Annotated in this window: 113 protein-coding genes and 7 tRNA genes (2 of these 120 cut by a window edge); 42 read left to right on the top strand and 78 right to left on the bottom strand. The window is 56.8% G+C overall.

All coding sequences use genetic code 11. The features are described 5' to 3' along the window. Positions 1-35: the 5' end (the start) of a hypothetical protein gene (locus tag Thiofri_RS09105; RefSeq protein WP_009148356.1), read on the bottom strand. The gene continues 424 nt to the left of window position 1, outside the view; only the first 35 of its 459 coding nucleotides appear in the window; the start codon lies at positions 33-35; its stop codon lies off the left edge, out of view. Between the two features lie 252 nt (positions 36-287). Here Thiofri_RS09105 and Thiofri_RS09100 point away from each other — a divergent pair, with 252 nt between their 5' ends. Both Thiofri_RS09100 and Thiofri_RS09095 read left to right on the top strand, forming a co-directional pair. After that, complete coding sequence (locus Thiofri_RS09100) at positions 288-1,535, top strand: cytochrome-c peroxidase (protein WP_009148355.1); 1,248 nt, start codon at positions 288-290, stop codon at positions 1,533-1,535. Between the two features lie 41 nt (positions 1,536-1,576). Continuing rightward, positions 1,577-1,933: a BolA family protein gene (locus Thiofri_RS09095; RefSeq protein WP_009148354.1), complete on the top strand. Its 357-nt coding sequence runs from the start codon at positions 1,577-1,579 to the stop codon at positions 1,931-1,933. A 6-nt stretch (positions 1,934-1,939) separates the two neighbouring features. Here the strand turns inward: Thiofri_RS09095 and Thiofri_RS09090 are convergent, their stop codons facing one another. The 4 genes from Thiofri_RS09090 to Thiofri_RS09075 all read right to left on the bottom strand — a co-directional run bounded on the left by Thiofri_RS09090 (position 1,940) and on the right by Thiofri_RS09075 (position 7,965). Next, on the bottom strand, positions 1,940-3,292 hold the full coding sequence (locus Thiofri_RS09090; protein WP_009148353.1) for an alanine/glycine:cation symporter family protein: 1,353 nt from the start codon (positions 3,290-3,292) through the stop codon (positions 1,940-1,942). Between the two features lie 81 nt (positions 3,293-3,373). Next, positions 3,374-4,729 (bottom strand): replication-associated recombination protein A, encoded by a 1,356-nt coding sequence (locus Thiofri_RS09085; protein WP_009148352.1) that lies wholly within the window; start codon positions 4,727-4,729, stop codon positions 3,374-3,376. A 45-nt stretch (positions 4,730-4,774) separates the two neighbouring features. After that, positions 4,775-5,419 carry an outer membrane lipoprotein chaperone LolA gene (gene lolA, locus Thiofri_RS09080; RefSeq protein WP_009148351.1) on the bottom strand — a complete coding sequence of 215 codons (645 nt, stop codon included), beginning with the start codon at positions 5,417-5,419 and terminating at the stop codon, positions 4,775-4,777. A gap of 44 nt (positions 5,420-5,463) precedes the next feature. After that, entirely contained in the window at positions 5,464-7,965 is a 2,502-nt protein-coding gene (locus tag Thiofri_RS09075) for a DNA translocase FtsK (RefSeq protein ID WP_009148350.1), read from the bottom strand. 179 nt (positions 7,966-8,144) lie between these two features. Here Thiofri_RS09075 and trxB point away from each other — a divergent pair, with 179 nt between their 5' ends. The 6 genes from trxB (at position 8,145) to infA (ending at position 12,647) form a co-directional block, all read left to right on the top strand. Continuing rightward, entirely contained in the window at positions 8,145-9,110 is a 966-nt protein-coding gene (gene trxB / locus Thiofri_RS09070) for a thioredoxin-disulfide reductase (protein ID WP_009148349.1), read from the top strand. A 20-nt stretch (positions 9,111-9,130) separates the two neighbouring features. Continuing rightward, positions 9,131-9,469, top strand: a complete 339-nt coding sequence (locus Thiofri_RS09065; protein WP_009148348.1) for a hypothetical protein — start codon at positions 9,131-9,133, stop codon at positions 9,467-9,469. A gap of 45 nt (positions 9,470-9,514) precedes the next feature. Then, positions 9,515-10,663 (top strand): GNAT family N-acetyltransferase, encoded by a 1,149-nt coding sequence (locus Thiofri_RS09060; RefSeq protein WP_009148347.1) that lies wholly within the window; start codon positions 9,515-9,517, stop codon positions 10,661-10,663. Then, positions 10,663-11,424, top strand: a complete 762-nt coding sequence (gene aat, locus Thiofri_RS09055) for a leucyl/phenylalanyl-tRNA--protein transferase (protein WP_009148346.1) — start codon at positions 10,663-10,665, stop codon at positions 11,422-11,424. Before Thiofri_RS09060 ends, aat begins: the two co-directional genes overlap by 1 nt. Continuing rightward, positions 11,421-12,164, top strand: coding sequence for an arginyltransferase (locus Thiofri_RS09050; protein WP_009148345.1), 744 nt, complete (start codon positions 11,421-11,423; stop codon positions 12,162-12,164). Before aat ends, Thiofri_RS09050 begins: the two co-directional genes overlap by 4 nt. Before the next feature lie 264 nt (positions 12,165-12,428). Then, on the top strand, positions 12,429-12,647 hold the full coding sequence (gene infA, locus Thiofri_RS09045; RefSeq protein ID WP_009148344.1) for a translation initiation factor IF-1: 219 nt from the start codon (positions 12,429-12,431) through the stop codon (positions 12,645-12,647). A 106-nt stretch (positions 12,648-12,753) separates the two neighbouring features. Here infA and clpA read toward each other — a convergent pair whose 3' ends face one another. Continuing rightward, on the bottom strand, positions 12,754-15,018 hold the full coding sequence (gene clpA, locus Thiofri_RS09040) for an ATP-dependent Clp protease ATP-binding subunit ClpA (protein WP_009148343.1): 2,265 nt from the start codon (positions 15,016-15,018) through the stop codon (positions 12,754-12,756). A 173-nt stretch (positions 15,019-15,191) separates the two neighbouring features. After that, on the bottom strand, positions 15,192-15,536 hold the full coding sequence (clpS, locus tag Thiofri_RS09035) for an ATP-dependent Clp protease adapter ClpS (RefSeq protein WP_040855694.1): 345 nt from the start codon (positions 15,534-15,536) through the stop codon (positions 15,192-15,194). A 533-nt stretch (positions 15,537-16,069) separates the two neighbouring features. Here clpS and Thiofri_RS09030 point away from each other — a divergent pair. After that, positions 16,070-16,288 carry a cold-shock protein gene (locus Thiofri_RS09030; protein ID WP_009148341.1) on the top strand — a complete coding sequence of 73 codons (219 nt, stop codon included), beginning with the start codon at positions 16,070-16,072 and terminating at the stop codon, positions 16,286-16,288. Between the two features lie 169 nt (positions 16,289-16,457). Here the strand turns inward: Thiofri_RS09030 and icd are convergent, their stop codons facing one another. The 47 genes from icd to Thiofri_RS08795 form a co-directional block, all read right to left on the bottom strand. Next, a complete protein-coding gene (gene icd, locus Thiofri_RS09025; protein WP_040856433.1) occupies positions 16,458-17,720 on the bottom strand; it encodes an NADP-dependent isocitrate dehydrogenase in 1,263 nt (420 codons plus the stop codon). 85 nt (positions 17,721-17,805) lie between these two features. Continuing rightward, positions 17,806-18,615, bottom strand: coding sequence for an SAM hydrolase/SAM-dependent halogenase family protein (locus tag Thiofri_RS09020; RefSeq protein ID WP_143741868.1), 810 nt, complete (start codon positions 18,613-18,615; stop codon positions 17,806-17,808). Between the two features lie 124 nt (positions 18,616-18,739). Next, entirely contained in the window at positions 18,740-19,141 is a 402-nt protein-coding gene (gene rplQ, locus Thiofri_RS09015) for a 50S ribosomal protein L17 (RefSeq protein WP_009148338.1), read from the bottom strand. Positions 19,142-19,164: 23 nt separating this feature from the next. After that, entirely contained in the window at positions 19,165-20,178 is a 1,014-nt protein-coding gene (locus Thiofri_RS09010; RefSeq protein ID WP_009148337.1) for a DNA-directed RNA polymerase subunit alpha, read from the bottom strand. Between the two features lie 23 nt (positions 20,179-20,201). After that, complete coding sequence (gene rpsD / locus Thiofri_RS09005) at positions 20,202-20,822, bottom strand: 30S ribosomal protein S4 (protein ID WP_009148336.1); 621 nt, start codon at positions 20,820-20,822, stop codon at positions 20,202-20,204. Between the two features lie 17 nt (positions 20,823-20,839). After that, entirely contained in the window at positions 20,840-21,226 is a 387-nt protein-coding gene (gene rpsK, locus Thiofri_RS09000) for a 30S ribosomal protein S11 (protein ID WP_009148335.1), read from the bottom strand. Positions 21,227-21,551: 325 nt separating this feature from the next. Next, complete coding sequence (rpsM, locus tag Thiofri_RS08995) at positions 21,552-21,908, bottom strand: 30S ribosomal protein S13 (RefSeq protein WP_009148334.1); 357 nt, start codon at positions 21,906-21,908, stop codon at positions 21,552-21,554. A gap of 199 nt (positions 21,909-22,107) precedes the next feature. Beyond that, a complete protein-coding gene (gene rpmJ, locus Thiofri_RS08990; protein ID WP_009148333.1) occupies positions 22,108-22,221 on the bottom strand; it encodes a 50S ribosomal protein L36 in 114 nt (37 codons plus the stop codon). A gap of 179 nt (positions 22,222-22,400) precedes the next feature. Beyond that, entirely contained in the window at positions 22,401-23,753 is a 1,353-nt protein-coding gene (gene secY, locus Thiofri_RS08985; RefSeq protein ID WP_009148332.1) for a preprotein translocase subunit SecY, read from the bottom strand. 52 nt (positions 23,754-23,805) lie between these two features. Then, the gene (gene rplO / locus Thiofri_RS08980) at positions 23,806-24,234 is read right to left on the bottom strand and encodes a 50S ribosomal protein L15 (protein ID WP_009148331.1); all 429 of its coding nucleotides are present in this window, start codon (positions 24,232-24,234) and stop codon (positions 23,806-23,808) included. A 4-nt stretch (positions 24,235-24,238) separates the two neighbouring features. Continuing rightward, entirely contained in the window at positions 24,239-24,424 is a 186-nt protein-coding gene (gene rpmD / locus Thiofri_RS08975) for a 50S ribosomal protein L30 (RefSeq protein WP_009148330.1), read from the bottom strand. Between the two features lie 3 nt (positions 24,425-24,427). Beyond that, positions 24,428-24,934 carry a 30S ribosomal protein S5 gene (gene rpsE, locus Thiofri_RS08970; protein WP_009148329.1) on the bottom strand — a complete coding sequence of 169 codons (507 nt, stop codon included), beginning with the start codon at positions 24,932-24,934 and terminating at the stop codon, positions 24,428-24,430. 120 nt (positions 24,935-25,054) lie between these two features. Next, positions 25,055-25,411: a 50S ribosomal protein L18 gene (gene rplR, locus Thiofri_RS08965; RefSeq protein WP_009148328.1), complete on the bottom strand. Its 357-nt coding sequence runs from the start codon at positions 25,409-25,411 to the stop codon at positions 25,055-25,057. A gap of 24 nt (positions 25,412-25,435) precedes the next feature. Then, positions 25,436-25,969: a 50S ribosomal protein L6 gene (rplF, locus tag Thiofri_RS08960; RefSeq protein WP_009148327.1), complete on the bottom strand. Its 534-nt coding sequence runs from the start codon at positions 25,967-25,969 to the stop codon at positions 25,436-25,438. A 34-nt stretch (positions 25,970-26,003) separates the two neighbouring features. Next, the gene (rpsH, locus tag Thiofri_RS08955) at positions 26,004-26,399 is read right to left on the bottom strand and encodes a 30S ribosomal protein S8 (protein WP_009148326.1); all 396 of its coding nucleotides are present in this window, start codon (positions 26,397-26,399) and stop codon (positions 26,004-26,006) included. 144 nt (positions 26,400-26,543) lie between these two features. Then, a complete protein-coding gene (gene rpsN / locus Thiofri_RS08950; protein ID WP_009148325.1) occupies positions 26,544-26,849 on the bottom strand; it encodes a 30S ribosomal protein S14 in 306 nt (101 codons plus the stop codon). Between the two features lie 9 nt (positions 26,850-26,858). Next, positions 26,859-27,398, bottom strand: a complete 540-nt coding sequence (gene rplE / locus Thiofri_RS08945; protein WP_009148324.1) for a 50S ribosomal protein L5 — start codon at positions 27,396-27,398, stop codon at positions 26,859-26,861. A gap of 53 nt (positions 27,399-27,451) precedes the next feature. Next, positions 27,452-27,769, bottom strand: coding sequence for a 50S ribosomal protein L24 (gene rplX / locus Thiofri_RS08940; protein WP_009148323.1), 318 nt, complete (start codon positions 27,767-27,769; stop codon positions 27,452-27,454). A gap of 108 nt (positions 27,770-27,877) precedes the next feature. Next, positions 27,878-28,246 carry a 50S ribosomal protein L14 gene (rplN, locus tag Thiofri_RS08935; RefSeq protein ID WP_009148322.1) on the bottom strand — a complete coding sequence of 123 codons (369 nt, stop codon included), beginning with the start codon at positions 28,244-28,246 and terminating at the stop codon, positions 27,878-27,880. A 141-nt stretch (positions 28,247-28,387) separates the two neighbouring features. Beyond that, positions 28,388-28,675 (bottom strand): 30S ribosomal protein S17, encoded by a 288-nt coding sequence (gene rpsQ, locus Thiofri_RS08930; RefSeq protein ID WP_009148321.1) that lies wholly within the window; start codon positions 28,673-28,675, stop codon positions 28,388-28,390. After that, a complete protein-coding gene (gene rpmC, locus Thiofri_RS08925) occupies positions 28,672-28,929 on the bottom strand; it encodes a 50S ribosomal protein L29 (RefSeq protein WP_009148320.1) in 258 nt (85 codons plus the stop codon). The genes rpsQ and rpmC overlap by 4 nt, the downstream gene beginning before the upstream one ends. Positions 28,930-28,931: 2 nt before the next feature. Then, positions 28,932-29,345, bottom strand: coding sequence for a 50S ribosomal protein L16 (gene rplP, locus Thiofri_RS08920; protein ID WP_009148319.1), 414 nt, complete (start codon positions 29,343-29,345; stop codon positions 28,932-28,934). 3 nt (positions 29,346-29,348) lie between these two features. Beyond that, positions 29,349-30,029 (bottom strand): 30S ribosomal protein S3, encoded by a 681-nt coding sequence (rpsC, locus tag Thiofri_RS08915; RefSeq protein WP_009148318.1) that lies wholly within the window; start codon positions 30,027-30,029, stop codon positions 29,349-29,351. 78 nt (positions 30,030-30,107) lie between these two features. Further along, the gene (gene rplV / locus Thiofri_RS08910; protein WP_009148317.1) at positions 30,108-30,446 is read right to left on the bottom strand and encodes a 50S ribosomal protein L22; all 339 of its coding nucleotides are present in this window, start codon (positions 30,444-30,446) and stop codon (positions 30,108-30,110) included. A gap of 137 nt (positions 30,447-30,583) precedes the next feature. Continuing rightward, positions 30,584-30,862 (bottom strand): 30S ribosomal protein S19, encoded by a 279-nt coding sequence (rpsS, locus tag Thiofri_RS08905; RefSeq protein ID WP_009148316.1) that lies wholly within the window; start codon positions 30,860-30,862, stop codon positions 30,584-30,586. 160 nt (positions 30,863-31,022) lie between these two features. Then, a complete protein-coding gene (rplB, locus tag Thiofri_RS08900) occupies positions 31,023-31,850 on the bottom strand; it encodes a 50S ribosomal protein L2 (protein WP_009148315.1) in 828 nt (275 codons plus the stop codon). A gap of 157 nt (positions 31,851-32,007) precedes the next feature. Continuing rightward, entirely contained in the window at positions 32,008-32,304 is a 297-nt protein-coding gene (rplW, locus tag Thiofri_RS08895; RefSeq protein ID WP_009148314.1) for a 50S ribosomal protein L23, read from the bottom strand. Next, the gene (gene rplD / locus Thiofri_RS08890; protein WP_009148313.1) at positions 32,301-32,915 is read right to left on the bottom strand and encodes a 50S ribosomal protein L4; all 615 of its coding nucleotides are present in this window, start codon (positions 32,913-32,915) and stop codon (positions 32,301-32,303) included. The genes rplW and rplD overlap by 4 nt, the downstream gene beginning before the upstream one ends. Before the next feature lie 7 nt (positions 32,916-32,922). Then, positions 32,923-33,573 carry a 50S ribosomal protein L3 gene (gene rplC, locus Thiofri_RS08885; RefSeq protein WP_009148312.1) on the bottom strand — a complete coding sequence of 217 codons (651 nt, stop codon included), beginning with the start codon at positions 33,571-33,573 and terminating at the stop codon, positions 32,923-32,925. A 107-nt stretch (positions 33,574-33,680) separates the two neighbouring features. Further along, a complete protein-coding gene (gene rpsJ, locus Thiofri_RS08880) occupies positions 33,681-33,992 on the bottom strand; it encodes a 30S ribosomal protein S10 (RefSeq protein WP_009148311.1) in 312 nt (103 codons plus the stop codon). Positions 33,993-33,999: 7 nt separating this feature from the next. Next, positions 34,000-35,190, bottom strand: a complete 1,191-nt coding sequence (tuf, locus tag Thiofri_RS08875; protein WP_009148299.1) for an elongation factor Tu — start codon at positions 35,188-35,190, stop codon at positions 34,000-34,002. 107 nt (positions 35,191-35,297) lie between these two features. After that, positions 35,298-37,388, bottom strand: a complete 2,091-nt coding sequence (fusA, locus tag Thiofri_RS08870) for an elongation factor G (RefSeq protein WP_009148310.1) — start codon at positions 37,386-37,388, stop codon at positions 35,298-35,300. A 104-nt stretch (positions 37,389-37,492) separates the two neighbouring features. Continuing rightward, a complete protein-coding gene (rpsG, locus tag Thiofri_RS08865) occupies positions 37,493-37,963 on the bottom strand; it encodes a 30S ribosomal protein S7 (RefSeq protein WP_009148309.1) in 471 nt (156 codons plus the stop codon). A gap of 110 nt (positions 37,964-38,073) precedes the next feature. Further along, positions 38,074-38,448, bottom strand: a complete 375-nt coding sequence (rpsL, locus tag Thiofri_RS08860; protein WP_009148308.1) for a 30S ribosomal protein S12 — start codon at positions 38,446-38,448, stop codon at positions 38,074-38,076. A 720-nt stretch (positions 38,449-39,168) separates the two neighbouring features. Beyond that, positions 39,169-43,389 (bottom strand): DNA-directed RNA polymerase subunit beta', encoded by a 4,221-nt coding sequence (rpoC, locus tag Thiofri_RS08855; RefSeq protein WP_009148307.1) that lies wholly within the window; start codon positions 43,387-43,389, stop codon positions 39,169-39,171. 113 nt (positions 43,390-43,502) lie between these two features. Next, positions 43,503-47,654 carry a DNA-directed RNA polymerase subunit beta gene (gene rpoB / locus Thiofri_RS08850; RefSeq protein ID WP_009148306.1) on the bottom strand — a complete coding sequence of 1,384 codons (4,152 nt, stop codon included), beginning with the start codon at positions 47,652-47,654 and terminating at the stop codon, positions 43,503-43,505. Positions 47,655-47,930: 276 nt separating this feature from the next. Continuing rightward, positions 47,931-48,311, bottom strand: a complete 381-nt coding sequence (rplL, locus tag Thiofri_RS08845) for a 50S ribosomal protein L7/L12 (protein ID WP_009148305.1) — start codon at positions 48,309-48,311, stop codon at positions 47,931-47,933. Positions 48,312-48,434: 123 nt separating this feature from the next. Next, entirely contained in the window at positions 48,435-48,962 is a 528-nt protein-coding gene (gene rplJ, locus Thiofri_RS08840; RefSeq protein WP_009148304.1) for a 50S ribosomal protein L10, read from the bottom strand. A 271-nt stretch (positions 48,963-49,233) separates the two neighbouring features. Beyond that, positions 49,234-49,929, bottom strand: coding sequence for a 50S ribosomal protein L1 (rplA, locus tag Thiofri_RS08835; protein ID WP_009148303.1), 696 nt, complete (start codon positions 49,927-49,929; stop codon positions 49,234-49,236). Beyond that, positions 49,929-50,363: a 50S ribosomal protein L11 gene (gene rplK, locus Thiofri_RS08830; RefSeq protein ID WP_009148302.1), complete on the bottom strand. Its 435-nt coding sequence runs from the start codon at positions 50,361-50,363 to the stop codon at positions 49,929-49,931. The genes rplA and rplK overlap by 1 nt, the downstream gene beginning before the upstream one ends. 214 nt (positions 50,364-50,577) lie before the next feature. Then, positions 50,578-51,111: a transcription termination/antitermination protein NusG gene (gene nusG, locus Thiofri_RS08825; protein WP_009148301.1), complete on the bottom strand. Its 534-nt coding sequence runs from the start codon at positions 51,109-51,111 to the stop codon at positions 50,578-50,580. Positions 51,112-51,115: 4 nt separating this feature from the next. Then, on the bottom strand, positions 51,116-51,493 hold the full coding sequence (gene secE / locus Thiofri_RS08820; protein WP_009148300.1) for a preprotein translocase subunit SecE: 378 nt from the start codon (positions 51,491-51,493) through the stop codon (positions 51,116-51,118). 31 nt (positions 51,494-51,524) lie between these two features. Further along, positions 51,525-51,600 (bottom strand) — tRNA-Trp (locus Thiofri_RS08815). A gap of 130 nt (positions 51,601-51,730) precedes the next feature. Further along, complete coding sequence (tuf, locus tag Thiofri_RS08810) at positions 51,731-52,921, bottom strand: elongation factor Tu (protein WP_009148299.1); 1,191 nt, start codon at positions 52,919-52,921, stop codon at positions 51,731-51,733. A gap of 221 nt (positions 52,922-53,142) precedes the next feature. Beyond that, a tRNA-Thr gene (locus tag Thiofri_RS08805) sits at positions 53,143-53,218 on the bottom strand. Between the two features lie 183 nt (positions 53,219-53,401). Beyond that, positions 53,402-53,476: transfer RNA gene (locus Thiofri_RS08800), tRNA-Gly, on the bottom strand. 193 nt (positions 53,477-53,669) lie between these two features. Then, a tRNA-Tyr gene (locus Thiofri_RS08795) sits at positions 53,670-53,754 on the bottom strand. 353 nt (positions 53,755-54,107) lie between these two features. Here Thiofri_RS08795 and Thiofri_RS08790 point away from each other — a divergent pair. After that, positions 54,108-55,445, top strand: coding sequence for a UDP-glucose dehydrogenase family protein (locus Thiofri_RS08790; protein WP_009148298.1), 1,338 nt, complete (start codon positions 54,108-54,110; stop codon positions 55,443-55,445). Between the two features lie 316 nt (positions 55,446-55,761). Beyond that, positions 55,762-57,237 carry an OmpP1/FadL family transporter gene (locus Thiofri_RS08785; protein WP_009148297.1) on the top strand — a complete coding sequence of 492 codons (1,476 nt, stop codon included), beginning with the start codon at positions 55,762-55,764 and terminating at the stop codon, positions 57,235-57,237. 84 nt (positions 57,238-57,321) lie between these two features. On the opposite strand, the gene pth is transcribed toward Thiofri_RS08785, so the two are convergent. The 6 genes from pth to Thiofri_RS08755 all read right to left on the bottom strand — a co-directional run bounded on the left by pth (position 57,322) and on the right by Thiofri_RS08755 (position 62,853). Then, the gene (pth, locus tag Thiofri_RS08780; protein ID WP_009148296.1) at positions 57,322-57,909 is read right to left on the bottom strand and encodes an aminoacyl-tRNA hydrolase; all 588 of its coding nucleotides are present in this window, start codon (positions 57,907-57,909) and stop codon (positions 57,322-57,324) included. A gap of 44 nt (positions 57,910-57,953) precedes the next feature. Beyond that, a complete protein-coding gene (locus Thiofri_RS08775) occupies positions 57,954-58,568 on the bottom strand; it encodes a 50S ribosomal protein L25/general stress protein Ctc (RefSeq protein WP_009148295.1) in 615 nt (204 codons plus the stop codon). 196 nt (positions 58,569-58,764) lie between these two features. Next, entirely contained in the window at positions 58,765-59,718 is a 954-nt protein-coding gene (locus tag Thiofri_RS08770; RefSeq protein ID WP_040856427.1) for a ribose-phosphate diphosphokinase, read from the bottom strand. Positions 59,719-59,865: 147 nt separating this feature from the next. Next, a tRNA-Gln gene (locus Thiofri_RS08765) sits at positions 59,866-59,940 on the bottom strand. A 142-nt stretch (positions 59,941-60,082) separates the two neighbouring features. Then, positions 60,083-60,940, bottom strand: coding sequence for a 4-(cytidine 5'-diphospho)-2-C-methyl-D-erythritol kinase (gene ispE / locus Thiofri_RS08760; protein ID WP_009148293.1), 858 nt, complete (start codon positions 60,938-60,940; stop codon positions 60,083-60,085). Next, positions 60,937-62,853: a tetratricopeptide repeat protein gene (locus tag Thiofri_RS08755; RefSeq protein ID WP_051023836.1), complete on the bottom strand. Its 1,917-nt coding sequence runs from the start codon at positions 62,851-62,853 to the stop codon at positions 60,937-60,939. The genes ispE and Thiofri_RS08755 overlap by 4 nt, the downstream gene beginning before the upstream one ends. A gap of 261 nt (positions 62,854-63,114) precedes the next feature. Between Thiofri_RS08755 and hemA the strand changes: the two genes are divergently transcribed. From hemA to Thiofri_RS08725, 6 genes are all read left to right on the top strand, one after another. Next, the gene (gene hemA, locus Thiofri_RS08750; protein ID WP_009148291.1) at positions 63,115-64,482 is read left to right on the top strand and encodes a glutamyl-tRNA reductase; all 1,368 of its coding nucleotides are present in this window, start codon (positions 63,115-63,117) and stop codon (positions 64,480-64,482) included. Between the two features lie 31 nt (positions 64,483-64,513). Then, positions 64,514-65,593 (top strand): peptide chain release factor 1, encoded by a 1,080-nt coding sequence (gene prfA, locus Thiofri_RS08745; protein ID WP_009148290.1) that lies wholly within the window; start codon positions 64,514-64,516, stop codon positions 65,591-65,593. Next, on the top strand, positions 65,586-66,512 hold the full coding sequence (prmC, locus tag Thiofri_RS08740) for a peptide chain release factor N(5)-glutamine methyltransferase (RefSeq protein WP_009148289.1): 927 nt from the start codon (positions 65,586-65,588) through the stop codon (positions 66,510-66,512). The genes prfA and prmC overlap by 8 nt, the downstream gene beginning before the upstream one ends. Positions 66,513-66,587: 75 nt before the next feature. Continuing rightward, positions 66,588-66,896 carry a hypothetical protein gene (locus Thiofri_RS08735; RefSeq protein ID WP_009148288.1) on the top strand — a complete coding sequence of 103 codons (309 nt, stop codon included), beginning with the start codon at positions 66,588-66,590 and terminating at the stop codon, positions 66,894-66,896. Between the two features lie 110 nt (positions 66,897-67,006). Then, on the top strand, positions 67,007-67,417 hold the full coding sequence (locus tag Thiofri_RS08730; RefSeq protein WP_009148287.1) for a hypothetical protein: 411 nt from the start codon (positions 67,007-67,009) through the stop codon (positions 67,415-67,417). 14 nt (positions 67,418-67,431) lie between these two features. Then, on the top strand, positions 67,432-68,226 hold the full coding sequence (locus Thiofri_RS08725) for a HesA/MoeB/ThiF family protein (RefSeq protein ID WP_009148286.1): 795 nt from the start codon (positions 67,432-67,434) through the stop codon (positions 68,224-68,226). Positions 68,227-68,246: 20 nt separating this feature from the next. Here the strand turns inward: Thiofri_RS08725 and fixJ are convergent, their stop codons facing one another. Beyond that, on the bottom strand, positions 68,247-68,858 hold the full coding sequence (gene fixJ, locus Thiofri_RS08720; protein ID WP_009148285.1) for a response regulator FixJ: 612 nt from the start codon (positions 68,856-68,858) through the stop codon (positions 68,247-68,249). Between the two features lie 275 nt (positions 68,859-69,133). Here fixJ and Thiofri_RS08715 point away from each other — a divergent pair, with 275 nt between their 5' ends. From Thiofri_RS08715 to Thiofri_RS08705, 3 genes are all read left to right on the top strand, one after another. Further along, on the top strand, positions 69,134-69,313 hold the full coding sequence (locus Thiofri_RS08715) for a hypothetical protein (RefSeq protein WP_009148284.1): 180 nt from the start codon (positions 69,134-69,136) through the stop codon (positions 69,311-69,313). Between the two features lie 45 nt (positions 69,314-69,358). Next, positions 69,359-71,326, top strand: coding sequence for an amylosucrase (locus tag Thiofri_RS08710; RefSeq protein ID WP_009148283.1), 1,968 nt, complete (start codon positions 69,359-69,361; stop codon positions 71,324-71,326). Between the two features lie 88 nt (positions 71,327-71,414). Then, the gene (locus tag Thiofri_RS08705) at positions 71,415-71,867 is read left to right on the top strand and encodes a hypothetical protein (RefSeq protein WP_009148282.1); all 453 of its coding nucleotides are present in this window, start codon (positions 71,415-71,417) and stop codon (positions 71,865-71,867) included. A gap of 12 nt (positions 71,868-71,879) precedes the next feature. Here the strand turns inward: Thiofri_RS08705 and trxC are convergent, their stop codons facing one another. Beyond that, positions 71,880-72,314 (bottom strand): thioredoxin TrxC, encoded by a 435-nt coding sequence (gene trxC, locus Thiofri_RS08700; RefSeq protein WP_009148281.1) that lies wholly within the window; start codon positions 72,312-72,314, stop codon positions 71,880-71,882. Positions 72,315-72,422: 108 nt separating this feature from the next. Between trxC and trxA the strand changes: the two genes are divergently transcribed. After that, positions 72,423-73,286, top strand: coding sequence for a thioredoxin (gene trxA / locus Thiofri_RS08695; RefSeq protein WP_009148280.1), 864 nt, complete (start codon positions 72,423-72,425; stop codon positions 73,284-73,286). Here trxA and tilS read toward each other — a convergent pair. Next, on the bottom strand, positions 73,280-74,776 hold the full coding sequence (gene tilS / locus Thiofri_RS08690; protein ID WP_009148279.1) for a tRNA lysidine(34) synthetase TilS: 1,497 nt from the start codon (positions 74,774-74,776) through the stop codon (positions 73,280-73,282). The genes trxA and tilS overlap by 7 nt on opposite strands. Next, complete coding sequence (locus Thiofri_RS08685) at positions 74,739-75,695, bottom strand: acetyl-CoA carboxylase carboxyltransferase subunit alpha (RefSeq protein WP_009148278.1); 957 nt, start codon at positions 75,693-75,695, stop codon at positions 74,739-74,741. The genes tilS and Thiofri_RS08685 overlap by 38 nt, the downstream gene beginning before the upstream one ends. 234 nt (positions 75,696-75,929) lie before the next feature. Between Thiofri_RS08685 and ppc the strand changes: the two genes are divergently transcribed. Beyond that, positions 75,930-78,692: a phosphoenolpyruvate carboxylase gene (gene ppc, locus Thiofri_RS08680; RefSeq protein ID WP_040856408.1), complete on the top strand. Its 2,763-nt coding sequence runs from the start codon at positions 75,930-75,932 to the stop codon at positions 78,690-78,692. Here ppc and Thiofri_RS08675 read toward each other — a convergent pair. The 5 genes from Thiofri_RS08675 to Thiofri_RS08660 form a co-directional block, all read right to left on the bottom strand. After that, positions 78,689-79,792 (bottom strand): phosphoglycerate mutase, encoded by a 1,104-nt coding sequence (locus Thiofri_RS08675; RefSeq protein WP_143741867.1) that lies wholly within the window; start codon positions 79,790-79,792, stop codon positions 78,689-78,691. The genes ppc and Thiofri_RS08675 overlap by 4 nt on opposite strands. Positions 79,793-80,021: 229 nt before the next feature. Beyond that, positions 80,022-80,459 carry a type II toxin-antitoxin system VapC family toxin gene (locus tag Thiofri_RS08670; protein ID WP_009148275.1) on the bottom strand — a complete coding sequence of 146 codons (438 nt, stop codon included), beginning with the start codon at positions 80,457-80,459 and terminating at the stop codon, positions 80,022-80,024. Positions 80,460-80,462: 3 nt separating this feature from the next. Further along, complete coding sequence (locus Thiofri_RS24740) at positions 80,463-80,708, bottom strand: FitA-like ribbon-helix-helix domain-containing protein (protein ID WP_390166335.1); 246 nt, start codon at positions 80,706-80,708, stop codon at positions 80,463-80,465. 138 nt (positions 80,709-80,846) lie between these two features. Then, complete coding sequence (locus tag Thiofri_RS08665) at positions 80,847-81,026, bottom strand: DUF427 domain-containing protein (RefSeq protein ID WP_040855681.1); 180 nt, start codon at positions 81,024-81,026, stop codon at positions 80,847-80,849. 308 nt (positions 81,027-81,334) lie between these two features. Next, entirely contained in the window at positions 81,335-82,924 is a 1,590-nt protein-coding gene (locus tag Thiofri_RS08660) for a peptide chain release factor 3 (RefSeq protein WP_009148273.1), read from the bottom strand. Between the two features lie 120 nt (positions 82,925-83,044). On the opposite strand from Thiofri_RS08660, the gene Thiofri_RS08655 reads away from it, so the two are divergent. Further along, positions 83,045-83,473, top strand: a complete 429-nt coding sequence (locus tag Thiofri_RS08655) for a rhodanese-like domain-containing protein (RefSeq protein WP_009148272.1) — start codon at positions 83,045-83,047, stop codon at positions 83,471-83,473. A gap of 169 nt (positions 83,474-83,642) precedes the next feature. Here the strand turns inward: Thiofri_RS08655 and cowN are convergent, their stop codons facing one another. From cowN to glgB, 3 genes are all read right to left on the bottom strand, one after another. Further along, positions 83,643-83,912 carry a N(2)-fixation sustaining protein CowN gene (cowN, locus tag Thiofri_RS08650; RefSeq protein ID WP_223296725.1) on the bottom strand — a complete coding sequence of 90 codons (270 nt, stop codon included), beginning with the start codon at positions 83,910-83,912 and terminating at the stop codon, positions 83,643-83,645. Positions 83,913-84,080: 168 nt separating this feature from the next. Beyond that, positions 84,081-85,613, bottom strand: a complete 1,533-nt coding sequence (dacB, locus tag Thiofri_RS08645; protein ID WP_051023834.1) for a D-alanyl-D-alanine carboxypeptidase/D-alanyl-D-alanine endopeptidase — start codon at positions 85,611-85,613, stop codon at positions 84,081-84,083. Positions 85,614-85,670: 57 nt separating this feature from the next. Continuing rightward, entirely contained in the window at positions 85,671-88,115 is a 2,445-nt protein-coding gene (glgB, locus tag Thiofri_RS08640) for a 1,4-alpha-glucan branching protein GlgB (protein WP_009148269.1), read from the bottom strand. A 328-nt stretch (positions 88,116-88,443) separates the two neighbouring features. On the opposite strand from glgB, the gene malQ reads away from it, so the two are divergent. Next, positions 88,444-89,964: a 4-alpha-glucanotransferase gene (gene malQ, locus Thiofri_RS08635; protein ID WP_009148268.1), complete on the top strand. Its 1,521-nt coding sequence runs from the start codon at positions 88,444-88,446 to the stop codon at positions 89,962-89,964. A gap of 81 nt (positions 89,965-90,045) precedes the next feature. On the opposite strand, the gene Thiofri_RS08630 is transcribed toward malQ, so the two are convergent. From Thiofri_RS08630 to Thiofri_RS08620, 3 genes are all read right to left on the bottom strand, one after another. Next, the gene (locus tag Thiofri_RS08630; RefSeq protein WP_009148267.1) at positions 90,046-90,663 is read right to left on the bottom strand and encodes a YceI family protein; all 618 of its coding nucleotides are present in this window, start codon (positions 90,661-90,663) and stop codon (positions 90,046-90,048) included. A gap of 132 nt (positions 90,664-90,795) precedes the next feature. Further along, positions 90,796-92,187, bottom strand: a complete 1,392-nt coding sequence (locus tag Thiofri_RS08625) for a sensor histidine kinase (RefSeq protein WP_040855678.1) — start codon at positions 92,185-92,187, stop codon at positions 90,796-90,798. A 76-nt stretch (positions 92,188-92,263) separates the two neighbouring features. Continuing rightward, entirely contained in the window at positions 92,264-92,962 is a 699-nt protein-coding gene (locus tag Thiofri_RS08620; RefSeq protein ID WP_009148265.1) for a response regulator transcription factor, read from the bottom strand. 170 nt (positions 92,963-93,132) lie between these two features. Here Thiofri_RS08620 and Thiofri_RS08615 point away from each other — a divergent pair. Then, positions 93,133-93,209 (top strand) — tRNA-Arg (locus tag Thiofri_RS08615). 19 nt (positions 93,210-93,228) lie between these two features. Beyond that, positions 93,229-93,304 (top strand) — tRNA-Asn (locus Thiofri_RS08610). A 61-nt stretch (positions 93,305-93,365) separates the two neighbouring features. Here Thiofri_RS08610 and Thiofri_RS08605 read toward each other — a convergent pair. After that, the gene (locus tag Thiofri_RS08605) at positions 93,366-94,415 is read right to left on the bottom strand and encodes a site-specific integrase (protein ID WP_009148264.1); all 1,050 of its coding nucleotides are present in this window, start codon (positions 94,413-94,415) and stop codon (positions 93,366-93,368) included. Between the two features lie 605 nt (positions 94,416-95,020). On the opposite strand from Thiofri_RS08605, the gene Thiofri_RS08600 reads away from it, so the two are divergent. The 10 genes from Thiofri_RS08600 to Thiofri_RS08555 all read left to right on the top strand — a co-directional run bounded on the left by Thiofri_RS08600 (position 95,021) and on the right by Thiofri_RS08555 (position 104,561). Next, a complete protein-coding gene (locus Thiofri_RS08600; RefSeq protein ID WP_009148263.1) occupies positions 95,021-95,746 on the top strand; it encodes a hypothetical protein in 726 nt (241 codons plus the stop codon). Between the two features lie 777 nt (positions 95,747-96,523). Further along, positions 96,524-96,811, top strand: a complete 288-nt coding sequence (locus tag Thiofri_RS08595) for a tetratricopeptide repeat protein (RefSeq protein WP_009148261.1) — start codon at positions 96,524-96,526, stop codon at positions 96,809-96,811. A 173-nt stretch (positions 96,812-96,984) separates the two neighbouring features. Continuing rightward, positions 96,985-97,596, top strand: a complete 612-nt coding sequence (locus tag Thiofri_RS08590) for an RDD family protein (protein WP_009148260.1) — start codon at positions 96,985-96,987, stop codon at positions 97,594-97,596. 469 nt (positions 97,597-98,065) lie between these two features. Further along, the gene (locus Thiofri_RS08585) at positions 98,066-98,485 is read left to right on the top strand and encodes a hypothetical protein (RefSeq protein ID WP_143741866.1); all 420 of its coding nucleotides are present in this window, start codon (positions 98,066-98,068) and stop codon (positions 98,483-98,485) included. Positions 98,486-98,588: 103 nt separating this feature from the next. Further along, complete coding sequence (locus tag Thiofri_RS08580; RefSeq protein WP_083848454.1) at positions 98,589-100,241, top strand: 3'-5' exonuclease; 1,653 nt, start codon at positions 98,589-98,591, stop codon at positions 100,239-100,241. Positions 100,242-100,255: 14 nt separating this feature from the next. Continuing rightward, positions 100,256-102,163 (top strand): tetratricopeptide repeat protein, encoded by a 1,908-nt coding sequence (locus Thiofri_RS08575; protein WP_009148257.1) that lies wholly within the window; start codon positions 100,256-100,258, stop codon positions 102,161-102,163. Positions 102,164-102,445: 282 nt separating this feature from the next. Then, on the top strand, positions 102,446-102,760 hold the full coding sequence (locus Thiofri_RS08570) for a dihydroxyacetone kinase subunit DhaK (protein ID WP_143741865.1): 315 nt from the start codon (positions 102,446-102,448) through the stop codon (positions 102,758-102,760). A gap of 406 nt (positions 102,761-103,166) precedes the next feature. Further along, positions 103,167-103,568: a hypothetical protein gene (locus Thiofri_RS08565; protein ID WP_009148254.1), complete on the top strand. Its 402-nt coding sequence runs from the start codon at positions 103,167-103,169 to the stop codon at positions 103,566-103,568. Between the two features lie 70 nt (positions 103,569-103,638). Continuing rightward, complete coding sequence (locus Thiofri_RS08560; RefSeq protein ID WP_009148253.1) at positions 103,639-104,061, top strand: IS1096 element passenger TnpR family protein; 423 nt, start codon at positions 103,639-103,641, stop codon at positions 104,059-104,061. An 80-nt stretch (positions 104,062-104,141) separates the two neighbouring features. After that, positions 104,142-104,561: a hypothetical protein gene (locus Thiofri_RS08555; protein WP_009148252.1), complete on the top strand. Its 420-nt coding sequence runs from the start codon at positions 104,142-104,144 to the stop codon at positions 104,559-104,561. A 129-nt stretch (positions 104,562-104,690) separates the two neighbouring features. On the opposite strand, the gene Thiofri_RS08550 is transcribed toward Thiofri_RS08555, so the two are convergent. After that, positions 104,691-105,068 carry a helix-turn-helix domain-containing protein gene (locus tag Thiofri_RS08550; RefSeq protein WP_083848453.1) on the bottom strand — a complete coding sequence of 126 codons (378 nt, stop codon included), beginning with the start codon at positions 105,066-105,068 and terminating at the stop codon, positions 104,691-104,693. 763 nt (positions 105,069-105,831) lie between these two features. On the opposite strand from Thiofri_RS08550, the gene Thiofri_RS08545 reads away from it, so the two are divergent. From Thiofri_RS08545 to Thiofri_RS08520, 6 genes are all read left to right on the top strand, one after another. Next, positions 105,832-107,625, top strand: a complete 1,794-nt coding sequence (locus Thiofri_RS08545) for a UvrD-helicase domain-containing protein (protein WP_009148250.1) — start codon at positions 105,832-105,834, stop codon at positions 107,623-107,625. A 657-nt stretch (positions 107,626-108,282) separates the two neighbouring features. After that, positions 108,283-109,350 (top strand): hypothetical protein, encoded by a 1,068-nt coding sequence (locus Thiofri_RS08540; protein WP_009148249.1) that lies wholly within the window; start codon positions 108,283-108,285, stop codon positions 109,348-109,350. Between the two features lie 59 nt (positions 109,351-109,409). Next, on the top strand, positions 109,410-109,946 hold the full coding sequence (locus Thiofri_RS08535) for an MAPEG family protein (RefSeq protein ID WP_009148248.1): 537 nt from the start codon (positions 109,410-109,412) through the stop codon (positions 109,944-109,946). 128 nt (positions 109,947-110,074) lie between these two features. After that, positions 110,075-110,509 (top strand): hypothetical protein, encoded by a 435-nt coding sequence (locus Thiofri_RS08530; RefSeq protein WP_009148247.1) that lies wholly within the window; start codon positions 110,075-110,077, stop codon positions 110,507-110,509. Between the two features lie 69 nt (positions 110,510-110,578). Beyond that, positions 110,579-110,899 carry a hypothetical protein gene (locus Thiofri_RS08525; RefSeq protein ID WP_223296723.1) on the top strand — a complete coding sequence of 107 codons (321 nt, stop codon included), beginning with the start codon at positions 110,579-110,581 and terminating at the stop codon, positions 110,897-110,899. 35 nt (positions 110,900-110,934) lie between these two features. Beyond that, positions 110,935-111,285, top strand: a complete 351-nt coding sequence (locus Thiofri_RS08520; protein WP_009148245.1) for a hypothetical protein — start codon at positions 110,935-110,937, stop codon at positions 111,283-111,285. A gap of 1,428 nt (positions 111,286-112,713) precedes the next feature. Here Thiofri_RS08520 and Thiofri_RS08515 read toward each other — a convergent pair. Further along, positions 112,714-114,403, bottom strand: the 3' portion of a protein-coding gene (locus Thiofri_RS08515) for a phospholipase D-like domain-containing anti-phage protein (protein ID WP_009148244.1). It continues 1,058 nt past the right edge of the window; 1,690 of the gene's 2,748 nt are visible here — the last part of the coding sequence; its start codon lies beyond the right edge, outside the window; the stop codon is at positions 112,714-112,716.

Below are 114,403 nucleotides of genomic sequence, written 5' to 3'. Positions count from 1 at the left end.
CAAACATGCGGGTGGAAACGGGCATTGCTTGGCATGGGCAGTCCCTCCAATGAGCAGGTGACAGCGAATGACAGATCGGCTGATACAGGATACCGAAAAGACTAGCCACCCAAGATGAATTCAAGCTGAATGTCGGCCGGGCCGATCTCAGCCGGCTAGATCAGAACGCCAAGACCGGCTCATCAGCGTCCACGAGCGCGACCATCTTGCGCGACAGCCTTTGCACACCCAATATCAGGGTCAGGTAAAATACGGATTCCATTTTTGATTTAGGCGACAGGGTAATTATGCGATCTTCATCCACTCATAGCACTGCGCTGGCTGCGGCTGTGACGCTTGCGGTCGGTCTTGACTCAACGGCGCTCTCTGCCGCAGACGGGCTAAACCCGCTTGAACAGATTGGCAAGGCGCTTTTCTTCGACGCCGAGCTTTCGCAGCCACCGGGTCAGGCCTGCGTGAGCTGCCACAACCCCATGACCGGGTGGACTAGCCCCCAACCCGGAGACGACCCGGCATCGGCAATTCACGAGGGCGCGGTCGCCGGGCGCTTCGGCAACCGCCGACCGCCGACGGCGGCTTATGCCTCGTTCAGCCCGCCGTTATATCTCGACACGGAAGAAGACCACTTCGTCGGCGGCAACTTCTGGGATGGGCGCGCCACCGGCTGGCTGCTCGGCCATGCCACCGCCGAGCAGGCATTGGGGCCCTTTCTCAATCCAGTCGAGCAGAACATGTCCAGCGGCGCCGAAGTGGTGCATCGCGTGTGCCACGGCAGCATTGGCGAGGCATTTCGCGCGTACTTTGGCTCCGAGGTGTGCGACAACCCGGTTGCGGGCTTCAACGCCATCGCCCGCGCCATCGCAGCCTTTGAGACGTCCTCGGAGGTGAACGCATTCAGCTCCAAGTACGACTATTACCTGAAAGACCCCGAGCGCTACCCTCTGAGCGAAGAGGAAATGCGCGGCCTGGATTTATTTGTGCGCGAGGATAAGGGCAACTGCGCCGCCTGCCATCCGCACGAACCCGGCCCCGATGGCGAGCCACCGCTCTTTACCGATTTCACTTACGACAATCTCGGCGTCGGGCGCAACCCGGACAATCCCTGGTATCAGATGAAGGCCTACAACCCGGAGGGTGCCGATTGGGTGGATCCGGGCCTGGGCGCTTTCCTTGAGACGGTTCCGCGCTTTGCTGATCGGGCCGCCGAGAACATGGGCAAGTATAAGGTGCCCACTCTGCGCAATGCTGATCTGCGCCCGGCCGAAGGATTTGTGAAACGCTTCATGCACAATGGCGCCCAAGCGAGCCTGAAAGAAGTGGTGCACTTCTACAACACCAGGGACATCAAGCCGGTGTGTAAGGAGGTCGAAAACCCGCAACCGGGGAGCAACTGCTGGCCGGCGCCAGAGATCAGCGCCAACTTAAATACCGAGGAACTCGGCGACCTGGGGCTGACTGAGGCCGAAGAAGACGCCATTGTGACCTTCATGCGCACGCTAAACGACGGCTGGACGCCACCCGAAAACAATCCCTGAGGACCAATGCCCAGTGACCCCAACAGCGGAGACCAGCAGCGATGTCACGCAAAGAACGCATTCAAGCCCTGATCACCGAAACAATGCAGCCAAGTCATCTCGCGGTGATGGATGAAAGCCACATGCACGCCGTGCCGGCTGGCGCCGAGTCACATTTCAAACTGGTGGTGGTGAGCAATGCATTCGACGGCGAATCGCTCATCAAACGCCATCGGAAGCTCAACGCTCTGCTGAGCGCTGAGTTCGAGCAGGGTCTGCATGCGCTGGCCATTCATGCCTTCACGCCGTCCGAATGGCGCGACAAGGGCGAGGCCGCACCGGCCTCGCCCAAATGCCGTGGTGGCTCCAAAGCCAAACCGGGCACGGCGACTCAGGCAGACGCCGCAGCGCCGGCCTGAGTTCTGTCAGTCTTTTTGCGCCGCTGCCCGGTCAAAAAACTCCCGCGTCAGCTTGAACACCACTGGGCTCAGCAATAGCAGCGCGACCAGATTCGGAATCGCCATCAACGCGTTCAGGGTATCAGCCACCAGCCAGATGAAATCCAGGCTGAGGTAGGCACCGGCCGGAATGGCGGCCACCCAGAGCACCCGGAAGGGCAGGATGGCGCGCACACCCAGCAGATACTCAACGCAGCGCTCGCCATAGACGCTCCAGCCCAGCACTGTGGTGAAGGCAAAGAGCGCCAAGCCCAGGGTCACCACATAGGCACCGGCACCGGGCAATTCGTTACCAAAGGCCAGGGCCGAGAGTTCAGCGCCGCTCTCGCCACCAGTCCAGGCGCCGGAGGTGACAATCACCAAACCGGTGATGGTACAGATAATGATGGTGTCAATGAAGGTGCCCAGCATGGCCACGGTACCCTGACGCACGGGACTGTCGGTCTGCGCCGCCGCATGGGCGATGGGGGCGCTGCCTAGGCCGGCTTCGTTCGAGAAAATACCACGCGCCACGCCCATCTGAATGGCCAGCATCACCGAGGCGCCGGCAAAACCGCCAACGCCTGCCGTGGGAGTGAAGGCCTCGCGCAGGATGGTCATGAAGGCAGCCGGGATTTCCGTCACATTGAGCGCCAGCACTACCAAGCCGGCCAGCAGGTAAGCGATGGCCATGAAGGGCACCAGCTTTCCTGCCACCTTGGCAATCCAGCGGATGCCGCCAATCAGCACCAAGCCGACTAGCACCGCCATCACCCCGCCAGTCCACAAGGGCGGCACATTGAACTTGACCTCCAACGCATGGGCGACCGAATTGGCCTGCACCGTATTGCCGATGCCGAATCCGGCCATGGCGCCAAAAATGGCAAAGGCGACTGCAAGCCACGCCCAGCGCTTTCCGAGCCCGTTGCGAATGTAATACATGGGCCCGCCAACGTGGTTGTTGTTCTCGTCAACCTCGCGATAACTTACCGCTAGTACCGCCTCGGCATACTTGGTCGCCATGCCGACTAGGGCGGTCATCCACATCCAGAACAGGGCGCCCGGGCCGCCGACAGCGATTGCCGTACCAACCCCGGCGATATTACCGGTGCCGATGGTGGCCGAGAGCGAGGTCATCAGCGCGTTAAACGAGCTGATATCGCCCGTCCCTTCGCTGCGCCGGCCCTGCCACAGCATGCGAAATCCATAACCGAGCCGCCGGATCGGCATGGCCTTCAAACCAAAGGAAAGATACAGGCCGGTGCCCAGAATCAGCACCAGCATTGGCGGCCCCCATAACAGGCCGTTGAGAACGCCGACCCATTCCGTCACTTGCTCCATTTGCGCTTCCCCCTTGTCGCGAAACGAAAGCGCGCTAGTCTAGCTGTCAGCTTACGGCTTGTCATGGCCCGCGCCCGAATCCTATGTCTGTTCCGCTGCGCGATCACGCTCGGCCAGACGCGCAAGTTTCTCGCCGATGCGGGTCTCCAGCCCACGCGGCACCGGCTGGTAGTAGTCGCGAGGCTTGAGCTGGTCGGGAAAGTAGTTCTCGCCAGCGGCATAGGCATCGGGCTCATCATGCGCATAGCGATAGCGCGCGCCCTTGCCCATGGCCTGCATCAATGCTGTGGGTGCATTGCACAGATGCGCCGGCACCGGCAGCGAGCCCTGCGCGCGCGCATCGGCCAGCGCCTGCTTCCAGGCAATGTAGACGGCGTTGCTCTTGGGCGCACAGGCGAGATAGACCGCCGCCTGGGCCAGCGCCAGCTCGCCCTCGGGACTGCCGAGGCGCTGCATGGCATCCCAGGCGTTGAGCGTGAGTTCGAGCGCGCGCGGGTCGGCATTGCCGATGTCTTCGCTCGCAATGCGCACCAGGCGGCGGGCCAGATAGAGCGGATCGCAGCCGCCATCGATCATGCGCGCGAGCCAGTAGAGGGCGGCATCAGGCGCCGAGCCGCGCACCGATTTGTGCAACGCGGAGATTTGATCGTAGAAGGCATCGCCGCCCTTGTCGAAGCGGCGGGCACCGGCATCGAGCACGGCTTCAATGACCGAGGTGGTCATCGAAGGGCCAGGAACTTCTGGATTGGTGACTTCTGGCGCACCGCCCTGCCCTGCCTGCTCCACCCGCTGAGCGGCAAGCTCGAGCAGACTGAGCGCGCGGCGCGCATCGCCATCGGCGACTCGCGCAAGTTGCTGGCAGGCCTCGGGCGCGATACTCAGGCCAAGCTGGCCAAGTCCCCGTTCGCTGTCCCCGAGCGCGCGCCGGATCAGGGTCTCAAGCGCAAGGGTATCCATGGGCTCGAGCACATAGACCCGAGCGCGCGAGAGCAGCGCGCTGTTGAGCGCAAAGGATGGGTTTTCGGTGGTCGCGCCGATGAAGGTCAGGGTGCCGTCTTCGACATGGGGCAGAAAGGCATCCTGCTGCGCCTTGTTGAAGCGATGGACCTCATCGATGAACAGCAGGGTGGCTTGTGGGGTCAGTCCCTCGCGCAGGCGCTTGGCCTCGGCGACCGCCTCGCGGACTTCTTTCACGCCAGCAAGCACGGCGGAGAGCTGAATGAAATGCGCATCGGCTGCGTTGGCAAAGAGCCGTGCCAGCGTCGTCTTGCCGGTGCCGGGCGGTCCCCAAAGTATCATCGAGTGCAACCGCCCCGAGACCAGCGCCTGATGCAGCGGCCGACCGGGTGCGAGCAGATGGGCTTGACCGACACAGTCCTCAAGTCGCTGAGGACGCATGCGCTCGGGGAGCGGGACGGCTGGTGCTGAAATGGTCAAGCGTCGTCTGATCCCGCCGACAGGACGATTCGCACCTAACAAGCCTCAGTCAATTTGCAGGAAGTCCCCGCCGACGGGGCGCTTAAACTCAAAAAGCGCATCTGACAGCTTTGGGTTGCGTTTGATGTTGGTAAACATGAAGCGGGTGAGCTGACCGAAGCGGTCTTCCATCAGCAGGGTGTCGAGTTGTCCGTCGATGAAGGCGATCTGCAGGCGCACGACCTGGGAGTCGTCCGCTTTGGGTTCGAGTTCCACCCAGGCACGCCCATCGTCGCGGCTGAGCGGGCGCAGCTTGAAAAACTCTTCGACCGGCCGGTCGCTCACCAAAAGCTGGGCTGGGGTGCCATCGAGCGCGGCATTCTGGGAGCGGTGGCTGACTTGGTTGAGCTCGGTGTCTTGCAGATAGACGCGTTTGCCATCGGCAACGATGAGCTGTTTGGAAGGCGTGTCGTATTCCCAGCGAAACAGCCCGGGGCGGCGCAGAAAAAGCCGGCCAGCAGACTCAAATGCCTGCTCTCCGCTTGAGCCTGGTGTCAGGGTAACCTGGCGAAAATCGGCGCTCAGGCTGTTCAAGCCATTGAGGTAATTCTTGAGGGTGGTGACCGCATCAGGGGCGGCACTGGCGCTGAGTGAGAGAAAGAAAAGGCTGATTAACGAGAAGATTCCGGCGATTCGGATGCTTGGTGCCATGAGTCTACTGATCCTTTTGAGCAAGGTGACGACTGAGAAGTTTCTTAATCCTCAGAGGCCGGCGGTGGGGCCAAGACTTCGCGGTTGCCGTTGGTTTCGGCCGGTCCGACGACGCCGATGCGCTCCATTTCCTCGATCATGCGCGCAGCGCGGTTATAACCGATTTTCAGCCGCCGCTGCACGCCAGAGATGGACGCCCGGCGAGTTTCGACGACAATCTGCACCGCTTCGTCAAAGAGCGCATCCTTATCCTCGACATCACCACCGGCGCTCGGTTCCGCATCAATGCCGGTCAGGAAGTCAGAAGACTCCTGCAGCACGGTGTCGATAAACTCAGGCGGGCCAAATTGCTTGAGATGATCCACCACTTTGTGGACTTCATGGTCATCGACAAAAGCGCCGTGGACCCGCTGCGGAATACTGCTGCCAGGCGGCATGTAGAGCATATCGCCATGACCCAGCAACTGCTCGGCCCCCATCTGGTCGAGGATGGTGCGGGAGTCTACCCGCGATGAGACCTTGAACGCCATGCGCGTTGGCACATTGGCCTTGATCAGCCCGGTCAGCACGTCCACTGACGGACGCTGGGTCGCCAGCAGCAGATGAATGCCCGAGGCGCGCGCCTTCTGCGCCAGACGCACGATCAGCTCCTCGACCTTTTTGCCCACCACCATCATCATGTCGGCCAGTTCGTCGATGATAACGACGATGTAAGGCAGATGGCTCAGAGTCGGTGGCGGCAGGTCCGGGTCCAGTTCGCCACCGGCTGCGGCCAGGGCGACAGGATCAATAATGGCCTCGCCGGCATCAGTTGCCTGCTTGATGACTTTGTTAAAGCCACCAATGTTGCGCACCTTAAGTTCGGACATCAGGCGGTAACGGCGTTCCATCTCGGCCACACACCAGCGCAGCGCATTGGCGGCTTCCTTCATGTCGGTCACCACCGGGGTGAGCAGATGCGGAATACCGTTGTAAACCGACAGCTCGAGCATTTTCGGATCGACCATGATCAGACGCACATCCTTGGGCTCGGCTTTATACAACAGGCTCAGGATCATGGCGTTGATGGCCACCGACTTACCCGAGCCTGTGGTGCCAGCAATCAGCGCATGGGGCATGGAGCCGAGATCGGCCACCACTGGCTGCCCGCCAATGTCGGTGCCTAGCCCGATGGTGAGCGCGGAATCAGGCTTGCGATAGGCATCGGAGTTCAGCACTTCGCTCAAGACCACCATGTCCCTGCTATCGTTGGGAATCTCAAGCCCAATGACCGATTTGCCGGGAATGATCTCCACCACCCGCACGCTGACTTTCGACAATGCGCGAGCCAGATCCCGCGCCAGGCCGGTGATTTTGGCCGCCTTCACACCCGGCGCCAGTTCCAGCTCGAACAAAGCCACTACCGGACCGGGCTGAACAGCCACCACCTTGGCGGTGACGCCATAGTCGGCCAGCCGGGTTTCAACCTCGCGCGAAAGCTCCTCAAGTTGGTCTGGGGTGTAGCCGCGCCGGCCCGGCCGCGCCGGATCAAGCAGCTCGAACGGCGGGCACATGGGGTCGCCCGGCTTGACCTTTGGCGTCACGCTAGCCGACTTGGGCGTCGCAGAGCGATACACCGGACGCTGCGCATCTGACTGAGCTTCTGGCCTTGGTGAGTCCGCCCTCGTCGCGCTCGCGGGTGCTTGGGTGGCAGCTGGGATATCCGGCTCAGGCTCCCAAGGGACCCGCACCATCGTCTCATCGATAATGTCGGCCTCGCCGTCGAAGGCATCCAGATCGCCAAAGCTTGGGTCCGGATCATCATCTGCCCGGGGCCGCTGTAGCCGCCGATAGAAGCGGCCGAACCGGCCCTCCTCGGCCTGCTGCGCTTCTGCATACACATCCGACTCCAGATCTGCATCCGTCGCCATCTCGCCCGCACCCAGACGACGCAAGACCGCGAGCATCAGGGCTGTCAGCCAAAGTGTGAACTCACCGACCGCATCCACGATCGCCAAAGGCGACATACCCGTCACCAGAGACACGCCAATAAGCAGAAGCAGAAATAGAAAAAATACTCTACCAGTGCCACCAAAGAGACTTTGTGTCCAATCTGCGCCTAAGCGCCCAAGCCCGCCGCCAAGCCCAGTCGGCAACCACCCAAGCAGTGCGTCGAACTGGGCGCTGGCCAGTGCGGTGGCCGCCACCAGGGTCATCGCTGCACCCAGCCAGTGCAACGCCAGGCGCAGCAGGCGGGTTTCCGGCTCCTGCTCGCGACACTGAAATAGCAGCAATGCGCTGGCAACCAGCATCAGTGGAATCAAATAAGCAAAAAGCCCGAATAGAAAAAAGGCGACATCGGCAAACCAGGCGCCCGCGCGCCCGGCCGCGTTGCTGACCTGAGACTCAGGCCCCACATAGGACCAGCCAGGGTCGCCAGGCGCATAAGTGGCCAGAGACAGGGCCAGAAAGGCGGCCACAGCCACCAGCACCCACACCCCTGCCTCACGCACAACGCGCTCAATATAGTCACTAAAGGTGAATTCGCCTGTCCGGGTCGCCTGCATAATAATCCTCCGATCACTCTATTTATTATAACCTTATCGGAGTTTATTCGTGCAGTTTCGTAAAACTTTTTTAAAAAGTGCGGCTTCAAGGCTCGCTTTACCGCCCCGCTCCACACCCGTAAACTGCCGGCTATTCGGCACCTTGCGGCCAAATTGATACTTCGGGAGTTTGCCAAGCCATGAGCGATACCAAACACTGCCGGCTGCTGGTCCTGGGCTCAGGACCAGCCGGCTACACGGCGGCCGTCTATGCGGCGCGCGCCAACCTCAACCCGGTACTGGTCACCGGCATGGAACAGGGCGGTCAACTCATGACCACCACGGATGTTGACAACTGGCCGGGCGACAACGACGGCGTGCTCGGCCCCGACTTGATGGAACGGATGCGCAAGCATGCCGAGCGGTTCGAGACCGAAATCCTGCTCGATCAGGTCTCGCAGGTGGACTTTTCGCAACGACCGCTCAAGCTGACAGGCGACAACGGCGTCTATACCTGCGACGCACTCATCATCGCCACAGGTGCCAGCGCCCGGTATCTCGGCCTACCCTCGGAACAGGCCTTTCGCGGTCGCGGGGTCTCGGCCTGCGCGACCTGCGATGGTTTCTTTTACCGCAATCAGAAGGTGGCGGTGATCGGCGGTGGCAACACGGCGGTCGAAGAAGCCCTGTATCTGTCAAACATCGCCGCCGAGGTGGTGCTGGTGCACCGTCGCGATGCCCTGCGCGCCGAGAAAATCCTGCAACACAAGCTGCTTGAGAAAGCCGAGAACGGCAATGTGCGCATCGAGTGGAATCATGTGCTCGATGAAGTCTTGGGCGACAACAGCGGTGTGACCGGCATGCGCATCAAAGATGCCCAGACCGGCGCAACCAAAGACATTGAACTGCACGGGGTTTTCATTGCTATCGGCCATCAGCCAAACACCGGCATTTTCGAGGGCCAGCTTGAAATGGCCAATGGCTACATCCGCGTCCAGGGCGGCTCGGACGGCAACGCCACCGCCACCTCGGTACCAGGCGTCTTTGCCGCTGGCGATGTGATGGACCATGTCTACCGCCAGGCCATTACCTCGGCGGGCAGCGGCTGCATGGCGGCCCTGGATGCTGAAAAGTTTCTCGACACCCTTGAAACCCAGGGTGGCTAAGTGACGGATGCTGCATCGCCATGACTCCCCGGCAAACGCCTAATCATCCAGCGTCTGATCCGCAGGCCCTGTCCGCTGGTGCAAAACGCTTTCCGGCACTCGCGCTGGCGAGCTCCGGGATCTTGCTGCTAGCAGTGGCCGCGGGTGCCCAGCCGGGTGCCATGGGCACCAAATTTCCTCTGCTGGCCCTGCTCGGGCTGTGCGAGCTTGGCGTGCTGATCAATCTGGCCGGCGCCTATCTCGCCTTGCGCACCGCCCGGGCACAGGATTTCCGGCTGAGCGCCCTGTTGCTCCTCGGCGCTTCCCTCACCGCCTCCGCCGTCTTTCTGTGGCTGGGCTTCTGGCTGTGGCCTTTGTGAATTAGGCACAGGCAAGCCCAATTGCCTGTGCAAGCGGCTGGTGCCATGACCAAGCTACAGGTTCATACCTCGCTGAGCGAGATTCCGGCTGCGGACTGGAACCGGCTCACCGGCGATGACACGCCTTTCCTGCGCCATGAATTTCTCACCGCCATGGAGCGCCACGGCGCCGTGGGCGAGCGCTTCGGCTGGATTCCGCAGCATCTGGCGCTCTACGACAACCAAGGCGAACTGATCGCGGCCGCGCCCTGCTATTTGAAGTTCAACTCTTACGGCGAGTTCGTTTTCGACTGGGCCTGGGCCGATGCCTATCAGCGCGCGGGCGGGCGCTACTACCCCAAGCTGGTCATGGCCTCGCCTTACACTCCTGCCACCGGAGCGCGGGTGCTGACAGCGCCCGGTCCGGCGCGTGAACCCCAAGCTCAAGCACTGATTGCGGGCGCCCGCCAATTGGCCGAGACACTCGGGCTCTCGGGTGCGCACTGGCTGTTCGGCACCGAAGAAGAGCTCGCCTGGCAGGAGCAGGCCGGATTCATGCCGCGCCTTGGCTGTCAATTTCACTGGCACAACCAGGGATATGAGCGCTTTGATCATCTGCTGTCGCAGTTCTCGGCCGAAAAGCGCAAGAAGATCAAGCGCGAGCGCCGCCGTGTCAGCGATGCCGGGGTGCACCTGCGGCGACTGCCCGGAAATCAGGTCAGCGAGGCCCAGTGGGCGGTCTTTCATCACTTCTATGAAGACACCTTCGACAAGCGCGGCGGCATCCCCACCTTGAGCCTGGATTTTTTTCTGGACATTGCCGATACCATGGGTGAGCAACTGCTGCTGGTAATGGCCGAGTATCAGGGACAGACGGTAGCCGCAGCCTTTTGCCTGGTCGGCGCGCGCAGCCTCTATGGACGCCACTGGGGCTGCTCGGCTGACTTCCATAGCCTGCATTTCGAAGCCTGCTATTATCAGGGCCTTGAGCATTGCATCAGCGAGGGGCTGGCGCGCTTCGAGCCAGGTGCCCAGGGCGAACACAAGATCGCGCGCGGCTTTCTGCCCACTGCAACCTGGTCGGCGCACTGGATTGCCGACCCGCGCCTGCGCCAACCCATCACCACCTTTCTTGAACATGAGCGCGCGGCCATGCAGGAGTATCTTGCCGAGATGCGCCAACGCAGCCCATACAAAAACACAGAAAAGCCTTGATGCGTCGCCCCCGCAGCCTGCCCTATCTGCTCTCACCCAACGACCCGAGCGGCGCCTTCCCGGAGGTCGAGAACGCTCTGCGCGATCCCAACGGGCTGCTCGCTATCGGTGGTGATCTGAGCGTGCGGCGCCTGATCAATGCCTACCGCCACGGCATTTTCCCCTGGTACAACCCGAGCGACCCCATTTTGTGGTGGTCGCCGGACCCGCGCACCCTGTTAATCCCGGAGGACTTGCACATTTCGCGCAGTCTGCGCAAAAAGCTGCGCCGGCGCCACTATGCGCTCAGCATGGACCGCGACTTTCCGCGCGTGATTAACGCTTGTGCCGGCATCAGCCGCCATGGCGAAACCGGCACTTGGCTGCTGCCGGAGATGATTCGCGCCTACCGCGCGCTCAATATTCACGGCATCGCCCATTCGGTGGAGGTGTGGGAGGGCGCGCAGCTGGCAGGCGGACTCTATGGAGTCGCCATCGGCCGCGCCTTTTTTGGCGAATCCATGTTCTCGCTCGCAACCGATGCGTCCAAAGTGGCGCTGGTGTTCCTGTGTCAGCGTCTGAGCAAATGGGGGTTCGACTTTATCGACTGCCAGATGGTGACCCAGCATCTGCTGCACATGGGCGCGCGCTCGGTGCCCCGGGAGACCTTCATCCAAAAACTGGAGGCCTGTCGCGATCTGGCCGGCCAGGAGGGTTCCTGGGACGATGGCAGCTTGCATTACCCCGAGCCACCACACAGCAAGGCGCAACCCGCACCATGACCTCACAGGTGCCCGTTCACCCCAACCTTCGGCTTTATTTAACTGGCGACCACGCCTGCTCCTATCTGCCGGCACGCACAGCGCGCACGCTCTTTGTCGACCCCAATGTGCGCGTCGACCGCCACCATGCCAACTGGCTACAACAGATCGGCTTTCGCCGCAGCGGCGATCATTTCTACCGCCCGGCCTGCCGCAACTGCGGGCGCTGCGTACCGGTGCGGGTGCCGGTGGCAGACTTCCAGCCCAACCGCTCGCAGCGGCGGAATCTGGCCCGGAATCAGGACATTGAACTCAGAGCACAAACACCCGCTTTCGACCAAGAACACTATGAACTCTACCGCCAGTATCTCCTCGCGCGCCATGGCGACGGCGATATGGCCGAGGAGATCACACCGCAGAGCTATCGGCAGTTTCTGCTCGCCCCCTGGGCGGGACAGAGCCGCCTGCTCGAAATGCGCCATCGCGGCAATTTGCTCGGAGTAGCGGTCAGCGACCTGCTAAGCAGCGGACTCTCGGCGGTCTATACCTTTTTTGATCCGGAGCAGGCCGCGCGCGCGCCCGGCACCTTTGCCGTTCTGAGTCAGATTCTTGAGGCACGCGCCCTTGGACTCGATTATCTGTATCTTGGCTATTGGATCGCCGAAAGTCGCAAGATGGCCTACAAGGCCAACTTCCGCCCCATGGAGGCATGGACAGGCAAGGAATGGCGCTATCTTCGCGCGGGGGAGGCGCTCGGCTGAAAATCCGCCGCGACGATATCCCGGAGGCGCGCACAAGAGCAGATAACAGGGAATGCGCGCCAGCAAAAGAACTCCGCTGTGCTATACTTGATCAGCTTTGTGAGATCGGCGGTACTGACATGCGACCGCGCTAACGCTCATGGTCCCAGCCACCCCGCAGAATGAGGTGGCTGTTTCAGGGTAACAAATCGGCCGAACTTAAGATTTTCTGCCGTTTTCTCCACCAGATTTTCCACCAGATTCCCCCTACCCATTAGCTGACCAATGGCAAAAGAAGACGTCATCCAGATGGAAGGCACGGTCGTCGAGACCCTGCCAAATACCGTATTTCGGGTCGAACTCGAGAACGGTCATGTTGTCACCGCCCATATTTCCGGCAAGATGCGCAAGCACTATATCCGCATCCTGACCGGCGACAAGGTCACGGTTGAGCTGACCCCTTACGATCTGACCAAAGGGCGCATTACTTACCGGGTCAGGTGATTTCCGTCCACAACGACCCGAGCGAGCCGCTTGTGGAGGCGAATTGATTTGCCCCACGAGCTGCCCGCCCGGATAGCCCTGCCCAGGATAGATAGTACATTCGCCCTCAGGCGGCCACCGACTCGCTGTCGAAGCTTAACGCCAGATCGCCATCCTCACCCAGGCTCACCCTTACCCGCCCGCCGTTGGCAAGTTCGCCGAACAGCAGCTCGTTTGCCAAGGGCTTCTTGATGTGATTTTGAATCACCCGGGCCATCGGGCGGGCGCCCATTTGCCTGTCGTAACCCTTCTCGGCAATCCACAGTCGCGCATCCTCATTGACCACCAAGTCGACCTTCTTCTCGAGCAACTGCTGCTCAAGCTCGAAGATGAACTTATTCACCACATTGGCGACTGTCTCGGGCGCGAGATGCGCGAACTGCACCACAGCATCGAGCCGATTGCGGAATTCTGGCGAGAAAAAGCGTTTAAGCGCCTCCATACCATCCGATGAGTGATCCTGCTCGCTAAAGCCGATGGAACGCCGGGCGGTTGCCTCGGCACCGGCGTTCGTCGTCATCACCAGCACGACATTGCGAAAATCCGCCTTGCGGCCGTTGTTGTCCGTCAAGGTGCCATGATCCATCACCTGCAACAACAGATTGAAGACATCCGGGTGAGCTTTTTCGATTTCATCGAGTAGCAGCACCGCGTGCGGGTGCTTGGTGACTTCCTCGGTCAGCAGCCCGCCCTGGTCGAAGCCGACATAGCCGGGTGGCGCACCGATCAGTCGCGAGACGGTATGACGCTCCATGTACTCCGACATATCGAAGCGAATCAGCTCCATGCTCAGCACCCGTGCAAGCTGACGGGTGACCTCGGTCTTGCCGACGCCGGTCGGGCCGGTAAAGAGGAAAGAACCAATGGGCTTTTCCTCATTGCCAAGACCGGAGCGGTTCATGCGAATGGCCGAGGTCATCACATCAATGGCCTCATCCTGGCCGTAGACAACCATCTTTAAGTCACGGTCAAGATTGCGCAGGGATTCGGTATCCGACAGGCTGACTTTCCTCGGCGGAATGCGCGCGATCTTGGCGACAATGCTCTCGATGTCGGCCACATCGATGCGCTTCTTCCGCTTGGCCGCCGGGCGCAGCTGCACATGGGCACCGGCCTCGTCGATCACATCGATGGCCTTGTCGGGCAAATGGCGGTCGTTGATGTATTTTGCCGAGAGTTCGGCCGCAGCTCTCAGGGCCGTCTGCGTATAATTGACCTGGTGATGGTCCTCGAACCGGGGCTTTAGTCCCTTGAGGATTTCAATGGTCTCCTCCACCGACGGCTCGTTGATGTCGATTTTCTGGAAGCGCCGCGCCAGGGCACGGTCTTTCTCGAAGATGCCGCGGAATTCCTGATAGGTGGTAGAGCCAATACAACGCAGGTCGCCCGAGGCGAGCATGGGCTTGATCAGATTGGAGGCGTCCATCACGCCACCAGAAGCAGCCCCTGCACCGATGACGGTGTGAATCTCGTCAATAAAGAGCACGGCGTCTGGTAGCTTCTTGAGTTCAGCCAGCACGGCTTTCAGGCGCTTCTCGAAGTCCCCGCGATATTTGGTGCCGGCCACCAGGGCGCCCAGGTCAAGTGAATAGATGGTGGCATTGGCCAGCACCTCCGGTACCTCACCATCGACCACCTTTTTGGCCAGCCCCTCAGCAATGGCGGTCTTGCCAACCCCGGCCTCGCCAACCAGCAGCGGATTGTTCTTGCGCCGTCGGCACAAAATCTGCACCGTGCGCTCCACTTCGAGAGCACGGCCAATCAGCGGATCGATGCGGCCCTGCCGCGCCAGCTCGTTGAGGTCGGTTGCAAAACTGCGCAGCGGACTGGCGGGTTCTTTTTCATCGCCACGTCCATCATCGCCCTCGGTGGCGGGGTCTTCGCCCTGATCCTCCCCTGGCACCTTGGAGATGCCGTGGGAAATGAAATTGACCACGTCAAGTCGCGTCACATCCTGCTGATTAAGCAAAAACACCGCCTGGGAATCCTGCTCGCTAAACAGCGCGACCAGCACATTGGCGCCGGTGACTTCTTTCCTGCCCGAGGATTGCACATGGAAGACAGCCCGCTGCAGCACCCGCTGAAACCCCAGGGTTGGCTGGGTTTCACGCCCGTCACGGCCGCCAAGTAAAGGCGTTGTCTCCTCAATGAAAAGGCTGATGTCCTGCCGCAACTGCGTGGCATCGGCTCCACAGGCTCGCAGCACCTTGGCCGCCGATGGATTATCGAGCAGACCGAGCAGCAAATGCTCCACGGTCATGTACTCATGTCGCTTTTCGCGTGCCTGCTTGAAGGCGCTGTTCAGAGTGAGTTCGAGCTCTTTGCTTAACATCTGCTAAACCCGGGGCATTGTTGCCGTTGATTTGGGAGCTTCAGTGAATCTGGCGATCTGGTGACCTGAGCGAGAAAGACCTGGGCAACCACCCAGTCTAGGTAACCATCCAGTGTCGGAATGGGTCAGGGTCGCATTAGTGGGAGCCGTAAAAGAGGGTATCGCCACAGGGGTCAGGCCTCTTCCATAGTGCACATTAGAGGATGCTGATTGGCGTGGGCGTGGTCCTTGACCTGCGCGACCTTCGTCTCAGCGATGTCGCGGGTAAAAACGCCACAGACACCAACCCCGCGCGTATGCACATGCAGCATGATCTGCGTCGCTTTCTCGCGGCTCATGCCGAAGATGGCCTCAAGCACATGCACGACGAACTCCATGGGCGTGAAGTCATCGTTGAGCAGCAACACCTTGTAGCGCGGCGGCTGCTTCAGCTTCGGCTTGGATTCCTGGACCGTCAGTCCGGCGCCGTCATGCGGATCCTCATCCGAGTCCTGGTCGTTTGGGTGCCACTCACTCATGCCAGTTATGATCGTCCTGCTCAACATCCTCTCTCACGCAACCTCTCAGCCCAACCACTCATGGCTCTTGGCGCCCCGGAGAATGAATCCCTGTGATTCACCCAAAGGCAGATCGGGGGTGCGCGCGCCTAGGCTAGGATAGCAGACCCGCGATTCGCCTGGCTCAAGACCGGCAGCAGCGAATTGCCAATGCCATGGTTGATGTTGGGTTTAGAGGAAGAAAATACAGCCCCCGGCGCTTCACGTCCAGCACCCACGACCAGCGGAGCTGTGTCGATATGCCGGGCTCGATGCGTCGCGCCGACGCGCACCCTGGCGCAGTTTGAACTCAAAAATCAACCATCTATAATTAGGGTTCGGAATGCGCCAAATTCAAGTGCGCGGGCCAGGTACAAAAATGCCTCAGGATGCACCAAAGATCAGGGCACGGACGCTGGCACGCATCAGATAACAACAAGCATTTCGTCAAAGCCAAGAGCGCCCATACCTAGAGCGCCAACACCAAAGGTGACAGATGTCGTGGAGGACAGACAATGACCAAGGGGACTGTAAAGTGGTTCAACAATGCCAAGGGCTATGGCTTTGTGAAGCCTGAGGATCGTGACGAGGATGTTTTCGTACACTTCTCATCGATCAGCATGGAGGGTTACAAGACCCTGAGGGAAGGGCAGCGCGTGCAGTTTGAGGTTACCCAAGGGCCAAAAGGTTTGCATGCCGCGCATGTGCAGCGCGATGCGCTGCCCGATCTTTAATATCCCAGCCCAGAACGAGCCGAAAATCTCAAAGGGTTTCGGTATATTGCCAGATGCATTGTTTCAAGCCATCGGCAACGAAATCTCCAACAAGGGCTCATGCCAGAAGGCATGAGCCCGTCCAAGCCGGACCCAGGCCGACGGAGAAGATACATCAAGGCGACCAGGATCAGGCAGCCATGTTGGCAATCACTGCTTCCCCAAAGGCGGAACAGCTCAGTTTTGTCGCTCCGGTCATCAGTCGTTCAAGGTCGTAAGTGACGGTCTTGGCCTGAATCGCCCCCTCAATACCGCAGATGACCAGATCGGCGGCTTCACTCCAACCCAAATGGCGCAATAGCATCTCGCCCGAGAGCAACAGCGAGCTTGGGTTGACCTGATCCTTACCGGCGTACTTGGGCGCCGTGCCATGGGTCGCCTCGAACATGGCAACTTGATCGGACAGATTGGCACCTGGGGCCATGCCAATGCCGCCAACCTGGGCCGCCAAGGCATCTGAAATATAGTCGCCGTTGAGGTTAAGGGTCGCGATGACGTCGTATTCTTTGGGGCGGAGCAGGATCTGCTGGAGGAAAGCGTCCGCGATCACGTCCTTAATCACGATGTCCTCACCCGTCTCAGGGTGCTTGAAGCTGCACCAAGGGCCACCGTCGATCTCCTTAGCGCCGAATTCGCGCTTGGCAAGCTCATACCCCCAAGTCTTGAAGGCCCCTTCGGTGAACTTCATGATATTGCCTTTGTGGACCAGGGTGACCGACCGGCGGTGATTGTCGATGGCGTACTGAATTGCCTTACGCACCAGTCGCTCGGTTCCCTCCTCCGACACCGGCTTGATGCCGATACCAGAGGTACTCGGGAAGCGGATTTTCCTAACACCGAGTTCGTCCTGCAAAAAACCAATCAAGCGCTTGGCCTCGGCTGAGCCGGCCTCCCATTCGATGCCCGCATAGATGTCTTCTGAGTTCTCGCGGAAGATGACCATGTCGGTATGCTCCGGCTCGCGCAGCGGGCTCGGGGTTCCGGAAAAATAGCGCACCGGGCGCAGACAGACATAAAGATCCAGCTCCTGGCGCAAGCTTACGTTCAGCGAGCGGATTCCACCGCCAACAGGCGTGGTCAGCGGTCCTTTGATCGAAACCACACAATCGCGCACCGCGCTCAGCGTCTCCTCTGGTAGCCAGCAGTCGGCACCATACTCCCGGGTCGCTTTTTCACCGGCAAAGATTTCCATCCACACCAGCTTACGCTTGTCACCATAGGCCCTGGCAACAGCGTCATCAAGCACGCGTCGCATCACCGGGGTGATATCAACGCCGATCCCATCGCCTTCAATAAAGGGAATAATGGGTTGATCCGGAACATTGAGCCGGCCGCTAGCATCGACAGTAATCTTCTGTCCCTGCGCAGGTACCTGAATTTTTTTGTAAGTCATAGTCTTCTCGCGATCGAAAAAAAGAAATCCCACGGTAGTGGCGACCGGCTTCCCTGTCGCGGGCGGCTTCATAAACAGCGCGCCCTCAGTGGTTGCCAACTTCCCAGGTTAGCGCATCGCCGGCAGACAGACCCAATAGCCGATCCGCACGCTCCTGATTGGCCGCAATCTCCACAAGTCCAAAAGCGTTGAGATACCAGAAGGCAGCACCCTCTGGAGCCTCGCAGAAGGTGCGCGCCTGGGCGAGACGTTGATTGCCGACGCAGATGCGCGCATCCGGGGTGGCAGGCTCCAGCGCAAGCCCGGTGATGAGGTTTCCGTAGTGATCAACGTAGAGAACCCGGTCACAATCTAGCGGAGCGTCATATCCCTGAATATCCGCAGCTGTCAAGCTCTGGCATGGTAGCGGAAGACGGCCATGGGTCAAGGCAATCGCCATCGGCAGAAACAGATCCCGGCCGTGAAAACTGTCGGAGTAGCATTGCGGACGCCAATCAATGCGCCACAGGGCGCATTCCACCACCGCACAACGCCGCACTAGGGGTGCGAGCAGACCATTGTCGGGTCCGACGAACCAATTCTGTCCACAACGTAACGCGAGCGTCGCGCGTTCACCACCGACTCCGGGGTCCACAACGCAAAGATACAGGGTGCGCTCGGGCATGCCACTGATCAGCCCCGGAAGCAGATAGGCCGCAAGATCCGGGCGAAAGGCAGGCAGATCGTCCAGCAGGTTGATGACGGGCAGTCCCGGAGCCAAGCCAGCCGCCAATAGTTGCAGCTGCCCGATATAGGGACCGGGCCCAAAATCTGTCACCAGGGCGATGCGCTCAGGCCTAGGGTCCAGCGCTTCATCGAGCGCGGCGGAGGATAGCTCCCACTCGGCTGACGTCATGCCCGGCATCATGGCTCGAATCCAACAAAAAAGCCGGGTCCAATGCCCGGCTTTCGCAGTCTCACGCCCCTAAAGATCAGCAGCGTCGGTCATGCACGCGTGCGCTGCGCACATGCGCTGAGGTTCACGCTGCCTCGGCTTCGATCTCAGTGTCAGATCCGTCCGGCTGCGCACGATCAACCAACTCGACGTAGGCCATGGGCGCCGCATCGCCGGTGCGATAGCCGCACTTGATGATACGCAGATAGCCCCCTGGGCGGCTTTCATATCTGGGCCCCAGTTGGGTGAACAGCTTGGCAACCATTTCCTTGTCGCGCAGGCGGGCAAAGGCCAGCCGCCTGGCGTGAACGGAATCAGTCTTGGCCAGGGTGATCAGAGGTTCGGCCACGCGCCGCAACTCCTTCGCCTTGGCCAATGTGGTCTTGATCAATTCGTGACGGAACAGCGAGCTTGCCATGTTGCGAAACATAGCCTGGCGATGGGAGCTGGTCCGGTTAAGTTTCCTTCCTGCTTTGCGGTGACGCATTGTCCAAACCTCGAGAACTCGCTTTACTTAACCATTAATTCTTCGACATTATCCGGCGGCCAGCGCTCAAGGCGCATGCCGAGCGACAGTCCACGAGTCGCCAGCACGTCCTTGATTTCGGTCAGGGACTTCTTGCCGAGATTGGGCGTTTTCAGCAACTCAACCTCGGTACGCTGGATCAGGTCGCCGATCAAATAGATATTCTCGGCCTTCAGGCAATTTGCCGAGCGGACCGTCAATTCAAGTTCATCGACCGGGCGCACCAGCATCGGATCGATGCCGACTTCCTCGGCTGCTTCCTCATCACTGTCCTCGCCGATGCCGGAATCTTCAATCTCCACAAAAAAGGACAACTGATCGCGCAGAATCAGAGCTGCACGTTCAATGGCCTCCTTCGGCTCGACAGTACCGTTGGTCTCGATATCGATCACCAGACGGTCGAGATCGGTTCGTTGTTCGACACGAGCCGACTGGACCTCAATGGCGACACGCACAACAGGGCTAAACGAAGCGTCGAGCGGCAACTTGCCAATCGGACGATCTTCACCGCCTTCGATGTCGCGCACGCTTGCCGGCTCGTACCCACGTCCGCGCCGCACGGTCAGCGTCATGCTGAGTTCGGTTGCATCGGTCAGGTGGGCAATTTCGAGATCCGGATTGGCCAATTCCGCCGCATGATCGAGTGCGATATCCGCGGCTGTCACGGTGCCAGGCCCGGTTTTGCTCAGAGTGAAAGTCGCCTCATCACGACCTTGCAGCGACAAGGCCAGCTGTTTGAGGTTAAGCAAAATCTCAAGAACATCTTCCTGCACGCCTTCGATAGCTGAATACTCGTGCAAAATGCCCTGTATCTCGACCTCGGTCACCGCATAGCCGTCCATGGACGATAGCAGGATGCGCCGCAGCGCATTACCAAGCGTATGGCCGAACCCACGCTCAAGCGGCTCGAGGGAAACTTTTGCGTGACGCCGGCTGCCATCAACCGCGTCGACGGTAACAATGCGCGGTTTCAGGAATCCACTGGCAACATCGGACATGAAATAGCCTCTTCGTCAGTGCGTTACTTTGAGTACAACTCAACGATCAGGGACTCGTTGATGTCAGCCGGCAAGTCCGCACGTTCTGGAATTCGTTTGAAAACGCCCTTAAATCCCTTGGTGTCAACCTCGATCCAATCCGGAAAACCTGCTCCTTCGGCCAGTGCGACGGCACTTTGCACGCGCACCTGCTGCCGGGATTTCTCGCGGATTTCGACCTCATCCTCGACGCTAACCTGGAAGGACGGAATATTCACGGCACGGCCATTGACGATCACAGACTTGTGACTGACAAGTTGGCGCGCCTCTGCACGAGTTGCCCCAAAGCCCATGCGATAGACCACATTGTCTAGTCGGCGCTCAAGAAGTTGCAGCAGGTTTTCGCCAGTTGCCCCCTTAATGCGCGCAGCAGTCTTGTAGTAATTGCGGAACTGGCGTTCCATCACGCCGTAAATGCGGCGGACTTTCTGCTTTTCGCGCAACTGCAATCCGTAGTCCGAAAGACGTCGACGCCGATCCGCCGCCTGTCCCGGCATTTTTTCCAAATTGCACTTTTGATCAAGCGGTCGCGCCCGGCTCTTGAGGCCGAGGTCAGTTCCCTCGCGACGCGCCAATTTACAAGTCGGTCCGGTATATCTTGCCATGCTGCTACCCTCCCTGATCAGACACGCCGTTTCTTCGGCGGACGACAGCCATTGTGCGGAATGGGCGTGACATCGGTGATACTGGTCACTTTAAAGCCCGCATTATTCAGTGCCCGCACGGCGGATTCACGACCCGGCCCCGGACCCTTGACGTTGACATCGAGGTTCTTCACGCCAAATTCCTTCGCAACCTGACCGGCCCGACTCGCGGCGACCTGAGCCGCAAAAGGCGTGCTCTTGCGCGACCCGCGAAAGCCCGAACCCCCGGAGGTTGCCCAGGTCAAGGCATTGCCTTGGCGATCAGTAATGGTGATGATGGTGTTATTGAAGGAGGCGTGGACATGGGCAATGCCATCCGCTACCTGCTTCTTGACCTTCTTTTTAGTGCGTACCTGCTTAGCCATTGGCGTGCAATACTCGCAATTACTCGAACAAAAATAAATTAAGTCTACCAGTCGAAATCGCTACTCGGGCGAAATCAGAGCGGCCTGACTGGATTAGTGGTGGAGCGCAACTTTAAGCACCCGACAGATGAGAGGCCAGCTGACCAGGGCGAGGTATGAAACCGACCGTGGCCCTGACCCCTACAACTCTCATCGTCTTGCTCCACCCCGAAGAATCAATCCGTGGGATTCACCGTAAGTCCCATGCTTGTGCCATCGCACGAATAACGCGGATGTATCAAGTGAAGGCTGAAACGACGACTGAATCCGACCCGAAAAGACCCGATTAACGTTTGATCGGACGGCGCGGGCCTTTGCGCGTGCGCGCATTGGTTCGCGTCCGCTGACCGCGCAATGGCAGACCGCGACGGTGGCGAATGCCCCGATTGCAGCCAAGGTCCATCAAGCGCTTAATGTTCATCGACACTTCTCGGCGCAGGTCACCCTCGACCGAGTGCTTGCCGACTTCCGTCCGCAGACGCTCGACTTCTTCTTCGGTCAAATTCAGGATCTTGGTATGCTCGGGAACCTTTGCCGCAGCACAGATCTTTGACGACAAAGTGGGTCCGATACCATAAATCGACCTCAACGCGATCACCGCGTGCTTGCGATCAGGGATGTTGACACCGGCAATACGGGCCATGGGCGTTCAGCTCCTTAAAAACTCATTCAGCGCTCTGCAAATCGCGACATTTGCGGCGCTAGCGACTCGATTAATTCTAGATTGTTTGTAGGGTCAGCGACTCGACCTGAGCCGTCGCCAGTCCGACTGAATGACCGGACAGCAAACGAACCAGTATACCAAGATTTCCCGCTACGTCAATGGCCTCAATCGCCACCGACTATCCCTGCCGTTGCTTGTGGCGCGGATCTTTGCAGATAACGCGGATCGTGCCATTGCGCTTGATCATCTTGCAATGCCGACAGATTTTCTTCACAGAAGCACGCACTTTCATTATCGTCTCCAAATAAGTATTACAGAGCTTGATCAGAGCCGCATCAGCTCGCCAACTTCTACAGGCGCTGTCGGTCAATCCGACAGGTTCAGCAATGCACTGAGACAGCGTTGATACTGGCTTCGCCAGGTTGGCTTGACCTACCGTTGCCGGCACGGACAACACGACCAGCCTGGCGCTCAGCGCATCAGCCCGCCACCTGGCGCTTTGAGATTTGCCTTTTTCATCAAGCCTTCGTATTGATGTGACACCAGATGCGCCTGCACCTGCGCCATGAAATCCATCACGACCACCACCACAATCAGCAGTGAGGTGCCGCCGAAGTAAAAGGGCACATTCCAACCGACGATCAGAAATTCTGGCAGCAAACACACGGCTGTGATGTAGAGAGCGCCAATTGCCGTGAGACGCGTCATCACGGTATCGATATAGCGCGCCGTCTGCTCGCCCGGACGGATACCCGGAATGAAAGCCCCCGAGCGCTTGAGATTGTCGGCCGTATCCTTCGCATTAAACACCAACGCAGTGTAGAAAAAGCAGAAGAAAATGATAGCCGCCGAGTAAGCCAGCACATAGAGGGGCTCACCCGGAGAAAATTTGGCGGTGAGGTCCGCGAGCCAGCGCAGGTCTTCCGACTGGCCGAACCACTGCCCCAGAGTCCCCGGAAACAGAATAATGCTGGAGGCAAAAATCGGCGGAATCACACCGGCCATATTCAGCTTTAGCGGTAGATGGGTGCTCTGCGCTGCCATCATCTTTCGCCCCTGCTGCCGACGGGCGTAATTCACAGTAATGCGCCGTTGTCCGCGCTCCACGAAGACCACAAAAGCCGTTACCAGCAGCGCCAATGCAAAAAGCGCCAAGACGGCAATGGCGTTCATCTCACCGGTTCGCACCAGCTCCAAGGTCCCTCCGACGGCCGATGGCAAGCCGGCAACAATGCCCGCGAAAATGATAAGCGAGATCCCATTGCCAATGCCTCGCTCGGTAATCTGCTCGCCGAGCCACATCAGGAACATGGTTCCTGTTACCAGCGATACGGCTGCGGTAAAGACAAAGCCAACGCCGTGGGTCACCACAATGGCCGAGCCGCCAGCGGTTTGCCCCTGCAACGCCATTGAAATACCAATGGCCTGAAAGCTCGCGAGCACCACTGTGCCATAGCGCGTGTATTGGGTAATCTTGCGCCGCCCGGCCTCGCCCTCTTTTTTCAGCTGTTCCAACTGAGGAATCACCGACGACATCAGCTGCATGATGATGCTCGCCGAGATGTAAGGCATGATGCCGAGCGCCAAGATACTTGCACGCTGCAGGGCGCCTCCCGAAAACATGTTGAACATGTCGAGAATCGAACCCTGGTTTTGATCAAACAGAGCGGCCAGCGCCTCAGGATTGACCCCCGGCACCGGAATAAACGTTCCGATCCGATACACCAATAAAGCGCCAAGCACGAACATCAGCCGCTGGCGCAGCTCAGTTAGCCGCCCCATACCGCCAAATGTCTGACTGACTGATCCGCTATTACGCGCCATTAAATCTGCCTGCTCAGATGCTGGTTCAAATGCCCGTTCGCACTAGAGTGCCTCAGTCCTCTACCGACCCACCGGCAGCATCAATCGCCGCACGCGCGCCTTTGGTGATCGCCAGGCCTTTCAGCCGCAAGGGCTTATTGATGGGACCCGCGAGCACGACTTTGACCCGGCTGACAGTGCGACCGATCAGACCAGCCTCACGCAATGCGCCAAGGTCGATGGTGTCGGCTGTGACCTTGTTCAATTCGCTGGTCCGGATTTCATCCGCATCCATACTCTTGCGCGAGCGAAACCCGACCTTCGGCAACCGGCGCTGCAGCGGCATCTGGCCGCCCTCGAACCCGAGCTTATGAAAGCCGCCGGAACGAGACTTCTGACCTTTGTGGCCGCGACCGCAGGTCTTGCCCAAGCCGCTGCCAATGCCACGCCCGACGCGCTTGGCACGGGCCCGGCGACTAGGCTGTAAATCATTGAGTCGCATTGAATTATTCCTCAACGAGCTGGACCATATAGGCCACTTTGTTGAGCATGCCCCGGGTGGCCGGAGTATCCTCGACTTCAACCACCTGATGCATACGGCGAATACCGAGGCCACGCACACAGGCCTGATGGCGCTTGAGGCGGCCGTGAATACTGCGCACCAGTTTAACTTTCATCATGTTATTGGCCATGACTTACCCCAGAATCTCCTCAACCGTCTTGCCGCGCTTGGCTGCCACTGACTCGGCGTCGGTCATGTCCTTCAGACCGTTAATCGTGGCCTGCACGACGTTGACGGGATTATTGGTACCGATGCATTTCGCCAGTACATTCTGAACGCCAAGCACCTCGAATACAGCGCGCATGGCACCGCCAGCGATAATGCCAGTACCTTCGGACGCTGGCTGCATGAACACATGCGCCGCGCCATGGTGCCCGAGCATGGGATATTGCAGGGTGGTTCCCTTTAGCTTGATCTCCACCATGTTCTTGCGTGCCGACTCCATGGCTTTTTGAATCGCCACTGGCACTTCCCGCGCCTTGCCCGTGCCATAGCCAACCCGACCCTTGCCGTCACCGACAACAGTGAGTGCGCCGAAGCCGAACACACGGCCTCCCTTCACGACCTTTGCCACCCGGTTGACGGAGATCAACTTCTCAAGTAAATCGTCGCCTTCCGGCTTTTGGTTGTAGCTCGCCATCAGTAATTCCTGAACTTATTCGTCTTTTTGGCTGGGTAGGAGGCTTGCGTCAGCCGACTGGAACTCAAAACCTTGTCCCTAGGAGATTGGTCCCTAGCGGATTGGGTTTGTTGAGCTTGGTCAGAACCGCAGTCCGTTCTCACGCGCCGCGTCCGCCAGCGCCTTGACCCGACCGTGATATTTAAACCCGGAGCGGTCAAAGGCGACCTGCTCCACGCCGGCCGCTTTGGCACGTTCGGCGATCAGTTCCCCAATCCGTGCGGCAGACTTGGTGTTACCGGAGTAGCCCTGGGCACTTTCCCGTACTGGCTTCTCGACGGTAGAGGCACTCGCCACCACCTTGCCGCCGTCGGGCGCGATAACCTGCGCATACATGTGTCGGGGCGAACGATGAATGCACAACCGATAGGCCCTAAGCTCGCGAATTTTCGCCCGGGCACGCGTTGCCCGGCGCAAACGTGATTGTTTTTTATCCATTTTATCGATCTTCCCCGGAGACCCTTATTTTTTCTTCGCTTCTTTGCGCAGCACGTCTTCGTCGGAATAGCGTACACCCTTGCCTTTATACGGCTCAGGCGGACGGTAACGACGAATCTTTGCCGCGACCTGGCCGACCTGCTGCTTATCGGCGCCGCGCACGATGATTTCGGTCGGCGACGGGGTTTCGATTTCAATTCCCGCAGGCACCGGGTAGTCGATGGGATGCGAGAATCCAAGCGCCAGATTGAGCGTTTTTCCTTTCGCCTGAGCGCGATAGCCAACGCCGACAAGTGCCAGCCGCCGTTCGAACCCGGTACTCACTCCGACCACCATGTTGTTGATCAAAGCCCTAGTGGTTCCCGCTAAAGCCCAAGCCTTCTTTTCATTCATCGTCGGCGCGGTCCGCACCTGCCCTTCGGCAAGCTCCACGCTGACCAGAGGGTGAACGTCCCAGCTGAGCGTCCCCTTGCTACCCTTGACTGTGACCGCCTGGCCCTTGATGTCGACGTTGACACCAGACGGCACACTGACGGGCCACTTTGCGATTCGAGACATGTGACTGATCCTCTATCTTCCTTGCGCCGCGCTATCAGGCGACCAGAGCCAGAATTTCGCCCCCGTGGCCAGCTTTACGAGCTGCCCGGTCGGTCATAAGACCTTTGGAGGTGGAGACAATGGCGATACCGAGACCACTGCGAACCCGAGGCAGGTCATCTTTGCCCCGGTAAATACGCAGTCCCGGACGGGACACCCGCTTGATCAGCTCAATCACCGGCTTGCCGCGGAAATACTTGAGCTTGATCTCAAGCGCGCGATGCGGGCCATCGCCAGCGACGCTGTGCTGGTTGATATAGCCTTCATCCTCAAGCAAGGCGGCAATGGCAATGCGCTGCTTTGACGCGGGCATGGTAATGGTGACCTTGCCGCGCATTTGACCGTTGCGAATACGCGTTAGCATATCCGCAATTGGATCAGACATACTCATAACTGGCTCCTCAGGTCAGACCGCCCGCAGCCCCCTTTAGCCGTTTGGCGCGATACCCACTTGGTTTAGGACGTTTTGTATCTTGCTTGCTTGATGAGGCCCAACTGACACGTCCAATGAATCCCTGGGCTTAAGCAATTAATCTTACCAGCTTGCTTTCACGACGCCGGGAACGTCGCCGCGCATCACGGCCTCGCGCAGCTTGTTCCGGCCTAAGCCGAACTTGCGATAAACCGAGTGCGGCCGGCCACTGATACGGCAGCGACGTTGCTGGCGCGTCGGACTGGCATCACGGGGCAACTTCTGCAACGCCGTCAAAGCGGCATCGACCTCTTCGGGGGCGGCACTGCGATTATTGATGACGGCCTTAAGCGCCGCACGCTTAGCCGCATACTGCTTGGCGATTTTTGTGCGCTTGCGGTCACGCTCGATCATGCTCGTTTTTGCCATGATGTCACTCTAAGTTCGGAACGGAAATTTAAAAGCTTCCAACAGTGCGCGCCCTTCCTCGTCGTTCTTTGCCGAGGTAGTAATCACAATATCGAGGCCGCGCAGGGTGTCGATCTTGTCGTAATCGATTTCCGGGAAAATGATCTGTTCGCGCACGCCCAAGGAGTAGTTCCCGCGCCCATCGAAGGCTTTCGGGCTCATACCGCGAAAGTCGCGAATACGCGGGATGGCGATATTGATCAATCGATCAAGAAATTCGTACATGCGCTCGCGGCGCAGCGTTACCTTGCAGCCAACCGGCCAGCCTTCGCGGATCTTGAAGCCAGCGACTGACTTACGCGCGTTATTCACCACCGGCTTTTGCGCGGCAATCCGCGTCATGTCCGACACTGCGAAGTCCATGACCTTTTTATCAGTCACAGCCTCACCGACACCCATGTTCAGGGTGATTTTTTCGATCCTCGGCACCTGCATGACGCTCGGATACTCAAAGCGCTTCTGCAATTCGCCAACGAGTTGTTCTTTATAGAGCTGTTGTAATCTAGCCATTGTGCTGAACCTGTTCCGATATCGACCTCAGGCATCGACCCCTAACGTCGATCTCAAACATCGACGACCTCGCCGTCGGACTTAAATATCCGCACTTTGCGGCCGTCTTCGAGCACCCGAAAACCAATGCGGTCTGCTCCACCCTTCGCTGGGTTGAATACCCCAACATTGGAAACATGCAGCGGCATTTCCTTATCGACGATCCCGCCCTCAATGCCGCGCTGCGGATTTCCCTTTTGATGCTTCTTCGCCATGTTAATGTTTTCAACAACAACATGACTGACATCGGGAACGCTCAACACGGTCCCGCGCTTGCCCCGGTCCTTGCCGGTCAGCACCATGACGTCGTCCCCTGTCTTGATCTTGCGCATAATTCGTGTCCAAATCGCTAAAGCTGTCGCAGCGCCTCGGTCCAGTTTGCAGCCTGACCGCCGACGTTGACTGGAGAACCAATCGGCATCGGCTTCAGTTAGGCGAAATCACACCACCTCTGGCGCGAGCGAAATAATTTTCATAAAGCGGTCACCGCGTAGTTCGCGCGTCACGGGTCCAAAAATGCGCGTGCCAATTGGCTGAAGCTGATTGTTCAGCAGCACAGCGGCATTACCGTCAAAGCGAATCAGGGACCCATCTGCCCGACGCACGCCCTTGCGGGTGCGCACCACTACCGCGCTAAAGACATCACCCTTCTTTACCTTGCCGCGCGGGATGGCGTCTTTGACAGTCACCTTGACCACATCCCCGATCCCAGCATAGCGCCGATGCGAACCGCCGAGCACTTTGATGCACTGCACCTCACGCGCACCGCTGTTATCGGCGACGCTCATCCGAGTTTGCATCTGAATCATGTTCTTATTTCCTACCGAAAGTATGTGCTCGATTTTGCCTATCAGGGAATCTAACCGACCTAATTGGCAGCCAGCTGAGAGACACCGGGCTGATAGACACCGGGCTGATAGACACCGGGCTGATAGACACCGGCGCGAAAATTAGCGCGCCCGCTCCAGAACTTCTACCAGACGCCAGGTCTTGGTTTTGGATAATGGGCGGCAAAGTTCAACTCTCACCCAGTCACCCGGATTGCACTGGTTGTCTTCGTCGTGCGCATGAATCTTGGTCGAGCGACGCAAAAACTTGCCGTAAATCGGGTGTTTGACCCGGCGCTCGATCATCACTGTGATCGTCTTCTGCATCGCGTTACTGAGCACGCGGCCGGTTACAGTGCGATTGCTCGCATTCTGATCAGTTGCTGGCTGAGTAGTTGTCTCATCGCTCATTTGGAAGATCCTGCTGCCGATAATCCGCTGCCGCTCGCTGCTGGCGCTGAATGACTCGATGTCGTATTGGCCAACATTTCCGTCATAATGGTTTTTACCCGGGCTATATCGCGCCGAACTTCCCGCATCCGCGATGGACGCACCAACTGCCCTGTGCCCTGTTGCATGCGCAGATTGAATTGTTCCTTGCGCAGATCGAGCAACTGCCGTTGCAGATTATCAGCCGACTGCTGTCGAAATTCATTCGCCTTCATCGCTAGAGTACCGTTCGCTTCTCGAATTTGGTCTGAACCGGCAGTTTGGCCGCAGCGAGTTGAAACGCCTCGCGCGCAAGCTCCTCCGGCACACCCTCGATCTCGTAGAGCATGCGGCCTGGCTGAATGAGCGCGACCCAGTACTCAACGTTCCCTTTACCTTTACCCATGCGCACTTCGAGCGGCTTCTTGGAGATCGGCTTGTCTGGGAAGACGCGAATCCAGAGTTTGCCGCCACGCTTGACCCGCCGTGTAATGGCGCGCCGTGCCGACTCGATTTGACGCGCCGTCAGGCGCCCGCGCCCAACGGCTTTCAACCCAAAGTCGCCGAAGCTGACCTGATTTCCGCTCTGGGCCAGCCCGCGATTGCGGCCTTTGTGTTGCTTTCTGAATTTGGTCCGTTTCGGTTGCAGCATGGCTCAGCCCTTCTTCGCCCGTGAGCGCTTATCCTGTTGTGGCTCCTCCACGCGATCACCAAAGACTTCACCTCGGAATATCCAGGTCTTCACCCCCAGAATACCGTAAGTGGTCTTGGCTTCCGCGAAGCCGTAATCAATGTCCGCCCTAAGAGTATGCAAAGGCACACGGCCCTCACGATACCATTCGGAACGGGCGATTTCGGCACCGTTCAGACGTCCGGCAATGTTCACCCGGATACCCTCGGCGCCGACGCGCATGGAATTCTGTACCGCCCGCTTCATCGCGCGCCGAAACATGATGCGCCGCTCCAGTTGTTGCGCAATGCCCTCAGCGACCAACTGAGCGTCGAGCTCGGGTTTGCGAATCTCTTCAATGCTGATGTGCACTGGAATGCCCATCATGCCCGCCACCTCGGCACGCAGCTTGTCGATGTCCTCGCCCTTTTTGCCGATGACGACTCCGGGTCGTGCGGTATGCACTGTGATATGTGCATTCTTGGCGGGGCGGTCGATCTGAATGCGGCTGACCGAGGCATTCGCCAGGCGCTTTTTCAGATAAGCACGCACTTCGAGATCTTTATTCAGCAGATCTGGATAGTCCTTGGAGCTGGCATACCATTTGGATGTCCAATCCTTGACAATGCCGAGGCGGATTCCGATCGGATGTACTTTTTGTCCCATGTGTAGGCCTCTATTCGACCGACGCTGGTCGACCGACGCTAGTGATCTTCAGTCGGCCGCAAAAACGGCAGACGATGTTTAAACCGACCCTTCTGCCACAGTCAGCTTGATGTGGCTGGTTCGTTTGAGAATGCGCGATGCGCGCCCTTTAGCCCGCGCGCGAATCCGCTTCATCGTCGGGCCCTCATTGACCTGGATTGCCGCAACGTGCAACTCATCGATATCGGCGCCAGCGTTGTTTTCGGCATTGGCAATGGCTGACTCGAGCACCTTTCTGATCATGGCAGCACCCTTCTTGGTGCTGAAGGCCAGATCGTTTAGTGCCTTTTCGACGTGTTGACCCCTGATTTGATCCGCCACCAGACGGGCTTTTTGCGCCGATATCCGGGCGAATTTCAAGGTAGCTTCCGCTTGCATGATGGCTCCGACTTCATTCAGATAGGGCTGACGATGCTTGTCATTTTTTCATTAAAAGACGCTGGCTTATATGCCCCCTGGCTCGCCCATTCAATTGGCGACCCAGGAAGATTGATCCCTTTTTTCCGGGTCAGGACCTAGCGTTTCTTGGCTTTACGATCTGCAGCGTGCCCGCGGAAAGTGCGGGTTAGCGCAAACTCTCCGAGCTTGTGGCCGATCATGTTTTCGTTGATCAGCACCGGAACATGCTGCTTGCCGTTATAGACCGCGATGGTCAGGCCAACCATTTCCGGCAGCACCATCGACCGCCGCGACCAGGTTTTGATTGGGCGCTTGCTGTTTTGTGCGACCGCCGTTTCGACTTTCTTGGCCAAATGGTGGTCAACAAAAGGGCCTTTTCGTACTGAACGTGGCACTTTCTAGAATCCTCGTGTCCGTTATCGCTGATAGGCGCCAACTCGTGCAAGCGCTGCGTTTGTTCAGACACCGGACCTCTCAACGAAGGCCGGTGCTTAAGCGTTTGTATTTCGCCTTTCTTTGGCGCTTTCTACCCTGACAAATGGTCCTGCGCCAACCTTACTTGGTGCGTCGACGCCTCAGAATCATGCCATCGGTGCGTTTGTTCTGCCGCGTCTTATGCCCCTTGGTCGGAACGCCCCAGGGCGACACCGGATGGCGACCGCCGGAGGTGCGGCCTTCACCACCACCGTGCGGGTGATCGACCGGATTCATGACGACGCCGCGCACTGTCGGGCGAACACCGCGCCAGCGCGTCGCACCAGCCTTGCCAAGCTTGCGCAGGCTATGTTCCCCATTGCCCACGCTGCCAATCACGGCACGACAGTCAGAATGCACCCGTCGCATTTCCCCTGAGCGCAGTCGCAGGGTAGCGTAACTGCCTTCGCGCGCCACAAGTTGCACTGAGGCGCCGGCGGCACGGGCGATTTGCGCCCCCTTGCCAGGCCGCAACTCGATGCAATGCACCTCGGTGCCCACAGGCATGTTCCGAAGTGGCATACAGTTGCCAACGCTTATTGGTGCCGTCTCGGCGGAGATCACCGTAGCTCCGGTCTTCAGCCCTTTGGGCGCGATCATGTATGCCCAAGCCCCATCGGCGTACTTCAGCAGGGCGAGATGGGCACTGCGGTTCGGGTCGTATTCAATACGCTCGACAATCGCGGGCACGTCCACTTTGCGCCTCTTGAAATCGACCACCCGATAGCGTTGCTTATGGCCACCGCCGCGATGACGCACAGAAATGCGTCCTTTGTTGTTGCGCCCACCTGACTTGGATTTCTTATCAAGCAGCGGGCCGAAGGGCTCGCCCCGGTGCAAGTCCGGCGGCACTACCTTGACGACGAACCGCCGCCCCGGTGATGTTGGATTGGTTTTTACAATAGCCATTGTCTGTCTCTTGCGATCCGTGTCAGCTTAAGCGGCAGTCTGCTGAAGACCTTAGCAAGCTCACGCATTTAACTTGGTTTGAAAACATCAAGTGCGTGAGCGCACCTTGGTTTTCGCACCGTAATTGTTATGAGCTGCCCCTCGTGAGCGTCTGACCCTAAGCACCACCGCCAAAGTCAATTTGTTGCCCGGCCTGAACCCGCACGTAAGCCTTGCGCCAATCGGCCCGACGACCCTGACGTCGCCCGAACAGCTTGCGCTTGCCATTGACGTTGAGCACCTGAACACTATCGACCTTGACGTCGAACATTAACTCGACCGCCCGGCTGATCTCGGGTTTGGTTGCATCCGGCAGCACCTTGAAGGCGTATTGATTCACTAAGTCCGCTGCGCGCGTTGATTTTTCGGAAACAATCGGCGCGAGCAGAACGCGATGCAGTCGTTCCTGGTTCATTGCAATCGACCCTCCAACTGACGCACAGCCGTTTCAGTGACAATAATCCGCTCAAAGGCGATCAAATTCACCGGATCGACTTCCCCTGCTGTCACCACATCGACCTTGTGAAGATTGCGCGATGCGAGCAGCAAGGCTTCATCAAATCCTTCAACGATGATCAGCACGTCGGTGACATTGAGTTCCTGCAAGCGCGCGACCATTGCCTTGGTCTTCGCCTCCGCGATCTTGAACTCCGGCACCACTGTCAGCCGTTCCTGGCGCGCTAATTCGGAGAGAATCGAACGCACCGCACCACGGTACATTTTCCGATTCACCTTTTGCTCGAAACTGCGCGGACGTGCCGGAAACGTCATTCCGCCACCGCGCCACAGTGGGCCGCGAGTTGTACCAGCGCGCGCGCGACCAGTCCCTTTCTGGCGATACGGTTTGGAACCACCGCCCCGAACTTGGGCGCGATTCTTTTGCGCCTTGGTCCCCTGCCGGGCACCAGCCATATAAGCAGTCACGACCTGATGCACCAGATCAGGCTTGTAGTCGGCGCCAAAAACCTGGTCCGACACCTCAAGCACACCGGTGCTGTCGTTGCCTGTGCGAGTGACAAGTTGCATAACCAAATCAGCCTTTATTCTTTTGTTTGACCGAGGGCAGAACGACCAACCGGCCACCGGCAGGCCCAGGGACACTGCCTTTAATCAACAGCAGGCGGCGGTCAAGATCGACCCGCACGACTTCCAGATTCTGCTGGCAGCGGTTTACGTTACCCATCTGACCGGCCATCTTTTTGCCCTTGAACACCCGTCCAGGCGTCTGACATTGACCGATCGAGCCGGGCGCACGGTGCGAAAGCGAATTACCATGCGTGGCGTCCTGAGTACGAAAGTGATGGCGGCGAACAACGCCGGAAAACCCACGTCCCTTGGACACTCCACGAACATCGACTTTTTGTCCGGCTTCGAACAGATCAATCTTGATTTCCGCGCCGGGCGTTAACTCCTCGCCCGGGGCTTCCTCCAAACGGAACTCGCGCACGGCAGCAGCAGCCTCGACACCCGCCTTGGCGAAGTGCCCACCCATAGGCTTGGTCACGCGCGAAGCTTTGCGCGCCCCGGCGCCAATCTGAATGGCGCCGTAGCCGTCCGTCTCTTCCCGCTTGACCTGGGTGACATGATTGGGCTCCACCTCAATCACAGTCACTGGCACTGACTGACCATCATCGGTAAAGATGCGCGTCATGCCCGCCTTGCGGCCAATCAAACCAATTGCCATTGCCTTATCCTCAGCTCCTTAACCCTTTACCCTCTATGCCCACCAACGCTTGCGACTGGCATGCAGGGACTCACATTCGCCCTCACAGGCGCGGCATACCCAGACTCTTAACTGAGCCGGATCTGCACATCAACGCCCGCAGCGAGATCGAGCTTCATCAGGGCGTCGACCGTTTTATCAGTCGGGTCGACAATATCCATCAGACGCTTGTGCGTACGCAGCTCATACTGATCGCGCGCGTCTTTGTTGACATGCGGCGAAATCAGCACGGTATAGTGCTCATGCTTTGATGGCAGCGGCACCGGACCCCGTACTTGCGCGCCTGTCCGCTTCGCCGTTTCGACAATCTCTCGCGCTGACTGGTCGATCAGGCGATGATCGAAGGCTTTCAGGCGGATGCGAATGCGTTGGTTTGCCATATTTCTATTACTCGATGATCTTTGCGACCACGCCGGCGCCGACGGTGCGGCCACCTTCGCGCACTGCAAAGCGCAGACCGTCTTCCATGGCGATGGGGGCGATCAGCTTGATGACCATTTTGACGTTGTCACCGGGCATGACCATTTCGATGCCTTCGGGCAGTTCGCAGGCACCGGTGACGTCGGTGGTGCGGAAGTAGAACTGCGGACGGTAGCCGTTGAAGAAGGGGGTGTGACGTCCACCCTCTTCTTTGCTCAGCACGTAGACTTCCGCCTCGAAGTGGGTGTGCGGGGTGATGCTGCCAGGCTTGGCCAAGACTTGGCCGCGCTCGACGTCGTCGCGCTTGGTGCCGCGCAGCAGGGCGCCGATGTTGTCGCCGGCTTGACCTTGGTCGAGCAGCTTGCGGAACATCTCAACACCGGTGCAGATGGTCTTGACGGTGTCTTTGATGCCAACAATGGCGACTTCTTCGCCCACTTTGATGATGCCGCGCTCGACACGCCCGGTAACGACGGTGCCGCGACCGGAGATGGAGAAGACGTCTTCGATGGGCATCAGGAAGGCGCCGTCGATGGCACGCTCGGGCTCAGGGATGAAGCTGTCAAGGGCGTCGACGAGTTTGGCGATGCTCTGGGTGCCAATTTCACTCTCGTCGCCTTCAAGGGCTTTAAGCGCGGAGCCGGTGATGATGGGGGTGTCGTCGCCGGGGAAGTCGTAGCTGTCGAGCAGTTCGCGCACTTCCATTTCAACCAGTTCAAGCAGTTCGGCGTCGTCGACCATGTCGGCTTTGTTGAGGTACACCACGATGTAGGGCACACCTACCTGACGCGAGAGCAGGATGTGCTCGCGGGTCTGGGGCATGGGGCCGTCAGCGGCTGATACCACAAGGATCGCGCCGTCCATCTGCGCAGCACCGGTGATCATGTTCTTGACGTAGTCAGCATGACCGGGGCAGTCGACGTGGGCGTAGTGACGGTTGTCGCTTTCGTATTCGACGTGGGCGGTAGCAATGGTGATGCCGCGCTCGCGCTCTTCAGGGGCGTTGTCGATTTGATCGTAGGCACGCGCTTCACCACCGAATTTCTTCGCCTGGGTGACGGTGATGGCCGCTGTCAGCGTGGTCTTGCCATGGTCTACATGGCCAATGGTCCCCACGTTGACGTGCGGCTTCTTGCGTTCGAATTTCTCTTTGGACATGGCGATCTACCTTGAAAATCTCTGAATAGATAAAGCGAATGCGGCTTGCTTAAGGTCAATTTGGCTCAAACTGACACGAGCGGGCTGACAGACAGACGGAACGCGTTTTACTGCTTTTTCGCCACGGCCTCGGCAATGCTTGCTGGCACCTCAGCATACTTGCTGAATTCCATGCTGTAGGTGGCCCGTCCTTGGGTCGCCGAGCGCAGATCGGTGGCGTAACCGAACATCGATGCCAGAGGAACCTCTGCGCGAATAATCTTGCCCGAGGGTGCATCTTCCATGCCCTGAATCATGCCGCGACGTGAGTTCATGTCGCCCATGACATCGCCCATGTTTTCCTCAGGCGTGACCACCTCGACCTTCATGATGGGTTCGAGCAGCACTGGCTTGGCTTTGGCCGCGCCTTCCTTCAGTCCCATAGAACCGGCAATCTTAAAGGCCATCTCGCTTGAGTCGACCTCATGGTAAGAACCGTCATAGAGGCTGACTTTAATATCCACCATCGGGAAACCCGCCAGTATACCATTGGTCATAGCTTCCTGTATGCCTTTGTCGACCGCTGGAATGTATTCCTTGGGAATGACGCCGCCAACAATTTCGTTGACGAACTCATAACCAACGCCTGGCTCCTGCGGTTCGATACGCAAATAGACGTGACCGTACTGTCCGCGACCACCGGATTGACGCGCAAACTTGGTTTGTTGCTCGACCGACTTGCGAATGGTTTCGCGATAGCTGACCTGGGGAGCGCCAACATTGGCCTCGACGCCGAATTCGCGCTTCATGCGGTCAACAATAATCTCTAGGTGCAACTCGCCCATGCCGGAGATGATGGTCTGGCCGGATTCCTCGTCAGAGCGCACCCGGAATGACGGATCTTCCTGCGCAAGCTTTGAGAGTGCGACGCCCATCTTTTCCTGGTCGGCCTTACTCTTGGGCTCAACCGCAACCGAGATAACCGGCTCGGGAAATTCCATGCGCTCGAGCGTGATGGGTTTGTCGATCGCACAGAGAGTATCGCCCGTAGTCACATCCTTGAGCCCAACAGCGGCGGCGATGTCACCCGCGCGCACTTCCTTGATCTCCTTGCGATCATTGGAGTGCATCTGCAAGATACGTCCCACCCGCTCTTTTTTGCTCTTGACCGGGTTGAGCACTGTATCGCCAGAACTCAGCACGCCCGAGTAGACGCGGAAAAAGGTCAGGGTTCCGACAAAAGGGTCGGTTGCGATCTTGAACGCTAGCGCCGAAAAGGGGGCGTCGTCATTTGCGACCCGAGTATCGGTTTCTTCGTTTTCTAGAACACCCTGTATTGCCGCCACATCGCGCGGTGCCGGCATGAAATCGATAACGGCGTCGAGCATCGCTTGAACGCCCTTGTTCTTGAACGCCGAACCGCAGAGCACCGGGACCACCTCATTGCTGATGGTACGCGCACGCAGACCGGCCTTGATCTCATCGATAGACAACTCGCCGCCTTCGAGATATTTCTCCATCATCTCGTCGTTGGCCTCAGCGGCCGCCTCGACCATGGTCTCCCGCCACTGGGCGCACTGATCGGCCATCTCCGCCGGGATGTCTTCGAGTTTGTAGGTCATCCCCCTACTCTCTTCGTCCCACAGGATGGCTTTCATGCGCAACAGATCCACCACGCCAAGAAAGTGCTCCTCGGCGCCAATTGGCAGTTGCACAGGCACGGCATTGGCCCCGAGGCGATCTTTGATCTGACCGACAACGCGCAGGAAGTTGGCTCCCATGCGGTCCATCTTGTTGACAAAGGCCAGGCGCGGCACACCGTATTTGTCCGCCTGACGCCAGACCGTCTCAGACTGAGGCTCAACGCCACCAACGGCACAAAAAACAGCACAGGCGCCATCGAGGACACGAAGAGACCGCTCAACTTCAATTGTGAAGTCAACGTGGCCCGGCGTATCAATGATGTTGATACGGTGCTCCGGGTACTGCTTGTCCATTCCCTGCCAGAAACAGGTGGTGGCCGCAGAAGTAATGGTGATGCCGCGTTCTTGTTCCTGCTCCATCCAATCCATGGTGGCGGCGCCATCATGCACCTCGCCGATCTTATGCGAGAGACCGGTGTAGAACAGGATGCGTTCGGTGGTAGTGGTCTTGCCAGCATCAATGTGGGCCATGATGCCAAGATTCCGGTACCGATCAATTGGGGTGCTGCGTGCCACGACTGTATCCGTCCTATGGGTCTCTAAAGAAGGCGAACCTAGGTATCAAGCGATGAATCAACAATGAGCCAAGTGGCCCAAAAGCCAGGGGTTCTGGCGATCAATTACCAGCGATAATGGGAGAAAGCCTTGTTGGCCTCCGCCATACGATGGGTATCTTCTTTCTTTTTTACGGCGGTGCCGCGCGCCTCGGCTGCGTCCATGAGTTCCCCGGCCAAACGCAGCGCCATGGATTTCTCCGAGCGCTTGCGCGATGCGTCAATCAGCCAGCGCATGGCGAGCGTGTTGCGACGCGACGGGCGCACCTCAATCGGCACCTGGTAGGTCGCACCACCGACGCGTCGGGATTTCACCTCGACGACCGGCCGGACGTTTTCCATCGCCTGATCGAGTAGTTCTAAAGGCTCGCCACCCTTTTTAGCAGCAACCTGATCGAGCGCTCCGTACAAAATGCGCTCGGCGACCGACTTTTTGCCGTCTTCCATCACCATATTGATGAATTTGGCAAGCAACTCACTCCCGTGCTTGGGGTCCGGCAGAATCTGGCGGCGAGCAACAATGCGTCTTCTGGGCATGAGAACGTGACTCCGGATTCAAAAGCGCGGGCTCGAAAGCCGCGAGCTCTTTACTCTCGATAACAATGTCGTGATCAGTTGTAATGCGAACGGTCAGCCGGCAATCGACCTTAACCTTTCGGCCGCTTGGCGCCGTATTTGGAACGACCCTGTCGGCGCTTTTCGACACCCGAGGTATCCAGGGTGCCGCGAACAGTGTGGTAACGCACGCCGGGCAAGTCCTTGACGCGACCACCGCGAATCAGCACCACCGAGTGCTCCTGCAGGTTATGTCCCTCGCCACCAATGTAGGAAGCCACCTCGAAGCCATTGGTCAGGCGCACGCGCGCGACTTTTCGCAGCGCGGAGTTTGGCTTCTTTGGCGTCGTGGTATAAACGCGCGTGCAAACCCCGCGTTTTTGCGGACAGGCCTCAAGCGCTGGTACGTTGCTTTTCGCAACCTTGCGCTTGCGCGGATTGCGCACCAATTGATTGACGGTAGCCATGCAAAACTTCTCCAATATGCGCGCCACTCGACACGCCAAAAGCCGGTGCGCTGCGACAAAAGCGACCAGACTGCCAGCACGCAGGGCGGCGACAGAAAGGTCAGTTGGCTGCTTGAAGATCCGACGCGGTGCCGGGCACCTCAGACATCAAGAGCAGAGATTGGAAGCGGCTCGGGCGACGCCGATGCATCCACTGCTACAGACCACTGGTGCATCCAGACTACTAAGCCTGCCAGCAAACCAAAACCAGTTGAAAGAGCGCTTTAGTGCCGCTATTTTCACTGTCTTAAAAAGACCACTGGATTGAGGCCACTAGCCGCCAGAGCCGCCTGAATCAGGTGCCGACGGGATCGGGAAATAAGCAAGCCGGCATGAATGCCGGCCAACTAAGACGCGGAATTATAAGAGCGGACTTTTCGGCTGTCAACTCTTGCGTTGCAATCCGATGACATTGGCCGCCATCTTTTAAGAATCCAGGGAAGCCGCAGGGCGATAAAGCGAAACCCTTCAGATTTCGGCTCGTTCTGAGCCGGGTAACGGCCACGGGGACGCCGTGAATACTTCCCGGCGGCATCCCTGATCCGATCAAGGGCCGCCGAGACCCCCGTGGCCGTCACCCGACCCAACACCGACGAGCAGTTCGCGATTGGTATAACATCTCCCAATCAACCCGCGCCGGGCAATCCATTACCGCAACCGAGCGCACAACCAAAACCGGCACTATTCGCCCGCCGATGCGTTAAGTTCCTCTTTGAGCCGCGCCTCGAGCTCCTCGCTCACGCCCTCTGTCCCTTGCGGCTCAGTTAGTCCGGCCATTTCAGCGGCACGCCGGCGGCGGCGCTCGCTGTGATAGGCCAGACCTGTACCGGCGGGGATCAGGCGCCCGACAATGACATTTTCCTTTAGTCCGGTCAGACTGTCGTTCGCTCCGCGCACTGCCGCCTCGGTCAGCACCCGGGTGGTCTCTTGGAAGGACGCCGCGGAGATAAAGGACTCAGTGGCCAGCGATGCCTTGGTAATGCCAAGCAACAGCGGCTCGTAGAGTGCCGGGTGCTTGCCGTCTTCCTCGGCACGCGTGTTCTCCGCCATCAGGGTCGCGTAGTCGACCTGCTCGCCGCGCAGCAGCTTAGTATCGCCGGCATTGATGATATACACCTTTCGCAGCATCTGGCGCACGATTACCTCAATGTGCTTATCGTTGATGCGCACGCCCTGCAGGCGGTAGACGTCCTGGATTTCCTTGACCAGATACTCAGCCAGTGCGGTAACACCTTTGAGTCGCAGGATGTCGTGGGAGTTGAGTTCGCCCTCGGAAATAACCTCGCCCTTCTCAACACGCTCGCCCTCGAACACATTAACATGGCGCCACTTGGGAATGAGTTCTTCCACCGTCTCGCCATCGTCGGTGGTGATGACCAGGCGCTGCTTGCCCTTGGTGTCCTTGCCGAAGCTGACGGTACCCGTGGCCTGCGCCATGAGCGCCTGATCCTTGGGCTTGCGCGCCTCGAACAGGTCCGCCACGCGCGGCAGACCGCCGGTAATGTCGCGGGTTTTTGACGACTCCTGCGGAATACGCGCGAGGATATCGCCCACCGCCACGTCGGCCGCATCGGTCACACTGACGATAGCCCCGGATGGCAGGTAGTAACGCGCGGGCAGATCGGTGCCGGCAATCTTCAGTTCCTCGCCCCCCTCGCCAAGCAGCATGACCATGGGGCGCAGGTCTTTGCCCAACGACGGGCGCTGTTTGGGATCAATCACCACCATGGAGGTCAAACCGGTCTGCTCGTCGACCTGCGACTGCACGGTCACACCATCGATGAAATCCTCGAACCGCAGCCGCCCGGCGACCTCGGTGACCACCGGGTGGGTGTGCGGATCCCAGGTCGCAACCGTCTGGCCGCCCTCGACCTCGTCCCCATCATTGACGCGCACAGTGGCACCGTAGGGAATCTTGTAGCGTTCTTTTTCAAGGCCCTTAGCATCGAGCACCGTCAGTTCGCCCGAACGCGACACCGCCACCAGGTTGCCACTGTGATGCTGTACCGTCTTGATGTTGTGCAGGCGAATTGACCCACCCGACTTGACCTGCACCGCGCTGACAGCAGCGGCCCGAGAGGCGGCGCCACCGATGTGGAAGGTACGCATGGTCAACTGGGTACCAGGCTCACCAATGGACTGCGCGGCGATGACGCCAACCGCCTCGCCCTGATTGACCCGATGCCCGCGCGCCAGATCGCGTCCGTAGCACTGGGCGCAGACACCTAGGCGCGCCTGACAGGTAATAGCCGAGCGCACCAGCACCTGATCGACGCCTTCGATCTCCAAGCGTTCAACCCAGCCCTCGTCAAGCAGGGTGCCGGCCTCGCACAGCACATCATCGCTGCCAGGCTGGAGCACATCGGCAGCGACCACACGCCCGAGGATACGCTCGCGCAGGGGTTCAACCACGTCGCCGCCTTCAATGATGGGCGTCATGCTGAGCCCTTTCTCGGTGCCGCAGTCTTCCTCCAGTACCACCATGTCCTGGGCCACGTCGACCAGGCGTCGGGTGAGATAGCCCGAGTTGGCGGTCTTGAGCGCCGTGTCGGCCAGACCTTTGCGCGCGCCATGGGTGGAGATGAAGTACTGGATAACGTTCAGCCCCTCACGGAAGTTTGCGGTGATGGGCGTTTCGATGATGGAGCCGTCCGGCTTGGCCATGAGGCCGCGCATACCCGCAAGCTGGCGAATCTGCGCCGCCGAGCCACGCGCACCGGAGTCGGCCATCATGTAAATGGAGTTGAAGGAATCCTGCTCGGTCTCCTTGCCCTCGGCATCCTTGACCTTGTCCTTACCGAGCTTACGCATCATGGACTTGGCGACCTGCTCGTTGGTGTGCGACCAGATGTCGACCACCTTGTTGTAACGCTCGCCATTGGTGACCAGGCCCGAGGCGTACTGGTCCTCGATCTCCTTCACCTGGGCCTCGGCCGCCGCCAGAATCTCCGGCTTCTCCTCCGGCACTTCCATGTCCTCAAGCCCGATGGACACACCAGCGCGGGTGGCCATGCGGAAACCGAGATACATAATCTGGTCGGCAAAGACCACGGTGTCCTTGAGCCCAAGCACGCGATAGCAGCGGTTGATCAGGCGCGAGATCTGCTTTTTGCCCAGGTTCTGATTGACCAGCTCGTAGGGCAGCCCTTCGGGGACGATTTCCCATACCATTGCTCGGCCGATGGTCGTGTCACGCACGCTGGTGATTTCCTGTTCATCGCCGTCAACCTCACGGATCACCTCGCGAATGCGCACCTTCACCCGCGCATGCAGATCCGCCGCGCCGGTTTCATAGGCGCGCCGTGCTTCGACCAGCCCGGAGAGCTTCAGTCCCTCGCCCTTGGCATTAATGCGCTCGCGCGTCATGTAATAGAGTCCCAGCACCACGTCCTGCGAGGGCACGATAATAGGCTCGCCATTGGCGGGTGACAGAATATTGTTGGACGCCATCATGAGCGCGCGCGCCTCGAGCTGCGCCTCCAGCGACAGCGGCACATGCACCGCCATCTGGTCGCCATCGAAGTCCGCGTTGAAGGCGGTGCACACCAGCGGATGGAGCTGAATCGCCTTGCCCTCGATCAGCACCGGCTCGAACGCCTGAATACCGAGGCGGTGCAGGGTCGGCGCGCGATTGAGCATCACCGGATGCTGACGGATGACTTCTTCGAGGATGTCCCACACTTCAGGGGTGCCGCGCTCGACCATTTTCTTCGCGGCTTTAATGGTCGCGGCCAAACCGCGCAATTGCAGCTTGCTGAAAATAAAGGGCTTGAACAGCTCCAGCGCCATGCGCTTGGGCAAACCGCACTGATGCAGTCGCAGGGTCGGACCAACCACGATGACCGAACGCCCGGAGTAGTCCACACGCTTGCCGAGCAGGTTCTGACGGAAGCGGCCCTGCTTGCCCTTGATCATGTCGGCAAGCGACTTGAGCGGGCGCTTGTTGGTGCCGGTGATGGCGCGCCCGCGTCGCCCGTTATCCAGCAACGCATCGACCGACTCTTGGAGCATGCGCTTTTCGTTGCGCACGATAATGTCGGGCGCGATCAGGTCCAACAGCCGCCGGAGGCGGTTGTTGCGGTTGATCACCCGGCGGTAGAGGTCGTTTAAGTCAGAGGTTGCGAAACGTCCGCCATCGAGCGGCACCAGAGGGCGCAGCTCCGGCGGCAGCACCGGCAGCACCGTCAGGATCATCCACTCGGGGCGGTTGCCAGAGACCTTGAGCGACTCGATCAGCTTCAGGCGCTTGGTCAGCTTTTTTATCTTGGTCTCGGAGTTGGTCTGCTCCATCTCCTCGCGCATCTGTAGCACTTCGGCGTCCAGATCGATGGTGCGCAGCAACTCGTAGACCGCCTCGGCGCCCATGCGCGCGTCGAACTCATCGCCATGGGCCTCGAGTGCTTCGAGGTACTGCTCGTCGGTCAGCAATTGATGGCGGGTCAGGTCCGTCATGCCAGGATCAATGACGACGAAAGACTCGAAGTAAAGCACCCGTTCGATGTCGCGCAGCGTCATATCAAGCAGCAGGCCGATACGCGAGGGCAGCGACTTTAAAAACCAGATGTGCGCCACCGGGCTGGCCAGATCGATATGACCCATGCGCTCACGGCGCACCTTGGCCAGAGTGACTTCCACCCCGCACTTTTCACACACCACTCCGCGATGCTTGAGGCGCTTGTATTTGCCGCACAGGCACTCGTAGTCGCTGACCGGGCCGAAGATCTTGGCACAGAACAGGCCATCGCGCTCGGGTTTAAAGGTCCGGTAGTTGATGGTCTCTGGCTTCTTGACCTCGCCAAAGGACCAAGAGCGAATCATGTCCGGCGATGCCAAGCCGATTTTGATCGCGTCAAACTCTAGCGCCTGACCCTGCTGCTTAATGACTCTCAGTAGATCTTTCAAGACCTTACCTCCTGAATGCGATAATCCGGTCGTCCCCGGGCCGGGCGGCCTTAACAGCCGTCACCCGCCCGAAGCGCGAGTTGCTGGGCGCTTAATCGAGCGCCAGTCGCCCCTCAGTCCTGCTCGAGTTCGACGTTAATGGCAAGCGAGCGGATTTCCTTCACCAGAACGTTGAAGGATTCCGGCATGCCGGCTTCCATGCGATGGTCGCCATCAACGATGTTCTTGTACATCTTGGTACGACCATTCACATCGTCGGATTTCACCGTCAGCATTTCCTGCAGGGTGTAGGCCGCGCCATAGGCCTCGAGTGCCCACACCTCCATCTCGCCGAAGCGCTGTCCGCCAAACTGCGCCTTGCCGCCAAGCGGCTGTTGGGTGACCAGGCTGTAAGGACCGGTCGAGCGCGCGTGCATCTTGTCGTCAACCAAATGGTTCAGCTTGAGCATATACATGTAGCCGACGGTAACCGGGCGCTCGAAGACTTCGCCGGTGCGTCCGTCCCAAAGCTGCGTCTGGCCAGTTTCAGACAGATTCGCCAGGCGCAACATGGCCCGAATTTCCTCTTCGTCGGCGCCGTCGAACACAGGAGTCGCCAGCGGCACACCACCTTGCAGGTTGCGCGCCAACTCGAAGATTTCCTCATCGGAGAGTTCATCGAGCGACTCGCGCCGACCGCTGCTGTTGTAGACCTGATCGAGAAAGCCGCGCAATTCGGCGATCCCGGCTTGCGCCTGCAACATGGCCTGAATACGGTGACCAAGGCCCTTGGCGGCCCAGCCCAGATGGGTCTCGAGCACCTGACCAACATTCATGCGCGAAGGCACGCCAAGCGGATTGAGCACGATATCCACCGGCTCGCCGTCGGCGCTGAAGGGCATGTCCTCCACTGGCACCACGCGCGAGATGACGCCCTTGTTGCCATGGCGCCCAGCCATTTTGTCACCGGGCTGGATGCGCCGCTTCACCGCCACATAGACCTTTACCATTTTCAGCACGCCAGGGGCCAGATCATCGCCTTGGGTGATTTTCTGTTTCTTGATCTCGAAGCGCTCGCGGAAGGCCTCGCGCTGCTCCTTGATCTGCTTGGCCACGGCCTCAAGCTGACTAGCAGCATCTTCACTGCGCAGGCGAATTTCCAGCCATTTGTCGCGCTTGTGGCCATCGGTGATTTCCGCCAGATAGCTCTTGGTGATCTTGGCACCGGCCTTGAGACCGCCGGGGCCACCGTCGGCCACCTTACCGACAAGCATCTTCTCGATGCGGTTAAAGGTGTCCTTCTCCATGATGCGCAGTTGGTCATCAAGGTCCTTGCGCACCCGCTCGAGTTCCATTTCCTCGATCTCTAACGCGCGCTTGTCCTTCTCGACGCCATCACGGGTGAACACCTGCACATCGACCACAGTGCCAGCCATGCCCGAGGGCAAGCGCTGCGAGGTGTCCTTCACGTCCGACGCCTTCTCACCGAAAATGGCGCGCAGCAATTTTTCCTCTGGCGTCAACTGGGTTTCGCCCTTTGGCGTGACCTTTCCGACCAGAATGTCGCCATCCTGCACCTCGGCGCCAATGTAAACAATTCCTGACTCATCCAGACGCGCCAGTGCGGCCTCGCCCACATTGGGAATGTCGCCGCTAATTTCCTCAGGACCGAGCTTGGTGTCGCGCGCCAGACAAGTCAGCTCTTCGATATGGATGCTGGTAAAGCGCTCTTCCTGCACCACCCGCTCAGAGATCAGGATGGAGTCCTCGAAGTTGTAGCCGTTCCAGGGCATGAAGGCGACACGCAGATTCTGCCCCAACGCCAGCTCGCCCATGTCGGTGGAAGGCCCGTCCGCAAGCACGTCGCCACGCGCAACTTGATCGCCCGGATGCACCAGGGGACGCTGGTTGATGCAGGTATTCTGGTTAGAGCGGGTGTACTTGGTCAGATTGTAGATGTCCACACCCGGCTCACCGGCTTCAGTCTCGTCGTCATTGACACGCACCACGATGCGCGCGGCATCGACCGACTCGATCACACCACCACGGCGCGCCCAGACCACCACGCCCGAGTCCTTGGCGACCACACGCTCCATGCCGGTGCCGACCAGCGGCTTTTCTGCACGCAGGGTGGGCACCGCTTGGCGCTGCATGTTCGAGCCCATGAGCGCGCGGTTGGCATCATCGTGCTCCAGGAAGGGAATCAGCGAGGCTGCAACCGATACAATCTGGCGTGGGGAGACGTCCATGTACTGGACTTCTTCGGGCGCCTTCATGGTGAACTCGTTCATGTGGCGGCAGGACACCAGCGCATCGGTCAGCTGGCCGCCATCGTCCAGGGTCGCGTTGGCCTGGGCGATGACGTAGTGACCTTCCTCAATCGCCGAGAGATGATCGATCTGATCGGTCACCCGGCCGTTCTCCACCTTGCGATAGGGCGTTTCCAGAAAGCCGTAGGAGTTGGTGCGCGCATAGACCGCGAGCGAGTTGATCAGGCCGATGTTCGGGCCTTCCGGCGTTTCAATCGGGCACACACGACCGTAATGAGTCGGATGCACGTCGCGCACCTCAAAGCCCGCTCGCTCGCGCGCCAGACCACCTGGGCCCAAAGCCGAGACACGACGTTTGTGGGTGACCTCGGAAAGGGGATTGTTCTGGTCCATAAACTGCGACAACTGGCTGGAACCAAAAAACTCCTTGATCGCCGCTGAGACCGGCTTGGCGTTGATCAGCTCCTGCGGCATCAGGCCTTCGGACTCCGCCAGCGACAGCCGTTCTTTGACCGCGCGTTCGACTCGCACCAGCCCGACACGGAACTGGTTCTCGGCCATCTCGCCAACGCAGCGGATGCGGCGATTGCCCAAGTGGTCGATATCGTCGACCGTACCGCGGCCGTTGCGCAATTCCACCAGCACCCGCAGCGCATCGACGATGTCGGACGTCTCGCCATTTTCAGCATGCAGCTGCTGCGCGAAGGTATCGCCGCGCTGACTGAAGTAACGCCCGTCGTAGAGCACGCCGGCGCCTTCGGTCGCCTCGCGCCCGAGGCGCCGGTTGAACTTCATGCGCCCCACGGCAGAGATGTCGTAGCGATCTGGCGTGAAAAACAGATTATGGAACAGGTTTTGCGCAGCGTCCTTGGTGGGCGGCTCCCCGGGGCGCATCATGCGATAGATTTCGACCTGGGCCTCGAGCTCATTGCGCGTGGTATCAATGCGCAGCGTCTCGGACATATAGGGGCCATGGTCGAGATCATTCACAAAGAGCGTCTCGAGTTCGGCAATGCCCTTCTCGCGCAGAACCTCGAGTAACTCAGGCGTGATCTCGCTGTTGCCCTCGGCGATGATTTCGCCAGTCTCGGCATCGATCTGAGTGCGCGCGATGGTGCGCCCAATCAGAAAATCCTCAGGCACTGTCAGGCGATCAATGCCGGCTTTTTGCAGCTCCCGAATATGGCGCGCAGTTACCCGCCGCCCAGGCTCAACCAAGACCTGATCGTCGATCTTGATCTCGAAATTGACCGTTTCGCCACGCAGGCGCTCCGGAACGAGATCGAACTCGATCTCCTCTCCAAGATGGAAGCGGTCGGTTTCAAAAAACAACTCCAGAATGTCGTCTGTGCTGTAACCAAGCGCCCGCAGCAGCACGGTCGCTGGCAACTTGCGCCGCCGGTCGATGCGCACATAAACGTTGTCCTTGGGATCGAATTCAAAATCCAACCAGGAGCCACGATAGGGAATCACCCGCGCCGAAAACAGCAGCTTGCCGGACGAATGCGTCTTGCCCTTATCGTGGTCAAAAAAGACCCCGGGCGAACGATGCAACTGGGACACGATGACCCGCTCGGTACCGTTAATGATGAAGGTACCGGTTTCGGTCATCAGCGGCAGGTCGCCCATGTAGACTTCCTGCTCCTTGATGTCCTTGACAACTTTGGTCCCGGCCGGGGCGTCTTTGTCGTAAATCACCAGCCGCAGCAGCACGCGCAGCGGAGCGGCATAGGTCGCGCCGCGCAGATGGCACTCGCGCACGTCGAAGACCGGATCGCCCAAGCGGTAACGCACATATTCCAGCACCGCGTTACCTGAGTAGCTCTCGATCGGCAATACCGACCCGAAGGCGGCATGCAGGCCAACATCCGCGCGCTCAGCCGCAGTCTTATCGATCTGCAAGAAGTCTCGATAGGACTCGATCTGAGTCGCAAGCAGAAAGGGCACATCCAGAATAATCGGCCTCTTGCCGAAATCTTTGCGAATGCGCTTCTTTTCAGTGAACATGTAGGCCATGCTGCCTTTCCTCTGGTTTCACTCAGCCGATTCGGTATTCAAGCCGCACCTGATATTGCCGCTGGCTTTGGGCCTTCGCCCAAACTTCTCTGCTCAACGCTTGACCACCCGGGTCTGTTTGATCAGACTCCGGCTTGATCAGACTCCGGCCCGGGCTGGCCAAATGCAGTCCGGGACGCCCGCGTTAAGACGGGCAGCCGCAGGCAAACGGCGAAAGGCCGGTGGCAAATGCCACCAGCCTCAGGTTGCGCCTTCGTGTGCGCGAAAGCTACTGGTCTATTTGATTTCGACAGCAGCGCCGGCCTCTTCAAGCTGCTTCTTCGCTTCCTCGGCGTCAGCCTTGGAAACACCCTCTTTCAAGGTCGTCGGCGCACCCTCGACCGCATCCTTGGCTTCCTTCAGACCCAGGCCGGTCAGTCCGCGCACCGCCTTGATGACGCCAACCTTGTTGGCACCAAAAGAGGTCAGAATCACGTCGAATTCGGTCTGTTCCTCAGCCGCCGCAGCATCACCACCTGCGCCCGCTGCCGGGGCCGCAGCAACAGCTGCCGCTGCGGTCACGCCAAATTTTTCTTCCATCTTCTCGATCAGATCGACGACATCCATCACCGATTTCTCGGCGATGGCTTCAAGGATTTCTTCGTTCGTTAAAGCCATCTGGGCTCTCCTAAAAATTGGGGAAATCGATCAGTCCGCTCAACAAAAAGCGGCAACCAAGTCCGGTTTGTCGCTTGGGCGCGTATCGCCACGCGCGGCAAGCAATGCGAATAAAACCCGTGCTCAGGCTGCCTCTTTGGCGTCGCGAACCGCCGCCAAGGTGCGCACCAGCTTGCTGGGCACCTCGTTGATCGTTGCCGCAAGTTTCTGCACTGGCGCCTTCATCACCGCCATCAACTGGCTGATCGCCTCGTCGTAGGTCGGCATTTTGGCCAGAGCCGATAGTTGCGCTGGTTCAAGCAGCTTGCCGGAGATGGCAATCAGCTTAACCTCGAACTTGTCATGGTCTTTCGCGAAAGCCTCGGCAATACGCGCCACAGAGCCTGGATCTTCCTGGCCAAAAGCGAGCAACAAAGGCCCACGTAGACCGTCGTTCATACAGGCAAACTCGGTATCGGCCAACGCCCGCTTAGCAAGCGTATTCTTGACCACACGGACATAGACACCGGCCTTGCGCGCCTCGACACGCAGGGCCGTCATCTGCGCGACCGTCAAGCCCCGATACTCGGCACCAATGGCCGAATAGGCTGTTTTCGCGACCTCCGCGACTTCGGCAACGACCGTTTCTTTCTGGGCGTAAGTCAGCGCCACTCTCGTTACCTCCTAGTACCGGACCAGCCGTTAAGACCGAGTCCGATCATCGCACCGAGTGCAAACATCCCTGCATGCATTCGGTTTTTAGGTTGTTGGTGCACCTTCATCGGCATCCTCGCACGATCCAGCACACCGTCTGCGCAGGCGATAGTATTAAGTTCTCCCGAACCCTGATAAAGCACGGGCACGAACACCTACGGTCTTTGACGGCCGCCGACCCGCGAAGCGCGTCGGTGCCCCAAAGCTTGGTGATGCAGCCGGGTTTCGATTAGAAACTCAGCCCACTGTGATCGACAGTCAGGCCCGGCCCCATGGTGGAGGAGACAGTAACCTTTTTCATGTAAATGCCCTTGGCGGCACTCGGCTTAATCTTCAACAGACTGGCGAGCAGCGCTTCAAGATTTTCCTTGAGCTTGACCGGCTCGAAATCCATTTTGCCGAGCGGGCAGTGAATAATCCCGCCCTTGTCAGCGCGGAAGCGAACTTGCCCTGCTTTGGCGTTCTCGACCGCCTCGGCCACATTGGGCGTCACTGTGCCAACCTTAGGGTTAGGCATGAGTCCGCGCGGACCAAGCAGCTTGCCGAGTTGCCCAACCACCCGCATGGCGTCAGGCGAGGCAATGACGACGTCGTAGTCGAGATTACCGGCTTTCATGTCCTCGGCCAGGTCATCCATGCCAACCCGATCCGCACCAGCGGCAGTAGCGGCGTCCGCATTCGCACCCTGGGTGAAGACAGCCACGCGCACCGTCTTACCGATGCCATGGGGCAGCAGGGCCGCACCGCGCACGACTTGGTCGGATTTACGTGGATCAACTCCGAGATTGACGGAGACATCAATGTTTTCGCGGAATTTGACCGTTGAGACTTCCTTGAGCAAGGAAAATGCCTCTTCCGCTTCGTAGATGCGGCCCGGCTCGATCTTCTCCGCGATCGCGCGTGCGCGCTTGCTTGACTTGGCCATTACTCAACACCCTCCACGTTCAAACCCATGGCTCTGGCGCTACCGGCAATGGTGCGCACTGCCGCATCAAGATCAGCGGCATTGAGGTCTGGCATCTTGGTGTTGGCGATCTCCTCAAGCTGCGCGCGACTGACAGTGCCAACCTTATTCAGATTAGGTATGGGACTGCCTTTATCGATGCCAGCGGCTTTCTTGAGCAGAATAGACGCCGGGGGTGTTTTGGTGACAAAGGTAAAGCTGCGATCTGAATAGACGGTGATGACAACCGGAGTTGGCAAGCCTTTCTCGAGTTCCTGCGTCTTGGCATTAAATGCCTTGCAGAACTCCATAATGTTAACACCGTGCTGACCCAACGCGGGGCCAACCGGTGGGCTGGGATTCGCTTCTCCGGCCTTCACCTGCAATTTGATATAGGCGGATATTTTTTTTGCCATTGATGATTACTCCTGATGGGTGCAAACGCCAACCGCTAGGGCGGCTCCCCGATATGCGCTGGACTTGCTTTGGCAAGCGCTTCTGTTGCGAGTTAGCCTGATCTGGCGGACCAGTCTGGCTGCAAGGCCAGTGCTTGATGGCATCGGCCATCACGCTCGCGCCCTGCCGCTAGGCCGCTAGGCCGCTAGCCAATGGCTCCTAAAGCCACTCGGCTCATCCCTTCTCAATCTGACCAAACTCCAGATCCACCGGTGTTGAACGGCCAAAAATCAGTACCGACACCTTCACCCGACTCTTGTCGTAATCCACTTCCTCGACCACACCGTTGAAATCGGTAAAAGGCCCGTCGGTGACCCGCACCACTTCTCCGGGCTCATAGAGCACCTTGGGCCTGGGTTTCTCGACACCTTCCTGCACCCGCTGCAAGATGGCCTCGGCTTGCGCATCAGGAATCGGTGCCGGGCGATCACCCTGTCCACCAATAAAGCCCATGACCCTTGGAATGTCCTTAACGAGATGCCAGGTCTCGTCAGTCATTTCCATGTGGATCAGGACATAGCCGGGGAAAAATTTGCGCTCGCTCTTGCGCTGTTGCCCACCACGGATTTCCACCACCTCTTCGGTCGGCACCAGAATATCGCCAAAAAACTCTTCCTTACCGTCGCGTTTGATGCGATCAAGCAACGAACGTCGAACCTGAGCCTCGAAGCCAGAAAAGGCGTGAATCACGTACCAGCGCATGGCCATGGCGTCAGCCCCCGTGCCCGGTCAGCAGACGCAAAATCGACATCAGCAGGGTGTCAAACAGCCAAAGAAGGATGCCAAGGACCAGAACCATCACCATCACCACCAAGGTGGTCTGCATGGTTTCCTGGCGACTGGGCCAAACGACCCGCCGCAATTCCATGCGCGAATCCGAGGCAAAACGCCACAATTTGCGACCCGGTCCCGACGTCAGCACGATAGCCATCGATCCCGCCGCAATAGCAAGCAGGACAATGACGCGCAACAACAGGGAGTAGTTCGCGAAAAAATAAAAGCCCCAGATGCTGGCCACTAGAATGGCAACAGCAACTGCGAGCTTTAGCGTATCCAGTTTGGACGCGCCTGTCTCGGCTCGTGCATTCATGTCAGCGAAGCGCCCGGTCGGCGCGGTTGTTTGGCAGGCCAGGAGGGACTCGAACCCCCAACCTGCGGTTTTGGAGACCGCTGCTCTGCCAATTGAGCTACTGGCCTAAATTGTGATCAGTTCACCCTTACCGCGCAGCACTGATGCTGAGCGAAAGGCACTGCAAGTTGCGATAGCAACTGCAGACTAGGCGACCTACAAAGGAGACGCCACAGCTGATCGATTAACAAAACATCTTTACTCGATAATCTTTGCGACCACGCCGGCGCCGACGGTGCGGCCACCTTCGCGCACTGCAAAGCGCAGACCGTCTTCCATGGCGATGGGGGCGATCAGCTTGATGACCATTTTGACGTTGTCACCGGGCATGACCATTTCGATGCCTTCGGGCAGTTCGCAGGCACCGGTGACGTCGGTGGTGCGGAAGTAGAACTGCGGACGGTAGCCGTTGAAGAAGGGGGTGTGACGCCCACCCTCTTCTTTGCTCAGCACGTAGACTTCCGCCTCGAAGTGGGTGTGCGGGGTGATGCTGCCAGGCTTGGCCAAGACTTGGCCGCGCTCGACGTCGTCGCGCTTGGTGCCGCGCAGCAGGGCGCCGATGTTGTCGCCGGCTTGACCTTGGTCGAGCAGCTTGCGGAACATCTCAACACCGGTGCAGATGGTCTTGACGGTGTCTTTGATGCCAACAATGGCGACTTCTTCGCCCACTTTGATGATGCCGCGCTCGACACGACCGGTAACGACGGTACCGCGACCGGAGATGGAGAAGACGTCTTCGATGGGCATCAGGAAGGCGCCGTCAATGGCACGCTCGGGCTCAGGGATGAAGCTGTCAAGGGCGTCGACGAGTTTGGCGATGCTCTGGGTGCCAATTTCACTCTCGTCGCCTTCAAGGGCTTTGAGCGCGGAGCCGGTGATGATGGGGGTGTCGTCGCCGGGGAAGTCGTAGCTGTCGAGCAGTTCGCGCACTTCCATTTCAACCAGTTCAAGCAGCTCGGCGTCGTCGACCATGTCGGCTTTGTTGAGGTACACCACGATGTAGGGCACACCGACCTGACGCGAGAGCAGGATGTGCTCGCGGGTCTGGGGCATGGGGCCGTCAGCGGCTGATACCACAAGGATCGCGCCGTCCATCTGCGCCGCGCCGGTGATCATGTTCTTGACGTAGTCAGCATGACCGGGGCAGTCGACGTGGGCGTAGTGACGGTTGTCGCTTTCGTATTCGACGTGGGCGGTGGCAATGGTGATGCCGCGCTCGCGCTCTTCAGGGGCGTTGTCGATTTGATCGTAGGCGCGCGCTTCACCACCGAATTTCTTCGCCTGGGTGACGGTGATGGCCGCTGTCAGCGTGGTCTTGCCATGGTCTACATGGCCAATGGTCCCCACGTTGACGTGCGGCTTCTTGCGTTCGAATTTCTCTTTGGACATAACTGAACCCCCGCAAGCACAAAATTTTCACATCGCCGGCGTTCTGCAAAGCGCCGACCTGACCACTAAACCGGTTTATTCCCGCCACATCGCCCGCCAACCCGACATAAGGACTCGGTCAGCCGACCCGATCACCCAAAACTGAGCGAACATGATTCGCTCCAAGCTGTTGCACCAGGGTAAGGCCGTTGCCAAACCCGTCGCGATACGCAGCGGTATAATGGAGCCCATGACCGGAGTTGAACCGGTGACCTCACCCTTACCAAGGGTGTGCTCTACCAACTGAGCTACATGGGCCTGAACTATATGCGCCTGAAATACAAGAGCTGACCCGCTTGGGGCGAGCTACTTAGGACAGCCGAACTAGACCGATTAGGACAGCCGAATTAGACCGACCAAAATGTTTGCCTGGCCAATTGTAGAAAGTTAACCAACTCCGACAAGCCAACAACACCGAGTTGATAAGCCAAAATCCTGTTTTGGAGCGGGTGATGGGAATCGAACCCACATCATCAGCTTGGAAGGCTGAGGTTCTAGCCGTTGAACTACACCCGCGAGACCTCATGACCGACGCTGCCCGGCTCGCACGATTGCGTTTGGAGCTTGACCTAGTTAGAGTTTGACCTAGCTAGAGCTTAAACCTAGGTAACAGCTTAGCCCTCCCCAGAACGGCTTGATCTGGGGGACGACTTGATCTGGGGCCATTGAAGCTGGTTTAGTCTCGCCTGCCCCCTGCTGCGGTCCGATCTGGTGGAGGGGGGAGGATTCGAACCTCCGAAGGCTGAGCCGCCAGATTTACAGTCTGGTCCCTTTGACCGCTCGGGAACCCCTCCGAATCAAGCTGGCCAGTATAGACGATACAAATCCCAAGGGCAAGCCCTGGAATCAACACATCCAGACCGGTGAAATCCGCCACTCCAGCAACCCCCGAAACGCTTGCGCAGCGGGTACATCCCTGTTCAATATGCGTTTTCGGTTTTGGACGGAGATTTCACGGCGATTGGGTATAAAATGCCGCCAACTTGAAGGTGGAGTCGAGCCAGCTGGCAGACTGAGCGTGCTTCACCCAGTCTCAATCCGTCTTCAAGAACAAGCATCCCGACTTCATTCCTTCGCTGTCGGCAATTGATCGCGCCCTTCGCCTGCGCACTCTGCCGGCATGCCTGCAAGCGAGGCTCACTGCACAATGGAAATCACCATCTTCGGAAGCGGCTATGTCGGGCTCGTCACCGGCGCTTGCCTGGCGGAAGTCGGCAATGACGTGCTCTGCGTCGATATCGATCAGCGCAAAATCGATCTGCTCAACAGCGGGGGCGTGCCCATCTTCGAGCCCGGTCTTGAGGCCCTGATTGCCCGCAACCGGGAGGCTGGTCGACTTTCCTTCACTACAGACGCGGCCGCCGGCATCGCCCATGGATTGTTTCAGTTCATCGCCGTCGGCACACCACCGGACGAAGACGGCTCGGCCGATCTCTCGCATGTCCTTGCAGTTGCCGACATCATCGGTCGGAATCTGACCGAGTATCGCATTGTGGTCGATAAATCCACCGTGCCGGTCGGCACCGCCGACCAGGTCGCCGCGCGCATCCGCGAGCGCCTGAGCGCGCGCGGCGAGACGATCGAATTCGACGTCGTTTCCAACCCCGAATTCCTCAAGGAAGGCGCGGCCATCGAGGACTTCATGCGACCCGACCGCATTATTGTCGGCACCGACAATCCGCGCACTGGCGAACTGCTGCGGGCGCTTTACGCGCCCTTCAACCGCAACCGCGACCGCTTGGTGCTGATGGACGTGCGCTCGGCCGAGCTGACCAAATACGCCGCCAATGCCATGCTCGCAACCAAAATCAGCTTTATGAACGAGCTTGCCAATGTCGCTGAGGCCGTCGGCGCCGACATCGAGCGAGTGCGCATCGGCATCGGCTCGGACCCGCGCATCGGCTACCAATTCATTTACCCAGGCTGCGGCTATGGTGGCTCTTGTTTCCCCAAAGACGTACGCGCACTCGAGCGCACGGCCCGCTCCAAAGGTTATCAAGCCGAACTGCTGCAGGCCGTCGAAGCGGTGAATGATCGCCAGAAGGATCTGCTCTTCAGCAAGATCGCGGAGTATTTCAATGGCAACCTTGATGGCAAGACCTTCGCGCTCTGGGGCCTCGCCTTCAAACCCAACACCGACGACATGCGGGAAGCCTCCAGCCGTCGCCTGATGGAACAGCTCTGGGCCGCCGGTGCGCGGGTGCGGGCCTTTGACCCGGTCGCGGCCGAGGAGGCCAAGCGACTGTATGGAGAGCGCACGGATTTGGAACTGGTCGAGAACCGCATGGCGGCCGTCACGGGCGCCGATGCCGTGGTCATCGTCACTGAGTGGAACGAGTTCCGCAGCCCAGACCTGACCGCGGTCAAAGCGCAGCTGCGCTCGCCGGTGATCTTCGACGGGCGCAATCTGTTCAATCCCTCGCAGGTGAACAGCACGGGCCTCACCTATATCTCGATCGGACGCCAACCCGCCTGCGTCGCCTGATCCCACCCGCCGCTACCCGTGCCTCGCGGCAGGCTGGCGCTTTTTACAACGCCCGCCTGCTTCCGCCCAAACAGACCGACCAGACCCAACTCGCATGCCTTGCGCTGTGACCGACCGGCGCCCCAACTTGGGGCGCCGGCGGGTGCTTTTGCCCAATTGAGTGGCAGAATATGACAAAACGCAACCAAGTACGTTAAAATTTCACACAAAGTCGTGACATTATGCTACAACTATGTTGCAAGGCTGCAACATTGCTACTCCAGCCAGCATAGTCGTGGTAAAAAAACATCAGTAAACGAGGAGGAGTACGACAAGCATGAAAACATTTCAACTTAGCGCATTGGCATTGGCTTGCACCGCCCTGATGCCGGTCGCACATGCCACCAATGGTTACATGTCGCACGCGTATTCGCCAACAGCAAAGGGCATGGCGGGCGCAGGCGAAGCGGCCATGCCACAAGATAGCTTGGCAATCGTCGGCAACCCGGCTGCGGCCAATCAGGTCGGTCGGCGCGCCGATGTCGGACTTTCCTGGTTTCGTCCGCTTCGCGAATACGATGGCGTTGCACCGAACCCGGCAACCGGAGCTTACGCCCCGATCGGCGGCGGATTGAACGGCACCGGCACCGTCACCAGCGAGAACAACAACTTTCTCGTCCCTGGCTTTGGCTATACGCTGCCGATCGACGAGCGCAGCGCGGTGGGTATCGCGCTCTTTGGTAACGGCGGCATGAACACCGACTACCGGAGTCGCGACACCTTAATGGGTCTTGGCACCTACGGCGGGAACAATCCCTTGGCGAATCCGCCTTCCTATCAGCCGGGCACCCCGGGGGCAGGGATGCAGGTGCCCGGCACGACGGTCGAGGGCGGCGGTAACGCTGGCGTCAACCTCGAACAGCTCGGAATGTCTCTCGCCTATTCACGGGAGGTTGCAGACGGACTGAGCCTAGGCGCAAGCTTCTTGCTCGGTTACCAGACCATTGAAATTAAGGGGGTTGGCGCCTTCCAGGGTTTCACCCAAACTTTCACCCAGAGCATGATCGCCAGCGGGGCGACGAGCGGCATCTCACCGACGAACCTTACCGACAATGGCAAGGATTCAGCTTGGGGCTATGGCTTCCAGGTCGGCGCACTCTGGGAGGTGAATCCCATGTTCTCAGTCGGTGCCTCGTACCGGACCAAGATGTACATGGGCGAGTTCGATAAATATTCGGACCTGTTCGCAGAGGGCGGTGATTTCGATATTCCGGCAGTCGGCACCATTGGCATCGCCTTGCGCCCGAATGATCGTCTCGCCTTAGCATTCGATGTCCAGCGCATCTGGTATAGCGATGTAGCTGCCATCGCTAACAACAATAACCTTGCGCAGAACTGCGATCTCGGCGCGGGCTTGGGCCAACCCAGCGCGCCGGGCGCAACCTATGATGCAAGTTATTGCCTCGGCGGCTCCAAGGGTGCCGGCTTCGGCTGGGACGATATGACCGTGTTCAAGTTCGGCGCTCAATATGCGGTGAATGACAAGCTGAAGCTGCGCGCCGGTTACAGCTACGGCAAAAATCCAATCGACGGCAGTCAGGTTGCATTCAACGCGCTGGCTCCCGCGACGCCCGAGAATCACTTCACCCTAGGCGGAAGCTACATGGTGAAGAACAATCTCGAGCTGACCTTCTGGGGCATGTACGCGCCAGAAGAGACGATCACGGGACCGGGCGAGTTCACCGGCACTCAGGCACCTGAGATCAAGATGCATCAATACGAACTGGGCGTGAACTTCGCCTGGCTCTTCTAACCGAGTCGGAGGTTCAGGGAGGGAGCAACGAGCCGCCGCAAGGCGGCTTGTTGCATTTTAGCTACCCTACGCTGGGCTTTACTGCTAGGAACGCGCGTGCAGGCGATTCATCGCCCGCTGAAACTCTCCCGCCAACAGTTCCGGCAGGCAGTCTTCGGCCTGATCGACCGCACCGAGGATCGCATCCAAATCGGCGCGCGACGGGTGGCTTAGCACATAACCAACCACCTGCTCTTTGTGACCAGGGTGTCCGATGCCAATGCGCAAGCGCCAGAAGTCATGATTGGCAAGCGCGGCGAGGGTGTCGCGCATACCGTTGTGGCCTGCATGGCCGCCGCCGAACTTGAGCTTGAGCTGCCCGGGCGGCAGGTCAAGCTCATCATAGGCGACCAGAATATTGGCCGGCGGGATATCGAAATAGCGCGCAACGGCCGCAATGCTGCGGCCGCTGTGGTTCATGAAAGTGGTGGGTTTAACAAGCCGCAGATCATGCCCATGGACTTGCAAGCGGCAGAGTTCACCAAAGAATTTCGCCTCCGGATGAAAGCGTCCGCCGTGCTCGGCAGCCAGGCGCTCAACGAAGCAGAACCCGGCGTTATGCCGCGTTCCTTCGTAGTCGCGCCCGGGATTGCCGAGCCCGACGATCAGGCTGATACCTTGGTCGCTGCTCATTGGTTGCCTGGCGATCACTCATCCTTGAGACGCCGATCCCAGCCTCAGTCCTCTTCGTCTTCCTCGGGCTCCACGGTCTCATCAGCCGCCACATGGGGGGCATGCACAACCACCACGGGGGCGTCCTGATCGACGCTGGTGTCGAGTTCAACGCCCTTGGGGAGCACAAGATCAGAGACATGCAGCGTCTGCCCCAACTCCATCTTTTGAATGTCAACCGCAATATACTCGGGCAGATCTGCCGGCAGGCATTGGATATCGAGTTCGGTCAGATTGTGCGAGGCCTGACCGCCAAGCTTGATGCCGGCGCAAATATCCTCGTTCTCAAAGTGAAGCGGAACTGTCATGCGCAGCTTCTCGCCCTTGCTGACGCGTTGAAAATCGACATGCAAAATAAAGGGCTTGGCCGGATGCCGCTGCAAATCTTTCAGCACCACCTGCGTCTTGGCGCCCGCCAGATCGAAATCGAGCAGAGTCGAGTAGAAAGACTCTTGCGCCGCGTATTTAACGATTTCGCTATGCGGCAGCATGAACATCTCCGGGAGCCTATCGCCACCGTAGAGGATGCCCGGCACCTGCCCCGTGCGACGCAGGCGGCGGCTCGCACCCTTACCCACGTCCGTGCGCGCTTGCGCGCTAATATGTATTTTTTCGCTCATGGATTCACTCCGTTATTTTAACCGGCATGATCGCCGCACCACTGCGGGCGGACCTTAACCGAACCGGGATCAAACCATCAGCAGTCCGCGACCAGACCACTGACGGAACCAAAAAGCCGCGCTCGCAACGCGGGCGCGGCCCAGAATGTGGCAGGAAGCGCGGCCATGATGGCGCACTCCCATTCGCACAGACCAGTCAGTCAACAAAAAGCGAACTGACGGATTCTTCGTTCGAGACCCGGCGCATGGTCTCGGCCAAGAGTTCGCCAATGCTCAACTGACGAATCTTGTGACAACTGCGCGCCTGGCTAGTGAGTGGGATGGTGTTAGTCACCACCAACTCATCGAGCATAGACGCATTAATGTTATCCAGGGCCGGCCCAGAGAGCACCGGATGGGTGCAGTAGGCAGACACCATGGCCGCTCCCTGTTCCTTTAGCGCCGCAGCCGCCTGACACAGAGTGCCGGCGGTATCGACGAGATCATCGACCAGCACACAGGAGCGCCCGCGCACGTCGCCAATAATGTTCATCACCCGCGCCTCGTTCGGGCGCGGACGACGTTTGTCGATAATGGCCAGATCGGCATCGTCGAGGCGCTTGGCCAGCGCGCGCGCGCGCACCACACCGCCAACATCGGGTGAAACCACGATGAGTTTCGGGTACTTCTGCCGCCAGATGTCGCCAAGCAAAATGGGCGAGGCGTAGACATTATCGACCGGAATATCGAAAAAGCCCTGAATCTGATCCGCGTGCAGGTCGACGGTCAGCACCCGATCAGCCCCAGCAGAACCGATCATCTTGGCGACCAGACGCGCGGTGATCGGCACTCGCGCCGAGCGCGGGCGACGATCCTGGCGGGCATAGCCATAATAGGGGATGACTGCCGTCACACGCTTGGCAGACGCCCAGCGCAGCGCGTCGATCATCACCAGCAGTTCGAGCAGGTTGTCGTTCGTCGGCGCGCAGGTCGGCTGCACGACAAAAACATCCCGACCGCGGACATTTTCCTGGATTTCGGTCATCACCTCGCCGTCACTGAACTGCCCCACCACGGCTTTGCCAAGGGGGATGTTCAAATGCGAGGCGATTTCGCTCGACAAGGCCAGATTGGCATTGCCGGAAAACACCATCATCTGGCTGGCGGGCACGGCCTCGTCTCTATTGCGCAATGACACAGCGGTGGTGCTTTGGCTTGGCGGCTGAGGTTCTGGTTCCGAACTGGCGGGACCAAACTGGTGATACCGCAAACGCGTCGCCAACACTGGCGTGTCGCACTTGCGGCAGGCAAATAAACATGGCTGGGGCGCCAGGATTCGAACCTGGGAATGCTGGGATCAAAACCCAGTGCCTTACCACTTGGCGACGCCCCAATAACTGGTATGAATTGTTGGGTATGAATTGTTGGCCTTGAGTCTTGGCGAATTGCGAACTTGCCTAACGGACATATTCCCAACCACCCCGAAGGATGAAGCGGTCAGTTCAAGCTAAGGCTCCGGCGCCAAGGATCGGGCTCTAAGCCTGCATCAAAGGCGAGCGGTTGCAGCCCTTGGCCACGAAAGCCGACCAAACCGCCGGTGCCTCGGCCCTGAGTTGCTCGGCCTGCGACTGATCCTCAAAGGCCGCGAACAGACAACATCCGGTTCCGGTCAGCCGCGCTCTTGCCCGCGCGTCAAGCCAGCGAAAAGCCTCAGCGACAGGCGCATAACGACGCAAAACCACTGGCAGACAGTCGTTCCTGTCATCGCCCTCAACAAAGCCGGCTATTTTGATGGGCGCGGAATCCCTTGTCAAATCAGGGTCACGAAAAACCGCAGCGGTCGCGACCTGACAGGGCGGCACCAGCACCAGAAACCAGGGCTCGGGGAGTGCTACCGGCTCGAGTTTTTCACCAACGCCCTCAGCCCAAGCGGCCTGGGCGCGCACGAACACCGGCACATCGGCGCCCAATTCGAGCCCGAGAGTGGCCAGCTGGTCCATGCCAAGCCCCAGCTCCCAAAGCTGATTGAGCGCTTGCAGGGTGGTCGCGGCATCCGAGCTGCCGCCCCCCAGGCCGCCACCCATGGGCAATTGTTTATCAACGCGAATGTCGACACCAAGCGGACAACCGGTTTGACGCTGAAGCAGGCGCGCTGCACGCACGACCAGGTCCTGCTCTTCCGGGACACCATGAGCACCTTGCGAACGGCGCACCTGTCCATCCTCACGCGGCTCGAAAAACAGCCGGTCGCAGCGGTCGATGAACTGAAAAACGCTCTGTAGCAGATGGTAGCCATCGGCCCGACGGCCGATGATGCGCAGAGTCAGATTGAGTTTGGCGGGCGCCAGCCAGGCGCCATCCACCGCTGGCGCCGGCACCAAATCCGAACTCACGAACCAGCGCCCGGCGCTAGAGAGACCGGGTGACGCTTGATGACCCGCAACAGATAGTCGTGATCCGGGAATTCATCGAGCGCCTGCTGCCAAACCTGCCGCGCCTCGTCGCGCCGGCCGAGCGCCCAGAGCACCTCACCGAGATGCGCAGCAATCTCGCCATCGGAGAGTTGCTTGAGCGCCTTGCGCAAATAGCCCTCAGCCTCTTTGGGCTTGCCCATGCGATATAACAGCCACCCCATGCTGTCGAGAATGGCCGGCTGCTCGGGTTCGAGTTCCAGCGCGCGGGCAATAAAACCCTGGGCTTCATCAAGGCGGTCGGTCTGATCAGCCAGGGTGTAGCCGAGTGCGTTCAGCGCATCGGCATGATTCGGGTCCATGCTCAGCACCCGGCGCAGATCGCGCTCGAGCACATCGACCCGCTGAAGCGTGGCGGCCAGCAGAGCGCGGGCGTAGAGCAGATCCAGATTATCCGGAAACTCCGCCAGCGCCGCATCGTAAACCGCCATGGCGCTTGGCAACTGATCGACCTCGCGCAGAATCTCGCCTTCGACCAAATAGAGCCCCGCGCGCTGCTCCGGCGCATCATCGCGCAGCCGCTGCAGGCGTTCACGCGCGCGCTCGAGCTGACCAAGCCGTGCCTCGACGCTGGCTATGCGAATTTGCGCATCCAGCGCCTTGTCGCCACGCACCTTGGCGTACCAGTCGCGCGCCTGCTCCAGTTGTCCAGCCGCCTCTTCCACCTCCCCGAGCATGAAGGTCGCGTCCTGCTTACGCTTGCCAGTTTCGCGCAGGCGCAGCAGATACTCGCGCGCGCCCTGGTAGTCCTCAAGCTGCAACGAAAGCACGCCGACCGCGAAAAGCACGCCCGGCATCTGCGGATGCGACTCGAGCAAGCTAGCAAAGACTTTGCGGGCATCCTCGTAGCGCTCATCTTCGATCAGCAGTTGAGCATAGAGGGTGCGCAGCTCCTGATCGTTGGAACCTTGCGAGAAATAGCGCTCGAGTTCGGCGATGGCCGCGTCAATGCGGCCCTCACTCACCAGCATTTGCACCAGAAACTGTCGCGGCCGACTCCAGGCCGGGCGCTGCGCAGCAGCGCGGTTGGCGAACTCGCGCGCCTCATCCGGCCGATCCGCGCCGGCAGCCAGTCCGGCAATGGCCAGCAGCGCATCGGGGTCTTCACCAAACTCATCAATCAGCGCCCGCATCAGCTCGAGACGCTGGAGCGGATCGTCCAGCCGCGCCACCAAGCGCGCGCAATGCAAATACCCTTGGCGGCGCTGGGGCGAGTGCTCCATGACCGCGCGCAAATAGGGCATTGCTTGATCGACCTTGCCACCCTCCAGAATCACATAGGCAGCCACTTGGCGCGCTTGCAGGGAATCTGGCACCAGACTCACCCAAAAGGCCGCAGCCTCCTCAGCTCGGGCCTGATCCTTGCCCGCAATCGCCGCACGCGTGGCCAGCTCCGCCAGCACCGGGTCTGACGTGTGCCGCGCGGCGGCCAGGAAATGCGGGAAGGCATCCAACGGGCGGTCGCGCTGCATCGCCACCTCGGCGACCAGCACGTCGTAGAGCAAATCGGCATCGAATTCGACCACAGGCTCGGTGGCCGGGCCGGCAGACAGCGCGGGCTCATCATCCGACAACTGATCGGAGGCGGCCTGCTGCGGTTGCCCCTGCTGCTGGCTTTCCCGCGCCAGCAGCGTCGGATCAGAATTGGCCTGCTGCCCAAGACCCGCAGCCGGAAAGCTAGCGAGTGAGGCATCCGCGCCAAGCAGCAGGATGAGCGACAGCCACAGAATTGTTCGGCCGTGGTCCCCGTTCAAGGCCCGCAGGGTTTTGGCCCGAAATCCGTCCTGGCGCCAGAAAGTCGTCACATTTGGCATGATGTTGTTTGGAAATTTCACCGATGAATTGCTCGAAATTTGAGTGCCTGACCTTATGAGCATGGAGTATACGCGAGCCACCCCAGCTTGTGCTTGACGCTCATGGTCCCGGCCGCCCCGAACGATGAAGCTGCTGTTTCATCGGAATGGACCCCGACTGCTGCTACCAGGATGATCATCGGCCGAGTGCTTGCGCAAAAATGCAGCTGCCACCCTCCCCCACTGGCCTTAAAATCTGTTACCTTTAGCCATCAATTTAAACCAGCTCACCCTAAAAACCGCATGAGCCTGCTCATCCTTGGCCTGAACCACAAAACGGCCCCCGTCGATATCCGCGAGCGCCTGACCTTTGGCCCTGATGTGATCGTCGGCGCCCTGCGCAGCCTGACCGATCACCCTGTCACCAGCGAAGGCATTATTTTATCGACCTGCAATCGCACCGAAGTTTACTGCGTGCTCGACCCTCAGGCGAGCGAGGCGCAGATTCGTGACTGGCTCGGGCGTTTCCACGGGGTCGATCCGCAACTGATCGCGCCACATCTCTACGCTTACAGAGATCACGACGCCGTTTCGCATCTGCTGAAGGTCGCCAGCGGCCTGGATTCCATGGTGCTGGGTGAGCCGCAAATTCTTGGCCAGGTCAAGCAATCTTTCCAGACCGCCTGCGACAGCGGCACCGCCGGGCGGCTGCTCGGACGGCTGTTCCAGCACTGCTTCTCGGTCGCCAAGCAGGTGCGCACCGATACTGCCATCGGCAGCAGTCCGGTGTCGATGGCCTTTGCCGCTGTCAGTCTGGCGCGGCAGATTTTCAGCGACCTCAGCTCACAGACAGCATTGCTGATCGGCGCTGGTGAAACCATCGAACTGGCCGCGCGCCATCTGCACCAGCATGGCATCGGGCGCATTGTGGTGGCCAACCGCACGGTCGAACGCGCCCATTTGGTCGCCTCGCAGTTCGACGGCTACGCCATTGCCCTGACCGAACTGGTCAACCACTTGCCCGAGGCTGACATCGTGGTGTCTTCCACCGCCAGCCCGCTGCCAGTTCTCGGCAAGGGAGCCGTGGAACGAGCACTCAAAATCCGCAAACACCGGCCCATGTTCATGGTCGATATTGCCGTGCCACGCGACATCGAGCCCGAAGTCGGCAACCTGAACGACGTTTATCTCTACACCGTCGATGACCTCCAGGGTGTGGTCGACGAGGGCATGCGCTCGCGCCACCAGGCAGCGGCTCAGGCGATGGAAATCATCGAGCTGCACACAGCTGAGTTCATGGCCTGGTTGCGTTCGCTCGACGCCGTGACGCTCATTCAGGACTACCGCCAGCGGGCCGAAAGCATTCGCGACCAGATGGTTGCGCGCGCGCAGAAGCAACTCGCCGCCGGCAAGTCAGCCGATGATGTGATCTGCCAGCTCGCCCACACGCTCACTAATAAAATTCTACACACCCCCAGCGTGCGCCTGCGCCGCGCCGGGCGCGAAGGACAGTCCGATCTGCTTGAGGCCGCCAACCAGCTATTTGCACTCGGTCAAGACATCGCGGCCGATGGCGATGAGACCGTCGCTGGCGCTGGCTCCACCTCTGGCACCAAGACACCAAGCTGCCCGGCCGAGACGCTTGCGCGCGTCGCCGGCGGCGGCGGTTAATGCCCGGATTGGCAGGTGCTGACAACGCCCCATGAATGACTCCCTGCGCGGCAAGCTTGAGCGCCTCGCCGAGCGCTTCGGCGAAATCACCGCTCTGCTTGCGGACCCGGCCACCCAAGACGATAAAAACCAGTTTCGCGACCTCGGGCGCGAGTATGCACAGCTCGAGCCGCTGATCGACTGCTACCAGAACTATTGTGCCTGCGAAGACAGCATGGCCACGGCTGAGGCCATGCTCGCGGACCCTGAGATGGCCGAACTCGCGCGCGAGGAGATCACCAGCACCCAGGCCGAACGCGACGCCCTGGAGCCCGAACTCAAGCGCCTGTTGCTGCCGCCCGATCCCAACGACCAGCGCAATGTTTACCTGGAAGTTCGCGCCGGTACCGGCGGTGCCGAGGCCGCGCTCTTCGCCGCCGATCTCACCCGCATGTACCTGCGCTATGGCGAACACCAGGGCTGGCGCAGCGAGACCATTAGCGCAAGCGATGGCGAACTTGGCGGCTACAAAGAAATCGTCCTGCGCATCAGCGGCAAGCAGGTTTACGCCCGGCTGAAATTCGAGGCCGGCACCCATCGCGTGCAGCGTGTTCCCGAGACCGAATCCCAGGGGCGCGTTCATACCTCCGCCTGCACCGTCGCCATCCTACCCGAACCCGAGACGGTCGAGGAAACGGCCATTTCAAGCGGCGACCTGCGCGTCGACACCTACCGCGCCTCAGGCGCCGGCGGCCAGCATGTGAACAAGACCGACTCGGCCGTGCGTATCACCCATCTGCCAAGCGGCATTGTGGTGGAATGCCAGGACGAGCGCTCCCAGCACAAGAACCGCGCGCGGGCCATGTCTCTGCTGCAAGCCCGGCTGCTCGATGCCGCGCAAAGCGCCGTGACCGCAGAGCGCAGCGAATCCCGTCGTCTACAAGTCGGCAGCGGAGATCGTTCCGAGCGCATCCGCACCTATAACTTCCCGCAGAACCGCTTGACCGACCATCGCGTCAACCTGACACTCTACAAGCTCGATGAAATCATGTTGGGCAGTCTCGACCAGGTCATTGAGCCCCTGCGTCAGGAGGATCAGGCCGACCGCCTCACGACCCTGATGGATGGCTGAGGCCCCTGCTCCAAGCGCCCCGGCGCCCGCTGATCCAGCGCCGTCCATCGCCGCGCTGCTGCATTGGGGTCGGGCGCAACTGACGGCCAGCGCAACCCCAACCGCGCGTCTGGAAGCGGAACTGCTACTAGCAACCGCCGCCAGCCTAGGCCGCACCGACCTGATCGCCTGGCCCGAGCGGCAAATCGGCGAGCCCGAACAGACAGTTTTTGCACACATGATCCGCCGCCGCAGCCAAGGCGAACCCATCGCCTATGTCCTGGGCGAGCGCGAATTTCGCGGCCTGCCGCTGCGCGTCAGCCCCGCCACCCTGATCCCACGCCCGGAAACCGAACTCCTGGTCGACTGGGCCCTGGCACAGCACCCACCAACGGCATCCATCCGCTGCGCCGACCTCGGCACCGGCAGCGGTGCGATCGCGCTGGCGATCGCTCTGGAACGCCCACACTGGCAGGTACTCGCCCTGGATCGCTCGGGCGCCGCCCTGGCCATAGCCGCCACCAACTGCCAGCGACTCAAAGCCGACCAGATCCAACTGATACAAAGCGACTGGCTCAGCCCCATCGCCGCACAGCGTCTGGATCTCATCCTGGCCAACCCACCCTACGTCGCCGCACAGGACCCACACCTCACCCGCGGCGACCTGCCCTTTGAGCCAGCTAGCGCCCTGATCGCCGGCAACGACGGCCTCGCCGCCATCCGCCGCATCGCCGCCGAGCTGCCACGCCATCTGACACCAACGGGCAGGGCCGCCATCGAACATGGCTGGGATCAGGGCGCCGCCGTTCGCACCATTCTGAACCAGGCCGGCTTGACAATGATCGAAACCCACCGCGATCTCGCCGGCCACGAACGCTTCACCAGCGCAAGGCGCTCAAGCGACACTGGCGAAGCGTCTGGCGAAGCGGGCGCTTTTTAGCGACAATCGCAACAGCCTAAATCATCGCTTGGCTCCTTCTTCTCGCAACAGCGCCACCACCGAGGCACCTGCTTAATGTCACGCGAAAAAACCTATGTCGGATTGGATCAGGACAACTTCGGCGGCATGACGCCGACCGGCACCATTGTGCGCGATGCCCAGGCTTTTGGGCTGATTCCCGAGACCGAGACATGCGCTGGCTGGTCGCTGGATCGCATCCAACTGCTCTATGATCAGGTCAGCGAAGCCTGGCGTCCTTACGGGCACCTTGTCTCTGGCCTGCCTGAAGAGGTTCGCGAGCGCCACCAGCGCATCTTTACCGCCGCATTGACGCATGCTCGCACGCTCGGTTGGAAGCCGGAGTTATACACCGACGACGAATAACTGACGCGGTCAAGCTGCTTCGGTGCGGACACCATTGCTCTCTTGCCACGATTCGCGCTTAAATCTCGACTCTGACCGAAAGACGGAACCCAAGACGCCCCAAACCAACCATGGATATCTCAGAAACCGACCGCATCAAACACCGCCAGATCCATTTCCGCGACCTGCATCCGGAGCGCAACGATGCCGAGACGGCGGCCCAGTTTCTGAAAGAGGTCGCGGGCGTGCTCGACGCCTGGCCCACCTCGCCCATTGTGCTCAATTTAAGATACGACATCCGCCAGACCTGTCTAGAAGAAATCGATTCCGCACTATACGAGTTAGGCTTGCATCTCGACAACGGACTCCTTTACCGCATGAAACGCACGCTCGCCTACTACACGGAGGAAACCCTGCGCGAGAATTACGGCATCAAACACGCCGACAGCCAGTGCACCAAGAGGGTGTTTGCCAAGCGCTTCGAGAGCATCGAGCACGGCTGTCGCGACCACCGCCCGGAACACTGGCGCCGTTATCTGTAACCGAATACGAGCCCATGCCTTCGGCCAAAATCCCAGCCACAGCGGCCGATGACGATCTCCTGTTGCGCTACCAACGCCAAATTCTATTGCCCGACTTTGGCATCGAGGGCCAGGAGCGCCTGGGGCGCGCACGCGTGCTCGTCCTTGGGCTTGGCGGTCTGGGCTCACCGGTTGCACTCTATCTCGCCGCCGCCGGGCTCGGCACCCTGTTGCTGGCCGATGGCGACCAGGTCGACCAGAGCAACCTCCAGCGCCAAATCCTGCACGATCAGGCCCAGATCGGTCAGTCAAAGGTGGATTCAGCGACTGCAAGGCTGCGGGCGCTGAACACCGATGTCCATCTAGTGCCAATACGCGAACACCTGGATGATACCCGTTTGCACGAACTGGCCGCAGAGGTCGATCTCATCGTCGACGGCAGCGACAACTTCGCGACCCGCTTCGCCGCCAATCGCGCCAGTGTCGCCGCCGGCGTGCCCCTGGTTTCCGGTGCCGCCATCCGCGCTGAGGGTCAGATCAGCGCCTTCAGCGGCCGCGCTGGCGGCCCCTGCTATCAATGTTTGTATCCGGACATCGCAACCAATGTTGACGATGGCTGCGCCGCCAATGGCGTGCTTGCCCCCTTGGTCGGCATCATCGGCAGCTTGCAGGCCTGCGAGGCGATCAAAATTCTGAGCGGTATCGGCACCCCCCTGTTTGGCCGCCTGCTGCTGCTTGATGCGCGTCCCATGCACTGGCGCGAACTCCAGCTCAGCGCCGATCCCAGCTGCCCCGTCTGTGCCACCGCGCCAGCGCCACCGACGGCCTGACCGGTCTGACAGCATCGGACTCAGGGCGTATTGGCCATAATTGCCATGCGCACCAAGTCGGCGAGCGAATCAGCCTGCATTTTGTCCATCACCCGCGCCCGATGGACTTCGACCGTTTTGATACTGACGCTCAGTGCTGTCGCGATTTCCCGGTTCGACTGCCCCTCGACCACCATATCCATCACCTCGTGCTCGCGCGGAGTCAGATCTGTCATCCGTGACTGAATCTCTGAGCGTGCCGAGCGCTGCACCCGGTCGCGGTCATCGGTTTCGAGCGCACGGCGAATACTGCCAAGCAAGGCATCGTCATTAAAGGGTTTTTCGATAAAATCCAGTGCCCCGGCCTTCATCGCCCGCACCGCCATCGCAACATCGCCATGGCCGGTAATGACAATCACCGGCAGGCAAATCGAGCGCCGACTCAAATATGCCTGCAACTCCAGCCCGCTCATACCCGGCATGCGCACATCAAGCAGCAGGCAGCCGCTCCAGCCCGGTTCACAAGCGCTTAAAAAGGCATCGGCCGAGCCGAAGGTGCGCACCCGCATACCGTCGGACTCGATCAGCCATTGCAAGGACTCGCGCATCGCCTCATCGTCATCGACCACATACACCCAGTGCTCATCACTCATTAGAAATCCCCTTGCAATTCATTCGCGAGCCCTGTCCTTGGCATGGATTGAAACATCTGTACCGCCGCCCGACGAATGTGCCCCAGTGATTCAGGGTAAAGAAATTGGATTCTGCCGAGCTGGGAACATATCATGGTACAGATCGCGGATGAGCCCCGGCCCAAAAATCCGGACCAACCGCATTCTGGCCCCCAGGACGTTTTGCCCTCGCCTCGCAAGCCTGTTGCAACCAATTTGCATCGGGCCTGCGGTTTTGGTTTCAGGAACATCAAGCCATGCACATCTTCGATGCTGACCCCTCGGTCGTGCGCGATCTGAAGGACGAAAGTACGCTCATCCTGGAAAAATCTTTCGAGCATTTCTCAATCACCGCACTGCGGCATCCGACAATGGGCAAATTGGTCCTGGTCGAAGATCGCAACGGCGGTGGCGCAGTGGTCGAAACGGAACACTAACGCTCGCAGCTATACCAAGCATATCGTGCTCGCTGACACATTTTAATGGATCGCACCACCCATACCACCGATGAGCAATGGCTTGCCGAGCAGGCCGAGCAATCCCTGCGCCGGCTGCGGCCGCGACTGGAGCAGCGCTTTCAGTCCGACGTCGACGCCGGTGAATGGCAGGGCTACCTCGAGCGCCTTGAGCGCCATTTTCCGCGTCTGTTCCGGCACCTGTTCCGGCTCTACGGCGGCTATTACGATTTTTTCTATCATCTTGAGAGCATTCTGTCTTCTGCCACCGAGATGTGGATCGACCGCCCAGCCGAACTCAAGGCGCTCGATGCCATGCGCCGCGCCGATCCGCACTGGTATCAATCCAACCGCATGGTCGGAGCCATGTGCTATGTGGATTTGTTTGCCGGCGATCTTGCCGCCTTGCGCGAGCGCATTCCGTACTTAAGCGAGATGGGCATTACCTATCTGCATCTGATGCCCATTTTCAAAGAGCCCGAGGGCGACAACGACGGTGGCTATGCGGTCAGCAGCTATCGCGAGGTCAACGCGGCCCTGGGCACCATGGACGGACTGGCCGATCTGGCCACCGAACTGCGCCACCATGGCATTTCGCTCACGCTCGATTTTGTCTTTAACCACACCAGCGATGACCATGACTGGGCCATGCAGGCGCTGAACGGCGATGCGCGCTATCAGGCTTACTACCGCATGTTCCCTGACCGCACCTTGCCAGACCTCTACGAGCAGCACATGCCCGAGGTATTCGGCGAGGATCATCCGGGCGCCTTCACCTACCGCACCCGCCTGAAAAAATGGATATGGACCACCTTCCACACCTACCAGTGGGATCTGAACTACGAAAATCCTGAAGTCTTCAACCGCATGCTCGAGGAGATGCTCTTCCTCGCCAATCGCGGCGTAGAGATTCTGCGCCTTGATGCCGTGGCATTTATCTGGAAACGCTTGGGCACCAACTCCCAGAACCTGCCCGAAGCGCACTGGATCATTCAGGCATTTAATGCCTTGGTCAGCATTGCCGCCCCGGCCATGGTGTTCAAGTCCGAGGCCATCGTCCACCCCGACGAGGTGCGCACCTACGTCAGCAAGGACGAGTGCGCGCTGTCCTACAATCCGCAACTCATGGCCTTGCTGTGGGACGCGCTGGCCACCCGCGACGTGCGCGTACTGCAGCGCGCCATGGGCCATCGCTTCACTATTCCGCCCGGCTGTGCCTGGGTCAATTACGTCCGCTGCCATGATGACATCGGCTGGGCCTTCGCTGATGAAGATGTCACGGCCTGCGATTTCAACCCCGGACCGCACCGGCGCTTTCTGACCGACTTCTACACAGGAAGGTTTCAGGGCAGCTTCGCCCGCGGCGCGCCCTTTCAGGAAGACCCAGTCACCGGAGACGCACGCGTCTCAGGCACCTGCGCCTCGCTAACCGGCGTTGAACATGCGTTGGCCATTGGCGATGAGGCCGAGCTGGAGCTAGCCATCCGCCGCATTCTGCTGATTCACGGCATCATCATCACCATCGGCGGCATTCCACTCGTTTACTTAGGCGACGAAATCGCCACCCTGAACGACCACGACTATGATCAGGATCCGGAAAAAGTCGGCGACTCGCGCTGGCTGCATCGCGGGATATTCGACTGGGAACGCGCCGAGCAACGTCGCGATCCCGAGACCGTGCCGGGGAGGGTCTATCAGGGCCTGCTGCGCTTGCTGCAACTGCGCGGCCAGAACCAGGCCTTCGCACGACCGGACACCGAAATGCTCGATACCGGCAGTCGACATGTATTTGGCTTTACCCGCAGCAATGAGCACTCGGTAGTCTTTGTGCTGGCTAATTTCAGCGAGCGCGAACAGGCGCTCGAAGCACGCCGGCTGCGCCAGATGGGCATGCGCAAGACCATGGTCGACCTCTACTCCGGGCGCACGCTGATCGCTACCCAGGAACTGGTACTGGAGCCCTACCAGATCTTGGTGCTGGCACGCCATGCTTAACGCGCAAAGGCCCAACCATCCCGGAGAATGAATCCCTGGTGATGCGCAGTCAGCCCGGCGATGAATCCGGCAACAGAAAGGACACGACATGGGCCTGACAATCAAAAAGAAAGTCGAGCATTTCCAAAACCTTCTTGTTAACGCGGAAAGTTTCTCCGACTCGCTCAATTACTTTCTCGACGAGATCGCGACCGATGACAGCTTCATGGATGGCTGTCAGCCGCTCAACAACGACAATGTGATCGCCGTTTTGCTGGCTGTCGCCGAGAGCATACACGCCAACGCTGGCGGCAACGAGAAGGACAAGGCCGAGGCGCAGGTGTTGCAAATGAACAAAAAATACAAATTCGCGCACGGAACATGTCGCATAGGCAAAAACATGGCCATACTGGCTTATTTGCGCGAACTCGACATGGGCGTCGCCGGGTTACCCAGCCAGGCAGACCCCTCAATGGTGATTTTTGCCCGCTTTACCGGCCATGGCGTTGAAATGCCCGCCGGCGCCATTCCCGCTTTTGATCGCTCGGGATACAAGCACTGACGCATCGAGACCTCAAAGCGCCCCCTTGATCCAACGCTCCAGCCCACTCGCGTCCATCGCGCCCGAGGTCCGCGCCAGTTCACGACCTTGGCGGAACACAATCATGGTGGGAATACTGCGGATGCCAAAGCGCATGGCCAGGCGCTGATCCTTTTCTGTGTTCACCTTGGCCAGACGCGCTTGGGGCTCCAGTCGCTGCGCCGCCTGAGCAAAGGCCGGCGCCATCATTTTGCACGGACCACACCAGGGTGCCCAGAAATCCACCACCAGCGGAACGCCGCTGCGCGAGGCATGGCGATCAAAGGTTTTCTCGGTCAGCTCCAGCGGGCGGCCTGTGAAGAGCGTATCGTGGCATTTTCCGCACTTGGCCTCGACCAGTGGCCGGCTGGCAGGCACGCGGTTGATCGCGTCGCAGTGGGGACAAACCAAATGGATTGCATCGGACATCTTAGACTCCTGTTCGACCTGACTTGATTCTCCGGCCAAGGATGACCAAACTTCGGGGCTTCTGGCAATGTTGTTTGCAACTTCCGCACGGATTTGAGAAAGACTCCCATGGCTGACTCTCCTCATGTTGTCACGGTCACCGCTGAAACCTTCCAATCGGTGGTTCTTGATGGTTCCCTCCAGCGTCCGGTGCTGGTCGACTTCTGGGCCGACTGGTGCGCACCCTGCCGGCAGCTCATGCCCATGCTGGCCAAGCTGGCGGATGAATATGGCGGCAAGTTTCTGCTGGCCAAGGTCGATACCGAGGCTGAACAAGCACTGGCCATGCAGTTTGGCATCCGCAGCCTGCCAACGGTACAGTTGTTCAAAGATGGGCGCGCGATTGACCAATTCATGGGCGCCTTGCCCGAGGGACAAGTGCGTGAATTCCTCGAACGCCACCTCCCGAACGAAGGCGACAAGCTCATCGCCACTGCGCGCGCGCTCATGGTCAAAGACGAATTTGACGCCGCCGAGGCCAAGCTGGCCGAGGCCGAACAGCTCGGCGTCGGCGAGCAGCAGCTCTTTGTCCCGCGCGCCGAGTTGCTAGCGGCCCGTGGCGATCTGACTGCGTTGGAAGCCGCGCTCGAGCACACCCCCGTCGAGTTAGTCGACACCCCGGAGGTCAAAGCCCTGCATGCGCGCCAGTTGTTTAGCCGCGCGCTGACCGGCGCACCCGATATCACCAGCCTCGAAAAACAGCTCGCCGCCGACGAGAACAACAGCGAGGCCAGATATCAACTCGCCGCGCGGTATTTTATGAGCGATAACCAGGAAGCCGCCTTCGATCACCTGCTCACCCTGATGCAGAAGGACCGCAGCTATGGCGAGGATGCCGCGCGCAAGGCCATTCTGATGGGCTTCGAACTCCTCGGTCACGACCATCCGTTGGTCACCAAGACACGCGGTCGGCTCTCGCGACTGCTTTACTGAGTCCCTGATCCAGCGCCCGGTAGCGACATCTCTGCTTCTGGCGCCAAGCTTTCGGCATCGCCGAGGATTTCTGTCAGCCCGGCAGTTACCCCAAGCGCATGCCGCCAGCACAACGCCGTCAAGCGGCCATCACAGAGCGCGACCCCAGCCACGGCCACAAGCTGCTCGCCGGCAAAGACCAGAGGCACATAGGGTCGCAGCCAGGCCGGCACCCCCTGCTGCTGAAACAACGCCTTGAGATGACGGTTCGGGCCATCGGGTCGCGGCCGGCATCGCAGACCAGTCAGGCCAAAGCGCACCTGGAGAGCGCCTGCGTCCAGCATGGACGCAGCATGGGACGCCGGCCGGCTCAGTTCGCCCAGACGTCCACCCAAATGCAAGGGCTGACCGGCAGGCCAGTCCATGCTGGCCACCGGTGCCGGTGGCAAGGGCTCCAGCGCGAAGAGATCATCGCGATAACGCCGCAGCTCGCAGCCAGACCAGGCCACGAGCGGACTGGCATCGGCGCGGGCAGCCAGCAGACTTTGGCTAATCTGCTCGAGTCGGCGGTGATTGGGCATGCGAAATCCCCGCTGCGCCAACCAATGGCGCAACACCGCATGACGGCGATCACGCGGCATCGACAGCAACCCACTCACTGAGAGCCTTTCCGGCGCGCTGCCTGCCGCGTTAGCTAACCAGTCGGCGCCGGCGGTCTCGAGAAGTTTGGCAGCTTCGCCGCAATGGGCAGCAGCGCGCGCCAGGGTCGCGGAGGCCGCCGGCCAACGCTCACGCAGCAGCGGCAAGATGCGCTGGCGCAGATAGTTGCGATCAAGGGCTGTGTTCTGGTTGCTCGGGTCTTCAATCCATTCGAGCCCATGGGCGCTCGCATAGGCGGCGATTTGCGCCCCGGTGCAATGGAGCCAGGGACGCACAGCCTGCCCCGCACCCAGGACGCGATTGCGAGGAATAGCCGCCAGCCCTTTGACGCCAGCCCCGCGCAACAGCGCAAGCAGCAGGGTCTCGGCCTGATCATCCTGGTGCTGTGCAATCCACAACTGCTCGCCGGGCGCGAGCAGTTGCTGCCAGACCGCCCAACGCGCCTCGCGCGCGGCTTCTTCCGGACTCTGACCAGGCTGTGGCGCCGCAGCGACTGTCTGCACCCGAATCGGCACCGCCAGCGCAGCACAGCAGGCACGACAGTGCTCGGCCCAGTCGGCAGAATTGGGGTGAATGCCGTGATCAATATGCACAGCGCCGAGCTGCGGACGCAGGGCCTGCGGCAATGAATTCACCAGCTGAACGGCAGCATGCAGCAACGCCCTGGAGTCGCGCCCACCGCTGAATGCAATCCATACCCGTGCGGCGCTGTGCTGCGCCAGGCTCAGCCGCAGCGCATCCTGCAATGGCCCGGCTGCATCAATGGCGGGATCGATTTCAGCATCGATACCGGCATCCGGCCAGGGGGGAGTCTCAGGCTTTAAAGCGCCCGAACCCGCGCAGGCGTTCATAGCGCAGGGCCTGAAGTTGGCCGACATCGAGCGCGTCGAGTTCCTCGAGCGCGGCGATCAGCGTGGCCTTGAGGGTGGCGATCATGGTCTCAGTGTCGCGATGGGCTCCACCAAGCGGCTCGGGCACCACCTCGTCGATCAGCCCCAGGTCATTGAGCTTATCGGAGGTAATGGCCATGGCCTCGGCCGCGAGCTGGGCTTTTTCGGCGCTTTTCCACAGGATGGAGGCGCAGCCCTCAGGGGAGATGACCGAGTAGGTGCTAAATTGCAGCATCAGCAGGCGGTCGGCCACGCCGATGGCCAAAGCCCCACCCGAACCACCCTCACCGGTGACGGTGGCGACAATGGGCACCGAGAGTGCCGCCATTTCCTGCAGATTACGCGCGATGGCCTCACTCTGGCCGCGTTCCTCGGCACCCACGCCGGGGTAGGCGCCCGGGGTGTCGATAAAGGTGAGAATGGGCAGGCCAAAGCGCTGGGCCATGTGCATCAGCCGCAGTGCCTTGCGGTAGCCCTCGGGTCGTGGCATGCCGAAGTTGCGGGCGATTTTTTCTTTGGTATCGCGGCCTTTCTGATGGCCAATCAGCATCACCGGGCGCCCATTGAGGCGCGCCAGACCGCCGACGATGGCTTTGTCATCGGCAAAGGTGCGGTCGCCATGCAACTCCTCGAAGTCCTCGAAGATGCGATTGGCATAATCGAGCAAATAAGGCCGCAGCGGATGGCGCGAGAGTTGGGAGATCTGCCAGGGCGTCAGCGAGGCAAAAATCTGTTCGGTCAGCTCGCGCTTTTTGGTCTCGAGATGCTCGATCTCCTCGGCGATGTTGATTTCATTATCATCACCGACGTGGCGTAGCTCTTCGATCTTGGCAGCAAGCTCGGCGACCGGTTGTTCGAATTCGAGGAAGTTAAGGTCCATAGGGCGCCAATTCTAATCGAAACCGGGGCGCTTCCGACAGCCCCCGATGAATATTCGTCTGCGAATAACTGGCCTGCCAGGCACGCAGGTTTTTGTCACCACGTCATGGCCGGGGTAGTATGCGCTCACTCATCCACAGAGGTTCAAACCGAATGGAGCATCGCCTTGACGCTGCCTGAACTCACAGCGACACCGGAGACAACGCTACAAGCGCCGACGGAGTCCGTCACCGGCGTGGACCGCGACATCGAACTCTTCGCCAGCCTGCTCGGCGAGGTGCTGCGCGAGCACAGCCGCAAGCGGGTATTGGTGATCGTCGAGCGCCTGCGCGAAGGTTTTCTGGCCTTACGGGCAGAAGACGACCCCAAGCTGCGCGGCAAGCTGATGAAGCGCATCGACGGGCTCGACCCGCAGACGCTCTCTGAGGTCATCCGCGCCTATACCATTTACTTCAGCCTGCTCAACATCGCCGAGGAGGTCAATGGCTATCAGCAACGCCGCTCCCTGGTGAGTGCCGGCGGCCGACTTTGGCCGGGATCATTCGACCACAGTCTGCGCCAGTTTGCCGAGGACGGCGTCACCCCCGGGCAGTTGCAAAGCTTGCTTGAACATCTGGCCTACATTCCGGTCTTCACCGCTCACCCGACCGAGGCCAAACGCCGCACCACGCTTGAGATCCAGCGGCGGATTTTCCTGCTCGCACTCGATCTGCATCGCCAAAAGCTCAATCAGGAAGAACAACAGGATCTGCTCGGGCAGATTCTGAACGAAATCCAAATTCTGTGGAAGACCGACGACGTACGGGTTCACAAGCCCAAGGTGACGGACGAGGTGCGCCAGGGGCTGTATTTCTTCCGCGAGTCGCTCTTTGGCATTGTGCCCCAGGTCTACCGCAATCTTGAGCGCGCTGCCCGCCGTGTTTACGGTGCCGACTGCCAGGTACGGGTGCCGAGTTTCATGCGCTTTGGCTCCTGGATTGGCGGCGACCGTGATGGCAACCCCTTCGTGCGCCCGGAAACCACCGAACTCGCCGTGCGCATGCACTGCGAAATGGCCCTGACCGAATACATCGCCCGCGTCACAGACCTAAGCCGGCGCCTGAGCCATTCCAGCGCCCTGAGCGAACCTTCGCCCCGCTTTCTTGACAGCCTGGACGATGACGAAGACTACTGGCTCGACACCATGAGCCAGAGCCAGCGTCGTTATGTGCATGAGCCCTATCGACGCAAGCTGGTCATCGTCGGCCATCGGCTGGAGGCAGATCTCAAACGGGTGCGCGCGCGCATTCATGGCGAGGAGACCGACCTGCCCGAGGGCTACGCCGATGCTCGGACCTTCCTGAACGATCTTCACCTGATTCGCGACTCCTTAATCAGCCAGGGCGATGCCAATGCCGCCGAGGGACGGTTAAAAGACCTGATCCGCCTGGTGGAGACCTTCGGCTTTCACCTGATGCAGCTCGACATCCGCCAGGAGTCGAACCGACATACCGAAGCGGTGATCGAGCTCTTCGCCCGCCAGCCGGGCGCCCCTCTTTACGAGGCTTTCAGCGAAGAGCAAAAACTCATTGCACTCGGCGAGGCCATCGCCCACCCACATCCCTTTATCATCGACAAGGGCACCCTCACCGCTGAGACGCGCGAGACACTTGAGGTGTTTGAAGTGGTCGCGCGCATGCGTGCTGAGGTCGGCCGCGACACCTTCGGCGCCTATGTGATCTCCATGACCCACAGCGCGAGCCATGTGATGGAGGTCATGCTGCTCGGGCGCCTGGCCGGTCTGGCTGGCAAGACGCCCGCTGGCTGGTTCTGTGATCTGCTGATCGCACCGCTGTTTGAGACCATCGACGACCTCGAGCGCATTGATCGGGTGATGGGCACCCTCTTTGATGATCCAACCTACGCCGCCCTGCTCAAGGCCTCCGGCAATCTGCAGGAGGTCATGCTCGGCTACTCAGACTCCTGTAAGGACGGCGGCATTCTGTCCTCAGCCTGGAAGCTCTATGAGGCACAGGAGAAAATCATTCACCTTGCCGATGAACGCGGCATCATGTGCCGGCTGTTCCACGGACGCGGCGGCACCATCGGCCGCGGTGGCGGCCCGACGCACGAGGCGATCCTGTCCCAGCCATCCGACACTGTGCATGGGCAAATCAAATTCACCGAACAGGGCGAGGTGCTGTCCTACCGCTATGCCAACCCAGAAACCGCACTCTATGAGCTGACGGTCGGCATCAGCGGCCTGATCAAAGCCAGCCGCTGCCTGGTCGAGCCCATCCCCGAGGTACGCAAGGATTATCTTGGCATCATGGCCGAGATCGCCGCCCAGGGCGAGTCCGTCTACCGTGAGCTGGTCGCCGGCACACCCGCATTTCTGGATTATTTCTATGAGGTTACCCCACTCGATGCCATCGCGCTGTTAAACATCGGTTCGCGACCATCGCATCGCAAAAAGGCGGATCGCTCGCTGAAATCCATCCGTGCCATCCCCTGGGTGTTCGGCTGGGCGCAATCTCGTCACACCCTGCCCGCCTGGTACGGCATCGGCTCAGCCATTGAGCGCTGGCGTGGCGCGGACTTGGAACGCCTGGCCAAGCTGCAAAAGATGTATCACGAATGGCCCTTCTTCCGCGCCATGCTGAGCAACACCCAGATGTCGCTCTTCAAGGCCGAGATGCACATCGCCCATGAATATCTGCGCCTGGCCCAGGACCAGCCGGCTGCGGAGGAAATTTTCGCCCGCATTCAAGAAGAATATCAGCGCACCCTGACACAGGTGCTGAACATCGCCGGCCTGCACGAGTTGATGGAAGAAACGCCCGATCTACAAACCTCCCTCTATCGCCGCAACGCCTACCTCGACCCGCTCAACCATGTGCAGATCGCCCTGCTTGAGCGCTATCGCGGCGAAGACACCCAGGAAGAACGCGAGCATTGGCTCGACCCGCTGCTGCGCTCCATCAACGCTATTGCGGCCGGAATGCGCAACACCGGTTAGTGCCGTCGGTGCACGGCGGCACGCGCTGCCGCCAGGCCGCCTGAACGACGCCAACCAAGATGCCTGCCGAGCCAGTGGCTTAAGTGCCCTGTCCACCCGGATGGCCGTATCCATGTTGCGCCACTGCCGTCGTGCAAATGCACTGAAAACCGCTGGCCCCTGCGGTGCCCAGGCCCATCCAGCACCCAGGCCACAAGGGGCGCAAGCCCCCGGTCAAGTTGCTGCAAAGCCGCTTCCCAACCAGGCAGATCGCCCCGCCGCAGGGCATCACCGAGTTCCATGTCGACGAGCAACACCCGCCCGGATGGGGTGTTCGCCATCAGTTCCGGCAACCCGCTGTCAGTCAAGCTTGCCGTTGGCACCCCGCCAGCACGCGCCAGCCCCAGCACCAACGGATCATTGCCAATGACCAGCTCGAGATCCGGCGCCAGCTCAAGCGACGCAAACTCCCCTGCCCCCGACAGCCAGAGTCCATTGATCGCGGCCCGCCTGGCCTCGGCGCGCGCTTGATTAACCGGCGACTGATACATCAGCATTTGCGCCTCGTTCATCAGCGCATTCCAGCGCCCGGCGTCGCCGCCGCTTGGCATCACATCCGCCAGAGTCCCACCCATCACCGCCCGCAGCGGGCGCGTGCGCAGCGCGACCGGCCCCGGCGCACGCAGATACCAGCGCCCGGGAACAGGCGCATGCAGCAGAATGCCATCGGCACTGAAATGCGCATTCAGCTCAGCAATCAACACGCGCGCCTCGCCCGGCGCAATCCCCAGCGTGCGGCTATCAAACAACCGCAGTTGATCCCGGTCCGGGCGCAAATGCACGGGGTCGGCATGCAACCAGAAGCCTTCGCCATCCCAGTTCGGGTCATCCACGCTCAGGCAATAAGGCGCAGTTGGCCAGACCTCGGCAAAGGCCGCATCCAACCCAAAAGCCGTGTTGAGCGCATTCAAGTCGGCAGTTGATGCCTGCGCAGCGACCACCGACTGGCTGGCAAGTCGCGCATTGGCAAGAAGATGATCGAGCGCTGGCGTTGGCAGATCCGCCACCAATGGCAATCCCGGCAGCCCAAAAAGACCGGGGATCAACAGCTCAATTGTCACCTCGACATCAGCGAAACCTTTGCGAGTCGCTCGCGAAAAAGAGGATGCGGACATGGCGGCCATTATAAGCAAGATCGCCCCACCTCCCCTTAGCGCAGAGCTACCGGCCTCGTCTGCGTAGTCGAGGCACAGTGGGCTATGTTTCTAAAGGGGTAGATTCACGATCACTGGAGATTTGGTTCAGGTTGCAACCCCCCATGGCGAACGGATTGTGCAAATGGCAGCAATATCAGCTTGGCTGCGCGCGATCATCTTGCCAAGGATTGACCAAACGTAAATCGGCCAGAAAGTCGAAATCCGCTACATTCCGAGTCACCAACGCCAGTGAGTTCTCGGAAGCAATCGCCGCTATCTGGGCATCCTCGACAGACATCGGTCGACCAGCGATCTTGGACTGGGACCGAATCTTCGCGTAGGCCACTGTGGCAGCGCAATCCAGCGGCAGACAACGCGACGAAAACTCTTGGATGACGACCTGTGCCGCCCGCTGCAAACCGGCTTTGCGCTTACCGTCTGGCAACAATGCGATACCCGATTCGATCTCCGCCTTGACCACAGCGGGAAAATACAGGTGTTTTGCTGGTTGCGCGTCCAACCATTCGATGACTCGCTGATCTGGAGATGGCTTCATCCATTCGGAAACGACATTGATATCCAACAGGAACATGGATCAATCGTCTTCCACGAAAGGGGCTGATCGGGGCAAGCTCCGAGCGGGCAATTCCAGTTCACCACCGCCGGACAATTCCACTATTTGGTGGTGAAGACGGGTGCCTAGACCCCTTTGGTGACTGCCGGGTAGCAGAACCTCACGCAAGATTCGCCGCGTTTCCTCTTCCATCGAGCAACCGTGTTGTGCGGCTTTGATGCGAAGTCGAGACTTGATCGCTTCATCCAGGTTTCTAACGGTCAGCATGGCCATGCGGTTTCTCCGCCTGTCTTGTATGCAACGACTGCACTCTATGCTTTGCATGCGTAGAACGCAAGGCTGTCAGAATCGCCACGGAGAATCAGCCTGGCGTCGCTCGCGGATTGCCGCAGTCGACCCTAAACTTTAGTCGCCGTTGCTGACGGGCTGGCCGCGAGCCTTCGATGGCATCATCGTCACTAGCGCATCGCGGATCAGGCCCTTGGGGCCTTTGATGTGAAAATACTCAGCCTTGCCTTTACATTCACACAGGGTGCGGCGAGCAGAGAGCTCCAGCAGCGACTGATCGACGGCTTCTGGCGGCAATCAGCGCCTTGGCATCGAGCAGGTCAAGCTCAGCTCCCAGCGCAAGGCGCTACAGGCGCTGAAAAAGACGCAGCCGGATTGCGCCGACCAGTCGCGGATCTGGCGCCAGCCTATGGCAGGCTGAGAGACCGCTCATGCCTCCCTCTGGAGCGGCTTCTCGCCACAGACACACATGGGGTAGAGCTTGAGTTCGCTGGCGAACAAGGTTATTCGATCAATCTACATGGCCTCCGATGTCCAGCCGACGAACAGCTCGGCCCAGTGCCTAGCATCCATCGGTACAAGTGTCCACACCAGAGCGAGATAAGCTAGAGCTCGCGGGTAGCGAGAAAGTCGATTTCCGGCCAGCGTTCCTGGGTGAGTTGCAGGTTGACGCGGGTTGGGGCTAGATAGACGAGTTGGTCGTCGCCGTCGACGGCAAGATTCTCGTAGGCTTTCTCCTCGAAACGGGCGAGCATTTTTGGGTCTTCGCAGCGCACCCAGCGTGCTAGGGCGACGCTGACGGGCTCGACAACGGCCTCCACGCCATACTCATCGCGCAGACGATAGGCGGCGACGTCAAATTGCAGGATGCCCACGGCGCCGAGGATGAGGTCGTTGTTCTTGCGCGGGCGGAAGACCTGGGTGGCGCCCTCCTCGCACAACTGGAGCACGCCTTTTTGCAGGGCTTTCATCTTCAGTGGGTCTTTTAACACCACACGGCGGAAGAGTTCCGGGGCGAAATATGGAATGCCTTCGTACTTGAGATCTTCGCCCTCGGTGAAAGTGTCGCCGATCTGAATGGTACCGTGGTTGTGCAGACCGATGATGTCGCCCGGCCAGGCTTCTTCGACATGGCGGCGCTCGTCGGCTTGAAAGGTAATGGCATTGGCGACCTGCACCGCTTTGCCGATGCGCACATGGCGCATTTTCATGCCCTTTTTATAGCTGCCGGAGCAGACGCGCAGAAAGGCCACCCGGTCGCGGTGGGCAGGGTCCATATTGGCCTGGATTTTGAACACAAAACCACTGAAGGCCGACTCCTGTGGCTCGACCAGCCGCGAGCGAGTTTGGCGCGACAGGGGTGCTGGCGCATAGTCAACGAAAGCGTCGAGCAGTTCCTTGACGCCAAAATTGTTGATCGCAGAACCAAAAAACACCGGCGTCTGGATGCCAGCCAGGTAGTCGGCATGATCGAAGTCGTGACTGGCGCCCTGCACCAGTTCGAGTTCATCGCGCAGTTCCTGGGCCTGGTCGCCGACGATTTCATCCAGGCGCGGATTGTCGAGACCATCAATCACCTCGCCTTCCTGAATACGCCCGCCGTGGGTGGCGCTGAACAGATGGGTGCGATCATGGCGCAGGTCATAGACGCCTTTGAAGCGCTTGCCCATGCCAATTGGCCAGGTCACAGGCGCACACTGGATTTTCAGTACGGATTCGATTTCGTCGAGAATCTCGATAGCGTCGCGTCCCTCACGATCGAGCTTATTGACGAAGGTGAGAATGGGCGTGTTGCGCAACCGGCACACATCCATCAGCTTGATGGTGCGCTCCTCGACACCCTTGGCCACGTCGATCACCATCAAGGCCGCATCCACAGCGGTCAGGGTGCGGTAGGTGTCCTCAGAAAAGTCCTCATGGCCGGGGGTGTCGAGCAGATTAACGATAGCCTCGCCATAGGGAAACTGCATCACCGAGGAAGTCACCGAGATACCGCGTTGCTTTTCCAGCTCCATCCAGTCCGAAGTCGCATGGCGCGCGGCCTTGCGCCCCTTGACAGTGCCGGCCATCTGGATGGCGCCGCCGAATAGCAACAGCTTTTCGGTCAGTGTGGTCTTGCCAGCATCCGGGTGGGAGATAATGGCGAAGGTGCGGCGCTTGACAAGCTGCGCCTCAAGCGGCGAGAGCTGGGACATGATCTCGGTTCTCAAGTGCGGAAAAACCCGCCATGATACCGCTTGCCGACCTGGATCGGCCACCGCGACGCGGATGAAAACAAAAATTGCATCAAATACCCCTACAAGGAGAACACTCAGATGACCACCGACTTGCCACACAGCTTGACCCCACAAGAAGCGATGGACCTGCTCACCGAACATCCGGCGGCCATCCTGGTGGACATTCGCTCGACCATGGAATTTCTGTTTGTCGGCCACCCCAAAGGGGCCGTGCATGTGCCTTGGATCGACGAGCCGGACTGGACCGTGAACCCTCAGTTCGCCACCGAGATTCGCAAGCTGCTGCTGGGCGGCGCGGTGTGCGAGCCCGGTCAGCTCTGCGCGCCCGTGGTGCTGATCTGCCGCAGTGGCAAGCGCTCGCTGGAAGCCGGCAAGGCGCTGATTCAAGACGGACTAAGCGCGGTTTATCATGTCGATGAGGGATTCGAGGGGGATCTGGACGAACACCATCACCGCAGCAGTCAAGGTGGTTGGCGTTTTCGCGGACTGCCCTGGGAGCAATGCTGAAAGCACCGCGCCTGACTTGCCCCACTTGCCGATCTTTGGCGGACACTCGCCTTTCACTGCTGTGCGGCGAACGCGATACTGCCAATATCCGCCACCTTGTTCGATCAGCCCCGGCCCTATTGGCCGTGGGCGGATTCTCGCGCTGCTTGGCGGCTGAGGGAGGGGCCTCTCAGCAGCACTCTTCTTCCAGGGCCTCGAGAAGTTCATTGCCCTGCTCATCGTCGTCTAGCGCGAACAGTTCGCGTAGTGCATTCACGTGGCTGCCGACAAAGAACAACTCATCCTGTCCGCGCTGCTCAGCCTCGGCCAGTTTTGTCACAAAATAGCCGGTCCATTGTGAGCCTTCCCCCAATTCCGCAATGCGGTGACGCACCATAGCGACAAGCTGCTGTGCGCGCTGATCGCAGTCGATCCCTTCAAAGCTGATGTAACGATCCACTGTTTGACTTGCACCCATCATATCCTGTGTGACTCCTACTGCTTGCGTTTATCATTGCCAAAGACTGTCGGATTCTTAAGCAAAAAACGGGCAAACAATGGGCCGGGCTTTGGCTTGCCCAGGGGCTCTCGGCCCAGACCGTCAGGATTCTTTCTCGGCAAAAGGCTATTAGTCGCCGCTGTCGGTTGGCAGGGGGGCCCCGCGATAGACCCAGCGGAGAATCTCGTGGTGCACGGCGTGGCCGCGCCAGGCACCCAGAGCCTGGCCATCCTGACCATTGACCAGCACTGCCACAATCCAGCGCCTGTCGTTGCGGTCGAGCACATAGCCGGCAATGCAGCTTGCGTCCCGCACAGTGCCAGTCTTGAGATGCGCGCGCCCGGCAATGGGCTCGCGGCGCAGACGCCGGCGGGTGGTGCCATCGACACCGGCGATAGACATGGAGGCCAGCAGCTCGGGCATCCACGGCTGGCGGTAGCTCCAGCTCAGCAGTTCGCCCAGACTGCCGGCACTGATGCGGGTCTCGCGCGACAGGCCGGAGCCATTGTCGGCCACCAGCTCCGGCATGGGCAGGCCGCGCTTATTGAGCCAAGCATTGATGGTATCGCGGGATTTCTCAAGCGTACCGGGAGCCCCTTTTTCGCTCGCGCCAAGAGTCAAAAACAGCATCCGCGCCATCAGGTTATTGCTGTTTTTGTCAATGTCGCGAATAATGACTCCCAGCGGCTGCGACAGCGCGCGGTGGAACTGACGCGCGCCCTTGGGCACCTTGCCGAGGCGAATCTTGCCGCCAATACTGCCGCCCAGATCCCGCCACAAGGCGTCCACAGCGGCAGCGGCATGCTGCTCAGGTGTGAGCAGCAGCCGCCCGACCTGCTCCTCGCCGCATTCATCGGCAAAGGTGCCAGAGATACGCAATTTGGGACCGGCGGTTTCGGTGGCTGGGATAAAGGTCGCGATTGGATTGTGATAACGCCGGGCGCAGGGCGCGTCGACCAAGCGCGCTTCATTGACGATTTCGACCCCGGTCAGCGGCGGCTCGGTATAGACGCCAACACCGTTATTGACCCAGTCGCGGTAGATGTGAATGTCCGTGACCTGACGGTTGACGCTCAAAGCCGACGGCAGGGCGTTGTAGCTGCGCTGGGCAGCGCCGTCAAAGTCGCCGCGCTCCTGTTCCGGCGGGGCCAGAAAGCTGTTATCGAGCACCACGTCTCCCTCGATGGCGATCAACCCCTTGACGCGCAACGCGCGCAGGATGCCGGCAAAGGCATCGGCTGTGAGATAGGGGTCACCATAGCCCTGGATGTAGAGATTGCCCTGAAGTTGCCCTCCGACCACGCGGCCATCAACGTACACATCGGTTGCCCAGTGATAATTCGGACCAAGAATGTCGAGCCCGGCAATGCTAGTCAGGAGTTTAATCACCGATGCCGGCACTCGCGGCGTCTCGGGGTTGACCAGCAATCGCGGCTCCTCGGCATCGACAGCGCGCACATAAACGCTAACCTGGCTGATGTCGAGCCCCCATTCGGACAGTTGGGCATCAAGCTTGCCCGGCAAGGTGGTGGCGGGAGCGGCACGCGCGCCCGTTGTCGTCAACAAGGCCGCAGCCAGGATCAAGCTCATGGCCAATGCGAACGACACCGTCCGCACTGCCATCAGGAACAGATCAAGCAGCCGGGCAACAGGCAGCATCATTCGACGGCCTGATTGTCCCCGCTTCGGCCAAGTGCCTTTGGCAACCAGAGCCGACATTCAGCCCGGACGCTGGGTTTCAGAATCGGCCACAACCCCGGATGGCGCCTGCGATGGCTCGGCGGAATTCGGGGCATCGGCGCCCGGCGCCAGCGCGCTGGTGGTTTCACTTGCTTGATCCCTGGCCTGATCGCTGTTCGGACCACTGGCCTGGTCCATCTGGGGGTCGCCTTCCGGCCGCACCGCAGCCTTGCCGATCGCCGGCTCATCGGCTGCGAGGGATTCATCAGGCTCCAACACCATGATGACGCCCGCCAGTGGTGGCAGAGCAATGGGAATGGAGTGTTCTCGCCCCATCCAACTCAATGCCTCGGAATGCACACCGCCTTGATTGCCAACATTGCTACCGCCGTAAAAGGCACCATCGGAATTGATTGCCTCACGGTAGAAACCGGCGCGCGACACACCGATGCGATAATTCTCGCGCGGCACCGGGGTGAAATTAAAGGCAGCCGCGACAATCTGCTTTTGATCCTTCGACTTGCGCACAAAGCTCAACACCGATTGGGAGCTATCGTGACAGTCAATCCACTCGAAACCACTGCTGTCAAAATCCACCTGATGAAGCGCCGGCAAGTCCTGATACAGCCGATTTAAATCCGCAACAATCTGCTTGATACCCAAGTGCGGCTGGCGCTCGAGCAGATACCAGTCGAGTGCCTCGTCGAAGTTCCATTCCTGCCCCTGGGCGAATTCACAGCCCTGGAACAGCAGCTTCTTGCCCGGATAGGCATACATGAAGGTATAAAGCAGCCGCAGCGAGGCGAATTTCTGCCAGGCATCACCCGGCATTTTGTCGATCATTGAGCGCTTACCATGAACCACTTCATCGTGCGAGAAAGGCAGCACAAAGTTCTCGGTAAAGGCATAGAGCAGCCCGAAGGTGAGCAGGTCATGATGGTAATGGCGGTAGATGGGGTCCTTCTCCATATAGGAGAGTGTGTCGTGCATCCAACCCATATTCCATTTCATGCTGAAGCCGAGACCACCCAAGTAGGTTGGGCGCGAAACCTGCGGCCAAGAGGTGGACTCCTCGGCAATCATCAGGGTGCCAGGATGCTGCTCGTGGGTGACTGTGTTTAACTGCCGCAGAAATTCAATCGCATCGAGATTTTCATTACCGCCGTATTTATTCGGTATCCATTCGCCTTCCTTGCGCGAATAGTCCAGATAGAGCATGGACGCCACGGCATCGACGCGCAGGCCGTCGATATGATATTCATCCAGCCAATAAAGCGCGCTTGAGAGCAGGAAGTTCTTCACCTCATGGCGCCCGAAATTAAAGATGTAGGTTCCCCAGTCGCGGTGCTCACCCTGACGCGGATCAGCGTGCTCAAACAGCGCCGTCCCATCAAAACGCCCGAGCGCCGTTGTATCACGCGGAAAGTGCGCCGGCACCCAGTCAAGCAGCACGCCAATGCCGCGCTCGTGCAGATGATCGACAAAAAAACGAAAATCGTCCGGAGTGCCAAAACGAGCAGTCGGCGCAAAATAGCCGGTGGCCTGATAGCCCCAGGAGGCGTCGAGCGGATGTTCAGTGACGGGCATCAGCTCAATGTGGGTAAACCCCATGGTTGCGCAGTAATCGCCCAGGCGCTCGGCCAAATCCCGATAATTCAGAAAGCCGCCATCTTCGGCGCGCTGCCAGGAGCCCAGATGCACCTCATAGACGGACAGCGGCTGCTCTTGCCAGTTACGCTTGGCGCGCTGCTCCAGCCATTGCGCATCGCGCCATTGAAACGCACTCGGCCCCTGCAAAATCGCCGCCGTCTCCGGGCGCTTCTGAAAGGCGTTGCCATAGGGATCGATCTTGACCAGCGGCAGACCAGCCTGATCGCGAATCTCAAACTTATAAAGTTGGTCTGGCGCGAGCCCAGGGATGAACAACTCCCACACGCCAGTACCCGGTCGAACGCGCATCGGATGAACACGCCCATCCCAGTCGTTAAACTCCCCGATCACGCTAACGCGCGCCGCGCTCGGCGCCCAGACCGCGAAGGCGAAGCCCTCTATGCCATCCTCGCCCCTCTCCCCAGTCCCTTCAAGGCGACGTTGGTGGGCACCAAGAAAGCGATAGGCATGCCAGTGACGCCCCTCGCCGAACAGATGCAGGTCGAAGTCACTCAACTGCGGGCCAAAGAGGTAAGGGTCATACTGGGTATGGACTTGGCCCTGTTTGTCGTACCAGTCGATCAGATAATGGCCAGCGACCAGTTCTGCGTCGCCCTCCCACACGAAAAGATCGGTACCTGGCACACGGTCAAGCTCAAGCTGACCGCCGTTTAGTCGCACTCGCTCAGCCTGCGGCAGAAACACCCGCACCACAGCTCGCCCGTCCTCAAGCGCGTGGCGCCCAAGGACTTCAAAAGGGTCATGATGACGCGCTTCGACGATTAAGCGCAGCGGTTCCGGCAAGTTGCTGGGCGTCTTCTCGACAGTAGCCATGGTTTTAGCAGTTCCGCAGTGGGTAGTCTGAGTAAAGGCGGCGCACGCAAGCAGGCGCAGTGCGCTGAGTATGCAAGGCCGGGCATTTTTCGGGTCAGGATGATGGGACGCCAGAAGCTGGCGGCCAATCCTTCACTGAGTTGCAACTCTTAGGGTTGCAATTCTTAGGGTTGCAATTCCTGAGGTTGCCATGCCCAAAGTTGCGATGCCCGGCACCCTTGAAAGGCATAATGTTAACATAGGACAGACGCATTCCTGACGCGCCCCGTTCCACACCTGTGCCGATCTGGACTCTGACGCAGTACATCAACCCGGACCTGAAGCTTGCATGACATACCCTGACCAAAGATCCGCCGCCACGCTGCACCAGCGACGCGCGGGCCTGCTGCTGCACATCACCTCCCTGCCCGGCGCCGGTACCTGTGGCGATCTTGGCTGGGAGGCGTTCAATTTCGTCAACTTCCTGGCCGACAGCGGTCTGAGCGCCTGGCAGATGCTACCGGTTGGGCCGCCACAGGGCGATCTGTCGCCCTATCAGACCAGTTCGGCGCACGCGGGCGATCCGCGCCTCATCGGCCTGGACCCCTTACTCAAGTCGGGCTGGCTGGATCAACTTCCGGACAACCTTGATGACCCGCGCGCCAAGCCTGCCGCGCTGCGACTGGCCTACCACGGCTTCCGTCAGGTGGCAGGTGATGAGGATAAAGCCGCCCTCACCCGTTTTACCAGCCAGCACGACTACTGGCTTGAGGACTACGCGCTGTTTCGCGCCATCAGCGAGGACCGCGCCCAACCCTGGTGGCAGTGGCCCAAAGGATTGCGCAAACGCGAGAGCCGCGCGCTGAAGCAGGCAAGAACAAAACTGGCCGATCGGATCGAGTACATCCGCTGGGAGCAGTTTGTCTTTTTCACCCAGTGGGCCGCACTGCGCGAACATGCCAACAGCCGGGGCGTCAAATTATTTGGCGACATGCCCATTTTCGTCGCCCACGACAGCGCCGAGGTGTGGGCGCGACCGGATGACTTCGACCTGAATCCCGACGGCAGCACCCGTGTCGTTGCGGGCGTGCCGCCGGATTATTTCTCGGAAACCGGCCAACGCTGGGGTAACCCGCTGTACCGTTGGGATCGGCTCAAAAGCAATGGTTTCACCTTCTGGATCGAGCGCATCCGCACCCAACTCAGTCTATTCGACATTATCCGCATTGATCACTTTCGCGGCTTTGAAGCCTACTGGGAAATCCCCGCAAGCGAGCCGGTCGCCATCAACGGATGTTGGGTGCCGGCTCCCGGAGACGCATTATTCGAGCGCCTGGCTGCGGAGTTTGGCACCCTGCCGCTGGTGGCCGAGGACCTTGGCGTCATCACCGACGAAGTCACTGCGCTGCGCAAAAAATATGGCATGCCGGGGATGAAAATCCTGCAATTTGCCTTCGACGGCGGCGCAGACAACCCTTACCTGCCCTGTCGCCACGAGACGGACTCCGTCGTCTACACCGGCACCCACGACAACGACACCACGCTCGGCTGGTTCCGCTCGCTCGACGACGCGGACCGTTGGCACCTGGCCGATTATCTCGCCTACCCGGCCACCCCGCCCACAGGCGACCCTATCGGCGAGCCCATGCCCTGGCCACTAGTCCGCAGCGCCCTAGCGTCGGTTGCAAACCTCGCAATCATCCCGATGCAGGATGTGCTGGAACTGGACGGGAAATCACGCATGAACCGCCCTGGCACCACCAAGGGCAACTGGACCTGGCGTTTCGATTGGTCAGCAGTCGACCCGGGGCTGTCGGATCGCTTGCGCCATCTGGTGCAGCTCTATGGCCGCCAGCCAGATACCGACTGAGGCATCACCCAATCCCTCAGCCCCGTGCGCCAGCCTCTATCCAGCCAGCACCAAAAATCCAACGAAAAACGCGCGGCGGATTCAGTCCTGCGGCGCGTCCTCCGCGACCGGCTCACGCACAAAAGTCATCACAAAATTCACCGCCACCGCGTGACTGATACTCTCGAGACCGGCGATCTCTCGCAACTGCTCGATCCCGTCGCTCAGTCCAAACTTTTCGGCATCCAACACCAGCGGCTCGCGGCTAGCGACAAAAATCACATCGGGCGCCACCTTCGCCAGCTGTAGCTTCAGGGTCACCGGCTGCTCCTGTCCGTGCAGTGACAGCACCGCCTCGCCATGCAACTGCCCGATATCGCCGACCTGCATGCCATCAATCACCGCCGGATCGATCTTGGCGCTCAGGGTCGCCTGCGCATAATCGGTGGTCTTAAACAGCACCTCGCGCATGCGCTCATTGCGCACAGGAATCAGCGTCTCGACACTGTCGAGTTGCAGCGCTAGGTTCACCTGCCCATTCTCGTCAACCCGGCCAGTCATCTGCGTAAAGCTGTGAATCTCGGCGATGTCTTTGGCCTTGATCGAGATGAAGGACAAATGCGACTGTTCAGGCTCCAACACCCAATCAGCGGCGACGGGCAGCGTGGCGCTTGTCAGAACAGCGGCCAGTGTGAGCGCAGCAAAATTTTGGATTTTCATCGGTTTCTTCCCCTTTGCGATATTCCGGATCGTGAAACGACAGCGATGCGAGCCGGATGCCCGACACTATTCCCCATCGCTCTAGTCGGGAATATCGGGACGAGATCCATCACACCCAAGTGCCAAGAGCAATCAACCCGCCGCCGAAATGAGAATGCTGGCCCGCAAGCCGGGTGCGTTGTCGCCGAGTTCAAGCTTCCCCCTGTGCAGCTCAGCAACCGCGCGCACCAGGCTCAACCCAAGCCCACTGCCGGGACTTGAGCGACTGCCGTCCAGGCGAAAAAAACGCTCGCAAACCTTCTCGCGCCACTCAGGCGGAATGCCTGGCCCGGAATCCGCCACCGTCACGCGCACCTCGCGCCCTTGCCCGCTTGCTGCCAGTGCGATCAAGCCAATCGCCGGCGTGTATTTGATCGCATTATCCACTAGATTTGCACATGCCTGAAACAGCAGATCCCGGTCACCCACCAACCAGAGCTCGGCCGGCGCCGTCACCTCCAGACGCTGCTCGCGTTCGGCAGCCAAAGGCTCATAAAGCTCGGCGAGATCGCGCACCAAGTCCGCAAGGTTAAAAGACGCGAAGGCGGCTCGGCGACTGCCTGACTCGATCCGCGCGATGCGTAACAAGGCGTTGAAGGTGGCCAGCAATTCCTCGGCATCGGTCACTGCCTCTTCAGCTTCCGTTCGCGCAGCGGGCGGAAGCTGGCCCTGCACCAGCAGCTCCAACTTGGCGCGCAAACGCGTCAGCGGCGTGCGCAGATCGTGCGCAATATTGTCGGAAACCTCGCGTACACTGGCCATCAGTTGCTCAATGCGCGCGAGCATCCGGTTGAGGTTCGCGGCAAGCTGGTCGAACTCATCGCCACTGCCATCGGCAGGCACCCGCCGCGACAGGTCGCCCTCCATAATCTCGCGGCTCACCTGATTCACCGCCTCCAACCGTCGCACCACGCTGGCACTGATCAGCCAACCACCCAGCAGCGCCAGCGCGGCAGTGATGGCGAGCCCGGACCAGAGCGCGTCCAGCATCAAGTCCCGCACCGCGCTCAATTCGCGCACATCGCGCCCAACCAGCAGGCGCAGGTCCCCGCGCAGCCGAAACACCTTCGCCCGTGCCGCCATGGCCCGACCCTGCTCAGAGGATTGCACGCCAGCCGGATCGCGCACGCGAAAATCCATCCACCCAGTCGATGCAACGGGGTCCGGTGGCCAGCGGTTGAGATTGCCCACTAGCGCCTGCCCGTCATCATCCACCAGCAGATAGAGCGCCGCCCCGCCAGGATCACGCCGCAAGCGCTCAGCGATCACCGCTGTCAGCCCCCCGAGCCCGCGACGCCGATACTGCTCGGCAAGACCGCGAATTTCGGCGTTAATGGTTGCATCCGTCTGGCGCGCCATGTAGCCAGCCGTCGACCAGTAGGTAAAACCAAGCAAAAAGACCATGGAGGTTGCAAGCAACGCCACATACAAAAGAGCCAGGCGAAAAGTGGAACTCGCCACAATCGCACCCAGCCGCTCATGCACACGCCTGCCCACCACCGACCCGGCCACCAAAGAACCTGACCTGCCCCGCTTCACCGCTGAAGGCGCGCCCGGCATCTCAGCTCCCCGACTCAGGCGCATCCGGTGCCCGCATCACATAGCCTGCCCCACGCACCGTATGTAATAAGGAATAGGCGAAGCCTTTATCGATCTTGCCACGCAAGCGACTGACATGCACATCGATCACATTGGTCTGAGGATCAAAATGATAATCCCAGACATGCTCTAGCAACATGGTGCGCGTCACCACCTGCCCGGCATGTCGCAACAAATACTCCAGCAGCCGAAACTCGCGCGGCTGCAGCGCGATCCGCTCACCCGCGCGCGTCACCTCGCGTGCCAAAAGATCCATTTCCAAATCTCCCAACCGCAGACGGGTACTGGCCGCCTCGGCCGGCGATGTGCGCCGCATCAGCGCCTCGATCCGCGCCTGCAACTCTGAAAACACCGGCGGCTTAACCAGATAATCATCCCCCCCGGCACGCAGTCCTTCGACCCGATCATCCACATCGCCCAGCGCACTGAGAATCAGCACCGGCGTGCGATCACCCGAGGCACGCAAGGTCCGCAAAATCGTCAACCCATCCACCTGCGGCAAGAGGCGGTCAAGCAGCAACAAGTCGTACTCACTGCTCGCCGCCATCAACAACCCCTCACGGCCATCCTCGGCGACATCCACCAAAGCACCGATCTCCGCCAGGGCTTTCTTCAGATAAGCACCAAGCTGCACATCATCCTCAACCAACAGCACCCGCATCGCCAACTCCACCGAAAATGTGCCTGAAAACCTGCCAGTCTACCCCCGTAGGCAAGAGACTGAAGCCCGCAACCGACTCCAACACAACCCCAGCCACCAAGAGAACCCAACAAGCAAAAAAATTGCACCTTGACACGACAACCCAAAAACAAGAGAATAATCGGCTCGCAGCGCCCGTAGCTCAGCTGGATAGAGTACCTGGCTACGAACCAGGTGGTCGGGAGTTCGAATCTCTCCGGGCGCGCCACAACAAAAATCCGCTCAATTCCCCGATAGCTCAGTTGGTAGAGCAACTGACTGTTAATCAGTGGGTCCGTGGTTCGAGTCCACGTCGGGGAGCCAAAATCAAGTAGTTACGGCGATTCTGGACGTGACCCAGAATCGCACGTGACTAAAACGTGACTTACCCTTCCAGTGCGCCTACCGCCCGACGAATGTTATCGGGTGCGAGATGGGCGTACTTTTCGGTCATCGTGATCGAAGCATGCCCTAGAAGATCCCGGATCTCTGGTGTTGGCACCCCAGCGGTGGTCAGCCATGCCGCGCAGGTGTGGCGGAGATCGTGGATGCGAAAATCCTCGATCCCAGCTTTCCGACAAGCTGTCGCAAAACTTTTCTTCACCGTTGTGATCCGCTGGCCCTGGCCGTTGCAGAACACCCAAGGACTGTCAGGACAATGTTCTTGGCAGAATACCTGGCGACTCTGAATTGCCTTGTAAGCCACATCATTTAGCGGCACCGAACGCCGCCTTCCCGCCTTGGTATGCTGTCTTTCAAGAAAGATCAGGCGCCCTTCCAGGTCCACCCGAGACCACTCCAGCCCCAACATCTCCTGAGCACGGCAGCCGGTGTGCAAGGCCAGACGAATAAAGTCTGGCAAATGTGGTGCCCGAAAAGCGGTTTCCGCCTGCGCAATCAAGTTTTCAGCTTCCCTTCTGGTCAGATAGCGAATCCTCGCTTCCGGCTCTTGCAGTCTTCGCCCTTTCGCTGGATTCGGCAAGCTATCTATAAAGTCCCGGTTGTAACGATTAATCGCGGCTGATAACAAAGAAAGCTCGCGATTAATCGTAGCGTTAGAAACACCATCTTTCTTTCGCCGAGCAATATGTTCCCCAACCGCAACCGGCGTCAGCGCACGCATATCTTCGTTTTCAAAACTCTCGCGAAGATTTCTTGCGTGCAACAAATCATCCTTGTGACTTCGCTTGACAGATTCGGTCTCGTCAAGAAAGTACAGCATGACTTGTTCAAACGTGGCTGACTCGGGAGCATTCCATTGCTTTTGCTGAAATGCCTCTAACTTCCATTTCGCAAGGAGCGCTGCGGCTTCTTCCCTGTCCTGGGTCCCAGTCGAGCATCTAACTCTCTTCCCGCCTGAGTCTTTGTAGCTCGCCCACCAGTATGGCGAGTCTTTCCTTTGGTGCAGGCCGTCTTTGTCGTTTCGTTTGGCCATGGCGTATCTCCTGTATTCGGATTACGCATAGCCGATCCCTCCTTGACAGTATAGCCTAATTCGCACAAGCTATCAATGTACCCTTGTATTGACCTTGCAGTAATACGAGGTGCACGCCTCACAGGGTAAACGCGCTCAATCTTCTTTTGTTCAATCAGCCGTTGAAGCGAGCGCTTACTGATGCTCAAGCGCTCGGATGCTTGTTCATAGGTCAAGAGAAGCTTGTCAGTCATGGAATCGGCTCAGCGTAGAATTAAAAGACAAGTCCCGACAGAATTTCATTCCATCTCACTTAGCCTTTACGCTTTTGCTCGATACGCCATTGACCAAAATTAATATGAAGATTTATGTTTTATAACTTAGGAATCGAAAATAGAGCGCAATATTTTAAATAAATTAAGCGGCTAAAGTTTTCGTCATACTTTCTATGACAAGAAATCAAAAATATTTTCAACAGATTGTTGAAAACATGCTGATGGCTCCTTTGAGCAATCAGCAAGAAAAACACCCAGTATTCTTTTAACATCAAAAATGTTTCACACAATATGTGCAAAACATTGTTAAGTTGACTGAGAATCGTTCCCAAAACTTTTTCGGAGGTTCCGATGTACCAGAAAAACGAAAACGGTTACTTGGTGGTCCTGTCAGAGAACGCCCTGATCTCCCTTGTCCTGTCTTCGCTGGAAGCCTACGCGGTGGAAAAACGCGGAGCTCGAGGAAAAAACAAGAAGGAACTAGAGACTTACGGGAGCATTTACGGCCAGCACACAACACTTGCGGACGGTCGAACATTGTTCCGCCTGGAGATGGCTCAGACAGATACGACGGCTCGGCAAACAACATGCTCGGTTCAATATAGTGAAGAGGCGATTTCCCTGAAACGGGCTGCCCTTGGCGCGTTCTGGCCGCATCTTGACTACCTTGGCGACTTCCACTCGCACCCCTACGGAAACCTCACTGAAGCACGGAAGTGCCAAGGGTTCTATGTGTCAGAGGGTGACAGAGCCAACCTTGACCGCCACTGGAAGTCTTTCTGGAAAAACCTGCGTTATCGGCTAGGCTTGGTGGTAACAGTCGCTCCGATGCAGCGAGCACGGGAAAGCATGAGCTGGTGGGACGGAAAGGGACTAAACTGTTTGCAGTTCACCATCGGTAACTTTAGACTCTGGATTTCCGCCTTCTGTGTCTTTGAGGAAAACAGCAAGGGGTGCTACACCGAAGACCAGGATGAGGGCGTTGAGTTGTCAGCACCTGCCCTGACCGGTCTAGTTTGGGAACATGCAGAGTTCGGAAAATACAAAAACGGGGCTTTCGAGCTAGCGGCAGCGTAGGGAAAATGTTCCTGGAGACAGTTTCTGTGGGCTTTGCGTAAATCGGGTGTAGTGGAAAAAGTGTTTTCTGGATCGTTTCTGAGGCCAAAATGATTTCCATGACGCTAAGAGCGTAAAAGAACACCAGCACAGTCGCTCCAATGTGGGTCTCGTTCCCCGCCTTAGGTCTTCAGGTCTTCAACAGTTCAAAACTTACGTCCTACCCGGCACCTTTCCGACAGAATCACCTAAGCCCGGACGTGCGACGGGTTATAGCTGTCGGAGCGAGACAGGGCCTGCCTAACCGGCAACTGGAAGTGTTTTTGGAAAAACCTGCGTTATCGGCTAGGCTTACTGGTGACTGTAGCGCCCATGAAGCGAGCACGGGACTCAAGTAGTTGGTGGGAAGGCCAGACCCTAAACTGTTTGCAATTAAACATCGGAAACTTTAAGGTGTGGATTTCTGCCTTCTGCGTCTTCGAGGAAAAAGGCCAAGGAATCTACACCGAAGACGAAGATGATCTTGTGGAGCTGTCAGCGCCAGGTCTGACCTGTCTAGTCTGGGAACATGCACCATTCGGGCGTATTAAGGACGGGAATTTCTGTCCCTCGGTGCCCAAGGCCCAAGGCTCTATTTTTTCAACGAACCATTCCAGGTCCGTTCAGACAGCAAGAATCTATAGTTACTAATCGTGGCTCGTTCCTCGCACGACCTATCCTTATTCGTTAGGCCACAAACATCGAGACTGAGCCCCACGCAGCATTGCGATCCAATCAGTTCAGCGGAAAGGAGAACAGATGTCTTTGATTGATGAAGAAGCCTTTAAAGAAATGCTTGGCCAGGCCGAAAGTGGAAATACAGAGCCTCAATTAAAGCTAGGGGATTGCTATAGAGTTGGGCATCGCCTAGGCTTTGATATGCCGCTTATTGACGGCATAGAACCGTGCATTTATTGGTATCAAAAAGCAGCCGAGCAAGGTAACAAAAATGCACAACGCAATTTGTATAAACATTATCAAATGGGTATCGCTACCGATGTAGATAAGGAAAAAGCTGAATACTGGCGGAGAAAATACGCCGAATAGAGACAATGCCGAGACAGATCACATTTTCTTTCCATAAATGAATTAATAATTGCCTAACACTGCGCTCAAGCCGACCCCGCGCGGCCGGCGTCGTGAGCTAATCTGAAACGTGTGGCCGCGCGCCGTTCGGCTTACCGCAACGTTAGGGATGTAGCATAATAGAAGGAAATCTCATGTATTGCCCTGAATGTGGAACCCAGCTTATAACAAAAAGAAAATTCTGTCCTAGCTGTGGATATCCTATAATCAATATTGATACCACAGACGGCCAAATCACCGCCTGCCCTCCAATAAAATCAATAACTGCTAAGGAAAAATTAGAGGTAAAAAAACAGCCTAAAGTTTCTGGATATGCACAAACTTATTTAACGCCTTGGAAGAGAATCGGGGCTGGAATTGTGGATATTTTTATAAGTTTAATAGTGGGATTTGTTCTCGGACTAGTTTTTATGCTATTACTAGTGCAAAATTCTATAGATCAAAATCAACTTGATTCCCAATTAGACGGTATTGGCATTTTAGTCTGGTGGATATATTTTGCAGCATTGGAAAGCTCAAGTCTGCAAGCTACTTTTGGAAAAATTGCATTTGGATTAAAGGTTACGGATCTTTATGGCGGACAAATTGGTTTTTGGAAGGCAAGCGCCCGACATTGGGGAAAATTAATTTCTACATTAACCCTGTTTGTCGGTTTCTTAATAATGTTTTTTACAAAAAATAAACAGTCTTTACACGATTTAATATCTAATTGCTTAGTAATTGAAAATGCCGGACGAGCAAATTAATGTTTTTTATATAAAAAGTGCGCAACTACGATGGGTTAAAGGTTCAGTTTAAATATTCCGGGTTCGATTTGATTATATCACCTAACACGGTGCTCCAACCGAAACCGGTTTCGCTCACGCTCAACCGGGTCAGCAGAGCGTCGCGTTAGCTGCAACAAGTACCCAAAAGTAAAATAAAAGATTGCCATCAAGTGGTGAAAATAAAAAGTCGCTTAAGAAAATTAAATATCGCTGAAACGCATTATAGTACATCCAAAAATTCCGGTGAGTTAGGGCTTCAACTCAAATTCGTCTATTTTTCGACAGCTAAGATTTAATGTGCATTAGCAAAGCAAGATCTGCAATTTACGATTTTTTTCATAGATCCGAGAAATGCCAAGCTTTTTTCTTTAATGATCAAAATATAGAAAAATATTCTGCATATTACACTAGCATGTATTTGATTCAGGATACGCATGAAAGTATATGCATGCATCGGATTAAGGGCTTCTCGGAAGATTCGCTCATTGCATATATTGAATTTTGGGGCGTCATGCAAGCCATTGTTATTCAACAAGATTCGATCTCTGAGTTATTTAATGCCATTATCGGAAAATCACTCAACACGAAAATACTTAAAAATTGGCAAAAATTAAGGTTATTCCGGAATACTTGCGCTGGTCATCCGGCACGAAAGGATAGACCAAAAACGTTACCATTAACACGAACATTCATGGGGCGCACGTTTGGTAATTACGATGAGTTTATTTATGAAAAATGGGAATCCCCAAATGAGATCACTCATCCTCGCGTCAACTTATCTGCTTTAATTGATAGCTATGAAAAAGAAGCCGCTGAAATCCTCAATCTTATTCTTTCCAAGATGAAAAAGCAATGGCCGAAATCCTAATAGTCAAATATAGTCAGGTATCAAAAAATAATAAATAAATAATTCTTGTGAAACCATTATATAACTCATAAAATATTCTATTAATATCTGATAGTTGCTTGTTATGAAAAAATTCCCTTGGATACTGATTGACACAGAAACTAATGGAATACATGCTCCAATTTATGTTGTGGATATTGCTGCACAGCGCATGTGCGGAGAAGAACCTGATGGCCCACCCTTTCAGTCGCTTATAAATCAGAACGCTGACATTGCGCCTGAAGCATCCCGACTAAATGGATACACTAGAGAAATTCTAGAAAGAGATGGGCTATCAGCAGGTGATGTTTACGGACAATTACGAAACTATATAGGAGACGATCCGATTGTTTCATATAACATGGAATTCGACTACGACAGAGTACTTCTACCGGAATGGACACGACTTCGTATACCGCCTATTGGGCAGAGAGGCTATTGCGCGCTTCGTCTTACTCAACGCCTGCTAGATCCCGTTCCTGCAGGTAATTGTAAGCTCCAAACACTTCGCCAATTTTATCGTTTACCAGAAAGGGGGGCGCATTCAGCGTTGGGAGACGTCTTAACTCTGCTTGACCTGTTTCGTGTAGTATTGCTGCCCTTGCTCAAGGAACACCAGCTAAATGACTGGGATGCTATTGTTCGCTTTTCCGAGAAAGAATGGTTTCCTTCTAGAATAGCCTTTGGAAAATTTAAAGGACGTCTTTACTCTGATGCTCGTCATGATAAAGAACTCCAAGACTGGCTTGAGTGGCTTTCCCGATCACAGAACAAGCGCAGTTCAAGAATGGGGTTGTGGTACTTAGAACAACTGGAAAGCTTTGACGATACAACAAGTTCCTATTTTACTGCTGCTACAGCAATTGACCTTAATAAGTCAACCGGAGTTAAAGGAGAAGCGAGAACTGGCCTAGTAATTTTTAAAGATTTGGAACTAGAGCAGATTAGATATCTCATCAATGCGGCGAGAGAACGGCTATCTGATCTTCAAGTCATTTACGCCAGGGATAGCAATTCAATTGGTGTTACCCAGGCTACATTGTTCAATCTACTAAAGGAAGATTACAAGAAAAGAGATGAACTACAGCTTCTTGTAGACTTTAGACGTCGAATTATTGAACAGATTATGCTAGAGGGTGAGGAGGGAATTGAAAATATTCGCGAAGAATTTCGCGAATCCAAATCAAGAGCATACGAGGAATATAAGGAAGCTGAGATTCTTGCGCAATCTAAGAAATCACTTACCGAGGAGGAACAAGGTGAGCTAAAAAGCCTTGCACGAAAGCTGACATCAATTTTTCATCCCGACAGAATCATGGATGCTGATGTACGTCAAACCTATACCAAAATTCAGCAAGAAATTAATATTGCATATAAGCAAGGAAACATCGAAAAGCTGCGCGAAATTGCAGACGATCCTCAGATGTATGTTAAGCGACTCGGATATGCAGAACTGGATCTCTCTGAGGATTCCGAATTATACAAGCTCAAACGACTATACGAGAGCTTACAAGGCATGATCTTAGAGACTTTAGAAGCGATAGACGAGCTGCGACTCGACCCAAATTATGAGCTTACAAGGCTTGTTGCGAGACGTCCTGAATATATTAACGAAATTGCTGAAATGCACAGATGCACAATCAATAAGCAATGCAAGCAATTATCCGAAGAAGCAGAAAAATTACGAAAAGAAATTGAAGATCTTACTGGGCTGAGTATTTCAAAATATTCTGTTTAGGAAATGCAAGTTGTATGTTGACTGAAAACAGTAAGAAATACCTGACGCTCCACGAAACAAGGAGAGCCATTCAAACCCATGGTAACCCTGTACTTGAGCGAATCACAGATGACTTACTTCCACTTGCCAGAAAGCAAGAAGCAATCGACAACGAAAAGGCTTTGCCGGCATTCAAGAACGCATCTAACTATCGAGAGATTGACGATTGGAATTCAGCATTTACGAATTACAAAATCGCTGCCGAGTTTGGTCATGCAGAGGCTCAGTACGAGTTAGCAATATGTTATTTGAATGGAAATGGTACGGAAAAAAATTGTGAGGACGCTTTCTATTGGTTTCATCGTGCAGCCGCTCAAGGATTCACAGATGCCCAAAACAAGCTAGGCTGGATGTGTGAATCTGGACTTGGTACAGAACGAAATCATAAACGAGCAGTCAATTGGTATCGCTTAGCTGCCGAGAATGGACATTTAGAAGCTCAGTTTAATCTCGGGGCTAAGTATGATAATGGGGACGGTGTTCTGAGGAATCCAGCAGAGGCGACACGTTGGTACAGGTTTGCTGCCGAGCAGGGGCTAGCAGATGCACGCTTCTTTCTAGCTCAGGCGCTCGAGTGTGGTGATGGAGTTCCTGAAGATCTACAAGAGGCGCTTGATTGGTATATTTTGGCGTCGGAACAAGAGCATAGGTCAGCGCAGATAAAGTTATGGGGGCATGCACTCGCAGGTAGATATCTACCAGAGGATGAAAAAGAAGAAATCTTTATAGAATCTCTTGGTGCAAAACATGGCCATCCGCTCGCTCAATTTAAATTGGGCTATAGATATGACATTGGTGATGGAGTAAATCGCGACTCTGAGAAGGCTTTTCAATTTTACAAGACAGCTTACGAGAAAGGCTTTTTAGAAGCGGCGGATTTTGTTGCATTGCACTACGAATTTGGCCGTAGCTGTGCAAAAGATTATTCAAAATGTCGATGGTGGAAAGAAGCAAGCAAAAGAAATCCGCTTGTGGGAGTTAAGGGGCCACGCGCGCTAATGCTTCGCCCTAAATGGATGTATTGGAAAGGAAATGAAGAAGATCATGATCGCATCGGAAAAGAGTATCGACGGATGCACATCACGGCCGACTCGGGCCAAGTTGAAGCGATTAAATGGATTGCAAAGTATCACTACTTTGGTGACGGACACCAAGTTGATTACAAGAAGGCATATTGTTGGTTTAGAGTCGGGGCTACTGCAGGAGAAGCTGAGTGCGCGTATTGGTTGGGTAGCATGCTAGAACATGGAAGAGGAACCAAAAAGAATACGGAATCAGCTATAAAAATGTATCGGCAAGCTAAAGATGGAGGCATAACAAGGGCAGCTATGCAAATCGCCCGTATTCAGTTGCAGGATGAAGCATTCAAGACGCTCTGGGACGAAAGTGTTGAAATGTTGAAAGAGCTTTCTGATATGGGAGTGGAAGCTGCAGAATTTCAGTTGGGTTATTTTTATAGTGTAGGCGGCCCTTTGCCTGTTGATCATACCAAAGCTATAAAATATTTCACGAGATCGGCAGAAAAAGGCAATGCGGCAGCATTTCATAACCTAGGCTTGAAGTATTACTACGGACAAGGAACAAAGAAGGATCTAGGGAAGGCGTTAGAGCATTTTCGCATGGCAGCGGAAAAAGGATTTACTCAATCGTGTAAAATGCTCAGCACTATTTATCGTGACAACACTGCGGGGAATGTTGATTTAGAAAAAGCAGAATTTTGGGAGTACGAATTCAAAAGGCTTGAGGAGATAAATAAATCTAGTACTAGTTTAGATAATACCAGATACTTGGATGTTTTCAGTGATGAAATATCTAGACGTGAGCGTCTAGCTACCAAGCGATCATTGCAAGCAAAAGCCGATGACATCGTAAAATCCGATTGATACCAATTAAAGCCAAACACAGCTAACAAGAAGCTCCATCCGACGCGCGAAATGCGCGCGCGGCTGATTTGCAACGTTAGGCCATTAAGCCATCCCCAAGAAGAGGCTATCATGAAATATCGAATCGGAAAGAGATCTGCAATTAAAGGACTCATTAGGTTCGATTTAATTCCCAGGAAATGAGCCAAAACCTACGAAACCGCCTAACGATGGCATTCCGTCGAGCGCGCGAATAGCGCGCCGGCTGATGCCGGCGTTATGCAGAAATATAGATGGGAGAAAATGAAAAAGTTACAGAAAAGAATCTGTTCAATACCTTATTACCGGAGAGAACAGTATGATCTATTGCGTGAAGCATCAATAGATAAAGAAACATTTTCAATATCATATGAAGAAATGATGGCGATCACCGAATCGACACATCGAGATATGGAGAGTAAAGGATTCCATGTCGTGAGAGTTTATGTTGATATTTACGAATTACTTGAATGGGCAACTTCTCTGAGCATAAGCCTAAATCCTGAATCTAGGACTAAATTTGCAATGGAGAAGCTAAAAGAATTGATTTTCAGTAAATCGGTAACCGTTTGCAATTAATGGGTTCGATTTATTTCTAAGATAAATCTTAGACTGCGAAAAAGGAAATCAAAATGATATCAGTATGCGACGGTTGCCAACAACTATTCGATCATGAACTTAAGACGATCAACGCTAAAGAATGGGATTCTAGCGTCTGCAAGGTAAGCGTGAAGAACTCCTATGTCTGCAATAAAGCTGATTGTGATTATTCACTTGACGGCGAGTGTTGTGTTGAATTTCAGTTTTGTGAGTCCTGCTTGAACAGTAATGCGGTCGATAAATGTTTTCTGAATTTTATAGAAATAAATGCCGACTTAAGAACATCTGACTCTTTTCTGGCTTGATGACGTTCTTGCTTAAGATACAATAGTAACGAGTCACAAGATTTTCCTAATCTGATTGCCGAATCGCATAGATTCATTTTATGAATATTTCTCAAATGATTATAGATCTTGCTGCTGACTATATTGATCTTGGCAGCAAACTGGAAGAAAAGCAGAATTATCTAAATGTTCTCTGTGTGGCCTGGAATATTGCCATTCTACCCGAGTCCTTAAGGAAAGAAGCGCTGGATGAATTCTCGGCCAACTACAAAATAAAAAATCCAAATGATAGTGACGAAAACGTTGCCAATATTTTAAGAGATATTCAACTGTTAATTGATGAAAAAGTCCGTATGTTTCCAGAAACTTTTTCTTATATTGAGTACAGTGAAATTAAACTTAAAAATGATGGCTATGCTATCCGGGTCGCCTCAAGACCACTTTATAATAACAACCTCGATGGCCCGGACCAAGAAACATATTCTATATCTACGCTTCACTAACAAACTATCTGATCGCAGTTCTTAGCCCAAATTTACTACCTTTCAGTTTTTGCCGCTCTAAATCTTTAGCATGATCATCACACTGAAAATTGAAGGCGCCTACGGGAGTTTTGACCCAGCTTCTAAGGACTGGTATCGGTTGATCGAAATTCCAACTAACTCGAACCTTGAAGTCTTACATCTTTGCATCCAAAAGGCGATAGATTTCGACAATGATCACATGTATGAATTTTTTATCGCTAACAATACTAGAAGTCGCGAAAAGACAAGATTTGATAATGAAAACGCGGGGCTTTGGGATGTCCCCGTCGGCCAATTGTTCCCGCTGGGCAAACATAAAAAGCTATTTTACTTGTTCGATTATGGTGACAGTTGGTATTTTAGAATCTCCAGAACAAGAAGAAAGATCAAAGCAGAACAACCCGGAACATCTTATCCGCACGTAGTGGAGGCGGTAGGTAAGAATCCAGTACAGTATCCAGCATACTTTTAGCCGGTTATGGGTAATAAGAAAAAAGACGCAGCATAGATGCCCTGCCCTACTTTTTAACCTGAGTGCTTTTCTCCTCGGTTATGACCACCAAGTTTTCAGAACTTCTTGAGGCTTTTGACTTTGTCAGCTTCGGCCAGATGTATGAGCACCAGGCTTTTTTACATAAAGAGTCTGGTAAAATATTCTGGCATTCAGAATATGGTCCCAACGAAGAAGAACTACCGGATAATATTTTCAGTGATGACTACATCGAGATTCCTCACAAGAATGATCTTGGCCTAGGAAAAGATTTGGTATTTGAGTTTGCCGATAAGTATTTACCCGACCAAATCGGCGACATCGAACGTATTTTCAGTCACAAAGGCGCCTACTCACGGTATAAGGCGCTTCTCGAAGAAGAAGGTCTGCTAGAAAAATGGTTTGATTTTGAAAACGAGACCCAGCAAAGAGCTCTCAAAGAATGGTGCAAAGAACACAATATTGACATTTTGGCTAGCTAGGATTTTCTTTCATGGCGGAAAAAAAGCAGCTACAACCGTCAAAACTACTTCAACTCTTCTTTTTGACCTCTGGACCCCGCTATTTTTTCCCGAACATTTATCATGGGCAGTCCTTTGCCCTTGTAAAACTTAAATCCTAGCGCGCTTTCTCGTGCCAGTTTTCCGCGCTACCTTTGTTTCACGATTACTTTCGGCCTTATTTTTCTGAAGCCGCTTTCGAGTTTGGGTCCCGCTCAAACTGTCAGATTCAGACGTTGGTTCTTCGTTTTGCACCTCTGATTCAGTCTTACTCGTTTCTTTGTTTGCTTTTTCCTCCTTTTCCCTGTAAGCATCATCAAGCAAACCCTTAACATACTGATTAAGTGCTTGCTTTGGAATTCGAGGAGTACGCTCACAAGGATGAACAGAAAGAATCTTCTCACTATCTACGAGACGCCGTAGGGTGCGATCACTAATTCCAAGAAGTTCTGCCGCCTCAGCGTAGCGATAAAGAAGTTTTCCAGTCATGAGTTGGCCTCACGTAAGTGTTCAAGACAAGTTCCAGCCGAAGGTCTTTCGGCCTCACTCTTGTTTTTACGCTTTTGGCTTTCACACAATTTTGACCTATCTTGACCTACCAGTTACCAAACTGAACAGCTAGATAATTCACCTCACCGCCCTGCCCTGCCTTCCCCAGGCTTGACTCCCTTAGCCTGAAGGCTTTTGTTATCTAAAATTCTTCGCTCAAATACTTTTAAGTCAGTTCTGGGATTTCGTTACCAATAAATTCTTGCTAAAGCAATTATTAAACACTTAATTAGTAAGAGTCTCGAACTTATAAACATTTTGTTTCTTTCTTATAAAACGATAACCCTAAGCACTAATCCTCCATGTTTGTTTGTCCAAGGTGTTTTAAAAACCAACTACTTCAACTCAAGTTCTCAGAAGATTGAGAATACTTTTATGTTTGAGTTCTTAGGTGTTCTAGATTTTGTAGTTTTAAACAAAAATACTTCTGCCTTCCAATTGTTTTATCTTAGCTAGAGAGACTCTAACCCTAGAAACCATATTCCTTTCATCAGAGTGTCCGTCTTTCATTGCTTCCTTGACCAACACCAGAAATCCATCCTTCTGCTAGAATATGGTTAGTGGAGGTCTTCGGGTCTTCTTCTAAGCAAGGGATCATAACGAAGTTTGGTTCTGCCCTTACTCTGCACCAAAGTTTTAACCATCCCCCTAAAGCATTTAGCAAATACTTAACGGCTTCAAGACTTAAAGGCGGACTTGATTCTTGACTAAAAAAGTTAAAATAGTCCAGGCAGTAGCAGGAAGCGGCAAAACAACTCTGCTAAAAAAAGAAATAGAGACTGCTAGAAATTATGATGGACTTAGTCCGGATCAAATTCTTTTTGTTACCTTCTCTCGGAAATTAGCTGAAGAACTTAACAGGGAGATAGGAAACCAAGCAACCGTAAAAAATCTTCATAAACTCGGTTTTAATCTCATAAGAAAAAACACTTCATATTTTGGCTTTGCCAAAATACCAAAACTTTATCATTCAAGTTCTGAAAGAAAACTCTTTCGGTCTGTGACTCGTGGTTTTCTCTCAAAGACCCAGGCAAAGGATTTTTTCAAAGCAAGACAAAAAGGACAGTCTAGAAAAGAAATATGTCAGAGTTTAAATCTCGATGAAGCGATCATTAAAAAGTTACTGAAAGAATTTTCTAAACAAAAGAAGAAACGAAATGTTTGTTCCTTTACAGACATGACTCTTTTAGGAAGCAAGGCATGTTGGGCTTGGTCTAAAAACAAAAATGTATCTTTTCAGCCTCCAAGACTCCTTTGTGTTGATGAATTCCAAGATCTAAACGACGCAGAGAAACTATTTATTCGACGATTAATCACTGTCTCTGAGAAAGGAATCATTGTCGGCGATGATCGACAGGCTATCTACTCTTTCAAGGGAGCGTCTTTTAATGCTGTCTCAAAACTAAAAGACGAAATTCCTAACTGCCAGTACGAGACTTTGGATCGCTCTTACCGGTTAACCATGGAAACGGCCGCTCTAGTCAACGCCTGCGAGAACACCGAGGGTTATCCAAGAATTAAAAGTTTAAGACCAGGGTGCAAACCCCTTTTTCTTGAATGTTCCAGTCGAAGAGAAGGTCTTGACGCTGCGGCTATAGAGATTAAGCGTTTATTAGATGATGGTGTTTCTCCTAAAGCGATAGCTTGCATTACAAAGTTTAAGAAAGACTTCCGTCAGTTCCAGTCTTTTCTTGTTAAAAACGGAGTACCAGTCAAGGTTTCAAAACTGGCCGCTGATGAGTTAGAAGTGATTGAGCATTTCCTTTATTACTTAGAAATTATTTTAGATGAAAATGAAAGTAATAGAATGCTTGTCAGTTACCTTCAGGATTACTTGGACCTGAGTGAAGAACAAGCAACGTCAATATGTTCAAATATTGATGCTCGAATTACTGGAAAAGAGCTTGGAATTGATGACTCGACAAGAAGAAAAACAAGAGATAGATTAAACGGAATAATAACTTTAGATGAAAAATGCTCTTTTGAAAGGGTACTTAGAATCTTTACTAAAAAGTTCCAGGGAAAACTTGATGGGAGTTTTCATTTAGCAATTAAGAATCTGTTAGGGCGTTATGGCCTGCTAGAAAACTATGAAATTGCTTCAGACGATCCTAAAGTAAAGATTGAAACTCTGAAAAAGAGCATTGAACAATTTTTAGAGTCAGAAAACGACACGATATATGTTAATACCCAGCATAGCGCTAAAGGCCGAACATTTGATCATGTTTTTCTGATTGATATTTTTGAGGGAAATATCAGTTATAAATTTAAAAAATGGAGTAAGAGAGAGGAGTCAAACCTTTTTCATGTCGCGCTTACGCGCGCGAGAGAAAGACTGTACCTTGTCTTCTTTAAAGAAGATCTAGGGTTTGAGAACAAACAGAAGGAAAAATCTGAGAAAAAAAGACGACAGGTTGGAAAGCATGAGAGACAACTGATTAGTTTTTTACCTGATAGAAGTTTAATTTCTAAATATTGTGAGGTGAAAACACTTTAGCGTTTATCACAGACTATTTTATCCAACGACTATTTTAGCTTGAGCTTTTACGCCTTAAAGTTTTAAATTCAAGGTTAAAATTAAAAGTTTGAGGGTTAGAATCTTAGCTTTTAAAGGAATCCTCTAATTACTTGCTTTCTGCGAAAGCAAAAAGGAACAACAACGTAATCTTATTTTAGGATGATCCTTAAAAATCTTCTACATCGGGTATAGGTGTTTGTATAAAGACTTTTATTGGATGTTTTTTTATCTACCCTTCCTGGGATAGTTCCTCGCTGAAAAAGTCTTCAAATATACACCCGTTCAAAAGCTAGGATTATTAAACATTTCTTTTAAAAAAGTCTTTAATGTAAAGTTTGACGTAAAAGTACCTCTCGATCCCACAAATACAAAGGAAAATGCTACCACACATACTAAATGCGTAGTAATAGTTTTGGCGTGCGGTTGATCCGCCGCCAAAACCCTACAAGAGAAGTAAAGTTGGTAGAAGAATTAAAAAGGTTTAAGTATTATCTTTGATACCGACGATCTGTAATTGAGCTTTTACTTTAAATCGAGGGTTAATGTGTTAAACGTGAGCTCAATGATTGATGAGGGTCTGTTTTTGTAATTTAGAGAAGGTGAATGTAGGGGTTATTATTATAGAAGTAAAGAATTATGTCTAAACGAAAATCGACCTATAAAGAAAAGCTAAATCATTATAAGGCAGAAGTTAGATATATTGGAATAGATTCGTTTAAGCGTTCGTTTGATGATTTGGTAGTTGAAAGGTTATGTTATTTTGATGTTCTTACTATCAAAGTCAATAATCTTGCCTACCAAATTCAATGTGAAGAGCTTCTATCTGGAAACAATCGTATCAAACATGAGTTCTCCGCTATTTTCGAGAAGACTAAATACGGGTTCTCACCTCGAATTATCGGTTTCAGCCTGAAACTATGGAGGCCGGATGACGATCTTTTAAAAGAGTTGATCGATATTCTTCGGCGCGCCGACTATACGATCAGCTTAATAGAAATTGCTGTGGACTTTGTGACTAAAAGAAAAGGTGACGTCTGGAAGTTGATGAAGTTAGTTCGCCCTCTTCTGGTTGTGAAAAAAATACAGAATAAGCCGACATTCCGTCGGACTATAGAAAACCGTCGTTTAATAAAATTTTCTTTGTGGTTTAGAAAAAAGAAAAGTTGCTCTTCAAAAGATGGCACCAACTCAGAGCCAAAAGCATCAGGGTGTTCTAATGAAGGTTGCAAGAACAAGGAAACGTCCGAAAATGCAGTCTCTAATTGCGGGGAGACCACCACTCAAAACAGCGAAGCCACAGATAAAAAGAAGAAGCGAAAAGCCAAAGGGAACTTATTTAAAATCTACGGTTTAAACATTGATCCTAAAAAAAGGCCCAGGAAACACGGGAAGCCGGCTCTTCATACTGAGTTTCGATTTGAAGGATCTAAAAAAATAAGCCAAGAAGTGATTTTTTGCTTGACAGATCTTGTAAATTTCGATTTTATCAATTGGTATAATGAACGAATAAAGATCATGCAAGCGCCAAGGTCCCCTATTGGTGCATCGTTACGCAAAAAGAAAAAACTTAGCACTAAAGACCGTGACGTCAACACTGAATATTTCTATAAAGAGTTTTGTCCAAAAAAGTCTTTATCACACGAGATTTACCATCGAAAAGAATTGCGGAATGGTCTCGAAGATTGGACGATTCGTATCTTATAAATGCTCTTTAAAAATACATTGATTATCATTTAACTCGCTAAACAACCGGGACAACAATTATGAGCTTAACACGAAACCAGGTTGGTGTTTTAAAGGGTATTCTACTGGGGTTAGCTATATCAATTTCAATCATTTTGGTCGGGATTTTCTTTGATATATTTGTGATCGATGATGTTCTTTCTGAAACATCCCTTTTAATAGTCGCCATCAAATGGTCTTTGCTACCCGCGGCATTCCTTGTCATTTCAATAGCACGACTTGCGAAGCATCGTTTTTTTAGCCCGAACGATATTGATGGGGGTGCAGGTCTTTCCAGTGATTCGGAAAGGGCACAATATTTACAGTCACTTCTTCAAAATACTCTTGAGCAGTATGTTATTGCTCTAACTGTTTATCTTGCCTGGGCGGCTGTGATGCCAGCGAAATGGATTTCTGTTGTTCCCCTTGCCGCTTGTACTTTTTCTGTTGGTAGAGTATTGTTTTTTAGTGGTTTCATGAAGGGCGCATCCTCTCGTGCCCTTGGCTTCGCTTTAACCTTTTACCCAACAGTCTTGATGTTTATTATGGTTTTAGTAAAAGTCGGTTTCAAAGGATAGTCTGCTTAAGTACCAGAGTTACTTTTATTTAGTTTGAACTTGTTAAAGTTTCCTTTTATTTTATTTTAATTACCAATACTTTTATCGTTGAACGTTCAAAAATTAGGAACTTTTCTTGAGTATAGATTATGCCTTCCGATTATTCTCAGATTAGACCTGACCATTTCTTTTCCTGTGCCGAAGAAAAAACTCGGTTCAATTGGTTTGCTTTCGAACTTGCTTCCGAGATTGACAGGGCTGTCCCTTACGGAACAAAGCGAGCTTTAGCAAAGAAGGGCTATACCAAAGAGTCCTTTAATAAATCCTGCATTCATCTTGCGAGGTTATTACAGGCCGTTGTGATTAAAAAGTTAGATGGAGATATTCCTATATTTGAAATTTCTTACGTCGATATTGAGAAAGCTTTTCCAGATTTGAACGATAAAATGATTAATAAGCTATTGAACTTCACGGCTAAAGCCTGGGACAACCTTCTGAAAGTTTGTAAGACATGCCCGACTGCTTGCGTGACAAACAAGGATATGTATTCCGTCATGTTTGATGATGAGTCAAATTACTCCTAGGTCTATTGTCTACGGCTTTTTACCTCAACAATGTTGGTAGCTTTAGCTTTACCTCTTTTCAAAACCTCTATGAACTCATCTAACCAAAAAGACCAAGCTCTGGAGTTTTTAAAAGCTGATTTACCCAGATTTTCAAAGCTGTACAAAGAATGTTTCTTAGCTGTGGGTCGAGGGGCGATGTTAGTTTATGCAAAAAGCGCTTTAAGTAAAAAACTTCCCAATAATCACAATTACAGGACACGTCAGGAGATATTAGAATTATTTGATGCCGTTGAAAGTAAAGAGAAACTTGGTGGAATGATCGATCTGTATGAGCCAAAAGAAGAAGGCATCCTTGTCTTAATTACTGATTATTCATATGCCACATATTTTGTTACTGTAAATTTCTGATTCAGTCCCAAAGTCACTTTTGATGGCGAAATTTCATGAAAGCGCAGAATAACATTTCCGATGTTCCTTCGAAGGACCTCGACGTCATTAAATACAGTATAAAGAAGAAAGTATCGCAGCAACTCCCGTACTTACCTGACATTATCGAGGAAATGTTATTTATGCAAGGGAGAATAGCTTGGAATTACTACTGGACTCTTTTAGATTTAAGTACCGATGGATCGGCAAGACCTAAAATGAAGATTGAAGTGACGGTCAAATTGAAAAAGGAGTTTCATCAATTTTGTTCTGACGTGCAACATGTTTTTTCATGTAGTGTTCAGGTTACTGAAGACTTTTACCATCCACGGGTAATTGTTAAGAAGAAAAGTTCACCTAAAAAGTGATACTTTTTTTGATTTAATTGTATGGCTTACTGATGATGATTAACTTTTTTGCTAATGTTGCTGATCTTTCTGAACAGTGTTCTAGACGGTCTTCAGGGTTGGTTTCCGAGGGTGACTTGTTCCAGCGATCCCGAAACCTTCGGAGAATCTCGGCAAAACTCATCTTGGAGCCCACCGACTTCATATTTTAGTCGTTGGGGAGCTTGGTTTTTGAGACCCACTCCGCGCTTTTAGAGCTGAAGCCCAAAACATCGGATAACGCCGATTCTAGCGCCACCCCTCTCGGTTCAGGCTCCACTGGGCTAATAAGCATTTTTCATGCCAAGTATGCGGTACGGTTGAAGTGGTCGATCTGCGCTGGTTCTCGCCTGCTAGGCATCGGCAACGGGAGCTTTCAGCGTGACGTAAACGTGACTTACAGGAGTCACGTGAGGGCCAACAAGGGCGTGATAGGGCGGCATATGGGGGATCGGCAATGCGTAAGTCATTGAAAGTATTATGGTGTCAAAAGGTCGCCGGTCTGTTAATCAGTGGGTCCGTGGTTCGAGTCCACGTCGGGGAGCCAAATAGAACAAGGGCTTAACTTCAAACGGAGTTAAGCCTTTTTTCTTTGGTGCTAAGCTGGTGCTATGTTCTGTATCACCCCAGCACCGCTTTTAGCCCCCTCCAGCAAATATCCCTCGACCGATACTCGCCCAATCCCCTCGGTCTCTAACCTCCTCAGCACCGCCACATCGGTCCATTATCGGGTTGCTGTTGTCGCTGACATTTTTTCCCAGGAATTTCTCAGATCAGTCCGAGCTGACCCTACCGGATTGCCCGTAGCTGTGGCTTGTGATCCGTGAAGGCCGGTATCGGCCACTATGTGGAGCTACAAACTATGTGAAGTTCGGATGTTTATTGCTAGGCTGGCCTGCGTTGGAGCCAGCCCATTCTTCACATAGTTACAGGCTCTCCAGGAACTGGCCTAGCGTGTCAGTTGGCTGGAAACGGGGAGCGACGTCGGTTGGCTCTTGCAGGCGCGCGAGCGCCTGTTCCTTCATGGCCAGATTCGCCTCAACATACTGATGCGTCGTGGTCGGTGTTTCATGCCCGAGGTAGAGTGCAATGTCGTTGAAGTGCGCGCCTGACTGAAGTTGAAGTTACTCACAACACTTCAGAAAACTGACAGACTATGTGAAGTTCCCCTGTCGCACGCCGCGCCTCAAAGCCAGCAACCGCGCAATGGCTGGGAAAAAATTCACCAAACGTCACATAGTTTGTAGCTACACATAGTGGCCGAGAGCGGCCCATAAGTTCCCACGCAGCGCCAACTTGATAGGAGCCAGCTAGTCAAAGTTGGCTCAGACGCAGCAAAATTGAGTAGCGCTGCCCCGACCAGTTGACTCTCAGTTGACGCAAGCCGCCTGCGGGGAGTGAAAGGAAAGCTCACCCACTCCATCCCTGCCGCATCAGATTCTCGACATCCCGCCGGGCCAGCACGGTGGCGCAATCGCGCCAGGCGTCCGCGCTCGGCTGCAGGCTGTCGTTGTAGCGCAGATCAAACCCTGTCGCCTTGCGGCGCTCCTCGATGTACTGGTCCATTTTCTCGCCCAGTGTTTCGAGGTCCTCGATCCAGTCGTCGCGGATGGTATCGGGCAGTCCCCCGAAAAGGTCATGGCGGTTACGCATGCGCTCGGACAGCCGCGCGTAGACCTTCTCGTCGACAGTGCCTTGGTGAACGAGATTGAGCATATCGACCGCCGTGCGGGCCTGGCCAAAGCGCTTGATGCGACCGATGCGCTGCTCCAGGCGGGTCGGGTTCCAGGGCAGGTCGATGTTGATCAGAGTACCGAGGGTTTGCAGGTTCAACCCTTCACAAGCGGCATCGGTGGCCACCATCAGGCGGACTTCGCGATCGGCGACCATACGCTTGAGCTCTTCGCGGACGATGCCGACGGCTTGGCCGTCGCGGTAAAGTCGGCTGCGGTCAGCGCCGGCATAGAGACCGATCGTCTCTTGGGGAAAATCGGCGGCCAACGCATCCGCTACCCAGCGCGCGGTGTCGTAATACTGGCTGAAGATGATGCAGCCCAACATCAGCCAGCCTTCGTCTTGGAGATAGAAGCGCACAGCGGCCAGTTTCGGGTCTTCATCCATGGCCTCCAGTGCGGAAATCAAGCTGACCAAGGCCGCGCGCTCATCATCGTTTTGGATGGCTAGCTTCACATCGGCCTCTTCGGTTTCTTCCTGCACCTCGCGGCCGGCGAGCAGCGTCTGGGCAGTATTGATGCCGGCCACCACGCTCGAGCAGACCCGCTGCTGCATGAGACTGTGCATGAAACCGCCACCCTTGCCGCGCTTTGCCAGGACCTGACCGAAGGCGAGTGCTTCCTCATAAGCATGATCAAAATCCGGCGTGGTACGCAGTGCCAAATCCTGAAACAGCGCATTGAACCGGTGCGGCGACTGCACCAACCCCTGATCGGGATGGATATTCACGGCGATACGGTCCAACAGCCCGCGCTCTTCCAGAGTGGTGCGCTTGCGCAGCACCACATGGCGCACGAACGGATTCTCGCGCTGAAAGAAGCTCGCGCCATCGATGACACGCTCGAGCTCGGTTTCCAGATCGTCGCGCACATCGAACGGCAGATCGCTCAAGGCGCCGGCCAGGTGCGCCCGTGGTTCCAGGTCAAGCTCTTCGCGCAGATTGCGAAACAGCCGCCGCGCGTTGGGCTCGTTGCTGGAAGTCATGGTGGGCAACGGCGAGCGCAGCAACCGCCAGCCGGCCTCGATCGTGGTCACCTGCTCCTCGCCACAGAGGATCGGCAGCACCTGGCGCGGGCGATGCCAAGGGGCGAGATCATTGCCGAGCACGAAGCCCGTGCTGCCCCGGTGCAGCACGCGCATCAAATCCCACAGGTCCTCGGGCGTGGTCTGGATCGGGGTGGCGGTCCCCAGCAGGACATGCTCGGCGCGATCGGCGATGGCGAGCATGAAGGCTAGCAAGGCATTCGGCTCATCGGCCTTGGCGCCGATGCCGTGGCGCGAGCGCGCCTTGTGCGCCTCATCAAGAATCACCAGCGTGAAGCTGATCCCCAGCAGCACTTCTTTCTCGCGCGAGGGCTGCACCATC

It is taken from the genome of Thiorhodovibrio frisius (assembly GCF_033954835.1).
Taxonomy (GTDB): domain Bacteria; phylum Pseudomonadota; class Gammaproteobacteria; order Chromatiales; family Chromatiaceae; genus Thiorhodovibrio; species Thiorhodovibrio frisius.
Note: the sequence above shows the minus strand (reverse complement) of the source record. Positions and strands in the feature narration are given on the sequence as shown.

Excerpts from the sequence above, each read along its gene's own strand:
- Thiofri_RS09030 (WP_009148341.1), top strand. The coding sequence starts at position 16,070 with ATGACCAAGGGGACTGTAAAGTGGTTCAACAATGCCAAGGGCTATGGC.
- Thiofri_RS24740 (WP_390166335.1), bottom strand. The coding sequence starts at position 80,708 with ATGCTGACCGTTAGAAACCTGGATGAAGCGATCAAGTCTCGACTTCGC.
- Thiofri_RS08600 (WP_009148263.1), top strand. The coding sequence starts at position 95,021 with ATGTACCAGAAAAACGAAAACGGTTACTTGGTGGTCCTGTCAGAGAAC.
- Thiofri_RS08735 (WP_009148288.1), top strand. The coding sequence starts at position 66,588 with ATGTCACGCGAAAAAACCTATGTCGGATTGGATCAGGACAACTTCGGC.
- rplA (WP_009148303.1), bottom strand. The coding sequence starts at position 49,929 with ATGGCCAAGTCAAGCAAGCGCGCACGCGCGATCGCGGAGAAGATCGAG.
- rplQ (WP_009148338.1), bottom strand. The coding sequence starts at position 19,141 with ATGCGTCACCGCAAAGCAGGAAGGAAACTTAACCGGACCAGCTCCCAT.
- Thiofri_RS09060 (WP_009148347.1), top strand. The coding sequence starts at position 9,515 with ATGACCAAGCTACAGGTTCATACCTCGCTGAGCGAGATTCCGGCTGCG.
- rpsC (WP_009148318.1), bottom strand. The coding sequence starts at position 30,029 with ATGGGACAAAAAGTACATCCGATCGGAATCCGCCTCGGCATTGTCAAG.
- rpsM (WP_009148334.1), bottom strand. The coding sequence starts at position 21,908 with ATGGCCCGTATTGCCGGTGTCAACATCCCTGATCGCAAGCACGCGGTG.
- Thiofri_RS08595 (WP_009148261.1), top strand. The coding sequence starts at position 96,524 with ATGTCTTTGATTGATGAAGAAGCCTTTAAAGAAATGCTTGGCCAGGCC.
- rpmD (WP_009148330.1), bottom strand. The coding sequence starts at position 24,424 with ATGGCCAATAACATGATGAAAGTTAAACTGGTGCGCAGTATTCACGGC.
- Thiofri_RS08520 (WP_009148245.1), top strand. The coding sequence starts at position 110,935 with ATGAAAGCGCAGAATAACATTTCCGATGTTCCTTCGAAGGACCTCGAC.
- rpsE (WP_009148329.1), bottom strand. The coding sequence starts at position 24,934 with ATGGCGAGCTACAACCAAAAGCCGGAAGGCGACGATTTACTTGAGAAG.
- hemA (WP_009148291.1), top strand. The coding sequence starts at position 63,115 with ATGAGCCTGCTCATCCTTGGCCTGAACCACAAAACGGCCCCCGTCGAT.
- Thiofri_RS08715 (WP_009148284.1), top strand. The coding sequence starts at position 69,134 with ATGCACATCTTCGATGCTGACCCCTCGGTCGTGCGCGATCTGAAGGAC.
- rpsN (WP_009148325.1), bottom strand. The coding sequence starts at position 26,849 with ATGGCAAAAACGAGCATGATCGAGCGTGACCGCAAGCGCACAAAAATC.
- Thiofri_RS08660 (WP_009148273.1), bottom strand. The coding sequence starts at position 82,924 with ATGTCCCAGCTCTCGCCGCTTGAGGCGCAGCTTGTCAAGCGCCGCACC.
- dacB (WP_051023834.1), bottom strand. The coding sequence starts at position 85,613 with ATGATGCTGCCTGTTGCCCGGCTGCTTGATCTGTTCCTGATGGCAGTG.
- Thiofri_RS08605 (WP_009148264.1), bottom strand. The coding sequence starts at position 94,415 with ATGGCCAAACGAAACGACAAAGACGGCCTGCACCAAAGGAAAGACTCG.
- nusG (WP_009148301.1), bottom strand. The coding sequence starts at position 51,111 with ATGGCCATGCGCTGGTACGTGATTCACGCCTTTTCTGGCTTCGAGGCT.
- secE (WP_009148300.1), bottom strand. The coding sequence starts at position 51,493 with ATGAATGCACGAGCCGAGACAGGCGCGTCCAAACTGGATACGCTAAAG.
- Thiofri_RS09075 (WP_009148350.1), bottom strand. The coding sequence starts at position 7,965 with ATGCAGGCGACCCGGACAGGCGAATTCACCTTTAGTGACTATATTGAG.
- Thiofri_RS08685 (WP_009148278.1), bottom strand. The coding sequence starts at position 75,695 with ATGGACCTTAACTTCCTCGAATTCGAACAACCGGTCGCCGAGCTTGCT.
- Thiofri_RS09010 (WP_009148337.1), bottom strand. The coding sequence starts at position 20,178 with ATGTCCGATGTTGCCAGTGGATTCCTGAAACCGCGCATTGTTACCGTC.
- tilS (WP_009148279.1), bottom strand. The coding sequence starts at position 74,776 with ATGAACGCCTGCGCGGGTTCGGGCGCTTTAAAGCCTGAGACTCCCCCC.
- Thiofri_RS08560 (WP_009148253.1), top strand. The coding sequence starts at position 103,639 with ATGATCATCACACTGAAAATTGAAGGCGCCTACGGGAGTTTTGACCCA.
- Thiofri_RS08540 (WP_009148249.1), top strand. The coding sequence starts at position 108,283 with ATGTCTAAACGAAAATCGACCTATAAAGAAAAGCTAAATCATTATAAG.
- prmC (WP_009148289.1), top strand. The coding sequence starts at position 65,586 with ATGGCTGAGGCCCCTGCTCCAAGCGCCCCGGCGCCCGCTGATCCAGCG.
- Thiofri_RS08620 (WP_009148265.1), bottom strand. The coding sequence starts at position 92,962 with ATGCGGGTGCTGTTGGTTGAGGATGATGTGCAGCTTGGTGCTTATCTG.
- Thiofri_RS08725 (WP_009148286.1), top strand. The coding sequence starts at position 67,432 with ATGCCTTCGGCCAAAATCCCAGCCACAGCGGCCGATGACGATCTCCTG.
- rpsH (WP_009148326.1), bottom strand. The coding sequence starts at position 26,399 with ATGAGTATGTCTGATCCAATTGCGGATATGCTAACGCGTATTCGCAAC.
- trxB (WP_009148349.1), top strand. The coding sequence starts at position 8,145 with ATGAGCGATACCAAACACTGCCGGCTGCTGGTCCTGGGCTCAGGACCA.
- Thiofri_RS08580 (WP_083848454.1), top strand. The coding sequence starts at position 98,589 with ATGAAAAAATTCCCTTGGATACTGATTGACACAGAAACTAATGGAATA.
- Thiofri_RS09065 (WP_009148348.1), top strand. The coding sequence starts at position 9,131 with ATGACTCCCCGGCAAACGCCTAATCATCCAGCGTCTGATCCGCAGGCC.
- rplC (WP_009148312.1), bottom strand. The coding sequence starts at position 33,573 with ATGGCAATTGGTTTGATTGGCCGCAAGGCGGGCATGACGCGCATCTTT.
- rpsJ (WP_009148311.1), bottom strand. The coding sequence starts at position 33,992 with ATGGCAAACCAACGCATTCGCATCCGCCTGAAAGCCTTCGATCATCGC.
- Thiofri_RS08585 (WP_143741866.1), top strand. The coding sequence starts at position 98,066 with ATGCATCGGATTAAGGGCTTCTCGGAAGATTCGCTCATTGCATATATT.
- rpmC (WP_009148320.1), bottom strand. The coding sequence starts at position 28,929 with ATGAAGGCGAATGAATTTCGACAGCAGTCGGCTGATAATCTGCAACGG.
- rplW (WP_009148314.1), bottom strand. The coding sequence starts at position 32,304 with ATGAACCAGGAACGACTGCATCGCGTTCTGCTCGCGCCGATTGTTTCC.
- aat (WP_009148346.1), top strand. The coding sequence starts at position 10,663 with ATGCGTCGCCCCCGCAGCCTGCCCTATCTGCTCTCACCCAACGACCCG.
- Thiofri_RS08535 (WP_009148248.1), top strand. The coding sequence starts at position 109,410 with ATGAGCTTAACACGAAACCAGGTTGGTGTTTTAAAGGGTATTCTACTG.
- fixJ (WP_009148285.1), bottom strand. The coding sequence starts at position 68,858 with ATGAGTGATGAGCACTGGGTGTATGTGGTCGATGACGATGAGGCGATG.
- rplL (WP_009148305.1), bottom strand. The coding sequence starts at position 48,311 with ATGGCTTTAACGAACGAAGAAATCCTTGAAGCCATCGCCGAGAAATCG.
- Thiofri_RS08590 (WP_009148260.1), top strand. The coding sequence starts at position 96,985 with ATGTATTGCCCTGAATGTGGAACCCAGCTTATAACAAAAAGAAAATTC.
- Thiofri_RS09095 (WP_009148354.1), top strand. The coding sequence starts at position 1,577 with ATGTCACGCAAAGAACGCATTCAAGCCCTGATCACCGAAACAATGCAG.
- rpsL (WP_009148308.1), bottom strand. The coding sequence starts at position 38,448 with ATGGCTACCGTCAATCAATTGGTGCGCAATCCGCGCAAGCGCAAGGTT.
- rplV (WP_009148317.1), bottom strand. The coding sequence starts at position 30,446 with ATGCAAGCGGAAGCTACCTTGAAATTCGCCCGGATATCGGCGCAAAAA.
- secY (WP_009148332.1), bottom strand. The coding sequence starts at position 23,753 with ATGGCGCGTAATAGCGGATCAGTCAGTCAGACATTTGGCGGTATGGGG.
- icd (WP_040856433.1), bottom strand. The coding sequence starts at position 17,720 with ATGACTTACAAAAAAATTCAGGTACCTGCGCAGGGACAGAAGATTACT.
- Thiofri_RS08730 (WP_009148287.1), top strand. The coding sequence starts at position 67,007 with ATGGATATCTCAGAAACCGACCGCATCAAACACCGCCAGATCCATTTC.
- Thiofri_RS09020 (WP_143741868.1), bottom strand. The coding sequence starts at position 18,615 with ATGACGTCAGCCGAGTGGGAGCTATCCTCCGCCGCGCTCGATGAAGCG.
- rplF (WP_009148327.1), bottom strand. The coding sequence starts at position 25,969 with ATGTCTCGAATCGCAAAGTGGCCCGTCAGTGTGCCGTCTGGTGTCAAC.
- Thiofri_RS08775 (WP_009148295.1), bottom strand. The coding sequence starts at position 58,568 with ATGAGCGAAAAAATACATATTAGCGCGCAAGCGCGCACGGACGTGGGT.
- rplE (WP_009148324.1), bottom strand. The coding sequence starts at position 27,398 with ATGGCTAGATTACAACAGCTCTATAAAGAACAACTCGTTGGCGAATTG.
- clpS (WP_040855694.1), bottom strand. The coding sequence starts at position 15,536 with ATGAGTGAGTGGCACCCAAACGACCAGGACTCGGATGAGGATCCGCAT.
- Thiofri_RS08705 (WP_009148282.1), top strand. The coding sequence starts at position 71,415 with ATGGGCCTGACAATCAAAAAGAAAGTCGAGCATTTCCAAAACCTTCTT.
- rpsQ (WP_009148321.1), bottom strand. The coding sequence starts at position 28,675 with ATGAGCGATGAGACAACTACTCAGCCAGCAACTGATCAGAATGCGAGC.
- Thiofri_RS08525 (WP_223296723.1), top strand. The coding sequence starts at position 110,579 with ATGAACTCATCTAACCAAAAAGACCAAGCTCTGGAGTTTTTAAAAGCT.
- Thiofri_RS08530 (WP_009148247.1), top strand. The coding sequence starts at position 110,075 with ATGCCTTCCGATTATTCTCAGATTAGACCTGACCATTTCTTTTCCTGT.
- Thiofri_RS08655 (WP_009148272.1), top strand. The coding sequence starts at position 83,045 with ATGACCACCGACTTGCCACACAGCTTGACCCCACAAGAAGCGATGGAC.
- rplX (WP_009148323.1), bottom strand. The coding sequence starts at position 27,769 with ATGCGCAAGATCAAGACAGGGGACGACGTCATGGTGCTGACCGGCAAG.
- Thiofri_RS08785 (WP_009148297.1), top strand. The coding sequence starts at position 55,762 with ATGAAAACATTTCAACTTAGCGCATTGGCATTGGCTTGCACCGCCCTG.
- trxA (WP_009148280.1), top strand. The coding sequence starts at position 72,423 with ATGGCTGACTCTCCTCATGTTGTCACGGTCACCGCTGAAACCTTCCAA.
- rplO (WP_009148331.1), bottom strand. The coding sequence starts at position 24,234 with ATGCGACTCAATGATTTACAGCCTAGTCGCCGGGCCCGTGCCAAGCGC.
- Thiofri_RS09090 (WP_009148353.1), bottom strand. The coding sequence starts at position 3,292 with ATGGAGCAAGTGACGGAATGGGTCGGCGTTCTCAACGGCCTGTTATGG.
- rpmJ (WP_009148333.1), bottom strand. The coding sequence starts at position 22,221 with ATGAAAGTGCGTGCTTCTGTGAAGAAAATCTGTCGGCATTGCAAGATG.
- tuf (WP_009148299.1), bottom strand. The coding sequence starts at position 52,921 with ATGTCCAAAGAGAAATTCGAACGCAAGAAGCCGCACGTCAACGTGGGG.
- malQ (WP_009148268.1), top strand. The coding sequence starts at position 88,444 with ATGACATACCCTGACCAAAGATCCGCCGCCACGCTGCACCAGCGACGC.
- prfA (WP_009148290.1), top strand. The coding sequence starts at position 64,514 with ATGAATGACTCCCTGCGCGGCAAGCTTGAGCGCCTCGCCGAGCGCTTC.
- Thiofri_RS08630 (WP_009148267.1), bottom strand. The coding sequence starts at position 90,663 with ATGAAAATCCAAAATTTTGCTGCGCTCACACTGGCCGCTGTTCTGACA.
- Thiofri_RS08570 (WP_143741865.1), top strand. The coding sequence starts at position 102,446 with ATGAAAAAGTTACAGAAAAGAATCTGTTCAATACCTTATTACCGGAGA.
- glgB (WP_009148269.1), bottom strand. The coding sequence starts at position 88,115 with ATGGCTACTGTCGAGAAGACGCCCAGCAACTTGCCGGAACCGCTGCGC.
- Thiofri_RS08575 (WP_009148257.1), top strand. The coding sequence starts at position 100,256 with ATGTTGACTGAAAACAGTAAGAAATACCTGACGCTCCACGAAACAAGG.
- rplD (WP_009148313.1), bottom strand. The coding sequence starts at position 32,915 with ATGCAACTTGTCACTCGCACAGGCAACGACAGCACCGGTGTGCTTGAG.
- Thiofri_RS08550 (WP_083848453.1), bottom strand. The coding sequence starts at position 105,068 with ATGACTGGAAAACTTCTTTATCGCTACGCTGAGGCGGCAGAACTTCTT.
- clpA (WP_009148343.1), bottom strand. The coding sequence starts at position 15,018 with ATGTTAAGCAAAGAGCTCGAACTCACTCTGAACAGCGCCTTCAAGCAG.
- rplB (WP_009148315.1), bottom strand. The coding sequence starts at position 31,850 with ATGGCTATTGTAAAAACCAATCCAACATCACCGGGGCGGCGGTTCGTC.
- tuf (WP_009148299.1), bottom strand. The coding sequence starts at position 35,190 with ATGTCCAAAGAGAAATTCGAACGCAAGAAGCCGCACGTCAACGTGGGG.
- rpsD (WP_009148336.1), bottom strand. The coding sequence starts at position 20,822 with ATGGCAAGATATACCGGACCGACTTGTAAATTGGCGCGTCGCGAGGGA.
- Thiofri_RS09050 (WP_009148345.1), top strand. The coding sequence starts at position 11,421 with ATGACCTCACAGGTGCCCGTTCACCCCAACCTTCGGCTTTATTTAACT.
- Thiofri_RS08555 (WP_009148252.1), top strand. The coding sequence starts at position 104,142 with ATGACCACCAAGTTTTCAGAACTTCTTGAGGCTTTTGACTTTGTCAGC.
- infA (WP_009148344.1), top strand. The coding sequence starts at position 12,429 with ATGGCAAAAGAAGACGTCATCCAGATGGAAGGCACGGTCGTCGAGACC.
- rpsG (WP_009148309.1), bottom strand. The coding sequence starts at position 37,963 with ATGCCCAGAAGACGCATTGTTGCTCGCCGCCAGATTCTGCCGGACCCC.
- rpsK (WP_009148335.1), bottom strand. The coding sequence starts at position 21,226 with ATGGCTAAGCAGGTACGCACTAAAAAGAAGGTCAAGAAGCAGGTAGCG.
- rplK (WP_009148302.1), bottom strand. The coding sequence starts at position 50,363 with ATGGCAAAAAAAATATCCGCCTATATCAAATTGCAGGTGAAGGCCGGA.
- pth (WP_009148296.1), bottom strand. The coding sequence starts at position 57,909 with ATGAGCAGCGACCAAGGTATCAGCCTGATCGTCGGGCTCGGCAATCCC.
- Thiofri_RS08790 (WP_009148298.1), top strand. The coding sequence starts at position 54,108 with ATGGAAATCACCATCTTCGGAAGCGGCTATGTCGGGCTCGTCACCGGC.
- Thiofri_RS08670 (WP_009148275.1), bottom strand. The coding sequence starts at position 80,459 with ATGTTCCTGTTGGATATCAATGTCGTTTCCGAATGGATGAAGCCATCT.
- lolA (WP_009148351.1), bottom strand. The coding sequence starts at position 5,419 with ATGGCACCAAGCATCCGAATCGCCGGAATCTTCTCGTTAATCAGCCTT.
- Thiofri_RS08565 (WP_009148254.1), top strand. The coding sequence starts at position 103,167 with ATGAATATTTCTCAAATGATTATAGATCTTGCTGCTGACTATATTGAT.
- trxC (WP_009148281.1), bottom strand. The coding sequence starts at position 72,314 with ATGTCCGATGCAATCCATTTGGTTTGTCCCCACTGCGACGCGATCAAC.
- rplP (WP_009148319.1), bottom strand. The coding sequence starts at position 29,345 with ATGCTGCAACCGAAACGGACCAAATTCAGAAAGCAACACAAAGGCCGC.
- rpoB (WP_009148306.1), bottom strand. The coding sequence starts at position 47,654 with ATGGCCTACATGTTCACTGAAAAGAAGCGCATTCGCAAAGATTTCGGC.
- Thiofri_RS09100 (WP_009148355.1), top strand. The coding sequence starts at position 288 with ATGCGATCTTCATCCACTCATAGCACTGCGCTGGCTGCGGCTGTGACG.
- Thiofri_RS08710 (WP_009148283.1), top strand. The coding sequence starts at position 69,359 with ATGGATCGCACCACCCATACCACCGATGAGCAATGGCTTGCCGAGCAG.
- rplR (WP_009148328.1), bottom strand. The coding sequence starts at position 25,411 with ATGGATAAAAAACAATCACGTTTGCGCCGGGCAACGCGTGCCCGGGCG.
- rplN (WP_009148322.1), bottom strand. The coding sequence starts at position 28,246 with ATGATTCAGATGCAAACTCGGATGAGCGTCGCCGATAACAGCGGTGCG.